Source organism: Paenibacillus sp. FSL E2-0151, assembly GCF_037993015.1.
GTDB lineage: Bacteria > Bacillota > Bacilli > Paenibacillales > Paenibacillaceae > Paenibacillus > Paenibacillus amylolyticus.
The window spans coordinates 3,512,972-3,628,314 of record NZ_CP150308.1; the positions used below are offsets into that span (position 1 = coordinate 3,512,972).

The following is a 115,343-nucleotide window of genomic DNA, read 5'->3' on the forward strand; positions in this document are numbered from 1 at the left end:
CTCAGCGATGCTGAAATCAAAGTGCATGTATACGAATCGGCACAACTCTCCGGTCGTGGAAGCCGTGTAGGGCATATCCGGATAAAAAAACACGACGTCACCCGGGTTCGCCATATGCTCGATTCCATCGATGGTAATCTGCACGGAGCCTGCTGTAATGAACCACAGATCATAATCGGAATGAGACTTGTGCTCCGTCCAATTGCTGTCATGCGTTTGTTCCAAATAAGAGCTCATGCGAAGTGTGACATACTCCGAAAGTTCGTCGATTATACTCATATTTACAGTTCCTGTGTGCATCTAATCCAACCTAGTCCTCTCGACTTTATGACATCCTTTATATTTCACTATCATAACAAAGGATTTATCTCTTGTTAACTATCGTACGATATGACATGTTTTGAAAACTATCACACATTCCGATTCCAGCCCACTCACCTATAATGAACTTATATCGTTAAAAGGAGGGGTTATTGATGAATGCTACAAGTACACAGCATCCAAAGGTAGTTGTTATTGGGGCGGGCAGCCTGTTTTTTGGTCGTCAGTCCATCTGGCAGATGGTACACTCCCCATATTTGAATCAGGGAACGCTGGCTTTGGTGGATACGGACGAGGAACGGCTCTCGAAAATGGTGAAATTAGCGAAAATGGTCGCCAAGGAGAACAACGTATCCCTAAAGATTGAGGGTTCAGTGGACCGAAGACAGGTACTACCGGGAGCCGACTTCGTTGTGCTCAGCTTTGCGGAAGAATCGGTGAAATATCGGGGCATTGACTGCCAGGTTTCTCTAAAGTATGGAATTCGTATGTGTTCCGGCGATACGATTGGCCCTGGCGGAATCTTTCGCGCGATGCGGGAATTGCCGGTTATCATGGAATGCGCCAAAGACATAGAGGAGCTGTGTCCAGATGCGTGGGTGATCAATTATATTAACCCGTCTACCGTTCATGGCATCGCATTACATCGATATGCACCGAAGCTTAAATCGTTCGCGCTGTGCGATAGTCATCATATGCCGCATAAAAAAGCCTATTACGCTGTACGAGCCGAAATCATTGAAAATACAAGCCAGTTCACTGAGGAGATCAATCAGAAATTCGATTTTCGTATCGCAGGTGTCAATCATTTCACTTGGCTGCTCAAAGCCGAGTATGAAGGAAAAAATGTGATGCCCACAATTGCAGAAGCCATGCGCAAGCTGGCAGGTGATGAGAATAACGGCGGTGATCGCGGCGCAAAAGCTCTGTATAACGATGCGATTACCTATGAACTATATGATATTTTCGGAATCATTCCCACTTGTACGGCGCATACAAAGGAATACGTTCGGTATTGGCAGGGTCTTGGAAAAACTGCAGATACCATTCCTCCATTATCGATCTGGGAGACAGAGGACAGATATCAGCGTCATGACGAAATGTGGAAGCAGGTGGATGACTTCCTTGCGGGGAACATTCCGATTGCCGATTATATGAGCACCTTCGGACCAGATCATGCGACAGATATCATCGAAAATATGGTGGGGAACTTGGGCAAAAAGTTCTTCATCAATACGCTCAATCAAGGTGCGGTAACCAATATGAATAACGATTCGTTCCTGGAACTACTATGCGATGTAGATATGGATGGGGCGAAACCACTCCATGTAGGCGAGATGCCGCGTGGGATAAGAGGGATGCAAGAACTTGTACTGGATACGCATGAGCTTACGGTTGAAGCTGTTCTGGAACAGAGCTACGAGAAGCTGAGAAGGGCGATGCTCACCGACCCGCTCGTGAGTTCCATCAGTGACGCGGACAAGATCATCCATGAATTGTTGGAGCTGGAGCGTAAGATGATTCCGGACATTTGGTATAAGGACAGACTGCAGTATAACTAAGAACGATAACGATCAAAGACCACGTCGGTTCCTTCCATGGGACTAACGTGGTCTTTGTTTTTATCTTTTGTCATGTATCAAGAAATCCTACTCCACTTTAAACAAGCTAGCATGGTCTTCATAGTACGAAGTAATAAAATCACGAAATTCTCGAACAATAGGAGATAACCATTTTTGTTTGACCCAGGATAGGCTAATGGGATATATGGCTGAATCATCAGCAATTTTTACATAACGTAACCCCAGTGCTCTACATACGGAGATCGGAATTAATGCAACACCTTGATTAAGGCTGATAATTTCAAGCAGGGTATGAGAATCGACCTCAAATGCATGATTGGGGAGGAAACCTGCTTTTTCACAGAGCATAGTTGTAAAGCGGCTGTACTCCTTATTATCGGCAAGGGAAATAAAGGGCTCATTTGCAACAACACTTAATGAAATGCTTGTTTCTCCGCCGTATGCATGATCCGTGGGCACAACAAGAACAATGTCCTCCTCAACAAGAACAACACTCTCAATCTCCTCATCCTGAATCGGATGCCCCGTAATGCCCAGATGCATATCATTTTTCTTCAAACCTGTAATAATTTCACTGCGGGTCCCAATACCCTGATGAAGCTTGGTTTCAGGGGAACCGTTGATATAGTCACTAATGAGACCTGTGAGGAACCGAGTATTCGTAATCGAGATCCTGATTGTATTAGAAATTTGCTGTTCCTCCGCTTTAATCTCCATCTCTGCATTTTCAATTTCAATAAAAATCCGGTTTACATGTTTCAATAAAATCTCACCTGAGGAATTCAATTGAATGTTTCTTCCTCTCCTGTGGAATAAGGGGGTACCCAGTTCATCCTCAAGTCTTTTAATCGTTAAGCTTAGGGAAGGTTGAGCAATATTCAATTGGGCAGCTGCCTTGGAGATATGTTCAGTATAGGCAACGGTCTGAAAGTATTTGAGCTGAAGCAATTCCATTTATCTGCACTCCTTATTTATTCTGATAAATATATATAGTACTTATTATGTATTATATTAAATTTAAATATTGATGTAGAATTTTTTTATGAGATACAGATCAAATTTTAAATACCAAAACCTGACTATATAAGTTGAACTAATCATTTACACAATAACGGAGAGGACAGAAAAAACCTGAAAAAGCGAAGCGTTCGCCTAAAAGCTTTCTGAAAGAAAGCTGCATCGGAAGCATAAGCTATCACCGGATTTTCCCCTTTAGAAGGGGAATAGAAAAATCTGGGGATAACAGCGATTGGAAGGTTGTTCTGTCATCGTAGTGTCAGTGTAAATAATCTTTAGTTCAACTTATATAGAACCAAAACATAAGGTAGGTGTCTTTGATGAAAATCGATGTGAATAACATAGCTAAAAATCTGAATACACCCCTAACAGCTCCGGCATATCCAATGCCACCGTACAAATTCGTGAATCGTGAATACTTGAATATTATTTACCGGACCGATGAAAAAGCTTTACGAGCAGCCATACCAGAACCTCTCGAAATTACGGAACCTTTGATTAAATTCGAAGTGATGTGGATGCCAGATGTTTCTGGACTGGGTGCTTATACCGAAGCTGGACAAGTCATTCCTGTGCAATTCAATGGGGAGGAAGGCGATTATGTACATTCAATGTACGTAGACAATTTTCCCGCGATTGCAAGTGGTCGAGAGCTCACCGCCTATCCGAAAAAGCTGGGCGCGCCCAAGTTGTATACCGATTCAGATACACTAGTTGGCACACTTGATTATGGAACGCTGCGTGTAGCCACGGCAACGATGGGCTATAAACATGTGGAGTTGGATAAAGAGTTCGCCAAACGTGAAATATGCCGACCTAATTTTATGATTAAGATTGCTACCGACTATACCGGGAATTTAAGAATATGTGATCTGATCCGTACTCAAATTACGGACATCGAAGTGAAGGAGGCCTGGACAGGACCTGCCCGGCTTCAACTGTTCGAACATGCGTTGGCACCTCTTGCAGATCTGCCTGTGCTGGAAGTGTTGTCCGCTTCTCATATCCTTACCAACCTAACCTTAAACGCAGCACAACCTGTATATAACTACCTGGAAGAGAAATAAGGAGGAAAAATAAAATGAGAATTGCAATTGTAGGAGCAGGATCTTTGGGAACCATCGTAGGTGCATACCTTGCGGATGGTGGACTGGACGTTGAGTTAATTGATGCATATCAAGAACATGTAAATGCTTTAAATCAGACCGGTGCTAAAGTGACGGGTACCACAGAGTTTCAGGCCAAAGTAAAAGCAATTACTCCCGATCAGAAATCAGGACAGTATGACCTTGTTTTACTTTTAACCAAACAACTCTACAACGATTCCATTCTTCAGGAATTACTTCCATTCTTGAAAGAAGAAAGTATGGTGTGTTCGTTGCAGAACGGGATTCCGGAAGAAAAAGTGGCGTCCATTGTGGGTGAAAAACGTGTCATTGCTGGCTCCGTTGAATTTGGCGCTACGCTCATTGAACCGGGTGTGTCGAGCCTGACCATCGAGTACACTCAATTTAAGCAGTATGCTTTTCAGATTGGTGAATTAAATGGTGAAATCACCGAACGAATTCAGCGCGTGAAATCGGTGTTGGATCTTGTGGGTGGAACTCATATTTCCGATAACCTGGTTGGAACCAAATGGTCCAAATTGTTGATTAACAATGCATTCAGTGGTTTGTCCGCTGCATTGAATGGGGAATACGGAGACATTATCGATCATGAAGCCGGCATTGTGAGTGCAGCTCATATTGCGGACGAGACGATTAAAGTTGCTCGCGCCAATGGGGTTACCTTGGTTAAAATGAATGGATTCGACATCTCTTCACTCGAAGTGAACAGCGAAGAAGAAATCCCTGAACGGGTGAAAACATTACGTTACGTGATGGAGCCCTCCAGACTGCTCAAAGCAAGCATGCTTCAAGATCTGGAGAAGAACCGCAAAACGGAAATTGATTACATTAACGGAGTTGTTTCAAGCAGGGCAGAAGGTACGGGAATTGCGACACCTTATAATGATTTAGTTGTAAAACTAGTCAAATCTGCTGAAGAAACTCAAACCGTTCCTGATTTTGACACGAACATAAAAGCTTTTGAAGAACTATTAAGTGCACAATAATAAATTCAATTATTTCAACTGAAAGTCGCTAATATAGCGGCTTTTTTGTTGTATCAGTAAATCTAGTCAGGCTTGATTTTGCGACAGATAGAGTATTCTTCGTGATTTTTGTTCCCTAATATTATACAAAAAGAGGAATTAAATTTGATATAATATAGATTTGCTGGTTATTTTTCTATTCGAAGGAGATACATATGAGTAAATCTTGGGGGGAATTCGGGTTTTATTTAGTTGTATGGGACATACATTATTTATGTTCTTGCAAACAGACTTGATGATGAAGTAGAACTAGTTATGGAGCAGATTATGCAGAAATATAAGCGAAGAACAACACAAGCACAGTTCAAGGCAGCTTACGGATTATATCGCAAGGATATGTTTGCCATTCGGCAAGCTGTACCTCATATCGGCTTATCGGACTACCGTACATATTACGAAACCATTCTACTCTTTGAAGACGGGAAAAGTGAAGATGCGCGTGAAAGACTTCAATCCATTAAAAAACAGTGGATGCGATCAACATTGCTCGTGGGTATTGAACTCAAAGCAGAAAACCGCGATACCGCTATTCAGCACGCGCATGAAGCACTTAACTCTTCCAGAGGTGTTAATCGTTATGTTTTATATAAGGAATATGAAAGAGTATTAGCAGAGGTAGTTGGACACATATCGTAAGATGGTGAAAATCTTTCGAAAAAATAAACCGTGCTTCACGGTTTATTTTTTTTCATTTACTAGCAGAGGTGTGAGTCCATCCTTAGCAAAAATAGAGGGTAGAATCGTCAATAACCTCTCACGGGTAAGGGGATCATCGTAGTTCCAGCCAGCTTCTACTATATGTACTTTACTGGGTAACAACATGCCAACCAAACTTTGGAGCGGAGAAGGTATATTTACATTCATCTCCTCCTGAGGTACCATCACGAAGTTTCGGTCTCCACCGTATTGTGTGATTTTATTGTGATCGATTTGTATCCAAGGTCTGCCATTAATGATCAGTTGATTTACGGATTCAGTGGGCCGAAAGCCAAGTGATTCATACACGGTAGCGGCAAATCCCGTCTGTCCCATAACATATATGTTCTTACCCAGCACCAGATAGACAGTTGCTCGTTCTCCTGCAATATAATCATCCGCCAATTGTCGCCGGATCCTCCTGACACTTTCCTCATAGCGGTCGATCCACTGTTCAGCCGTTCTGCTTCGACCGAAAAGATCCGCAATATAACGAAGACGCTCAAAAGTGCTGGTTGATTCGCGATAAACGATGGTAGGTGCAATGGCATCCAATCGAGGTAACTGCTGCTCACTATAGTTGCCTAGCAGGATAAGATCAGGCTTCAGCAGGGAGACTTGTTCCGGTGCGGCTTGCAGTCCAATGTCAGGGATCTGAAGCAGTTTGTTCCGATATATGACTTGTGATTTCATTGTAGTTATACCCGCACCGACTGGACGGATACCGATAGCAAGCAACTCACCAAGGGTGTTGGTACCTGTGGCCACGATTCGTATAGCCGCATCAGGGAGCGAAATCTGCCTGCCGAGGGAATCGGTGATCGTTCTTTGCCTGGTATTTCTTTGTATATTGGCGTATTCCCGTGGAGGGTGTCCTGTGAGCTGATGAAAGCGCCGACTGAAATAATACTCATCCTTAAAACCGACTTGTCTGGATATTTCACGCAAGGTATCGCTAGAACTGGACAATAGCTTTTTGGCATGCTTGACTCTAAGCTCTGCCAGGTAATCGGTTGGTTTCTTACCAGTCATCACCTTAAACAATTTGCTATATTGCCATCGAACCATGCCGGCCATTTCCGCCAAAAGCTCTACGGTCAGATCTTCGTTGTAGTGCTGCTCCATATAGCTGAGTGTACGCTGTACCGCTTGATCATTTTGCACTGGCGGAGCAGCGCTTTCTAGCTGAGCCATCAGGCTAAGTATCAGTTGCAGCCGGGCCTGAGTAACTGCTGATTTTGAATGATGCGTAGGCGTGAATTTCTTCTCCTGCAACCGATTTTGCTTGTTGGATTGCAAAGGCAGCGGAGAAATCCAGTCCTCTCCTACCAACGCCAATTTTATAGTAGAAAGAGACAGCCTGTAAGGAAAGCCCAGAATAAGAGGAGGGCAAGCCGGGAGCAGATTCGACTTATCCACCTGAAAAGCAAGAAAGGTAAACCGAGCTACATGCGCTTGCTCTTTTATCGTTTTGAGAATGTAGGATTGCTGAGTAGGGAGCAGAATACAACTGCCTTGGCTCAGATCTTGGGAGATGTTGTTTGTTAACACCCGAATTCCATGATCCAGAGCAATAAGCAATGTATATTCATTGGCAGCGTTGCTCTTGATTGACGGATTATGATGATTGGTTTCCTGCAGTGGTGTGAGCTGAAGCAGATCATGCTGCTGCAGTTGGATGTAAAGGGAAGCCATTTGCATTCTGGAGCACTCCGATCTAGTGATAATAATTCTCAATTACTAGTTTACCACATTTTACACGTTAGATAATGTTTCGTTGCAGACATTATTACACGTAGCAGAAGTTTACAAAATCCAAAAATCCTCCATAACCCAAAGGGGTTGGAGGATTTTTGACGTTATCTATGCGATATTATTGATTCATCCATTTCGGTAGTTCATCAAGCAATTGCTCCAGTGCCAGCAGGTTGTCGGTATTCCAATCGGCTGATGCTGTGTAAACGTGTCCTTGCTGAACGGCCGGCAATGTTTTCCATAGTGTGCTCTGTAACAACCGATCAGATTCAGCTCGACTTTCGTCATTATCCAGCGTTAGGACAAAGAGATGATCTCCTGCATAGTCCGGCATTAGTTCTTCCGAAAGTTCGACGAATGTTAGCTCCTTGTCGATAATGTTTTGCTGAATTGCTGGTGGAATTGCAAATCCGTGCTCTTGATACAAGACTACACCCAATGAACGATTGCCCATCACATAGAGCTGTTTACCCAACTGCAAGAAGATGGTCGCTGTCTCGCCCTCTGCCACATTCAGCTTGTCCCACATCGCTTCCGCTTTTGTATCAAATCTGCTGATCCATTGCTCCGCCTCATCCTGTTTGCCAAAAATGTTGCCAAGTTCGCGTACGCGTTCCGTAAATGGTAACGCCGAGTTGAACGGAATGGTAGGCGCAATCTTCGAAAAAGCGGTGTTTCGGTCAGCATCTTGGTTATAACCATTCAAAATCAAGGCAGGCTGCAAGGCTGTTATTGCCTCCAAATCACCAGGATTTCCGACATCATCAATACCTTCTAATCGGTCTACAATATAGCTTTCGGAAGCATGAATCAGATTGGCTCCAACGACGGAAATATCCATGGCCAGGAGATCTCCAAGTGTTGAACCAAGATAGATCACCCGTTGCGGCTGAGTGGGTATTTCAATCACTTCGCCTGTTTGGGTTGTATAGCTTTTTGTCGTTTGTTCGTTGGTCTTCACAGCTTCTTGTGAAGGGGCGCTTTCCGAACGGCTGCATGCTGCAAGGACGGATAGAAGAAGGAAGCATGCTCCCCATATGAATAGGTGTTTCTTAATTGTACTGTTCATCATTGTTTCCCCCTGAGTTCTCTTTTTCTCATTGATAACCATTATCAATTACAACGTAATTATAGGTGCCTTTTCAGCGGCTTACAATGAAAAAAACGCAGTGAATTTATTTGTACAAATGTCAATGCGTGCATCTATTTGTTCGTTGCTTTGTTTTCAATCCGCAGGTGTGTTGTCATCGGAGTATGCGTGATCAAAAACAGCTTGCTGTATAAGGAATTAATAACCTTTGGATAATAATGACATTGACAACTGTAGGTTTTTCCAAAATAATAGTATGTAATTGAATACTGGTACCTTTAATTCAGTCCAGAGAGGCTGGCAAGGGCAGCGGATTTCATAATCACGCGAGAATCAGGGCTTATCCCGTCATGGGATGCTCTGTGTCTTCGCGCGGATTATGATGCAAAAAGAGGCTACTTGTCAGTGTATAACTTGACGAGTAGCCTCTTTTTTCTGCTTTTTTTGGTATCAGATACACTTTACGTTGGGGGTATTCTGATGAGCAAACAAGATCAAGAGTTTTCATGGCAAGCTGTGCCGAAATCGCAAAGAAACCACTTTTGGAAGACGTTATCCGTCATGCTCGGTTTCACATTTTTCTCAGCAAGCATGCTGGCAGGAGGCACGTTGGGCGTAAGCTTGACGTTCATGGAGTTTATTGGCATCGTGCTTGCAGGCAATCTGGTGCTCGGTATCTATACAGGGGCACTGGCACATATCGCCGCCAAAACGGGCCTGTCCACACATCTGCTCGCTAAATATGCGTTCGGCGCAAAAGGGTCGTATCTGCCTTCATTCCTGCTAGGCTTCACACAAGTCGGATGGTTCGGAGTAGGCGTAGCCATGTTCGCGATTCCAGTCGCCAAAGCCATGGATTGGAACGTGTACCTGTTGATTATCGTGTTCGGACTTGCCATGACAGCATCAGCCATTTTCGGCATGAAGTCACTCGTCATTCTCGGATATATCGCGGTTCCTGCGATTGCCATTCTCGGTGGTTACTCCATGTTCGAAGGTGCAGGTTCGCTGGGTGGTCTGCAAGGGTTGCTTGATTACACGCCGACTCAGTCGCTTACCGCGGCGGCAGCATTAACGATCTGTATTGGATCATTCATAAGCGGCGGAACGCTGACACCCGATTTTGCCCGGTTTTCCCGGACATCAAAACAGGCAGTTACTGCAACAGTGATTGCATTCTTCCTGGGTAACTCACTCATGTTTCTGTTTGGTGCAGTTGGCGCAATGGCCTATAACCTGGCTGATATCTCGGAGGTCATGTTCCTGCAAGGATTGATCTTCCCGGCAATCACCGTTCTGGGCCTGAATATCTGGACCACCAACGATAATGCACTGTACGCTTCGGGTCTTGGTTTTGCGAATATTACCAAAATCTCAAAGAAATTCTTCGTCATCGTAAACGGCATCGTGGGTACCGTATTCGCCATGTGGATGTACAACAACTTCGTCAGCTTCCTAAACGTACTGGGCGCGGCGGTACCATCGATCGGGGCTATTATTATCGCAGATTACTTCATTGTGAAACGTAGAAACTATAAGCCATTTGCCGACATGTCATTCAAAAATGTAAACTGGGTAGCGATGGTGGCTTGGGCCATCGGCGTTGCATTCGCTCAACTGGCTCCTGGCGTAACACCATTGAACGCACTGCTTGGTACAGCAGTGGCCTATATCGTCTTGATGCTGATTGTTCCTGCGAAAGAAACCAAAGAAATGGGGAAAATAAATGATTATACAGAACGCAAAATTGCGGGGTAAAGAAGGACTATGGAATATCGTTGTGAAAGACGGAAAGTTCGAACGAATCACACAATCGCTGGAAACGACCGAGAATGAAGAGATTCTGGATGTCAACGGATCGCTTGTGCTGCCACCGTTTATTGAGCCGCATATTCATCTCGATACAACGCTCACTGCAGGTGAGCCGGAGTGGAATCTAAGCGGAACGCTGTTCGAAGGCATCCAACGCTGGTCAGAGCGCAAGGCTTTCTTAACACATGAGGATGTCAAAACACGGTCTAAAACGGCACTCAAGTGGCAATTGGCACAGGGCATCCAGCATGTACGGACTCATGTGGACGTTACCGATCCAAGCTTGATCGCAGTTAAAGCGATGCTTGAAGTCAAAGAAGAAATGGCTCCATATATGGACATTCAGCTTGTTGCTTTCCCACAAGAAGGCATTCACTCTTATCCAAACGGGGCAGAATTGCTGGAAGAGTCACTGAAAATGGGCGTTGACGTGGTCGGCGGCATTCCACACTTCGAATTCACACGGGAATACGGCGTTGATTCAATGAAAGTTGCCTTTGATCTGGCCGAAAAATACGACCGTCTGATCGACATCCATTGTGATGAAATCGATGACGAGCAATCCCGTTTTGTTGAAGTTGTTGCCAAGGAAGCTTACGAACGTGGACTGGGTTCACGCACGACGGCAAGTCATACAACGGCGATGGGGTCATATAATGACGCTTATACGTACAAATTGTTCCGTTTGCTGAAGATGGCTGATCTGAACTTTGTCTCCAATCCGCTGGTTAACATTCACCTGCAAGGACGCTTCGACACGTATCCAAAGAGAAGAGGGCTGACGCGTGTCAAAGAGTTGCAGGAAGCAGGTCTAAATGTGTGCTTTGGTCACGATGACATCTTCGATCCATGGTATCCGCTCGGTACAGGCAACATGCTGCAAGTACTGCACATGGGGATTCATGCTTCGCAGTTGCTTGGTTACGACCAGATCGTGAATTCGATCGACCTCATTACGAAAAACAGCGCAAGAACGTTACACATTGAGGATGTATACGGTATTGAAGAAGGTAAACCTGCTAACTTCATCGTACTTGAAGCAGAGAACGAATATGAGGCTGTTCGCAAACAAGCCGGCGTACTTTATTCCTACAGAGGCGGCCGTAAAATTGCGGAATCGAAGCCGCGGGACACGTCCATCATTTTTGAAGGCGGTACAGAAAAGGTTACTTTTAATAAATAATGAAGAAAATATACTCCCATTAAAGTCGCTATTTTAGCGGCTTTTTTTCTTTTTTACTGTCTACATACAATAAGAACCAAACATTCAGCTTGTCTTAAGTGCTTCACTAGAAGCCTGCTTCCCGCCTTTTTTACGAACAAAACTAATGATTAGCAGTAGCAGTGGTAACAAGCCAAATAAAAAAATGGACATATTGCCAAGAAAATCACCCAAAGCTAACGTTTCCTCCAGGTTTTTAGGCAAGTAAGCAATTACATACAAGACTGGCAACATGGCGAATTGTATGCTCGTAATATTTTTGAGACGAAACAAATCTCGGATCCCGATTGCCGCAAAATAGTGTTTAAAAGCATAGGTTGCAAAGATCTGCATCAGCCAAAACACAATGAACAGCGATTCATATCGCTCAAAAAGAAACCCCTCAATTTCAAAACTTCGAACCATGTCGAACGTTGGCCACATTCGTGTTTGAATTCCTGGCAAAGATAAGTTTCCTACAACGGTAACAATCGTGACCAAATATATGATCGTACAACTAAGTATGCTGTATATAGCAGCTTTATTGCTCGCTTTCACGTCCACCATGTAAGCTGTGATGATGAGTAATACTTCATATCCAGAATAGGAGAGACACGAAGGTTTAAGACCTTTCAACACAGGCATGAATCCATCGCCCAGGAGTGGTCTGAGGTTATTAATTTCAAACATCTTGCTGCTTAAAAGGAAAACCAACGCTAACAACACAAGCGTAACGGGCAACACGATTGAAAAGACCCGGATGATGACCTTAAGACCACCCGTTAACATATAAATACCAATCCACAGACTGACCATAATGGTGACCCAAGTAGGCGTGCGCTCAAGGATGTACATACTTGTAATTTCGGCCATGACTCTAACTTCGAATGAACAAAGAACAACAAAATACACGATAATTAAAAGTCCCAATAGATAAGCAATCCATTGACCTGTGATTTCGGGTATAAATTCGAATACCGTTTTACCGGGGAACCTACGACACAAGGTTACAAGAAGAATGCTGATTGTGGTTACAATTAATCCTGATAAAATGACAGAAATCCATACATCTGGTGTCCCTACTGCTTTACTAATTGTGCGAGGGAGTGTTAGAATTCCAGCTCCGAGTATTGAATTGATAACTACAATAATGACCTCGGAGGTATTAATATTAGTTGTGGATTTCTTCATTGGCCTTCGCTCCAAACCGGAGAATATATTTCTAGGTAGTATCGCCCAACGAAGTTGTTTTATGTAAAATATGCTGTACTGATATAATGTAGAGATATCCAATAATGAACTGAAGATGAGGATGCAGGTTATGCCAAAGAACGATAATATGTTAGCCATTCTATGGATGCTGAATTCAGGCACCAAAGTAACTGCAAAACAGATGTCCGAAAAGTTAGAAATCAATATAAGAACCGTATATCGATATATTGATGCATTATGTGCCAGTGGAGTACCGATCATTTCCGATACGGGTCACAACGGCGGGTATAGCTTGCTGAATCAGCATATCAAGGCACCTCTGTTATTTGATATTGATGAAAAAAAGGCACTTCTCCAAGCTGCTGTGTTTGCAAAAGAAGCTGGATACCCTTTAAGTGAGGCATTGGACAATGCCACATCCAAATTGAAAATGTATACAAATCAGGATCAGGAAAACACACTTCGCCGTCATTTAGACGGGTTTAACGTTATCAATCGCATGGGAGATCCATCCGTTCAGCCGATCTTGGCGGAATTGGAGCAAGCCGTGGCTAATGATTGCTCTGTCGAAATTGATTATCGCAGAAGCCGCGATGAACAACCCAAGAATAGAGTAATAGACCCGTATGGAATGGTTTACTGGAATAATAAATGGTATACCATTGCGTTTTGCCACTTGAGGAATGAATTCCGCAGTTTTCGAGCAGATCGTATTCTGCGAATCAAGCATACTCCGCTCCGCTTTAATCGTTCGGAAGCCTTTTCAGCCCGTGAATTTTTTCTGCAAAATTTATTACCTGATGTAGGGGGCAAAGAGGGGTTAATCTCCTTGGTTATCGAAGGCCGATCAGAGGCATTGGATGACTTGGGGCTGCATTGGTTTATGGGACATTATCTGAAAGAGCGGACTTCTAATCAAGCCATCTTTTTATTTGATGAAAAATCAATTGATACATACGTCCCCTATTTTCTCCTATCCTATGGGAAGTCCATTCAAGTCATCGAACCACTGCGTGTGAAGGACAGACTTGTTGCTGTTGTATCCGAGTTAATAGAATACTATCAACTTTAACAGCTTCACTGACAGTAGATGTCAGTGAAGTTGTTTTATAATGATGACAATCTCGGATTACTGAGAAGGAAGGCGGAGTAGACATATGAGTGGACAGACAAAACACAAGGCAGTTTCAGGAAAATATACAAAGAAGGGTACACCTAACGGCGTTACATCGATTACCCCATTTATAACAGTGAAAGACCCTTCTGAAGCAATAGAGTTCTACAAAGTTGTTTTCAATGCAAGGGTGAAAGATATCACTGAGCATCCAGATGGAAATCGTAATAAGATTATTGTTCATGCCGAATTAGATTTTGGAAATGGTTTTTTACAGCTGGGGGCTGCAAACCCGGCATATCAATTGGCTTTGCCCCCAGATCAAGATCATGCATGTTATTCTTTAGGGATTTATGTCATTAATGTGGATGAAACCATTGCAACCGCCGTATCCAGAGGGGCGAAAGTAAGAGAAGAAATTATTAACTTTGCGTCTGGTGATCGATTCGGAAGTATACTAGACCCTTTTGGCGTACGGTGGTCTATTCTGACTCGGATTGAAGATCTATCGGAAGAAGAAAGTAGTCGAAGAGTCGCTGAGTGGGCCAAAAGCGATTTTTCCATGAACAGCTAGTTCAGAGCGCATCCTAAACATGGATGCGCTCGTTTTCTACTGTCCTAATCCTATTCATCTGTATCGTTCGAAGTATCCTCATTAAGCTTCTTATAATCCATTCCCATGTTTCCATCACACTAATGAAAGGAGGGAACATGTTTAAGCTAAGGAAAACACGGAAGATGTTAAAGTTGTTATTGTTAAAGTTAACTTGGATGACAAAGTGGAAATCCCGTCACGTTTTCAGATTATGAGCATTTCTGCAACCATTTTATTCAAAGATGGTAAGCGTGTTGAGCAAGAAATCGGTATGTTGTCATCAGAGCGTTTAAAAGAAATGGTTGCTGATATTAACGTGGACACAAGATCCGCTTGGCCTCCTTTATTCTGATTTGATTGATGAATGGGTGCTCGATAAGCATTTTTGCATAAATATCACTTTTTTGAAGCCTGCCTTGGCAGTAAACGGGCCCGATTTCAGTTCTTTTTTAAGCATATAACCGAACCGCTCATATAATTTTTGTGCTGAAGGATTCGTATCGACGACCTCTAGATTGATTATAGTAATTTGCTTATTTCTTGCGACTTGCTCCAACTTAATTAATAGCAATTTACCTATGCCATGACCACGTGCTTCTTCAGATACGGCAATAGGGTCAATATGCAGTACATGTTCGTGATACAAATGAAATTTCAAATAAAACGCATAAAATAAAAATCGCCAAGTCGCTACCACTGGGGAGTACACGTTCCGAAAAGCTGCATAATTGGCAGGTGTGAACGCTTTTTTTCCTATATTGTAACCGAGAAATCCAACTACTTCTTCATTTCTTAATGCGTAAATGCCCTGTTCAAATTGAATAGACTGAGCTAATAGTTCTACTGCTTGTTTTTTCGTTTTTGCATAAAACCAAAGATGTGTTACTTTCAATGGAAAAGCTTCGTAAAATAAATGAGCAACTTGTTCTTGTTGTTGTGCATTAAGCTGCTGTGTGATTTGAATTTGGTTCATTCATATCTCCCCAATCCTTCAATATCAATCAAGTTCACCGTCTATGGCAGACCGATGAAAACAATGTCGTCCTCCAAATAAATATCGATGCTGCATTTGCAAAGGAATATTACCCTGATTTATCCTATGTCTGGTTTGCGCATGAATTTAGCCCTGGAGCATATCTAGGTTTAGAACAAACAGAAGGAATCATTGAGGCCATATGCACGTTAATAACTCCAATTGTAACTAAGAGTGAGATGCCATTTTTAACGTTAAAGAATACAGTCGAACAGTTATTGGACCTGCTTATTATGAATTTTGATGCGAAAAGAATGTTCGAAGGGAACCCAACCAAGCTGCAACGAATAGGAAGAATATATGATTACTTATTCAATAATAGGGGGTTTATTAACAAGGCATCTTTGAATGATATCGCCAAGCACACAGAGGAATATTTAAATTTGGATTATTTATCATCACAATTCAAGTTATTAATAGGAGATACGCTGCAAAACTTGCTTCATTACTTGCGCATTGAGCACGCAATCAAACAATTATTGACGACAGATCGAAGTCTGGTAGAAATATCAATTGAGAGTGGTTTTTCTTCACCCAGATATTTTTATCAACGATTTAATAAGATTTTTCCGGAAGGACCGAAAGCATTTCGTGAACAACATAAAAAGAAACAGGAGATGAAAGATCACTGTAGGGAAATCATCGATCCAGCATTAGTTTTTGCAAGACATCGTAGATTATTTGAAATTCCTGAGACGATAAACAGCGAACCAAATAAATGGATTCACATCGATATATTTGGACATGTTGAACAAAATTCAACTTCTCCATATTTGATCAAGCTATCTGAATTAGTAAAAGGTGATTCACATGCGTATCTTAAGAAGATCCTTCAGGAAAATAATGTAAGCCCCAATAACATTTTTCGATTTGAAGAAACGTTGGATACTGCAAACCGTGACGATTTTCAAGTTTTGACAGGGCTGCTCAACCAATTCAGGGAAAACGATATCTTGCCTGTATTTATCGTCAGGACTAGTAGTAACGCTATTCCAGAACAGATAACCACCATACAAGGACTACTTCAAAACTATACCCTCACTTATGGCGCAGAATATATGAAGGGATCCAGAATTGAACTTCAATAATACGAAGGAACAAGAGAACAACCACACTCATGATGTTGATAAAAAAGTTGCGAAGCTTTGCTGCTTTGGATATGATTATCTAATGTGCAATCAAAGATAACACTTATGTAATCAATTAATGATAAAAGATAGTGAGGTAAGAAAAAATGATCGCAAGAACAGAAGAAGATTTTAATGGTTTGAAGGAAATTGGCAAAATTGTGGCTTCTATTAGAGATGAATTGGTTCAAAGAACCATCCCAGGCATAACGACTAAAGAACTTGATGATCTGGCCGGAGAGCTTTTTGAGAAAGCTGGCGCAGTTTCTGCTCCTAAAAGTGAATATAATTTCCCAGGGTTCACTTGTATTAGTGTTAATGAAGAAGTGGCACATGGTATTCCGGGAGAGCGGGTAATTCAAGAAGGGGACATCGTCAATATTGATGTTTCTGGCTCGAAGAACAGTTATTTTGCAGATACGGGAATCTCATTTGTCGTAGGCGAAGGCGAAGAAGTGTTAACGAAAATATGCGACGTTGTTAAACAAGCATTTGAAGCAGGTCTTAAGAAAGCAAAACCGGGATCCAAAAAAAGCGGGATCGGAAAAGCCGTATTCCAAACTGCTAGACAGCATGAATTAACGGTTATCAAAAACCTTACAGGACATGGTGTTGGACGTGCAATACACGAAGCACCTGACCACATCTATAACTATAATGATCCATCGGATGATGAATTGTTAAAAGAAGGCATGGTTATCGCATTCGAGCCATTTGTCTCCACCTCAGAAGAAGAAGTATTCCAAACAGGAGACGGCTGGACCTTTGCTACTAAAAACAGCTATGTAGCTCAAATTGAACATACGATCATCCTTTCGAAAAATGGTCCAATTATTGTTACCCTTTAAAATGTTCCAATTAAAAGTCGCTAATTTAGCGGCTTTTTTTGTTTTATTGGTACGTTATAACAGATCGTATTAGAAACCCTTGCATATTAATTTATGTTGAAATTATGGAAGGATTTAACGTATATTAAGGACTGATCTTTACGTTATATACAGAGGTGATTGATTGAGCACATCAACAAAACGCGTCCAATTAATAGATGGACTGCGCGGATTCAGTCTGGCCGGCATTGTGCTGGCGAATATGCTGGCTTTCCAATACGGAATGTTCGGCCAGAGTAAACCCCAACTCTTCGGGATCGGCGGTGCAGACCAGGCCTTTCTCTCGTTCCTGCTTATTACTGTAGTGGGCAGTTTTATGCCGATTTTTGCATTTATGTTCGGCTTTGGCATGATTAAGCTATCGGAAAGCCTACAATCACGAGATTTACGACCCAAGTGTCATCTGGCTCGACGCTTTCTACTGCTGTTTGGTATCGGATTGCTGCACATCATCTATCTGTGGGAAGGGGATATCTTGGCGTTTTACGGCGTACTTGGTTTCTTCTTGCTCATGTTCCTTAATCGGAAGCCCAAAACGCTGCTCATATGGGCGGTACTGCTACTAATGGGAGCGGGCATACTTGGTCTCCCGGCATCTAATCCGATGAACCCGCTGGCGATTGAGTCCATTCATATGGAGAACTACATCATTCAAAGTCAGGATGTATACGGCAACGGCACATACGCGGAAATCAGGAATTTCAGTAATAACGGCGATCCATTCGGCGGGGATTTGGAGCTGTCATTTGCCCTGATAGCCCTGATGTTAGCACCACTCATGACGGTGCCGATGTTCCTGCTCGGCATGCACGCTGCCAGAATAGGCACGTTTAGCGATCCCCAAACGATGCGAGCTATATATCTTCGCCGGGCATCATTATTGATTCCGGTAGGTTTGATACTCAAAGCATACGGTGTATTGGCGCCACAATTGGGTGCGGAAGGTTGGCTCGGAATCGGAATCGGGGGGACGCTTGGAGGAGCGTTGCTTGCACTCGGATACATATACGCATTCGCGCTGTTGTATGCTGGAAACCGCCGTTTCAGCCTGATGGGCAGGTTCGAGGCGGTCGGCCGTCTCTCGTTGACGAATTATCTGATGCAGAGCGTAATCTGTACAACAATTTTCTATGGATATGGCCTGGGACTGTTTGGAAGTGCTGGCGTGTTTATCGGAGCAATTATTGCGCTTGCTGTCTACGTTATTCAATTGTGGCTCAGTCCGCTATATCTTAAGAAATTTAGCAATGGACCTGTGGAGTATATCCTACGGATTTGGACTTATCTGTCCTGGAAAGGGCAGCCAAGAAAGAAGAAAAGATCGAATTTAACTACGAATGAAAACGCGCCTGGTGTCCAGTAAGCATAAAGTGTTATCGTGAAACGCAAAAAGAAGCTCGTTCCACCAAAAGAAAGGGCTTCTTTATGCCGTAACGATCATCTTCCTAATGTTTCCTGTTATAATTAGTAATTATTTATAGATTCAACATATCAACCCTAATACATAAGCTAACTAATATAGTGCGGGCAGTGGTAAGGTAATGCGAAATGAAAGATGAAGCATATACATTCAACTGTTTCCACTCAAGCTTGAAAGGATCATTATTGTGCTAAAAATAATTAATTTTCTTCTTTTCTTGCTGATCATTTGGGTAGTCATCTTTTATCCTTTTCGTTTTGCTTGGTTTGAAGGTTTGAAACAGATTCCTGCAGATCTTCATGTTATTTATTTACTTTTCTTGTTCTTTGGGTATCTGATCTGTTCATCGGCTATGGGACTTATGGTTGGCAAGATGTTTTTTAAACGAAAAGAACAGTGAGTATGTGTAAGTATGGAGGTTGGAGAATTATGAAGTTACATACTAAAAGACTTTCTCAAGAAATAGAAGATCTGCACTCAGGAAAATATTTTTCATAGGATACTCTGCTGGAGATTAGGTATTCATATAAAAGTCGCTAAAGCAGCGACTTTTTTGTTTAATCCATGTAATTGCCTATCTCAAGGGTTGAGCGGAAAGAACTTATTTCAATGATCGATTAGATAATTATGCATCACTTTTTGCTTTGAATAGTCCTACATTCGCATCAACCAGTGGGTTGGAAGCAATGAAGGAGTTTGCTACATTACAGCCTTACGCCTGTCCTGCCCAGATTATTGACTTGGGTAGTGACTCAGCGAAACTGGAAAAGATTATGGATGCGAGACCTGATGTCATCGTAACCTTTAATGGTTCGGTCGATACCATATATTATGAGTTGATGTCGAGGGACAAGAACATTGTGTCATTTCGGATTAGATTGAATCTTGAATATGCCTTGGATGATTTTATGATTCGTATATTTGTTCCTATTAGATAAGTTGATACATTTACCTGAGGATTTGAGCCCCAGCGCTAATAAATGTTCTATCGTCGTTGATATTTAACAAAAATGTGAAAGATGAAACACTTATTTTTAGTAGATATCCCAAGATTTTTTGAGTAAGGAGTTTCTATTATGCACATATTAATAAGCCAGCTATTATATTTAATAGCTGACTTTCTTTTTATTCAAAAGTGAGCTATTCCCAATTAGCTGCGTGTTTTTGAATTAGATTAATCATCTGTTTCATTGCAGGTGAAATCCACTTATCTTTATGATATGCCAAATATGTGGATATTGTAGGGCGGTCAGACCCAACTTCTTCGCCTTGAAATTTTTTGGATTTTAATTCTTCTTTGACAGAAAAGTAAGGAACCATCGAAATGCCTAGTCCGTTTTTCACACATTGCTTAATCGCTTCGATACTTTGGAACTCTATACTGTTCATAACATCGACTTTTTTATAATTGATGTAATCCTTGAATACAGATTTGTAACTGCAGCTACGTTCCGTATATAACACAGTTCCTTTTGCATGGTTTTTCTCATGAGGGGGACTAATAAGGACCATTTTTTCTCTCACCAAACGTTCGCAGTGTAGTTCGGGAGCCCCCCATCCCTCTTTTTCTAAGGCAACAAGAAGGTCAATCTCACCATTTTGAACAGCTTGAGAGACATCTTGGTAGTCAAGTGATTTGAGCGAAAGGTTAACTTGCGGATATTTCTCACCATACTCAACCAATAAAGAAGGGATGCGACAGATCATTAAGGATTCCGAAATACCTAGTGTCAAATTTCCCAAGGGCTCATCATTTGAAGTAAGTGCTTGCGTATACAACTCAATAATTTTATGAGCATACGGCAGAAATTGATGTCCGTATTGTGTGAGCACAACTTGTTTACCTAAGCGATCAAAAATAGGCTTACCGAACTCTTCCTCCAATTCTTTAATATGTGTTGTGACAGAAGATTGAGCATAACCGAGATGTTCAGCTGCTTTCTTAAACCCTCCTTTTTCAACAATAGTTTTTAATGTAATCAAATGGCGGAGTTCCATAGATACCCTCCTAAAGTGAGTTCATTTTTAATGAACTAAAGATTCAATAACATCAATTTTACTGTTCATTTCATTCATTTTATAATGTTCATATTCTGAAAGATATATAAACATAATTGTTAAAGGTGGATGGTTAAATTGGTACAAAAAAATAAATTGTTTGAACCTGTCAACGTTGGTTATAACTTTCTAAAAAATCGTGTAGGAGTAGCTCCAATGACTCGTACGAGTGCTACTCCGGAAGGTCTTGCCACGGAGCAGATGGCTGAATATTATGCGTCTTTTGCTCGTGGAGGTTTTGGATTTGTCATTACAGAAGGAACATACACAGATCAATTGTACAGTCAATGTTACTTTAACCAACCTGGCTTGATAAATGAAGAACAAGCTATTGCTTGGAAAAAAGTCGTGGATACTGTACATGAAGCGGATGCTGCAATTATAGTTCAGCTTGAGCATGCAGGAGCACTTTCTCAAGGAAATCGCTTCAGTTCCCATAACCTAGCTCCTTCAGAAGTGCAACCTAAAGGAGATCCTTTGGCGTTCTATGGTGGAGTTGATAAATTTCCTACTCCGATAGCTGCAACAAAGCAAGATATCGAACAAGTGATTCAGGGATTTGTGGAATCAGCAATCCGGGCAAAAGCAGTAGGGTTTGATGGTGTTGAAATTCATGGAGCCAATGGTTACTTGCTTGATCAATTCTTGACCGACTACACTAATGAACGATCAGATGAGTATGGCGGTTCGACCGAAAATCGGGTACGGCTTTTAATTGAAGTTTCATCTGCAGTCCGTAAAGCCGTTGGACCGAATTTTACAGTAGGTATTCGAATTTCTCAAGCCAAAGTCAATGACTATATCCATAAATGGGGTGGAGGTGAAGCAGATGCTAAAGTCATTTTCGGTGGATTAGGGCAAACCGGGCTTGATTACATTCATGTGACTGAATATAAGGCATGGAAGCCTGCTTTCGAAGAGAATGGGCCTTCATTGGTACAACTAGCTAAAAGATTTTCAGGTAAAAGTGTCATTGCCAACGGTCAACTTGAAGATCCATTAAAAGCATCTGAAATCATCACTGATGATAAGGCTGATCTCGTGACATTAGGAAAGGGAGCTCTAGCTAACCACGATTGGGTTACTAAAGTTAAAGAAGGTAAGCTACTAGCTGAGATGAGAGAGGATAAGATACTGCGACCAGATGCAACGATCAAAAATTTTGAAATCCTTTAATGGGAACAGACAAAAGTATTTTACTCAATTATTTCAAACTGAGGATGTCATACTATCTGTGTAGAGCTCTCAATCAGTGGTATGCATTCTCGACACCAAATAAATGGCTTTCAGAACTTATTGAGCAATAATAGTATTGCCATAGGTCGTTTTAAACGGATGACCTGTGGCAATTAAGGTAGAAAACAGACATTCAATTAGTGGGTTGCAATTATATACTAATTAATATTGGGAAATATCCATTTCAAAGTGATTTTAACGTTCTTATTCAGATAACAACGAAAGATACCTGAATCTTTGATGCCGCCTGTGGAATTCATCTATAAGTTACACACTATCTTTTTGGAAAGTACCTATCATAAAAGTGCGTACTATTCATAATATGTGACTCATGTATACTAAATTGTACCTCGATGTAAAGGAGAAAAGATCATGAAAAGCAAAGAAAATTCGACAACGTTGCGTATGTTAATGCCTCAATGGCAAGGGGGAGATAATCCTAATTACTCCTTTGGAGCTGAGCTTCTTGAATGGCTAGCTCCAGAGAATAACAAGCATATAACCGTTAAAGTACCTGTTTCAATGAGTGATGATACCCCCTTGGAAAAAGAGGAAGGTATTATAGGTGATATTGTGGGAAAAGAGCAATTATTAAATCAACTTGATGCGGCAAATCATTTAATCAAAGCATATCAACCAGACCGAATTGTCATGTTTGGAGGAGACTGTTTAGTGGAGCAAGCCCCATTCGCTTATTTAAACGAACGTTACAGTGGTGAGTTGGGATTACTTTGGATTGATGCGCATCCTGATATAACAACACCAAAAGAATACTACAATGGTCATACTTATGTATTGGGTAATCTATTAGGTGAGGGAGCTCCTGAATTCGCTGCTAAAGTAGATAAGCCTTTTCGTCCAGAGAACGTAATGATCGCGGGAATAGATCAACCGACTGGCCAAGAATCGGAACTAATTTCAAGATTATCAATTAAATCAGCGTCCAGTTCTCAATTAAAAGAAAGTAGCAAAACTGTGCTGGATTGGATCGAAACGAATAGGATTAAATATTTGGTGATTCATTTGGATCTGGACGTTCTTGACCCGAAAATTTTCAGATCATTGCTCTTTGCAAATCCGTTATCAGACTTAGAGATTGATTTTCCTATGGGGAAAATGCAACTTTTTGAGGTAGCAAAATTGATCAATGAAGTTAGTGATGTCACTGATGTAGTTGGTCTCGGGATAACCGAACATCTTCCATGGGATGCAATAAACTTAAAACAACTACTTCAGAAAATGCCTATCCTTAACGATTAAGATGCTAATGCTTCAAAAGTATGCGCTTAATGAAAGGGACCATCGATATTAAGGAACAGAAGCACTTTCTTCATATAGTTAGTCTCCTTAGTAGCATTCATAAGAACTACATCTGTATTAGATAGGAGAACAAACAAGTGACTTATAATAAAACTGTTAAAACGTTACGCATGCTAATGCCCCAGTGGCAGGGAGGAAACAAACCAAGTTATATTCTTGGAGCTGAGCTCCTAGCATGGTTAGCTCCAGAAAACAATAATCATACGACAGTTAAAGTACCTGTATCCTATAGTGAAGATATGACTCTCCACACAGAGGAAGGTATTTTAGGAGGAATCGTAGGTAAGAACCAATTGTTGAATCAACTGGATGCAGCAACTCATTTAATTGAAGCTTATAAACCCGATCGAATAGTTATGTTTGGCGGGGATTGTTTGGTTGAACAAGCGCCATTCGCCTATTTAAATGAGCGTTATAATAGTGAAGTTGGACTATTATGGATCGATGCACATCCTGACGTGGCAACCCCAGAGGTGACGCCCAACGGGCATGCTCATATATTAGGAAATCTGTTAGGTGAGGGAGCGCCAGAATTTTCTCAAAAGGTTAAAAAGCCTTTCTTACCGAAGAACGTTATGTTAGCGGGACTTGTTCAAACAACTGAACATGAATCGGAACTTATTTCTAGGTTATCTATTAGTTCAGCAACTAGCGCCGAATTAAAGGATAATAATAAACCAATATTGGACTGGATTTCAGAAAATCAAATCAAATACGTAGTAATTCATTTGGATTTGGATGTACTTGATCCGAAGATTTTCAGGTCATTGTCATTTGCTAAGCCGCTGTCTGACAAAATTCATACTCGTATGGGTACGATGCAACTTACAGAGCTGATAACTTTAATACAAGAAGTTAGCTTGTTAACTACGGTTGTTGGACTAGGTATCACAGAACATCTTCCATGGGATGCTATAAACTTAAAAAATTTACTTAAGGATATGCCAATTCTAAAAAACTAAAAGAGAGTTTTTGAAAATTGGTAGATGTACTGATGATTATATATACTTGAGCAATTTTAGCTAATCGCTCATATAGATTAGAAATGTAAAAAATCACAACAAAACTGCTTCGTCTTCATGAAACAAGGCGTTTGGTATTATCTAGTTAAGCGTGGAGTCAGAGATGCCTACTGGTCCAAGAGTTTCATCCGACATCGTGATTGGCAAACCGAAAACTTCCATGGGAATTTACAATTGTAGCTGATAAATAAACGGAAAGTGCTATCCAGAGAAAAACCACTCCTTTGCCGGAGTGGCTTCTTTGGATCACACGGAATAAGTGAATTAGTAGACAGTTATATAACCTGAAAATAGTTCAATTACCGACAGGTAATCCATCTCCAATCGTTAGACTACCGCCGACATTAGATAATCGCCTTGCTTCACTTCCTGTTCAGTAGTTTTTAACACGTCCAAGTAGTTGGCGGAGTTGGTAACGATGACTGAGGTGGCAGTGATGTAACCGGCTGTCCGGATTTGCTCCGCGTCAAACTCTACAAGCAGTTGCCCGCAAGAAACCCGATCGCCCTCTTTAACTTTTTTCTCAAAAAATTGTCCTTTTAGCTTTACCGTATTCACTCCAATATGGATCAGAAGCTCCATGCCACTGTCCGTGGTCAGACCGAGCGCATGACCGGTAGGGAATACGGTGGTTACGACACCATTGATTGGCGATACCAAAATTCCATCAGTGGGTTCAATGACAAGCCCCTGTCCCATGGCACCTGAAGAGAAGGCGGGATCGGGCAAATCTTCAAGTAGCTGAACACTGCCTTTAAGCGGACTCACAATGATTTCCTTGTTTAACCGAGATTCACTTGGCTCAATCGCTTGTTTTTCCTGTCCAGAAGTTTCAATCTGCGGCTCCTCAACAGTAGCCTCAAGATCCTTGAATCCAAGCAGCAACGTGAGTAGAAAAGCCAGGACAAAAGATACGGAAACACCGATCACAACCGAGGCCAACCCCGTTGTCACGTAAGTAGGAAAAGCGAGCAGGCTGGGAAGTGAGTAAGCGACTGCCCGACCACCCCCGACTCCGATAATTGCGCCCCCGATCGCTGCGGAAATACATGCGTAAATGAACGGTTTTTTCAATCGTAAAGTAACTCCGTAAATGCCTGGTTCCGTGATTCCGAAAATCGCAGTAATCGTAGCAGATCCGGAAAGGGTTTTAAGCTGTGAATTGCGGGTTTTCAGCATAACGGCGAGCAAAGCACCGGCTTGAGCCAGCACGGCTGCGGTCAACATAGGCCGCATTAAGTCATAGCCTATTGTCGCCAGATTATTAAGTGTAATTGGAAGAAAAGCCCAGTGAAGTCCGAAGATAACAATGACCTGCCAGAAACCACCAGTGACTGCTCCTGCCAACATTGGGCTGAATTGCATGAGTGAGGTAAAACCGCTAGCTAACCCCTGACTAACACTGTTGCCGATCGGTCCAAAAGCAAGAATGGTAAGCGGGACGACAATTAGAAGCGACAGCATCGGCACAAGAATATTGCGGATAGACTGGTGAATAATCGAGTTGAACCATTTTTCTATATGAGATTGAACCCACACCGCCAGAAGGATTGGAAACACAGTGGAAGTGTACATCACAAGCACAATGGGGATGCCTAAGAAATCATAAGTTTGACCGCTATTAAACGCAGCGGAAATGGTCGGAAAGACCAGGGCTCCTGCAATAGCCAAGGATACGTTCATATTAGCTTTGAATTTCCTTGCGGCAGTAACTGCCAAAAATATGGGCAAAAAGGTGAATACACTGCTTGATGCCGCGTTTAAAATTAGATAAGTTCCTGAGGTGTCATCTAGCCAGCCGAGCGCCACAGACAAAACAACCAGACCTTTGAGCAATCCAGCGCCAGCTAGCGCACTGAGCAGCGGGGAAAAAACACTGGAAATAAGATCTACGGTTTTTCCGAATATTCCTGTTTTTTCTGCATTCTCTTTAGTATCCGTCTTGCTGCCGCCATCTTGAAGGTTGGTGTACTCCATGATTCCTTCATAAACTTTGGACACGTTGTTGCCGATGACGACTTGAAATTGACCGCCGCTTTTCACAACGGTGATGACTCCAGCTGTATTTTTCAACGCCTGTTCATTCGCTTTTGTATGATCTTTCAGGGTGAATCTAAGCCTGGTTGCACAGTGATATACATCATTCACATTAGATTCACCGCCAACAAGTTCAATAACACGTATGGACAGTTCTTTGTCTTTATTACTCATAGCATATTGCCTCCTTCATGATGGGTAATTGATCTCAGGTTGTGAGCTGTTCGTTCCTGATGTGCCGGCTTACATCGTTTCACTTCCAAAAAGCAGCAAAACCTGAACTCGTGGCAAAATAAAAAGAAAAATCATTTTGCCATCAGTCCAGGTTTTGCCTGCTTTACCAGTCACAATCCTTTATCCTAATGTGTTGTATATGAAGTTTTAGCTTGAAAGAAATAGGGCTATAAAGTGCTTCGTTCAGTAAGCCGCTGGATATGAATGGTTAAGTAAACGAATTCATCTTTGTTTAAGGACTGTACATACGTTTTTTCTAAGTACTCGTTGATCTTGCAAGTGCAGGAAAAGGCTTTGACATAAGTCTTTTTCACCTGCTGATATAAAAAATCTTCGCCGCTTTGGTGAATCTCGTGGCGCAATAAGCGCATGGCGAAATATTGAAGGTGTGTTAAGAAACGCGAATAATTTAAGCTCGATTCATCAAGAACAGTGCCGTAATGGTACGTGACGATTTTCAAAATCTCGTTGACAATTTCAGTCATCTTTATCGTCATTTTCATTTCAGTGCCGTCAAGTCGGGCATTGACGACATGTAAGGCGATAAAACCAGCCTCATCTTCCCCGAGCGAAACTCCAATCATGTCGCTGATTAACTGCAGAGCATCCAATCCGATACTGAATTCCGTTTTATAGAAACGTTTAATTTCGAACAGCATGGCATTTTTAATCTCCATACCTTTGTTCTTACGTTGGATGGCAAAACTAATATGGTCGGTTAACGACAGATAAATATTGTCGCTGAGTTCAGTACCAAGTACATGGTTGGCGTGTTTTACGATCTCGTTCACAACTTCGAAATGAACGGCGGGTAATTCATGTATCAGTTCAGCCATTTTTACAGCAAATGCATGCTCGGCTAAATGGAAGATTTTATCGATCTTGTGTTCATCGACCACATCACCTGCACTTTTTTGGAAGGAGATGCCTTTACCCATAACGATGACTTCCTTCCCCTTTGTATTGCGGGTCAGCAGAAGGTTATTGTTTAATACTTTTTCAATAATCATGTGCATCGGCTCCTTGTTTTCTGCAATATGCATAAAAAAAACCTAAGATAGTTCAAACGCCGCCAATTGGTTAACGGCATTCAAACTTTCTTAGGTATTGCCCGAATCAACGGTCACAATCCTTATTTGAGGTAACTATAGCACAAGTGATAAAGCGGTTTCAAGTTACAAATTAATCCCATTTAATCCTATAAAAAAAGTTCTTGACATGTAATGCATTACACAAGATAGAGTCCAAATTGAGAACACAATAGAACAAGGAGGACTTCAAAATGAAAAAGGGATTAAAAATTGTGACGATTGGCGGCGGATCGAGTTACACCCCAGAATTGATCGAAGGTTTTATCAAACGGCATCATGAACTTCCAATACGTGAATTGTGGCTTGTAGATATTGAAGCAGGAAGAGAGAAACTTGAAATTGTAGGAGCCATGGCTAAACGGATGGTAAAAGCGGCGGGAATCGACTGTGATATTCACTTGACGCTTAATCGAAGAGAAGCGTTGGCCGATGCCGATTTTGTCACCACCCAATTCCGGGTCGGCCTTTTGGAAGCTCGTATTAAGGACGAAACGATTCCGATTAGCCATGGGATGATTGGTCAGGAAACCAACGGAGCAGGTGGGATGTTCAAAGCATTCCGTACCATTCCAGTCGTTCTTGGAATTGTTGAGGACATGAAGGAACTTTGCCCAGATGCTTGGTTAATCAATTTCACGAACCCTGCGGGAATGGTAACGGAAGCTGTGCTCCAATATGGTAAATGGGAGAAGGTCATTGGTTTGTGCAATGTTCCGATTATTTCCTCCAAGAATGAAGCTGCTGTTCTGGAAAAAAATGAAGAGGAACTGTTCTTCAAATTTGCCGGTATTAATCACCTTCACTGGCACAAAATTTATGACCGAGATGGTAAAGAGCTAACTAAACAGGCCATCAAAAAGCTCTACGGTCCTGATGCCGAGCCAGAAAAAATGGTAGAAAATATAAAAAGCATGCGTTTCTTGTATGAGCAAATTCTCCAACTGGGTATGCTGCCTTGTCCTTATCACCGGTACTATTACATGACTGACAGCATGCTTGAAGAGGAAGTAGAAGCGGTCAATGGCGAAGGAACTCGCGGGCAGGTTGTGAAACGCCTGGAGGAAAGTTTGTTTGAACTTTATAAAGATCCTAACCTGAATTACAAGCCCAAGGAATTGGAAAAACGCGGAGGAGCTTATTACAGCGACGCAGCTTGTGAAGTTATTAATTCCGTATATAACAACAAGGGAACGCATATGGTAGTCAACACACAGAACCGCGGAGCAATTAGCGATCTACCATATAACAGTGCCATCGAAGTTACAAGTATCATTACAGCCCATGGTGCAGAGCCTGTTCACTTTGGCGCATTCCCGTCCGCACAAAAAGGGCTATTGCAGGTGATGAAGGCAATGGAGGAACTGACGATCGAAGCAGCGGTCACAGGAGATTATGCAACCGCTCTACAAGCATTCACACTTAATCCGCTCGTTACCAGCGGTGACATTGCTAAGGTAGTTTTAGATGAAATGTTGGAAGCGCATAAAGAACATCTTCCGCTATTTCACAAATAATTTATTTAGAGATTGAAGTCATTCAGGCCTGTCCCTCATATAGGGACAGGCCTGAATGTTGTTCGTTCATGAAGTTTAACGGGATGGAAGAGAAAAGAACTCATGATCTCAAATGGGCTCTTTCTTTCTTTTAAAAGGATGGATGTTGTTTTATGTAGATTTTCGTTCAATCAGTCTAAACTGAAGAGGATGAAGATTGGATGCCGAATTTTCCAGCATACTCATAATAATATTAAAGGCATTCTCTGCTTGTTTATCCACGGGGTAATGGATCGTTGTCAGATCCAGCAGGTGAGCGCTGTCTGTATTATCAAATCCCATGATTCCCACATCATCCGGAACCGAAAACCCCGAGCGTTGAATCTCCGTTAAAATACCTGCTGCTACCTCATCAGTCGAACAGGAAATGGCATCCGGCTTGTCCGTTTGTTCTATCCACCATCGCGCTATTTCCTCACCATCATGAATGGTGACTTTATTATGAAATTGCGGAAAGCCAGTGTTCTTCAACCCATGCTTCTGTACAAAATCCTCATAAGCTCTTATTCGCTCCAAGGTATTCTGTCCTTTGGACGAATACACGTTCAAAATTTTACGATAACCTCTGGCATACAGATATTCGAGACCCAGCGTATAACCTTGATATTGGTCCATAAATACGGACGGTATGGTGTCGCTGGTAAGACGCTGCCATGTTACAATTGGCCCATATTTCGTATAGGATTCGATGATATCCCACTCAATCGTCCGTACCAGACAAAGAAGGGCATCCACCTGTTTACTGCGTAACATTTCAAGCGCTACAAGCTCCTTATCACGATCTCCGTCTGTCATAAAAAGCATAATGTTGAATCCGTATTTTTGGGATATCATGTGGAATGAACGGACAAGTGACATCAAAAGGGGATTGTAAGTAACACCCATAACACCGATGACTTTTGTCGCTCCATTTTTTAAGGACTTTGCATTTGAATTAGGGACATAATCCAATTGCTCAATGATGTTCAAGACTTTTTCTCTTGTTAAATCGCTTACATAAGGATGTCGATTAATTACCCTTGAAACGGTTGCTGTAGAAACGCCTGCAAGACGTGCAATCTCTTGAATATTTGCCATCTGATCCACCTCATCATTAAGGATAGCACGATTTTAATTGTTTACAAGGTAGAGGCCATCATCTCGATTTGTGACCAGATAATGGCATGTTAGATGTTGAGAACAAAAACTTAAATCCTCACAAAGTGACACGTATTTTTCATATACCTTCTACGTTGGTTGACAAACCAAAACCACGTTTGTTAGAAGCTCACCTTTAACAAACGTGGTCGAGATGGCGGCTAGATAAGACGCTAAGAGCTTGAGTTTGTCCTTTCCGCCAGTTTAGTAATCAACTCGATATCTTGTTCGGTTAATTGTTCAAAAAAATGTTTGCGTATTGCCTTGGAGAGGTAGGGACGGGCATCATCTAACATTGATTTTCCAGAAGAAGTGATACTGACTTGTACTCCACGATCGTTGTCTAATGGTTTCTTCATCACGAGTCCACGTTTTTCCATACGCTTCAGATGATGAGATAATCGACTTTTATCCCAGTCCATAGAGTCGGCTAATTCCTGTTGGCGAAGGCTACCATCCCCAAAAAGGACTAATCGGTCCAATACTCCAAAATCACCCTCCGACAATCCTGAGTGATCGGCCATATCTTTGACGATACGACCGAAGATGGTCTGAAAGGAACCTTTCCACATATGCCATATTCGCATTTCTTCTTCGTTAAGTTCATTTTTATCCATAGGAGCATAATAACATGGTTGACGCGTCAACTTCAATGTGCTAAATTTGATCCAAGGTTGACGTGTCAACTTAGTTCATATGGACTCACCAATCACAAAAAAAGGAGATTATAACTATGCAAGATAAACCTGTCGCTCTGGTCACCGGGGCTAATAAAGGTATCGGCCTTCAAATTGCGAAGGATCTCACGAAACAAGGATTCACCGTGCTCGTTGGATCTCGCAGCCTCGAGAATGGAGAAACTGCCTCAAAAAGCATCGGTTCAGATTCACACGCTCTCCAGCTCGACGTTACCGATGAAAACTCCATCGCTGCTGCTGCAGAACGTATTCGGAACGAATTTGGTCGTCTCGATGTACTCGTGAACAATGCGGGGATCTCGCACGCAGGCAGATCGGGTGAACCATTTCCGAACGGTGGCGCAGCGAGTGGTCTTTTGACCGTTGCTTCGCTTGAAGATATTCGTACAGTTTATGAGACTAATGTTTTTGGAGTTATTGCTGTTACGCAGGCGATGTTGCCACTTTTGCGGGAGGCCCCGGCAGCACGTATCGTCAACATAGGCAGTACCGGCGGCTCCCTTAGCTGGAACTCTATTCCCGAAAACTCGCATCGTGCGATGTTTGGTGCCTATTCGGCATCAAAATCAGCTGTTCATGCGGTGACACTTGCCTTTGCATTTGCGCTTGAATCAACAAACATCAAGGTCAATGCGGCATGTCCAGGCTTCACATCGACTGCGCTTAATAATTTTGCTGGTACTCGTAGTGTTGAACAAGGGGCTCGTGAAGCGGTCCGGCTGGCGATGATTGGAGCGGATGGCCCAACAGGAACATTCTCAGATGAGGATGGACCCATTGCTTGGTGATCATAGTTATACAATGAGGGTGAGTAACTTAAGGAGGATTTCATGATGCGCGTTTTCGTAACAGGAGCAACAGGCTACATCGGTTCCGCTGTCACCAGCGAACTTATTGAAAGGGGGCATCAGGTCATCGGTCTCGTGCGTTCAGACAGTAGTGCTGCGAAACTAGAAGAGTCCGGGGCCGAAGTACACCGCGGTGACATCAACGATCTTGACAGCCTCCGTAGTGGTGCAGCTGCTGCGGATGGCGTCATTCATCTGGCATTCCATCACGACTTCTCGAACTTCGCTGGAGCACTCACAACAGATCTGCATGCCGTAGAAGCGATGGGGGCGGCACTTGAAGGATCTGGCAAGCCGTTCGTAATCACCACACATGTGAATGGAGTGGCAACGGAGAACATAGTGTTAGCGCTGGCAGGGCGTGGAGTGCGTACATCGATTGTAGAGCTTTGTCCATCGGTACACGGTGAGGGTGACACAGGATTTGTGCCGAGCCTGATCAATATTGCCAAGACTAAGGGCTTCTCAGCCTATGTGGGAAAGGGGAACAACCGCTGGCCGGCTGTGCATCGCCTTGATGCCGCGCATCTATATTGCCTGGCATTAGAAAAGGCACCCGCTGGTTCACGACTAGATGGGGTCGCAGATGAAGGAGTGCCATTTTGCGACATCGCGAGTGCTATTGGTGAACAGCTGAACGTACCTGTAGTCAGCATTTCACGCGAAGAGGCAGATGCCCATTTTGGCTTTCTCAGTACACTTGCATCGCTCGATATCCCGAGATCAAGCATTGCAACTCAGGAACTTATGGGATGGCGGCCAGTGCAACCTGCACTGATTCCCGACCTTAAACAGTCTCATTACTTCAACAACTGATTGGAATTTTCACGCCTTTTTAAAAAAATAACAACCATTAATAGAAGACACTCCATTCGTCAGGGGTGGCTTCTTCTTTTGCTAATGTATTCTTAAGACATGGAAAAAATAGGTTCTTGAATTTCTTTCCCGATGTACTGCCGAATCCGAGATTGTGATAGGCTGTATCTACAAAAGTATTACACATTCTAAATGGAAGGGGATGATTTACCTGGATCAGGAACTTGCGACCACGATTGCTATCGAATTTAAGAACAATCAGAAGGTGTTGAATGCGATCGGTGACGAAACCCGGCAAGCCATCCTCATAGCCTTGATTCAAGGGCCGCAAAAACCCGGCATGCGCGTAGGAGAGATCAGGATGAAAACTCATCTTTCCCGACCGACCGTATCACATCATCTGAAAATATTGAAAGAATCACAGATAATAAGTGTTCGTAAAGAAGGAACTCTCAACTATTACAGCCTTGACTCCGGTAGCAAGTTGAAATTGTTGAAAAACCTGGTGAACGAGATAGAAAAGTTGCTAACGCAATGTGAAGAACAAGCATCGGAACAACAATTAGAAAAAACGGGGAGGGGGAGTTGCGAATGAATCAGACAGTCGCAGCGGCAAACGGAGTGGACATTCCTCAACTCGGGTTCGGCCTATATAAGATCAAAGACGGGGGGACCTTCGAAAGGACTGTCGAGGAGGCTATTCGAATGGGTTATCGCCATTTCGATACGGCCAAAATTTACGGTAATGAAGCGGCGCTAGGTCGGGTCATCCAAAACAGCGGCATTCCCAGGGAGGAGTTCTTCATTACCTCCAAGGTATGGACGACAGACCTGGGGTACCGTGCGACGAAAAAGGCGTTCGAGCAGACTTGCCAGAAGCTGAACGTAACATATCTCGATATGTATTTGATTCATTTTGCCGGTCCTCAATACGTGAACGCCTGGAAGGCGATGGAAGAGTTATACGACGCAGGTAAAATCAAAGTTATAGGTGTAGCCAATTTCGAGATCCGGCATCTGGAGCATCTGAAGAAACATTCCCGGATTTCGCCGATGGTAAATCAGATCGAGACCCATCCGGAATTTCCGCAACACGAATTGCATGATTATATGGTTCGACATCGGATTCTGCATGAGGCTTGGGGACCGTTGGGGCAGGGAAGCAAAGCGCTGCTGGAGCATCCGGAGCTGGTGGCAATTGCCCTTTGCCATCAGAAATCGGTTGCGCAAGTCATTTTGCGCTGGCATCTGCAACGCGGAATTATTGTCATCCCCAAATCATCGAATCCTCAACGGATAAAAGAGAACAAAGAAACATTCGACTTTGAGTTGAATGAGAAGGAAATGGAACAAATACGACGGTTGGACACGGGTAAGAGATATTCCGTAAGTCCAAATGGCTACATGGTCAACCCGTTTTATATCAATTTGATGAAATTATTTATTCGTTCTCATTGATGGATCATAATTCGATTTTGAACAACAACCGGATACTCAAATCTGGTGGTCATTCCCCAAAAGCTTCTTTCTTCCCGAACATGAAGCGACACTTCGATTCCCGAAGTCCAGTTGAGTATATAAAAAGGTGTCTATACGTAATTATTTTCTTGGGGCTGTCCTGTGAGTCATGAGCATGACCGGGTACAGCCCTTTGTCAGGATTATACAGTTCTAACGGACCTAGCACACGCTATTTGCTCTCATTTGCATAGGTTTGAATTCTAACGAATCATAGAGACGTTATTTCATCGAGTTGGTCCATTTATTTGATGTTTAGGCGGTTTACGATGGAATTAAGTTAATGAGGTTCGTTACATGCTGCGTTCCTTAAAAATCCGCCGTTTAGAGTGTGGTATGGACCTATGTCAAAAAAGTAGACACTACGCTGCGGATTTGTCCGTAAATTTCATCGCAAAACGAGCAGGGGAAAGATACCCTAGCGCGCCATGCATTCGCTTGCGGTTGTAATAGAACTCAATGTACTGGTAGATGGCAGTATACGCCTCTTCCGGCGTCTTAAAACGAGGGTTGCAGTAAATGAGTTCCTTCTTTAAAATACTGTGCCATGACTCAATACAGGCGTTATCATAACAGTTTCCTCGGCGGCTCATGCTTGATTCCATTCCGTATGATTTTAGTTGCTCCACGTATTCTTTTGACGTGTATTGAGAGCCGCGATCCGAGTGATGGAGTAATCCCGGAGCGGGGCGTTTGGCCTTGTAAGCTTCCTCCAGTGCACCCATCACCAAACTGGTTTCCATATGGTTATATAGACGCCAGCCTACAATTTCACGTGTGCACAAATCCAGAACGCTGGCGAGATATAGACGACCTCCTCGGCAAGGAATGTAGGTGATGTCGGTAACCCATACTGTATTCGGTTTGGACGTTCTAAATTGTTGATTCAGCGTATTCGGTGCAATGGGATGATCGTGTTTGGAATCCGTAGTTTGAACGCGATATTTGGGCATGACCACAGAACGTAGATTCATTTGACGCATGTATATACTGACGGTACGGGAAGAGATTCGCAACCCTTCTAAATGGAGCAGATACGTAATTTTAGGGCTTCCACACCGCATCCGGTGGTCGTAAAAATGATAGCGAATACGCTTCATGACCTCGTCTTTACGGTTCTGCCGCATGCTGGTTCGGCCCATTCGCCATTTGTAATATCCGCTCCGTGATACTTGAAAGGTTCTGCACATCTTCTCCAAAGAAAACTCGGAGCGATGATCTTCCACAAACTGAAATCTTAGCTCTTTGGTTTGCTGAAGATGTGCACTGCTTTTTTTACAATCGCCAGTTCTTCTTGTGTATCCGCAAGCGTGTGATCTTTCTCTTGAAGCAACCGGCGCATCTCTTGAAGCTCTGCTTCCAGTTCCTTCACTCGATCTACGCTGGCAACAGGCTCATGTTTTAGTTCGCGGTACTTACTCATCCATTGGTGCAACGTACTTTTTGGAATGTTGAGTTCTTCTGCCAAATCTCCAAGTGTCTTCGTCTGCTCTTGAATGAATTTGACCGTTTGTTTTTTGAATTCTTCGTTATATCGTTGCCGCTGTTCTCCCATGTGGACACCTCCGTTAGTCTTATTATCCTTCCGTCCGTTAACGGGTGTCCACTTTTTATTCTAGCTCCAGTAGGTTCGTTAGCGCTTGAAGCGAAGGGAATTCCTTTTGAGATAGTCCCAGATTTACATTCGATGAGTTGTTCTTCAGCAATCGCTTTTGAAATATTGTAAATCCATGTAGAGACATGATAATATGAGAAGAGATCCATTTGAATGAGGTTACCTAAATCAAAATGAAGGAGCGTCATTATATTGAACAATAATAAGGTTAAAGTTGGTGTCGCTAATAAAGAAGGGCAGTTAGGTTTTGTCTTTTCGAGAGGTGGTCTGCGAGAAGGTTCCGGGAGAAAGAGTATAGGTGTGACTAAAAAAATATCTTTAACTCTAACAGAGGACATGTGGGGGGAAATCGAAAACCATTGCACAGAGCATAAACTTTCTCGTTCGGAGGCTATACGTAACATCATTGAGTCCTTCTATACAAAATAATTTTTTTATTCGAGGTAGGTGAGGTCTTTGCTGGTAGAGATAACAAAAAATTCTCTTATGAATGCCATACAATATGTGATGAAGGCAGTAGCAGCAAATAGTTCAATACCTATTCTTCAAGGAATACATATTCAAGCAGGTGCAGATGGCGTTACTTTTACGGCAAGTAATACAAGTATGACGATACAGTCTATGATTGCTCAAGATGGTGTTTCTCTGACTGTAAAAAGAACAGGGGCTATTGTTATACCATCGCGTTATTTTTACGATATTATTCGTAAATTTAATGGTGACAAAGTTATACTTGAAATTAAAGGGCCAATGATTCTTTCGATTGTATCCGGTCATTCTCAATTACGTTTATGCGGCATGGACCCTACAGAATTCCCTTCCATTGATGATGGACAGGCGTTCCCTTCTACTAAACTACGCATTAATACTTCCTTACTTCGTTCGACTATTAAACAGCTAGCAATCGTAGCATCAACGTCCGAGACGAGCCCCATATTAACAGGAGTTTCTTTGGAATGCAGTAATGATCGTCTAAACCTAATTGCTACAGATGGAGTGCGGCTTGCATACCGCGCTTTGCATTTAGAAGATGCTACCCACAACAGTTTGAACGCTATTATTCCAGCGAAGAATCTATATGAATTATCGAAAATATTAAACAAAACAGATGACACAACTGAAATTGAAGTGAGTAATAATCGAGTTAAATTCATGACAACTAGACTGAAAGTGGAGTCTGTTCTTATTGAAGGAACGTTCCCATCCATAAAGAATGTAATCCCTCAATCTTATTTGTGTGAAATCGCAGTTGATACAGCATGTTTGTTGAGAGCAGTTGAATGCGTAACTGTAATGGCTAGTGAACAAGTGATTAGATTAGTAGCTAATGCAGATACATTAAAACTATTGTCCAAAACAGCCGATGTTGGAGATATTCACAATGAAATTCCACTATTAGAGATGTGTGGGGAAGAATTTATGGTATCACTAAATGGAAAGTTTTTTATCGATATACTTCGTAACATAGATTGCGAGAGTATCCGATTAAGATATGCAGGAAAAACGAGTCCCATCGTCGTACTTCCAGATGATTCGCTCATGTCTACTCTGTTCTTGATTACTCCAGTGATGACCCGGTGAAGCGTATCATCCATAGAGCAAGTTTTTTACTGACTTTTTCGTGCAGAAATTGCAAGGTATTCATTATTTATTTCCCATAAAATCACCTTGAAGGGAGGGAGTAGGATGGATTGGTTGGTCAGGATGAATAGTGCCATGGAATATATCGAAACAAATTTAGCGGACACTATTTCATATGAGGAAATAGCACATAGAGCCTGTTGCTCTACCTATCATTTTCAAAGAATGTTTCCATTTATTACTGGCGTAACGTTATCGGAATACATTCGACGTCGACGGTTGACATTGGCGGCATTCGAACTGCAGACAACAGGCTCAAAGGTTATTGATGTAGCTATGAAATATGGATATGATTCGCCGGAGGCGTTTGCACGCGCCTTTAAGAATCTTCATGGTATTATGCCTATATCCGCGCGTGATACAGGCGTTTCTCTAAAAGCCTATCCTCGAATGTCCTTTCATATTTCAATAAAAGGGGATGTTTGGAGTATATGGAATTATAAATGCAGACCAGAAAACAGCGTTCTCTGAAGTTCCTCTATTCCGTATAAAATGTGATGATGATGGCAGCGTTGATATGATGAACGACTTACTGGGACGTTTTGGTGACACCATGCTACACGCCGCCCTTTATGATCACACTAAAGAATCTTTCAAATACATGATCTGTTATCATGTACCTAAGGGGCTTGAGATTCCGGAGAGATTCACAAAACTTGCTATCCCAACATTAACGTGGGCGGTATTCCCGGAGCCGCAGTGTGATATGCAAAAACTATGGGAACGAATCTATTCTGAGTGGTTTCCGACATCTGAATACGAACAGGTTGAGGGCCCTACTTTCGAAATGTATTATGGAATGGCACGGCATGGGAATGGTTCAGGAGAAATCTGGATACCCGTGAAGAAAAAATAATGCTTTTATATGAGCGAAATGCAGGCGTTAACGAAGATGTAAACTGAACAAATCTAGATTAATAAAGGGTCATCCCGACAAAGGATGGTCCTTTAACTTGCCATTACTGACAGCGCGGTGAACCGTATCACAAATAGAGGGATAGGGATAGGGATATTGTTCGATTATTTTATCTTGAGGAGGTTGTTTAGTATGGATATTAAAATTCGAGAAATTATATCAGATGATTATGCTGAAGTTGTTCTTTTATGGAATGATGTACTTGAAATTCGTAATGTTAATGATGCAAACTTCCGAGTGACTATGGAAGAGATGAATAAGGCCGGGAATTACAAAACATTTGTCGCATTGATAGAAAATAATGTGGTCGGTTTTGTAACTATTGTACAGTCATTATCTGTAGGAGTTCCAATTGGTTATCTACATATTCAGGCGCTTGCTGTTAAAAGGGAGTTGCAAAATAGAGGGATAGGTACAAAACTACTAAGACAGACTGAAAATTATGCTAAAGAACGGGGAATATCAAGTATTATTTTATGCAGCGGAATGAAGCGAACCGACGCCCATGCTTTTTATGAGCATAACGGCTATGACAAAGATTCATATTGCTTTGATAAGGTGATCGACCTAACCCATTAATTGTACCAAAAAGACCCAACTCACTCTTTAAACTGAAGAGTGGAAGTTGGGCTTTTTCGGTACTGCATTGGATATATCATTTATGTAACATATTCAACCGAAGTCATTGATGGATCATATTTCTGCGGTACTGGTAGGGCGTAACTCCATATTCCACTTTGAACAACTGGATAAAATATTGATTTTTTCGGTAACCAACCATCTGCGCTATATCGGCTACACGGAGTTCCGAATCTTGAAGCAATTGAGAAGCCTTCTCCAACCTCTTCCTGGAAATGTAGTTTGACACATTTTCGCCCGTCTCTTGTTTAAACAGTTTGGAAAAGTAGACGGGATGGAGATGTGCAACTTTCCCCAGTTCATCCAGGCTAAGGCCATGTGACAGATGGTCTTCGATATACGTTTGTACTTTGTCAACGATAGTTTGAATCGACATCTGTTTGTTGTTTCTGATCCGACTGACCCGATCCATGAGAGTTGAGGATAGTTCATCAGGATACCGTAACTGGTTAAATATCCACTCCACGGTTTCAGAGGGATCGCGATCCTTATCCGTCAGATATACATATAGAATGGTCTCCATGAGAAAGATTGTTTTTTGCTTATGGAGATGGATTTGATCATATTTTTTAATGATATTTCCCGCCGACTCCCAATCACCGCATGACGGAGAATGGTTGAATATGCCATTGAAGTCTTCTAAGTGTATGTCCTCATTAAGAAAGAACCTGTAGAACATCTGCCGGGTCACGTTTCGGTCGGTCAATGAAACGGGAGGAGACGCGACTGATTGCTCCAGTTTGATGGTCAGTTCCCCAGCAGCTTCTTCCGGAACAAGACCGAACAGTCCCGTTCCCGCAGTCCACACGAGACGATCCAATTTGTCTCCGACAGCATGTTTTATAACATTCTCATGTTCCTGTGTGAAACCCTCCAGCTTGAAGCAGCACATACGACGACGCCCTAAAAATTCAGTATACGCATCATATTCCTTCCTTAATGTCTCATTGTGACCAAGCAGGGAAAGCAGATACTCCAATCCATCGAAGTTCTCCCATGCAACCGATTGAGCGGGCCGTGTCTTTGTAATATTGTTGATGGCTTTGGACATTGCTTTCTCCACATCATCTTTGTCGACAGGTTTGAGCAAGTAGTCGAGAGCACCTAAACGAATTCCTTGTTGCGCATATTCGAACTCGGAGTAGCCGGAAAGGATGATCACTTTGGTTGGCAAGTTATGTTGGTGGATATGTTGAAGCAGATCAATACCAGACACCTCAGGCATTCGGATGTCAGTGATCAGAATATCGATGTGGTTTTGAGTCAACATGTCTCGGGCTTCAATCGAATTGGTCATCGTCTCGATCTGATCAATGCCAAAGGTGTTCCAATCGAGCAAGTGCTTCATATATTCAACGACATAATGTCCGTCATCCACAATTAATAATCGCATTAGTTATCTCCTTTCACCACGGGAATGCTGATGAGCAGCAGGACGGACAAGCCGCCCCAATCATTAGTACCAAAATTTAACCCGCTACGTTCGCCGTACGTATTTTTCAGACGTTGATTTACATTCCAGAGCCCTACGCCTTTAATTCCTTCAGGCGGGGTATCACTCTCAAGCCGAGCCTCCAGACTGCGGATAGCATCCAGTGAAAGACCTTTACCGTCATCGGAGACCTTGATCGTTATCGCAGTCTCCGTCTGTTTTACTTCAATCGTCACCCGATGGGCACCTTGTTGTCCTTCAATGCCATGTTGAATCGCATTTTCAACCACTGGCTGGATTATCAGCGGCATGAGGTGAAGGGAGGACAGTTCTGGCGGCAGATCAATACTGTACTCCATTTTTTTGCTAAGAGCCATAATGATCAAGAAATGTTCCGCAAACTGAAGCTCGCTTTCCAGCGTGACTTCATGCCGGTCCAACTTGGTTAAATAACGATAATATTCAGCTAGATGTTTGCTCATGCGCATGACAGAATCAGGTGAGAATTGAGCCACCGACATGATGAAAAACAAACTGTTGTACAAAAAATGGGGATTGATCTGAGCCTGGAGTTGTTGAAGTTCCGCACTTCGTCTTAGTTCCGTTTCAGTCTTCAAGGATACGAACAGATCCTGGATCTCGGTAACCATATGATTAAAACTTCTGAACAGGCTGTAAAACTCTCTATCCGTATTTTCGGTAATACGAGTATTATGATTGCCTTGTTCAACCTGTGAAAACTTCCGCTCCAACAAACGAATATTACGGTAATAGTTCCGGTAAAACGTAAAGATCACAAACAGACCAAGCGTGAAAACGGCTAAAATGCTGGCAAAAAAAACTTTGCGGTTGCGGTCAATCGGTTGCAGAAAATCATTCGTCTGTGTATATGTAATCAGGTAGGCGTCGATTGATTCAATATATCGGGAAAGAACATAGTAATCGTCCGACTTGGTGTGATAATCATATTTCAACGTGATCTCCGGCTGTGGAGAAAGCATATCGGTAACCGCTTTCAATAGATCGTTGTCGACTTCTTTCTCACTCCATAACTGATGGGAATTAAACCAAAAAAAAGCGTTTGAGCTGTCGTTGTTCACAGCCTTTTTCAGCAGATTTTTCAAATAATCGGTATTCAGCTTTACACCAACGACGTACTGAGTCGGTTCATTTTGTCCGGATTTTTGGATGTAAGGGTAGAGGGCAAAGTAATACAAGCGATTGCCGACGATTTGCCATCCCCGTTGATGAACATCCTTGAACGGAAGTCTCGCCTCCGGCGTACTGTTGGTGGACAGAAATGTTTCTTCAGACTTCCAGTAAATGCCGATCGATTCAATCGATCGACTGGATAGTAGCGTTTGCCGCAAGCGATCAACGATATCGTTTTTCTTCATTTGGGAATCGTAATTGCTCAGCTCGATAACATGCCTCTGATAAAACCGGACATCACTGTCTGCCGCATACTGAACCCCGTACATATTAGCCTCGTATATAATCCCGTCAAGAATGCCTTTCACATAATCAAGCTGGTTTTTGGAAGCACTAATCAGATTTTCTTCAAGTGTCTTGGAGCTTAATCGGTTCATCACGAAAAACAAACTTAACGTCAGCAGCAGAAAAAAAACAAAGAAATAGATGAATCGCTTCATATACATTTTTCTGATCATATATGTTTCCTTTCATATCGCCAAACGCAGAAGTTTAAAATCCATATCGAATTAACTTTAATATAAGCCAAACCTTCAAAAAGCGGAAGGGTAGCAACGACGATAAATGAAAGCGGTTTTAAAGTGCTTCAGGGTGGGGTGATGATCTTGAGATTTTGGCATTTTGGAGTGAAAGCGCTTTTGTTAAGCTTATCTTCAAGGATCGCTTTCGAAGAACCATCATAGAGGAGGTATGCAACATTAACGAGATTGTACCCGCCAGATCCGCGAAAAAAACAAAAACAAAGCTATCCCAGCGGACTTCATTCAAAAAGGAAATCAAGAAAAGCTGGCCTTTGTACGTACTGTGTATTCCCGCATTTGTGTTTGTCTGCATCTTTTCTTATGGCCCGATGGTAGGTTTGCTCATGGCATTTCAGGACTACAAACCATGGCTGGGCATCACAGGTTCACGGTGGATCGGGTTAGATAATTTCGAACGAATTTTCCAGTATAAAGAAGCCACACAAGCGATTGTTAATACGTTAATTATCGCCGTTTCTAAAATTATCGTTGGTATTATCGTTCCAATCGTCATGGCTATCCTGCTGAGCGAGATTCGAAATATGGGCATTAAGAAAAGTGTTCAGACACTGGTGTATCTGCCGCATTTCTTGTCCTGGGTAACGGTCGCGGGGTTGATGATCGACATTCTGGGATTAGACGGAGGAATCAATCACATCTTGACACGTATTTTCGGGAACGATCCCATTTACTTCTTGGGTGATCCTGATCTGTTTCGATTTACGGTTGTGATCAGCGATGTGTGGAAGAGCTTTGGCTTTGGCATGATTGTTTATCTGGCGACCATTGCGGGAATTAATCCATCTTATTACGAAGCGGCCGAGATCGATGGTGCCACACGCCGGCAGCAAATTCGATACGTAACTTTGCCTAGCATGTTGCCCATGATTATCGTCATTTCTACGCTGAGTCTGGGCAATATTCTGGACGCGGGCTTTGATCAGGTTTTCAATCTGTACAATCCGCTTGTCTACAGTACGGGAGATATCATTGACACCTATGTCTACCGTTCATCCTTGTTAAACGGGCAATACGGCTTCGGGACCGCTGTAGGACTGTTCAAATCGGGAATTAGCTTGATCTTGATCGTTGTCTCTTACAGGCTGGCCTATAAGTATGCCAATTACAAAATATTCTAACAAGGAGGGAGAGGGATCATGTACCATAAAACGACAGGTTATAGAGTATTCTCCTATTTTAATTACGCGTTCATGATACTGGCGGGTCTGGCGTGTTTTCTTCCACTGCTTCATCTGTTGGCGCAATCTCTAAGCAGTAAAGCGGCCATTAGCGGTAATATGGTTTCATTTTGGCCGGTGGGGTTCAACGTGGATGCCTATGTAAAAACGTTCAACAATTCTAATTTCAACGGTGCCATGCTGACATCCATCACTCGAACCGTATTGGGTACAACCATCAGCATGTTTATCCTTACCTGTGCAGGATATGCCTTGTCCAAGGAATTCCGGGGACGCAATGTGCTCATGTGGTTTTTTATCTTTACCATGCTCTTCTCGGGGGGATTGATACCTTCTTACATATTGATCACAGCCCTTGGATTAAAGGATACCATATGGGCTCTTGTGTTACCGGGCGCTTTCGGTGCTTATAATTTGATTCTTCTCGTCAATTTTTTCAAAACGATTCCAAAAGCCCTGGAAGAAGCAGCTTTCATTGACGGAGCTTCCTTTTTCGTAATTCTCAGCAAAATATATTTACCATTATCTCTGCCTGGCATAGCGACCGTATCCTTGTTCATTATGGTGGGGCACTGGAACTCCTGGTTTGACGGGATTTTGTACATGTCGGATGCAAGTAAGTATCCGCTGGCTTCGTTCTTACAGACTGTTGTCGTGCAGAGCAATATGCAAAATATGGCGATGAGCCAATCTGAAGTTGCAGCCATGTCGGAGCAAAGCATCAAAGCAGCGCAAATTTTTGTAAGCACGCTACCGATCATTTTGGTCTATCCTTTTTTACAACGATATTTCGTGAAGGGAATTGTACTAGGAGCCGTCAAAGAATAATTAGGATGACGACAAACAAATTGAGTATGAGTGAAGGGGGCATGTTTCCATGAAGAAAAGAACTGATTTATGGAAAATGGTAAGTATGGTTATGCTGTCGGCTGTTCTTATGGCTGGCTGTAGCAAAGGGGAGAGTGCTTCCGAGACCGCACCGGCATCGGTGCTTAAGGACGGAAAATATGACCCACCGTTTACAATTACCATCGCCAAACAACAGGATGAAAATGCTGGAAAGTACATCAACGGTGAGACGTTGAATGACAATGTATTGACCCGTTGGGGCGAACAAAACCTGGGTATCAAAATCCAAACCACCCTGCTGGGAGGTGATGCTTCACAATATAATACCAAGCTGCGGCTGGCACTGACGGGTTCCGAGAAACTACCAGACGTTCTGCCTGTCTATGATACCATGCTGGTCAATGATCTGATCGAGTCGGGGCAGGTCAAGGAGATTACAGAAGACATCTCAACCTACATGCCTGACCGGATAAAAGAAATATACAAACAATACCCAACCACCTTCAATCCAGTGGTTAGGGAGGGTAAGGTCTACGGAATGGCGATCGCGCCGAATTTGACGGAAGGCGAAGTCATGTTGATCCGCCAGGACTGGTTGGACAGATTGAATTTGAAAGCGCCAACAACGATTGATGAGTTTGAACAAGTCATCGCGGCGTTCACTAATGAGGACCCAGATGGGAACGGCAAGAAAGACACATACGGCTTTACTTTTTCAGGTAAAGATTCCTACAACACGGGCTGGGTCAGCGATCCAGTCATGATATTCAGCGCATACACGGGCAAACATCTTCCAAGGCAATGGCATAACGACAATGGCAAACTCACCTATGGATCTGTGGCTCCTGGCAACAAAGAGGCACTTGCCAAGTTACGCGATTGGTATGCACAAGGGTACTTGAACAAAGAATTGGCCACCCAAGGTGCCTGGGATGCACTGTCTGATTTTACGGAGGGGAAAGCTGGTATCATCATTGGTCGTCCTTGGCTGTACGACAGTGTGAAGGACGTAGAGAAAAATGTGGAGGGTGCAAAAATCAGCGCTTATCCGACCATTCAAGGTGTGAACGGTGATAAGACCTACCAATCCGCCCAGTTGAACGATGGTGTGTTCATGTTTAACAAGGATTTTCAGAACATGGAAGCCTTCTTCCTGTACTACGATAAAATGTACGACGCAGCGTTCAGCACGGGAGAGTTCAAATACGGCTACGCTCAAGGATACGATTACGATATCGTTAACGATGAAGTCACTTTTGATCCAACGAAATTCAATACGCCATTAGAGGCTGTGCAGGGTGTTGGGAAAATGGCATTTACCAAAAATACACCGAGTGTTGATGGCCCCGGCCAATCCTACTACGATCTGGCGAATGGGGTTAAAGCCGACACGGGTGTCCTCATTCAGAGCGCCTCGAAGGATCAAACGACGCAGGACGGATACCGGATTTCGTATGAAAACAGAGATGTTTTACTGCCAAATGAGTTTAACGGTCCACCAACGCCAACGATGCAAAATGTGTGGGAACAGTTGACCACCATGGAACAAGAGACGTTCACCAAAATCATATATGGCAATGAGCCGCTTGAAGTATTTGATACCTTTGTGAAACAGTGGCATGAAAAAGGCGGAGACACCGTGATCGAAGAAGTTAATGAATGGTACAACCAAGCCAGCGAGACGGATGTAATGACACTGATGAATTTGAAATAAAATCTAGTTTCACCTGAACCAGCCTTCCGGCAACAGGAAGGTTGGTCTTCTAAAAAAAGGAGATGATGAGACATGATCAAAGGTAAATCGTGGATGGCTATCGTCATTGCATTGATGTTGTTAACAGTTCATTTAACGTCCTCAGCTCAAACCGTTCACGCTGCTGGTGAAGAGACCCATGTTGCTGCAACATTGTTTGTGCTAAAGAATGAATCCGAAGTATCCAATGCCAAAATCCATTGGGCACCTGTCCAGGGAACTACTGCATACGAGTTATATAGATCCGAGAACAATGAGCCCTATGATTTATTACAGACCCTAACCGGTACAACGACGGATGATTATGACCTCAACATAGGTAGTACGTACAAATACCAAGTGAAGGCATATGGCGGAACTTCCTTGTTAACCTCCGCTGTCTCGCCAGAATATACCCCTTACAGCCTTCCAGAAAACCTCACAACTTTTGATAACACAACGCAATCAACGCTTATGCTCCCGAATGAACTTAAAGTGGGAGACACCTACTACAGATTCAATTTCGTGCAAAAGTCATCAGGCGGTTTTGGCGAAATGATTCAACAGACGTCAACGGATGACATCACCTACGGTAACGACAAAGTGGTCCTGTCCTACACGGATCATCCCGATCTGGCCAACTCTAAATTTGAAGGGATCAATATCCTATATCACGCGCCCACGAACAAATTTGTTTTTTGGGCTCACTATGAGAACAGTACAGACTACACACTTGCCAGAGTATCGGTGGCTTCGGCCACGCCTGGAGAAGACTTTACATTTCACAAAAGCTTTCGACCGGAAGGGAACCAATCCCGGGATATCTCCATTTTCAAAGATGATGATGATTCGGCGTATCTGATCTCTACGGCCAATAATAATTCGGACACCATCTTATATAAGTTAACCTCCGATTGGTTGGATGTGGATCATCAAGTTTCTGTTATTTATCAAAATCAACACAGGGAACTGCCCAAGATGATCAAAAAAGATGGCATTTATTATTTGTTCTCTTCCCAAGCGGCAGGTTGGTATCCGAGTATACCCTTGTATTCATCAGCAACAAGCATAGACGGAGATTGGTCTGAATTGCGGACGATTGGCAACACGTCAACCTTCTCGGCGCAGTCGGGTTCCGTCATGCGGGTGAAGCCAAATACGGGCAACAACGTGGTTATGGTTGCGTATCGCTGGATGTTCGGCTGGGCAGGTACGCAAAATGGAACAACAGAGGAACGACTGCTTCCCGTTTGGTTCTCTGATGGTTACGCATTTTATGATTATTTTGATCAAGTCCTGTACAACACAAGCGATGATGTTGTCGTTCCCGTTCAGAATGGAAAACTGCTGTCACAAGGTAAACCGGCAACAGCCCAAACGGTTACTGGAACAAATCCGGCAAGTTATGCTAATGATGGCAACTATCAAACCGAATGGGTAGGCACAGGCAGTTCCTGGCCACATTGGTGGAAGGTCGATCTCGGCTCTGTTCAACAGTTGAATAATGTGCAAATCTCCTGGTGGATGCAAAAAGGCTCCGAAGGTTATTACAAATACAAAATCGAGACCAGTACGGATAATATAAACTGGACCGTGGCATTGGATCGAACTAATAATACATCTTACGGTTTCACATCAGATACGCTATCGAGCACTGCTGCCAGGTATGTACGAATTAATATGCAAAATGCGGCACTTCATAACAACCCCAACAATTGGTACACGCCAAGACTATGGGAAGTGAAGGTATTTGGATCGGACACCAATTAACGATGTTCTTAAAAGAAGAGAGGTAACGGTGTGAATAATCAATTAACCAATGGTGGCATCTGGAATGATTCAAGCGGTAATCCAATCCATGCTCATGGTGGACATATGTTATTCCATGATGACTATTATTACTGGTATGGCGAAGATCGGAGAGACGATATATATGTGAGTTGTTACCGTTCCAAAGATCTATTCAACTGGGAGTTTCGAAACCATATCTTGACCACCTCTACACCAGCTGCACCCATTCGAGTTCGGACGAATCTGGCATTAGTGAACGATAAAGGTGGAAAAGTAAATCTCGAACGGCCTAAAGTGCTTTTCAACGCGGTGACCAAAAAGTTTGTACTCTGGGCTCACTATGAGAATGGTAACAATTACAACGATGCCGCATGCGCCATTGCCACATCGGATTCTCCGGATAGTCATTTCGTGTATCATGGCAGCTTTAATCCGTACGGGTATATGTCGCGTGACTGCACGCTCTTTCAGGACGAAGACGGGGCAACGTATTTTATTTCAGCTGCCAGAGACAATGCAGACCTGCACATCTATCGTCTGCAGGAAGATTACCTTAATGTCGAAAGTCTTATCGGAAAGGTGTGGCAGGGGGAGTATCGGGAGGCGCCAGCCGTCTTCAAACGGAAAGGGAAGTATTATATGGTGACCTCATTTTGCACGGGTTGGGCTCCCAATCAAGGGAAATACGCGATGGCTAATACGATGGATGGTCCATGGGGGATGCTCAGCGATTTTGGCGATGAAACGACGTACCAAACGCAACCAGCGTTTGTGCTGAAACGATCAGCGGAGGAGTATCTGTATTTTGCAGATCGCTGGAACGGATCGGATTATTTTCAGTCCAGCTATGTGGTACTGCCCATTGAATTCAATGGGGACATTCCGATTCTAAATGATTATTCCACATTATCTTTGCGAGAGGACGCACATCGGATTCATTTTGAACGATAATTTGAACGATAAAACGACTGATGAGAAAAGACTTTGATCCTACAGCGAATGCAGGTTCAAAGTCTTTTTGGATGAATTTTATAATTTCAAATCCAACGAATAGCGATCGCGAAGTACTGAACAATGGTGGAGCTCATGTCCAGCCATAACAAATGCAATCGATCGAGCTGAAGCAGTGTTATCACTGACGATCCCTCTACAGAGCCATGCTTCCGGGGTGAGGCGACGAAGCATAAGAATGGTTGAGCGGCGTGTGACGGCATATTCTTCGCTCAAATCGGCCAGGGTATACGCATTGAAAGGGTGGGTCTGCATAAGCACGTCCTGGTCGTAGCCGGGATGATTCGCTTGCTCACCTCTGGCGATGCGAAGCAATCGGCTGCTCATGATGCGTTCGTTATCCAAAAGGTGACCGATGACCTCTTTCACGCTCCATTTGCCTTCGGCGTACCGATAATTTGCTTGCTCCTCTGTCAATGAAGAGAGCAAAGTTGGTATGATATTGGCTTGCAGCTCTAAGCGTTCGATGATGTTCCCTTCAGGAACAAGCTGGATGTACCCTTTATAATAAGCTGCATATTCCTCTGTAGTTGGTCTTTCAACCATAGTAATGCCTCCTTTGGGATTCGTAGATCTGGAATATATTGTAGCATAAATCTTACTTCCAGCATTTAAATTGGCCCTTCCGCTTGATAGGTGGAAGGGCTGCTTCATGTAATTTAGGCAGTTTTTCAAGGTTACGTGTTATTCCACTTCTAATCCGTACGTCGTATTCCTTTATTTTGGACAAACTTCTCCAAAACCGCAAAATCCTCTGTCAGTTTTTTGAACGGTAACGTGTCCAGCACCTGTTCCCGATAACTCTTTTTGGCCGCTGCGCTGAGACGAGAGTCAAGTATGCTGAGTATGCCGAGGTCCGTTTCACTTCGAATCAAACGACCCGTTCCTTGCCGTAACCGAAGAAGCATGTCCGGTACAAATACCTCCATGAACGAATTCTCCGTTACAGATGCCTTATATTCATATACAGGATCCGATGGAACAGGGAAGGGCAGACGGAAAATAATGACCTGCGACAGGTCAGACCCCTCGATATTCACGCCTTCCCAGAATACACCAGTACCCAGGAGGACACCTTTGCTTTTCCTGAAATCGGCGATGACACTGTCCTGTGATGATCCCTCTTTTTGAACATGGAGTGCCCACGTATATTCATTAGCCCTTGAGATCAACTTTTTGTGAATGTATTTCATGTCCTCTTTTGCTGAAAAAAGGACGATTGTTCTTCCTTGAGTTAGATTACAGAGTTGAACCAATTCCTTATAAGCTGCTTCAAGATAGATTTCGCGCTGGTCATGTTGGTAATATGGAATTTTGTTCGAAATGTACATCGTGGCATGGTTGGTGTAGTCAAAAGGGGAGGGTTGGCGCTCTAAGAAATCTCCCTTATAACCAAGGGAGTGCGTCATATAAGAATATTGTTCCTCCAGCGTATCCCCGCCTTGGCACAGCGTTGCTGATGTTAGGATTACAGGTACCTTACCATTAAATAAAGCGTATTTCAGAAATTGGCTTATATCTTTGGGACAGATGCTGATTGTGGTTACTCTAAGGGGGCTGCTTGCCCATAAAAGATAGTTGTCCTCAATTTCAGATAAGACACGAATGAGGGTAATAAGCCCGTTGATGGCTTCAAAAGCGTCATCGATCTCCCGCTCGTGGCGTGAGGTCAAAATGGAAAGTCGCAGACTGAGATCTTTTAAATCGTTTAAGACTTGGTTTAACGGTATTCCTTTGATTTCCGACACTTTGATTCGGTCGTTATCCTGCTTGGCATGGTGGAGCAGATCCGCGTTTACCTGTTTGAAGATGCGCTCAGCGCAGTTTTTGATGAACTTGGATTGTGAGAAGAGACTTTTATCCCCGGACTGCTTCGTTAGAAGCTGCACCGTGTTATCCAGAATGCGGCAGATTCCCCGATAAGTGAACTCGAGTGTTCTGGCATCCCGAACTTTTGCTTCCAGATTATGCGCTTCATCAATGACGATCAGAGCAGGCTGTTCTGAGATGATGCTCTTGGTTCCTTCTTTTTTCTTCATCAAATCTCGTATGAGCAAGTCCTGGTTCACGATAATAAAATCAATCTCGTGAGCTTTTGCATTTAATTTCGCTCTCATATCGTAAAACAAACATGCAGTTTTATGATGACAACGTTCAAATTTGCAATCATTCACGGAAACGTGGGACCATTCGGCATCACTAACCCCAGCTTTAATATCGGCTCTTTCATCAATTTCATAATCTAATATGCGCTGCGCAAGGGTAGACACGGAGGAGTTTGCATCATCAAGATTGATCCATTCCGCTGCTCTACTTCGGCAGGCATACTGACCCATGCCTTTTCCCACGACGGAGCGAACCGTTGAGAATCCCAATCGACTACCAATAATCCTTAAATCTTTATGTATCTGTTCCGAGAGCTGAATGGAGGATGTCGCTATAATGACTGGTTTCTGAGACATTTGATTCGTGAGCAGACTTGGGATCAGGTACGCAAAAGACTTACCGATTCCGACACCAGCTTCAATCATGGCATTATGCCCATGGATATAAGCATCGGCGATATCGAGAGACATTTCTTGCTGTCCGATCCGCTCTCTAAGGCCAATTCGGGGGAACCGGTCATATATTCGGAAGATGGCGTTAACCAAAGAACGTTCGATTTCCTTGTCCGGTTCCTGCTTATTTATTTTATAAAGTTCATTTAACCAATTCATAACGATCGCCCCTCTTCCGAATGATGATCTTCTTGTACTACATTTTGGAGACGATTTACCTCACAATGCAGTTGTAACGGCATTTTTTAATCTGGATACGCCTTCCTGTAATTGTTCATCTGACAAATGTGCAAAAGACAAATAGATACCATACTTCGTACCAACAGACGTTGAACTGCTGACTTCTGAGTATACCACACCTTGTGACCGAGCTGATTCCCGAAAGGCCTCATAAGTGGTCACATTACCTCGCCACCAGCCAAACACGTGGAGACCCGCTTCATTCTCCACCCAATCAAACCATGTAGAGAGCTGCTTGTTCAAAAGTTTGAGTAACAGATGGAATTTCCGACTGTATAATCGATTCATTCTGCGCAGATGACGTTCATATTGACCACTTGTCATGAATGCAGCTAATGCCCGTTGTTCGATCAGGTTGACGGGTCTTGGCTCGTATAATGCCTGTGCCTTTCTAAAGGTATCTGCTAAGGTAGGGGGAAGAACCACATAACCAAGTCGTACTTCTAAAGGCAAGGTTTTGGTAAAGCTACCCAGGTAGATTACACGTCCTGCTTTATCGAGTGTTTTCAGTGGTTCAACATGCATTCCGCGATATCGGAATTCACTATCATAATCATCCTCAACAATCATGGCATCATTTCGCTGTGCCCAGTCCAGCAAGGTTTGTCTGCGTTCCAGACTGAGCATTTCACCAGTAGGAAATTGTCGTGACGGCGTGACAAACATCATACGTGCTTCCCAGTCCTGGGGCACAACGCCCTGACCATCGAGATTAGCTTCAATCAACTTTGCACCCGCAGCCAATATGGCTTTAGAAATCCCGACATAACAAGGACTCTCTGTCACTACATAATCCCCAGGATCTGCAAGTAATTGAGTGAGTAGAGCTATAGCTTGCATGGAGCCTGCAGTTACTGCAATATGATCCGGATCAACTTGAATGCCCCGCATCCTCCGAAGATAGGCAGCAATGGCTTCTCTCAATTTCGGATCCCCGGTTGAACTAACCATGGCAGAGGTTGTTTTCAGGTGATGCTCACGCTGCCTTATCTCTGCATACAATCGATTATTCCATTCATCGTAAGGAAACTTGGAGAAATCAGGTTGATATTTGCTAAAGTCGATCACTTCGTCGCTATTCATTCTGGAATCAAGTGTATGAGCATTGGACGGTGTATTTGTTTGAATCGACTGCTGTTCAAACTGCTGAATACGATTTCCCCAGGCGGATAAGTGATGCGTACAAGCTTTCTCGGTGGATGCATCATTGCTTAAGTCCAACTGATAAGCAACAAAGGTTCCTCTTCCATGCTCTGAATGAATGTAACCTTGAGCAGTCAACGTATCATAGACCTGATTCACGGTTCCTCTGGAAATGTGATACGTCGCGGCTAACTCTCGAGTAGAGGGTAACTTCTCGCCATGTATAAGATTACCTTCATGAATTGCATCACGAATGGCATGATAGAGGGCCTTCATCTTGGTATATTTTCGGTTCAAATATGAACTGTAAGCTACATGAAATTGCATAGGACCTCCAGAGTTATCATTGAAGTGGTACAATAAAAACCAAAAATATTGGATCTTTTTATATGACCATTCTCATTCTATACTAAATCATAGATTAGAGCGATGCCTTTATTGAAAACCACCCAAAAGTTACTTAGGAGGATTACAATCATGCAAACAGGTACAGATCGTGTAAAAAGAGGAATGGCTGAGATGCAAAAAGGTGGCGTCATCATGGACGTTATGAATGCAGAGCAAGCTAAAATTGCTGAGGCGGCAGGGGCAACAGCTGTTATGGCTCTTGAACGGGTACCTTCCGATATTCGCGCTGCTGGCGGTGTAGCTCGTATGGCAGATCCAACCATCGTTGAAGAGGTTATGAAGGTTGTATCTATCCCAGTTATGGCCAAAGCACGTATCGGTCATTACATAGAAGCCAAAGTGCTTGAATCCCTAGGTGTGGACTATCTCGATGAAAGTGAAGTTCTTACGCCTGCAGACGAAGTGTTCCATATCGATAAACATGAGTTTACTGTACCATTTGTATGTGGAGCCAAAGATTTGGGAGAAGCTCTTCGCCGTATTGGTGAGGGTGCATCGATGATTCGTACAAAAGGTGAGCCTGGAACGGGCAACATTGTTGAGGCAGTTCGTCATATGCGTCTAATTAACAGCCAGCTCCGCAAAGTGCAAAATATGTCCAAAGACGAGCTGTACGCTGAAGCCAAAAATCTGGGTGTAGCTTATGAGTTGCTGCGCGAAGTTCATGAAAATGGAAAACTTCCTGTCGTTAACTTTGCAGCAGGCGGTGTAGCTACTCCGGCGGACGCAGCATTAATGATGCACCTGGGAGCAGACGGTGTGTTTGTAGGATCAGGTATTTTCAAATCTGATAGCCCTGAGAAATTCGCTCGTGCAATCGTTGAAGCTACAACACATTACACCGATTACAAACTGATTGCTGAAGTATCCAAAAACTTGGGCGCCCCGATGAAAGGGATCGAAATTTCTAAATTGGCTCCAGAAGATCGCATGTCCAACCGCGGTTGGTAAGAGCAGATAGAGCAACTGGAGTATGAATAGTGTCAAGCAAAGCCGATCATAAATTGGATCGGCTTTTTTGTTATTGTTGACGAAAGCAATAGAAAAAAACGGAGAGGAGAATGTCCTATTTTCATCAATTGAGAATGATTATAATTATCATTTACGAGATTCGACATTTGCTGTATACTGACAATAACTATTTTACATAATGCATAAATAGAAAATTAAGGATTCAAAAGGGAGAGAATTAAATGTCTACACACTTTAAAAAAGGAATGTTATTTTGTTTTATTGCTGCACTTGTTGTTGTACTTGCAGCCTGCTCCAATAATAGTGATGGTAGCGATCAGGCAAACAATAACTCGCAACAAGCAGCGAAAAATGTTGCAACAGATGAGAAGACATCGGATGCAGAGACTTCAGCACCTGCTGAAACAACTTACCCGGTAACCGTTTCAAATTATACAACAGAGAACGGCACATGGGTGAAGAAGGATCAAACGTTTGACAAGGCACCTGAACGAGTAGTTGCCAATACCCAAGGTGCAGCCGAGCTGATGATTCGCCTTGGTTTGACAGACAAACTTGTAGGTGTAGCTGCGTTGTTTGGTAGTGTACCTGAAGATATTGCTGACGAGTTTAAACAAATTCCTGTGCTTGCTGAAGGCTATGTAGGTAAGGAAGTGACGATAGGGGCTACGCCTGACCTGGTTGTAGGGCGTGGTGGATTGTTTGAGGATGCGGACTGGGGTGTTGGTACAGTAAGCAGCTTGAATGATATGGGGATTAAAACGTACGTACAAAGCACCAGTGTTCCTGATGCATCGTTAGATAGTCTGTATCAGGATATTACTGAATTAGGTGAGATATTCAACGTACAAGCCAATGCAGCGGCATATATTGAGACGCTTAAAGCACGCGAGAATGCCTTGTCGGCCCGAGCTAGCTCTGAAACGATCAACTATGCATCATTTTCGGATAATGGTGATGGAACCATTGGAATTTACAACGGAAATGGTGATACGTTTATTGAAAGTGCAATGTCATTAATCAATATGCATAATATGCTGATTAATGAAACTGGCACACTCAGTCTGGAGAAGTTAATCGAGATTAATCCAGATGCAATGATTATTTCGAGGTATGCAGGTGGTATTGATCCAGAAGAAACGATTAAAAAGCTGCTTGCCAACAAGCAGGTGCAAAACATTAACGCAGTTAAAAACAAAAAAATCTACATTATCGATTTCAACAACTTCTGGGGTTACGGGGATTCCATCTTCACAGGTGTTGAAGGACTCGCTGATGATCTCGAGTTGTAATGAAGCCAAGGACAAAAACATAGTACCATTAAAAGTCGCTATTTTAGCGGCTTTTTTTGTTTATCAGGGACCGAATTCCTGTCTAAAGCTGATCAAACTTTTATTGGAACATAACGTTACTATTGTAAGATTAAAAATTACATGAAGTGGGTGAATCGCTGTGAGAATGAAGCATTTGAAAAAAGTAGTTGTCGTTGCATTAGTGATGTCGGTGTTATTACCATTGGGGGCGCAAAAATCTGAAGCAGCATCCAAATATGTTGATTTGGAAATTCAGTGGGCAGACGGTCGTATTAACCATGTTCAGACGTTAATCAAGGATGGAGTCACTTACGGAAGTTTTTTCTCACTCGGTATTAAGGCAGGCCTAGTGTGGGGGATGGAAGATGATAATACGGCCGTACTGAAGAGCAGTCAGAAGCATATTGTTGTGCACTTGGGAAGCAGCATTGCCGAGGTAGATGGTCAAAAAGTAGATATGGGCACAGAACCTGTGTCGTATATTAGTCACCTTTATGTACCCATTAGATTTCTTGCATCTGCTTTGGACGGGGAAGTGACTCATCAAGATATGAAAACGAACAAGGTAACCGTGACTGGATTGAGCAATTATACTGATACTTTTTATGGCAGCAACATGGGTTACACCTATGTCATTCGCACTGCAAAAGGAGACCTTGAGATTACGAATGCTTCTACTGGACAAAAGAGTTTGATACCCTTAGGGATCAAGGACATGAATGTGAATACTCATGATCTTAAAATAAATTTCAAGAGGAGTCCCCAAAATCTACTTATTGTCATCATTGAACACACTAATCGAAAAACGGAAGACTACGATCTTTACACCTTGGTATTCAAAAATAAAGGTCTGATTCGCAAATCCATTGCTCACGGGGTAACGGACCAGCAGGAAATTTTGAATTCAGATAGTACCATTCAACTCATCGATGACAACAGTATACGTATTATTGAAGATGGAAGTGGTAAAGTACTTGAAGTCCTTTCTCGTTGAATAGATATCTGATCCGATATTCATGAATTTCATCCCTCACCAACTGATTTTAATACAAACATCTCAAAGAGCCGCTGATCAGAGTGATCAGCGGCTCTTGCATATTTCTTCCCGAATCTTTTCAAAACTAGTTGACTTGTGAATTTATTATCAGTATAGTGTGAATCAGTTCACACTATACATTAAGGAGTAGTCTATGCCAAAAAATACTTTCTTTCGTTTAGACGAAGCAAGGCGCGAGGAAATATCGAATAGCGCTATGCATCTTTTTGTTGATAATCTTTACGAGGATATAACTATGAAGATGGTTTTGGATAGTTTGTCCATGCACCCCGGAACATTTTATCGGTATTTTGAAGACAAAGATGACCTTTATTGTCACTTAATACGTATTGTGACCCAGAAAAGAGCTACATACTTCAGTAACAGTAATGAAGATTCCCTTTACAGCTATTTCCTTACTGGCTTATTTGGTAACGTTAATGGCATGGTGACCGAGCCACTGAATGAGTTGGAAATCAAACTGACTAAAACATTTTCATATATTCCTGAGGACATTTTGCTGAAAGTATATGTGAATGTGTTAAAGGGCGAGTCATTCCCCATGATCAAGGACATTTTACGCCGAATGAGGGTTGATGGATATCTCCGACCGGATGTTGACGACGATCTGATCTCTTTTATGTTTGAGTCAATGCAGCTTAATTTAATCTTGTTTTTTAGGGAATTCGATATTAAGGACTCTGAGCTGCAACATAAGATCAGCAAGTACTTTGCTGAATTTATGGGTCATGGGCTGCTTGAAGATCATAAATATTCTGAAATGGTTAGCGATCTTAAGGGGGAAAGAAAATGAAAACCTATGACGCATTTCCAGAACCAATTGGGGGCTATACTGTCGGTCGAACCCAGATGGATTTTGAGTACACGGCATCAGATTACTCCAAAAGAGAACTGACCGCTTTTGTGTACTATCCGTCTGACAGTAGCGAAGGTAAGACTACATCAACGTACATGTTTCCTGAAGTCTACGAGATGTTTAATGAGCAGCCACTTGTCAATGCGTTGAAGGATGTTTTCTCTATAGATATCAAGACCCAGTGTTACGACGACCTTGCTCTTTCCGGGAAGGAAAAGCGCTATCCAGTGTTATTCTATGTTTGCGGCGGGGGCGGATCTCCAGAATGGGGGACAGTGCTCTGTACAGACTTGGCAAGCATGGGGTATGTTGTGGTAAGCATCGGCCATCAGAATAGCACGATGTATAAACGTAAAGATGGGCGCCTGTTTAATGTATCAAAGGACTTTTCGGATGTCATTACAGCGTTTGGTGAAGATCCGGAGATGCTGGCGTTGGCTGGTAAGATGGAGATGCGTCCTGACGATGAAACTGCCATTGAGATGTGCCGTAACGTGCTTGCACTACCGATACTTTCCAAGATAACAGAGTATAGTGAATTACAGGCAGAAGATGTAAGGTATGTAGCCGATTATCTTTACAAACTGGACTCTGGAGAGCTGAATTCCATCTTTAAGGGCAGATTGTTGCTTGACATCGGCATGGGTATAGTCGGACATTCCTATGGAGGGCCTACGACGGCGATGGTTTGCCGTGATGATGACCGGTTCACCTGCGGGATTGGTTTGGATAGCGGTGCGTTTGGACTTCTTGACAGCGATCTTAAGAAACCTTTCTTGTTCCTGTTTTGTGAACCTAACTATAATATGAATGCGATTATTGGCGCTAACAATAGCATGGAAACCTATTATTTCTCAGTTGATCGTGTTGCACATTTAGATTACTGTGACATCGTGTTTACCAGTGTTAATGAGGAACTCAGAGGTGAACGGGATGTTATGGAGATGCGAAATATTGTTACAGACTATGCGAAGAACTTTTTTGATCATTACATACTGCAGAAGGCAGCAAGTGTGGAAATTCTGGCATACGATGGTGTGGAATTGATCAGGAAGACCAGCAACAAGTGACATAACCGAGAGTTTGCTGATTAATGTATGTCGAAGAGCTAGCCGTACAGACGCAGAGCCGATAACCCCATTACGGGGTTATCGGCTCTCTGATATTGCAAATTAACTTCCTGGTTCCAATAACTGACGCTTATTCGGCCTTAGTCCCGCCAGTGTTTACTTCGCTTCTAGGCTCCATCAACATGATATGACATTCCTTTTCGGCGGAAGGTTTGATCTCGACTCCCTTAGGGACAATATACATCTCGCCCTTGGAAATCTTCACTTGCCCATCACGAAAATCAATTATCATTTCCCCCTCGAGCACAAAAAATAACTTGTCAGTCTCCTCATGAACATGCCACTCAAAATCTCCAGCAATCTTAACGATCTTAAATTGATAGTCATTCATTTCACCAATGAGTTTCGGAGACCAAAGATCGTTTAATTTCGAAAATTCCTCATTTAATTTAATAGCTTGATAGTGCATCGTCATTCCTCCTGTGTATTAATCCTATATGTTCAGTATACTGATTTAAGCTTTGGTATAACATGGATGCCTATTGAAATCAGGATGGATTATTGATGAACTTCAGACGATACTCCGTAGGAGAAATACCATATTGTTTCTTGAACACTCTGCTAAAATAAAAGGGGTCAGCAATGCCAACGGTCTCGGCAATCTGTTGTACAGACGCATCACTTGCCAATAACATTTGTTGTGCCATGTTTATACGATATTTCAATACATATTCTGCTGGACCCATACCTGCATGTCTTCTAAACACGTAGGAAAGTCGATTTCGATTAATATTATTTTGTTCTGCAAGCGATCCGACAGTCAGATTTTGATCATAGTATTCTTGGATATAGGTAGAGATCCGTTCGAATAAAACATCTGTTTCACAACTGTTTTGCCTATGATCAACACATATTAAGGTCTCATTCAGTACATCGCGAAACAGCATTTCGGTCTGAAACTTTGAAATACCTCCACGCTGGTTATACACATGCCAAAGACGCATGATTAATTCGATCAGACGTGGAGACTGACCCGTTGATAATTCAAAATGCTGATGGGAAAAGCTTGTCTCTTCGAGGTCCGAACTACATATTCGGTATAAAACGAGGATATATTCCCAGTCCGTTCTATGAAACACGGTTTGATCCAGTTTCATTTTCGCGCCCCCATGTACAACTTTTCCTGGTGAAAAAATATAGGGTGTACCATCAAATTGAAATTGTATTTTTCCTGTAAGAGGAAATACAAATCCAGGAAAAGAATCGGTATAGTCAGCCTGGGGAACCCCTGGATTTCTAGCATATCGATATACGCCTTCTACTTGAAAAGGAATGTGTGCAAAATGCGCTGCTAACTGATTAACGTCTACTTTCACATTACGTACCTCATTTCAAAAGTGTTTGCCAGTCATTCTAAGATAAATCGTTGTGCACCTTACTCCAACATTATTGATAACGATTATCACTGTCAACATATATAATGAAAAAGAAAGCTCTTTTTTACATATGGGCAATAGAATCCATCTTGTGTTAACATGTGCACTAACTAATCCAATTGTTTGCTTGAGAAGGGGAACCCATGTCAATTCGAATAAAAATGCTGCTGTCCTTTACGGGCATGCTTGTTATAAGTCTACTGTTCATCCTGCTTACGGCAAGTCTGTATACGATTGCGGCCACAGGGGATCTACAGAGTTTCCGTGATATATACAAGGTACATTATCAGATCAACCCCCTGACTGAACAGGGAGAATCGATCTTTCAAGAGATGAAGTTTCTGGCCAAAAATGACCCGGACGACCTGCAGAACAAGGTTTTGCTGCGTGAATATGATATGAAGCTTCGAGCTGAGAAGTCAGGGCTCTATATCAGACGAGAGAATAGTCAGATCTTCGAATCACTGACCTTCAACCAGCCAGAACTGAAGCAAGCACTGCCTGCCTATGATCTTAACAATTATCAGATTCGGAGCACCTTCAATATTGGTGAGCGATTTTACGCGTATGCAAAATTTGATTTTCAATATTCAGATGGGGAACGGGGGAGTATCTTTGTCATTCGTGAGAGAAGCCCCTTTGCGGAGCTTACTCGCAAGTTGCTGCCTGTGATGTCATTCCTGCTTATTGGCGTCCTCATCATTGCAAATCTGCTCTTGTTCCGCTGGATCACGCGCAGCTTCATTAAACCCTTGAATCAACTACGAAGTTCAGCCGAACATATTAAGGATGGCAATCTATCCTTTAAACTTCAGCTAAACTCCAATGACGAGGTTGGTCAACTTAGCGAAGCGTTTGAGAGCATGCGGAATCAATTACAGCTCTCCTATGCGTTACGTCAGCAGGACGAAGTGAACCGCAAAGAGCTTATCTCCAACATTTCGCATGATCTCCGTACGCCGATTACCAATATCAAAGGGTATATTGAGGGTATTCGTGACGGCGTGGCTAATACTCCGGAGAAAATGGAGAGTTATGTTAATATCATTCACTCCAAAGCAGTTAGCATGGATAAGCTGGTGGATGAACTGTTTTTGTATTCCAAGCTCGACTTGAACCAAGAGCCTTTCCTGTTTAAAGCAGTTGATCTCGCTGATTTCCTTGAAGATAGCATCGAAGAGCTGAGATATGATCTGGAGGACAAAGGTGTTGCCCTGGATTGGAATAACCAGGTGTCTGGTCCCGCTATGGCTGCTGTGGATCCGGAGAAGTTAAAACGTACCGTTGTTAATGTGGTGGATAATGCACTCAAATACATGGAGAATGAACACAAACGATTCGAGATTACACTTCAAGCTGATGAGAAATGGATTACGATGGGCTTTAAAGATAATGGCAGGGGAATACCTGAAGAGGCACTGCCTTATATATTTGAACGCTTCTATCGTGCAGAACAATCCCGGAATTCCTCAACGGGCGGAAGTGGGCTCGGGCTGGCAATTGCCCGCCAAATCATTGATGGACATGGGGGCTTTATCTGGGCAGAAAGCCAGCCCAATGATGGCACGAGTATATATATCAAACTGAAACGGCTGAATGAAGAGAGGAACTAATGAGTTATGGCAAACATTTTGATCATTGAAGACGAAACAACGATTGCGGAACTGGAACGGGATTATTTTGAGCTCAACGGATTTTCCGTGGATCTCTGCCATACTGGAGATGGAGGTCTGAAGCAGGCACTGGAGGGGGACTATAATCTGATCATTGTTGATCTGATGCTTCCTGGACTCGACGGCTTCGAATGTTGCAGGCGCATTCGCGAGGTGAAGGAGGTACCCATCCTTGTCGTTTCCGCGAAAAAGGAAGAAATCGATAAGATCAGGACATTTAATCTGGGAGTGGATGATTTTATTACAAAACCGTTTAGCCCAAGTGAATTGGTTGCACGAGCAAAGGCTCATTTGACCCGATACGAGAGACTACTTGGCAAAAACAAACCAGCTGAGCAGGATGAAATCCACATTCGCGGGCTTCACATTGACAAAGGATCACGCCGCGTTTTTGTTAATGGAGAAGAGGTGGCGATTACAACCAAGGAATTCGAGTTACTTGTATTTCTTGCGAGTCATCCCAACCGTGTATTCAGCAAATCAGATCTGTTCGAGCGGATCTGGGGCATGGATTCCACCGGAGACATTGCAACGGTTACTGTCCATATTCGCAAACTACGCGGCAAGCTGGAGACAGACCCCAAAAATCCGGAGTATATTGAAACCGTCTGGGGTGCAGGCTACCGGTTTACTGCATAAGTTTCGTGAAAATTTAGAGCCAGTTTATATTTTGTTAATAACTTTAGCCTTGGGAGTTTCTTTTTGTCCTCTATTCTATAGATACAGGCAACTACAACCTATAGAGGAGGAATTCAACCATGAATTCTACAACCCGCAAAATCGCTACATTTCTAACCATAACTGCATTAGGTACAGCAGTGTTCCCGTTAACTGCGAATCAAGTACATGCAGCTACATACGTTACTAACATTGCGGCAACAACCACACAGCTTAATCAACAACAGATTGAAGCTGCTATCAAGGATCTCAATAGCTTGGGGATCATGAACGGGTATGCAGATCAATCTATGGGTGAACATCAAGCAATTACTCGTGCGGAGTTAGCTTCATTGGTTTTCAAAACGTTTAATTTGGAGAGCAAGAGGGGAGAAACCGTAGAATTGACGGATGTGAATCCGAATGCATGGTATGCGCCATATGCGTCAAAGCTTGTTGAACTTGGCATCATGCAGGCTAACGATGGACAATTCAATCCGCAAACTCAAGTGTCGGATGCTGAACTCGAACAGGTCGTATCCAAAGCGATGCAACGTGATGTAAAGTCCGTTCACCATTGGATGAGCGAGTTCTACTCCGAGAACGGTACAGCAACGCGCGGCGAAACAGCAGTGCTGTTGCAAACTGCACACCAAGCTATTCCTTCGGAGCAAGCTCAAATCAAGAGCGTTAGATCACTGAATGCCATTACGTTAATTGTAACTTTTGACAAGCCGCTGACAGCAGCGAATGAAGCTTTTGCCAAGGCACAAACGGACTTTGCGTTTAGTGGCGGGTTGACGTTAACCAATATGCCCCGTTTGAAAACAGGGTCAATCGCGACTTACATCGTTCCAACGTCCGTACAAGATGCTAGTGAAGTGTACAACCTGACTTACAAAGGCCAAGACGCTGGTTCCTTTGAAGGCAGTGGTACGAAAATAAACATGACAACGGTTAGTCAAGTAACGAATGATACATTCGAGATTGAAGCATTGCAAGTGAACAGTGTCGTGGATTATGGTTACATCATTTCGGCTTACAGTGGTGGTCGAGGAGCTAATGCATTCGTGCTGAATGATCAAGAGCAAGCAGGAGGCAAAACGTATCAGATCATCTCTTCCATGCAGGCAAGACAAGTTGTAATTACGCCAGAAGGTGGCGAGCCTATCGTTGCCAGATATGTTCCGTTCACGCAATCCACAGATGGCAAACAAGAACCGAAGTTCCGTTTGCCTGAGGGACAAACGCTGAAATCAGGTGTCACATATACGGTTTCTTCGGATTGGGCCAACATCGAAAATGCTTCATTTACGGCGAAATCGTTTGATCCACTAGTGGTTGCAAGTGCTCAAGCAGTGAGCGAAACCTCCATTGAAGTTACACTTGACCAGGACCCTGGGGATGAACTGTTCTCTGGTCGAAGTGTAACGTTAACTTCACCTAGCGGGGATGTTCTGACGGCCACTTATAAATATTCAAGTCGAAAAGGTGCGACGGGTGTATTCGACCTAACAAATGATGGAAAGTTGACTCCGGGTACTACGTATACAATAAACCCAGTTGGGGATTGGAGTATCGCTTCTTCGGTCACCTTGACACTGGAGTAAAGGAGGCAGTATGAGTAAAACGCTGATTATCGTTGTCCTGATAAGCAGTATGTTGATCGTTCAAGGTTGCGTGCCTGAAATGAGAAACGACTCTAACGTGGAGGAAAAGGCCATGACTTCAGCAGATGAACAGCTGTTCAAGGCAGTAGAGGACAGCGATACTGAACGCATCGAACAAATGATTCAAGCAGGTGCCAATATCAATGCTCAAGATCAGAGTGGACGAACCGCTACAATGATTGCAACTTACAATAATGATCTAACATCGGCTAAAGTGTTAATTGAAGCGGGGGCAGATGTGAATATACAGGACGATATGAAAAATACCCCGTTTCTGTATGCTGGTGCTGAAGGATACTTGGATATTTTGAAGCTGACAATCGAGGCGGGAGCGGACCCAGCGATAACAAATCGATATGGAGGGACAGCACTTATTCCAGCTTCGGAGCATGGATATGTGGATGTAGTGCAAGAACTACTCACTCAAACTTCGGTGGATGTGGACCATGTGAATCAATTGGGATGGACAGCACTACTCGAAGCGATCATTCTTAACGATGGCAATGCTCGGCAGCAGGAGACGATACAATTACTCATTAATCATGGAGCAGACGTAAACATATCGGACCGTGATGGGGTGTCACCACTCAGTCATGCGAAGAATAATGGCTTCAAAGAAATTGAAGCCATTTTGGTACGAGCTGGTGCGAAATAGAACCCTTTTAGGGTGAATAAAGAAACAAACATGTTGAGATATATGTAAAAATGGTTTTCATGGAGCGCCTGATTCCTTCTATGCTGAAGGGCAGGCGCTTCATTCAATCCATCTTACGTGTATGAAACTGGCATAGTCTTAACATGACATGATTAGATACAAGAACGAAGATCTTAAAAATTGAATATCTCTGCTTTAAAGTTTGCTATAGTTTACCACCATGCTTCCGGATAAAATGGAAATACCAACCATGTAAGCGCTATCTATTATTGCGCTGATTATACATGTTGGAATCATTCATGGAGGTGTGTGATGAAGAGGAAGTCTTGGTATACTTTGGCGGTAACTGGTGTCATCTCTTTGTTTTTTTCGGTAAGCGCTTTCGCGGGTTATGTGTTCTGGGAACCTCTAACCTATTTTAACGCAAGTACATGGCAAAAAGCGGATGGGTATTCCAATGGGAACATGTTTAACTGTACGTGGAGGGCTAACAATGTTAATTTTACAAGTGACGGCAAGCTTAAGCTTGGTTTGACCAGCTCTGCACAGAACAAGTTTGATTGCGGAGAGTATCGTACCACGAATACGTATGGGTACGGCTTATATGAAGTCAGTATGAAACCTGCCAAGAACACAGGTGTAGTTTCCTCATTTTTCACATACACAGGGCCCGCACATGGCACCCAATGGGATGAGATTGATATCGAATTTTTAGGAAAAGACACAACCAAAGTTCAGTTTAATTATTATACCAATGGGGTTGGTAATCATGAGAAGATTATCAATCTAGGTTTTGATGCATCCCAAGGTTTCCATACGTACGCATTTGACTGGCAGCCGGGACATATCAAATGGTATGTTGATGGTGTATTGAAACACACGGCAACCAGCAATATTCCTAAAACACCCGGAAAAATCATGATGAACTTGTGGAATGGAACAGGAGTAGATAGCTGGCTCGGTCCTTATAACGGGGCTAATCCGCTCTATGCTGAGTACGATTGGGTTAAATATACGAGTAATTAAGCAGACTGAAGCAGCCGTTAGCGGCTGCTTTTTTCTATTTTCTGGTATTGTATTTATTCAATATATGTATTCAATATCCAATATCCTAAATTAATGCAATAAATGTTGCAATATTAGTATGGGCATAAATATCAAAAATTCATTATGATTAACCTGTAAGCAACATTACATAGACTGGGGGAACGAAGTTGGACACAAGTAAAAAGAGACGAGTAGGCAGTTTGGTCATGATCGGTGTATTGGCCCTATCTGCAGCCTTGAGTGGGTGTAGTAACGGGAGCGATAAGAAAACTGAATCGAGTACACCAGCGACAACGTTGGAGCTCAAAAATGGGAAGTATGATCCACCAGTATCCATTACGTATTTACGACCATGGGGTCCAGACGTGAAGTTTAAGTCAGGCGAGGATCAGGATAACAACGTCCATACAAAATGGGCCAAGGAGAAACTCGGAATTGAGTTGAAAAACCAGTGGATATCTCCATCCACCAATAATGCATTTGAGACAAAACTGCGTCTATCGCTTGCTTCCAATGCGGACATGCCGGACATTATTTCGTATCGCGGCGAATTCAATCTGGTGCGTGAATTGATTGAGTCCGGAAAATTTGTCGATGCGGGCGAGTTGTTTGACAAATATGCCAGCGACACATGGAAAGCAGCCGTAAACGAAGATCCTTCCGTATGGTATCCATACATGCAAGATGGCAAAAAGATCGGTATTCCGATTCTGGACTATTCCTATAATGGTGATCCTGTCATGTGGATCCGTGAAGACTGGATGAAGAAATTCAATCTGGAAGCACCTAAAACGATAGATGATCTTGAAGTCATTATGGAAACGTTTACGAATCAAGATCCGGATGGCAATGGGAAGCAGGACACTTACGGACTCACCATTGGCTTCAAGAACTGGCTGAACACATGGATGTCAGAAGCTGGGTGGGTATTTGGCGCTTATGGTACAATGCCAAACCAATGGAATCTGACGGCAGATGGAAAACTTGAATACGGTTCCGTTACACCTGGTGCAAAGCAGGCTTTGGCCAAATTACAGAGCTGGATGAGCAAAGGGTATATCCCGGAAGAAGCCGGCGTGTATGATGAGACAAAAGCAGCTGAAGAATTTACTGCCGGAAAAGCAGGTATTGTGGTTGGTCCTCACTGGATGCCATCCTGGCCGCTGGAGGATGTGAAGAAAAACAATCCGGAGGCTGAATACAAGGCGTATCCAATTCCTTCTGGTCCAAACGGTCAAGCAGGAAGACATGGTACGTCAAACGGAAATGGCGTAGTTCTAATTAACAAAGACATGAAAAATCCGGAAGCCTTTTTCACCTATCAGAACTATCTCTTTGATCACTATGCGAATCCTAAAGAGGGCGATGAGTTTGAGCATGGATTTGCGGAAGGATACGATTGGGTTATGGTAGATGGGAAACCATCAACCGATGCAAGTCTTACGGGGGGTTATGCTCCCGAGAAGTACACGTTGACTTTTGATGGAGCGCGTATTCCCAATCTAAGTATGACAACACTTGCCAAGCTGGCAAGCGGTGAAGAAGCAACTACACCATTTGAGAAAAAAATCAAATCAGGTGTACCAGTACCTATGCTTGATGCAGCCAAGATTGTTTTGGATCAAAAGGATATCGTGTTCAATCAAATGTTTACCGGTGCACCTTCAATGACGATGCAGATGAACAATGACATTTTGACGAAGATGGAGAAGGATACCTTCTCTCAAATTGTATATGGCAAAACCTCTGTGGACGCGTTCGACTCATTTGTTGAGAAGTGGAAGTCTTCAGGCGGAGATCAGATTACGAAAGAAGTTAACGAGTGGTATGATTCCGTGAAAAGCGGAAAATAGGATGACAAAGGGCTGGCTGAAATGATTCATCCCGGCCACATAAGCACCAAAAAGGCATTGCAGGAGAAGATCTCCGGCAATGCCTTTTTGTATTTGATATGGAGAAGGGGAAACCGGAGAGATTACTAGAACGTCAAGTCTGGTCTGTGTACTCTCTTAAACCGGCAGATTTTCCCGATATTCCTGCGGTGTAAGATCATAAAATTTCTTGAAAACTCGAATGAAATATGCGGTATTGTTGTAACCGACAAGTTCTGCAATCTCAAACACTTTGGCGGTTGATGTTCGCAAATGATAGGCTGCTTTCTCCATTCTTAACCGGTACACATAGGCAGTAAGTGCTTCACCTGTCTCCGCCTTGTATACCTTGGACAAGTACACTGGATGCAGATGCACATGGTCAGCAATTGCAGGCAGTGATACATCACCAGCCAGATGAAGGTCGACAAAACTTTTGACGCTGCGCACAATGGTGCTGTGATTGTCTCTAAGCTCTTGTTCAGCATCATCTCGTATGTAATGAAGTGTACGGACGGACCAGTCCTGTAGCTGCTGCGCAGTGGAATAGCTGGGAGCTTGAAAGTAACGATAGGACTCTGCTGGAATCAAAGAAGAGATTTGTTTGCCATTTTTATGAATGATGTACGCAAACGCGCCCGCTATAGCAAAATACACCTCAAAGGTTGACTCGGCAATATCATGATGTTCATTGGAATGCAGCAGTTCCGCAAAAATGTGTTCGATTTTCTGTTCCACATCCTCAAAGCGACCAGCTTCGAGCAGGCTAATCAACGTTGGTGGCTGATACAGCGACCTGATCGTATGTAGAGGGTTAGCATCCGTTTCATCGGAAGCGGTGACAAACAAACCTTGCACCTGACCCATCCGTTTACGCATGGACATAACCGTTCGCTCATAGAGTTCTCCAATTTCATGGGGAAACTTGCCCCAACTGGAGACCGAAATGGAGATAGCACCTTTCAAGTATAACTGAACATTGGTTTGAATCTGGGCAGCATACTGCTCAAGCAATGTCTGAGGCGTCTCACTCCTGCTGTAACTCATCGTTGTGGAATGTTTCATGCTTACCAGAACAACAATGTAATCATGCACGTCTCGTGTGTGCCAGATATGAAAATGATTATGCATCACTTCACTTATGATATTACATATCGCATATTCCATTAAAGCCAGGTCGCCGTGTGCCATATCGGATAGATGTTTCTCCATACGAATAATCAGCATGCCGAGATCTTCTCCTACGGAGTAGGGAAGCTCCAGCAGATCAAGCTTGTCTGCCAGCGTCTTCTGATCATAGACTTTTCCAGTCAGCAACTCATGCAGCATCGTGGATTGAAGCAATGGCAGATGATCCTGAAAGGCGTGTAAGGCTCTTTGATGAGATGCTGCGGTTTCCCACTTTTCTTTAATTCGATGAACAAGACGTTGCACGGATTCGATGAGATCTTCATCACTAACAGGTTTCAGCAAGTAATCAAAGCTTTCCTGTGCAATGGCCTGTTTCGCATATTCAAAGTCGGCGTGACCTGATAAAAGAATTGTCTGCACATGCGGCCACTTTTCATGAATCGCTGTAATTAGTGCAATGCCTGACATTTCGGGCATACGTATATCCGTAATTACAATGTCAATATCGTGGTTGTCCATAATTTCCAGCGCTACTGCACCGGATAAGGCTTCATGAACTGTACCGATCCCGCAGCTTTCCCACGGAATGGTCTCTGCCAGCGTTTCCACGACGGAACGTTCATCGTCAACTAGTAATATTTGCAGCATGGGTCGTTCACCTACTTGTCTGTATTGTCGTGCCATGTGATGTTAACTTTAATTCCACCCATTGAAGACTGTTCATAGGATAGTCCAGATCCTTCACCGTACAGAAAAGACAAACGCTGATGGACATTCCATGTACCACATCCCATATTCTCATCCAGCGGTTTAAGAAGATTATCCCTCAGATGATCAAGCTGTTTCTCAGACATACCAAGCCCGCTGTCCTCCACGATAATCGTGTACACATCATCCTCGCAGTCCGCATAGATTTTAATCTTACCATCCACCGATTTGGGCTCCAGACCATGAATAATAGCGTTCTCAATAATAGGCTGAAGGGTTAGTCTGGGAACTGTTTTATCTAAAATATCATGGGGCACGTCGATTGTAAAATGCATTCGTTCCAGACGAAGTGACTGGATTTCCAAATAATTTTTGACCATCGTCAGTTCTTCACGAAGCGTGGCTTGATCCTTTTCGGACCTGGTTATGTATCGGTAATACTCCCCCAGATTCAGTGCCATGGCTACCACGGCCTTTTCATTTTTCATTCGGGCCATGTTCTTGATATAGAACAGGCAGTTATATAGAAAATGCGGATTAATCTGCGATTGTAACTGTTTGAGCGTGGCTTCCCGACTTCTTAATTTCTCCTCATATACATTCTCGATTAATTCTTGAATTCGTTGAGCCATGATGTTGAAACGTGCAAATAACAGGCTGAACTCATTGCGTGCAGAATGATGCAGCCGAACGGAAAAGTCCCCGGTTGACAAGCGATTCGTCCCTTTCACCAACTGTAAGAGTGGAAGCTGCACACTTCGGTAGAGTGTATATAATACAACAACGCTCATCACGATCAGAACGGCAATTGAAGCGTAAAAAAGATTTCGGCTGCTCGTAATCGGTTTCAAAATCTGCTGCATCGGCACATAGTCAACATAATACCAGCCCAGGCTCTTGGATTGAATATAGGAGACGTAATATTCCGTTTTGTTCAACGTTGTGCTGAATCCGCCGCTGGCTTGCAGTGTTGCTTCTTTCAGAGAGGGCAGGATGGCATTCAGGGTTTCCTTTCCAGAGCTATTGCTGATTAAACCATAGTCGGGATGGAACATGAATGGATCGCCCTTATTGTTTAACTTGTTTTGATTAAGAAGTGCAGTTAAGTGATGAACTGGAAAACTGATTTTGGTAATCAATCTGGCTTTGCCAGGTCTCGCCATCGCTGTCGTTGGATCGGTAGTGTACCAGATAAACTGATTGTCAGCATAGGTCCAGGATTGCGAGAGAGGCTCCTTAAATTCATCATCCCTGTACGGAATGTAAGCATAATAATCCGTTGATATCACTTTTTGCATCCTTGGGAAGTATAGTGTGATGGTCGAATGCCATTTGCTTGCTGCGTTGTACAGATTCATTTTCTCCAGAATGGCACTTCCAACTTTCACACGTTCATAGGGAATGTCCTTGTAGTCGGGACGTTGATATTCCTGAATACTCGAATCTTGCCCAATAGACATCCCATACAATGACAGTTGGTAAATGTTGGATTCTACTGAATCAGCAAATGTCGAGAGATGATTCATCGTATTGTTCTGAATCTCGTGTTCGATAACACGCACGCTTTCCCGGTTCGAGTATGTATAGAGAAACAGCACCAGAATAAGCAGCATCACAAACAACAGTGTAATTTTGGTAAAGACATTCAAGCGTGTGAACAAAGTCCAACCTCCTTAATCTTATTAAAATATTGATATCGTTGTTGCAATATTAGGATATAGATCACAAATTTCCATTGCTATAATTTTAATATACAAGTTCACGATGACTTGTAAAATACAAAATTTAGAACATGGGGGATGCAGGAGTGAAGGAACATACGTTAGAAACGCCGCATAAACGGCGCTCCACCAGGGTTAAACAGCGCTGGAATATGCAACGGAACTGGACCTTGCATATGATGCTCATTCCAGCTGTATTGCTGGCACTGGTGTTTCAGTACATACCGATGGGCGGCATTGTAATTGCTTTTCAGGATTTCAAACCATACTTGGGATTTTCTGAATCCAAATGGGTGGGTTGGGACAATTTCCGATATTTATTTTTATATCCGGACGTAGGTCAGGTGATCTGGAATACGTTGGTCATTGCATTTTTCAAAATCATCGCAGGACTATTCGCTCCATTCCTGTTTGCCATTTTGCTCAATGAAGTACGCTTGACGGCATTCAAGAGAGTAAGTCAAACGCTTGTGTATCTACCGCATTTCCTATCATGGGTTATTCTCGGTGGTATTCTGCTCGATATCCTGTCTCCTCAGGGCGGCATGGTCAACCAGCTTGTCGTAGCCTTTGGAGGAGAACCGATCTTCTTCCTGGGAGACGGTACATGGTTCCGGATAACGCTGATCCTCAGTGATGTGTGGAAAGAATTTGGTTTTGGTACGATCGTATTTCTGGCTTCTCTCTCAGGAATTAATCCTGCGCTCTACGAGGCTGCCGAGGTGGATGGGGCCAACCGATTTAAACAGACGCTGCACATTACGATTCCGGCATTAATGCCGATTACAATCGTACTGATGACACTCTCTATCGGCAATATCCTGAACGCCGGTTTTGATCAGGTATTCAACTTGTACAATCCACTTGTGTATGACAAAGGCGACATCATTGACACCTTTGTATATCGACTCGGAATTCTGAACGGGAAGATGAGTTTTGCCACAGCAGTAGGGTTGTTCAAATCTGTGGTTGCTACCATTTTGATTGTTATATCTTACAGAATGGCTTACAAACTAGCTAATTATCGAGTTTTCTAGAGAGGAGAAAAGGGCTTGTATTATAAAACAAAAGGATACCGCATATTCAGCATCGCTAACTATACTTTTCTTGGGATATTATCGATACTCTGCATTTTACCAATTATTCATATATTGGCTGTTTCATTCAGCAGTATGGCGCCAGCATCATCAAACCTGGTTACCTTCTGGCCCATCGGGTTCACAACGGACGCATATGTGAAAACATTCGGGAATTCGAACTTCATCAACTCCTTGATCGTATCACTTAAACGGACTGTAATTGCAACGATCATTGGTATGGTCATCATGCTCTTAACCGCATTTCCGTTGTCGAAGGAAGATATCAGTTTTAAAGGTCGCTCCTTATATACGTGGTTTTTCGTATTTACCATTTTGTTCAGCGGCGGTTTGATTCCAAGTTACATTCTGATCCAGAAGCTTGGCTTGATGAATACAATCTGGGCGCTTATTCTGCCTGGCGCACTGTCCGTGTGGAACGTTATTCTCATGATGAACTTCTTCCGCGGTCTGCCTAAAGAACTTGAGGAAGCAGCTTATTTGGATGGAGCAGGTCATATCAAAACGTTGATTCTGGTCTACGTACCGCTTTCACTTCCAGCTATCGCAACCTTGTCCTTATTTACGATGGTGTATCAGTGGAACTCCTGGTTCGACGGCATGATCTATATGTCTGATATTAAAAATTATCCACTTGCTTCTCTATTACAGACCATTATTGTTCAGCAAGATCTCAGCAAAATCAACGTCGATCCTTCCATGTTGGAGAATATCTCGCAGCGAACCGTACGCGCAGCACAGATCTTTATCGGCGCGCTTCCGATCCTGATGGTATACCCGTTTTTACAACGATTCTTCGTTAAGGGGATCGTTATTGGAGCAGTCAAGGAATAGGCTATGCAAATGCAAGGATAACTGAGCTGAGGGAGGAAGAAGGATGAGAAAAGGACTGGCATGTATGGTGGCATGGAGTTTAATGGCTTCTCTCGTTTATCCAGCAACTGCTGGAGCAGAAAGTGTACAGGGTCAAGCGGAGGTGGGAAATGTGCAGGCAAAAAGCCTGCACTTCTCTGTTCCCTATACAGACCTGACGGGGCATTGGTCACAATCTGCAGTTACACGTTTGCAAGACTTGAATTTATTGAAAGGTTATACGGACGGTACGTTCAAGCCCAGTCAGGTCATTAGCCGAGCTGAATTCGTCATGATTCTGGATCGGGCCTTTGGTTTCACCGGTAATGCGGCGACTGGTTCATATGCGGATATGACTTCAGACGATTGGTACTATGACGTGATGGTACGAGCGAATGGTTCTGGCATCATCGAAGGGACAGACCGTGAACATCTGTCACCACAACAACCGATTACACGCCAAGATGCAGCGGTTATGGTAGATCGAGCTTTTCAACTTTCAGCGGTTACAAATGAAGATAGTGAACAATTGAAATTTCAGGATGCAGATGATATTTCCGGTTATGCAAAGAAAGCGCTTACCTATCTGGTGAACGAAAATATTCTTAAAGGTTTCCAAGGCAAATTAAATCCTAAAACCTCGATTACACGAGCGGAGACGGCAGAGTTACTGTCAGCGATGATTGCAGATGTAAAAAGCACTCCTGGAGCATATGAGTCCCGGGTAGATGGCAACTTGATTATTAAATCAACGGATATCACGTTGAAAAATATGGTTGTCAATGGAAATCTGCTACTGGCAGAAGGCATAGGCGAGGGATCTGTTGTTCTTCAGGGCGTAACTGTTACAGGAAGTGTCATCATTAAAGGCGGAGGCAGTCATTCCATCAACATTAACAACTCCAAGCTGAAGCGAGTAGTCGTTGACAAACGTGGGGAACCCGTCAGAATTGCCATTACGGAAGAAAGCAACATTCAGGAGATGCATGTAAAGCAGAAATCCATTCTGGAGATCTCTTCAAACAGCCTGATTGATTCCATGAATATTCATGCAGAAGCGAGTCAGACTCAAATGGATACCAAAGGTACAATCCAAAAATTGAGTGTAGATGCCGATGATGTTGTGATCAACGGAGAGAAAGTAAAACAAGGATTGCGCACATCCATGGTGGGTGAAGCCCAACCACCTGCTTCATCGCAGCCTGGTGGTTCAACAAATGTGACAAGTACACCCACACCATCTTCTCCAGACGGGCAATCACCGTCTACACCATCGACACCAAGCAATCCGGCGGGCGAAAAACCGGTTCCAGCAACAACGATTCCGCATGATCAATGGGAACTGGTCTGGAATGATGAGTTTAACGGACCTTCGATTGATTCTTCCAAATGGACCGTGCAGGATACAGGACTCGTTTATAACAATGAAATGCAATATTACAGCCCGGACAACACTCGCATTACGAAAGATCAGAATCGAAGCGTGTTGCAGATTGAAGCAAAAAAGGGTCCGAAAAACGGTAAAGATTACAGCTCTGGCAAACTGATCTCCATGGGAAAAGGCGACTGGACCTACGGTAAAGTAGTTGTACGTGCGAAGCTTCCGATCGAAAAAGGCATGTGGCCTGCCATATGGATGATGCCAACAGATGAAGCACATTATGGTGGATGGCCTGCCTCTGGAGAAATCGATATTATGGAGCTAATTGGTGGCAAAGAGAGTAATAACAAGGTATATAGCACATTGCATTATGACAGTGTGAAGCCTGACGGTTCCCATGGACATGATCAGGGAAGCCTTACTCTTCCGAAGGGAGAAACTTTCGCTGACGATTATCATGATTTCCAGGTGGAATGGTTGCCGGGTATGATTCGTTTCTATGTGGATGGAAAGCTGCATCATGAAGTGACCAACTGGCAAACGAAGGCCGCCGGCCAACCCGAGTATTATACGTTCCCTGCACCATTTGATCGTCCATTCTATCTGATTCTGAATCTGGCAGTTGGAGGAGACTGGCCGGGGGCACCTGAAAGCAACTTCACTTCCGAAAAGATGAATGTTGATTTTGTGCGAGTATATTCTTACAAAAATCTAGACACATGGCCTGATGTAACAACAAATCCCATCGAGCCTGTGCAACAGCGTGACCCACAAGCCGATGGCAATCAAATATACAATGAACGTTTTGCGGAAGGGGCTGCAGACAATGGAGTGCCTCTGCAGTGGAAATTCATCACAAATGCTGATGGAGCTGGCAGTGTCAAAGTTGTAACAGATGAGCAGAAAGGGAAAGCAGCAGAAGTTACCATTGATGCATCGGGTACTGAAAACTACTCGGTTCAACTCACTCAGATGCCGATGTACATCAAGAAAAACAAAAAGTACAAGATACAATTTGATGCGAAAGCATCTGCTAACCGTACGATCATGTCCAAACTGAACCAATTCGAAAAAAGTTGGACCAATTATTCGGGTGATAACACCTTTGCACTCACGACAGATTGGCAATCCTATGACTATACCTTTAATATGCGGGATGGCACGGATAACAATGCCAGATTTGAATTTAATCTGGGGCTGGATGATACAACGGTTTGGCTTGCCAATGTCAGACTGATTGAGGTGGGTGAGGCTGATCCAATAACGGTTGAACGGAACGCGCTGCCTGATGGTAATTTCATTTACAATGGTACATTTGATCAAGGTAAGGAACGCCTCGGTTTCTGGACCACCAGCGTCCAGGAGAATGCTGAAGCCAATATAAGTGTAAATAACTTTTCGAAATTCCCAATTATGGAGCGTCAGCTGGTTGTTGATGTTACTCAAACGAATAATGACCCACAACAAGTTTCGGTGAACCAACCCGATTTGAAACTGGAAGCGAATACAACGTATGGTTTCTCCTTAGATGCCAAGGCAGACACACCGCGAAGTATCGACATTGATGTTGTCAGCAGTAATGGGCATACGGTACAGGTTCATCAAGGACAAAACCTCTCCTTGAACCAAGAAATGAAAACATACACCGGAGAAATCATCATTGGAGATGGAGCATCAATCGCACAATCCGAGCTAAAACTGTTATTCGGCAGTTCTAAAGGTAAGGTATATGTGGACAATGTTCGTCTGACGAAACGCGGCAAACCTCTGTCAGTGAATGGCTACGCACATGTTCCTGCAACCGAAGCCTGGATGATGCAGGGCTTACAACTGGAGGACTCCGTAGAAGGAGGAAAACATGTCAGTTACATGGATCAGGGAGATCTGCTGCAATATAAAATCGATGTAGCTCACGACGGAGTATATGTTCTGTCTGCCCGAATGGCCAGTGGAAAAAGTGATTCCAAGGTTCAGTTCAGCATTCAGGATGAACAAGGTACAACCGTTGCACAATCAGACCTGAGTCTCGGAGACACGGGTGGATGGCAAGCATATAAAACGGTGTATTTTCCAGGGGTCAACTTGACAGCAGGCAAACCCTATTATGTGAATTTTGAAGGAGCAGATTATAATACACGTTGGGTGGATATTTCACAAAACAAAATTCAGAACAGTGAGCTAACAGCTGATCTGAATCATTGGGAGCTAACTCCTAATGATCTGACAGCCTCACATGACGAGGGTGAAGGATTAATGGTTAAATTGCCTGGTACAAGTGAACATTGGTGGGATGCTTTATTGCAACAAGGTCAGATCAAACTGGATGCAAACAAAACGTACCGACTTACCTTCGAGGCATCTGCTTCAAGTCCTAAATCCATGCAAGCGGTTCTTTCTCAGAATGCAGGCGATTTTGTGAAGTATTTTGAAGAAGAAGTGGAATTAACCGCAGATCAAAAGTCGTATACTTACACCTTCACTATGGGGGATACCTCCGATTCGGCAGCTATGCTTGCATTTGGATTAGGATATCCGCTATCTACAGGTGAACACTCGATTCACATCAATAACGTCCAATTATATGAAGTTAATCCGAATGCAGATCAAGGAGGTCAGCCAGCTCATGTTAACCTTATTCCCAATGGGGACTTCTCCAAAGGTGCAGAAGGTTGGTTTACCCACGCGGATGGTAATGCAGCGGACCTTGAGATGCAAGTTAGCAATCAACAGCTTCAAGCCAAGATTGGTCATGCAGGACAGCATCCATGGGATCGTCAAGTCATCAATGAAGGATTCGGCATACAGCAAGGTTTTAAATATAAATTAACGTTTAAAGCCAAAGCGGAGAAGTCCAGGAAATTGGGTTTGGGGATTGGATGGGTCGATGCAGCTGCCAACTATGAATGGCATGGGTTCTTTGGGGCACGAGTTGATTTGACCCCAGAAGAACAGGAGTTCACGTTTACATTTGATGCAACAGAAGACAGCTATGCGAATACTCGAATTTCATTTGATCTGGGTAACATTGATGGTGAGCAAGATGGCAACACAACCGTCTCATTATCCGAGGTCAGCTTGATTAATCTGGGTCCTGCCAATTAACTTCTGAATTCTCTATAATTTGTCTTATATGCTTGCCTAATTCTCTTATTACCTATACAAGCAGAATAAAGTTGTTCAGGAATGACATCATCCCCATGGCAAAATCAAATCGCTAAAAGAATTATCCAGCGAATATGAAGAGAAACCTACTACGAATTAAGCAAGAGACTGTCAGTGAACATTGCTGGCAGTCTTTTCTTCATATATCGCAGACATTGAGCGATACGTACTTACTCTATCCTAAAAACGAATGAACAAAAGAGATGATGTCTGTATAGTTCGTAAATAACTGTGAACAAATCGTTAATTCATTGACATTGCATGTAATTTTAATTAGAATACGAAATGGACTTCAGGTTGAAAACAGATATGAGTATCTTTATGTTTAGTTTAGAGCTTAGCTGTTGAATCTTTAAATCCTAACAACGAATATAGGAGCGACAATATTACAATCCTATATGAAGATTAGGATTTTTTGTTTTTAGCTTTGGAGTATAATTTGAAAGTTGGAGGCTGGCTTTACCATGGACAAATGGTTCAAACTTAAAGAACGAGGCACGACCATCCCCACAGAAATTATCGCAGGGGTTACAACATTTTTCACAATGGTATACATAGTTATCGTAAACCCAGGAATACTCAGCAGCACGGGCATGGACTTTAACGGAGTATTCATAGCAACGGTACTGGCAAGTATTGTGGGAACTCTGATTATGGGAATATGGTCCAATTATCCAATCGTCATCGCGCCGGGTATGGGGCTGAATGCATTCTTTGCCTATAGCGTAGTTGCCGGGTATGGCGTATCTTGGCAGGTTGCACTGGGAGCCGTATTTATAGCAGGGATTTTGTTTATTATTTTATCACTGACTTCATTCCGTTACATGTTGCTAGATGCAATTCCTGCTAGCTTAAAACATGCCATAACCGCAGGGATCGGATTGTTTATTACAACGGTAGGTTTGCAAAATGCCGGGATTATTGCCGATTCAGAATCGAATTTGATTACGATCGGAAACTTGGCTGAGCCGATGGCTTATCTGACCATTATCGGATTGATTATTACCGTTGTGCTGATGGCTTATAATGTGAAAGGTTACCTGTTCATCGGAATGGTGGTAACAGCGATACTTGCCTGGATTATGGGACTATTCCAAATGCCGGAATCGATTGTATCCATGCCGCAAGGCCTCGCGTCAACGGCTTTGCAACTGGATCTGGCAGGGGTATTCTCGAATGGCTTATATACAATCATATTTACCTTCTTGTTGATCACGCTGTTTGATACGACAGGCACGATGCTCGGCGTTGCTGAACAAGCAGGATTGCTTAAGGATGGTAAATTCCCACGCTCGCGTGGCGCATTATTGGCAGATGCCGTAGGAACAACCTCAGGTGCTTTGCTCGGAACAAGTCCAACATCGGCTTACATCGAATCCAGCACAGGGGTAGCTGCAGGAGGAAGAACGGGACTGACAGCGGTAACGGTAAGTGTACTGCTTGCGCTGACCTTGTTCTTCACACCGATCGTAAGTGTAATATCAAGCATTCCGGCGATTACTTCTCCGGCACTGATCATTGTTGGATACTTTATGATTAACGTTATCAGCAAAATCAAATGGGATGATCTCGAAGAAGCATTTCCTGCCTTCCTGATTATCATTCTTACTCCATTGACGCATAGTATTGCAACAGGCATCGGCGTAGGTTTCATCTTTTATCCGGTACTCAAGCTGCTTCGTGGAAAAGGTAAAGATGTTCATCCAATCTTCTACATTTTTGCGGTATTGTTCTTCATTCAGCTTGTGTTCCTGGACCACTAAAACTGTCTTATCCTATGGAGAACTGCTCTCAACAAGCAGCTCTCTTTTTTTTGTAGTTCATACTCCGTTCATATTCCCGTCACGAAGGGGACATCTTTCATGGTTACACTATACCTATGTCGCAAGAGCGGCTCTACAGATATAAACGACAGGAGAAGATGGAAATGGCAGAAGCAGTGGATGTAACAACAACGGGGACTAAGGGCCGTAAAAAACGGTACTTATGGTTGAAAATAATAGGTGGTATTGTCGGCGCGCTGGTGCTGTTCATGGGCATCACGTTTGTCGTTCATACGATAAGTAATGGGGCCGAGAAAAAGAAAATCGAATCGTACGGCCAATATGTCAATATTGATGGGAAGAATATGAATGTATCCATTCAAGGTAGCGGCGAACAAACCATCGTGCTACTTCCCGGACAAGGAACACCGTCACCAGTACTTGATTTCAAATTGTTAATCGATGAATTAACTTCTGATTACAAAGTTGTGGCGATTGAGCCTTTCGGTTATGGGTTAAGCGACCAAACCGAAAAGGAGAGAACCACCGAGAATATTGTTAGTGAAATTCATGAAGCTGTACAGCAGCTCGGTATAGATCGTTATATTCTGATGGGGCATTCCATCACGGGACTGTACGCGGCGACTTATGTGAACACGTATCCGGATGAAGTCTCTGCTTTTGTCGGGATCGATAGCAGTGTTCCGAATCAACCTGGCATGGATGTTAAATTACCTTTGAACTTAATGAAATTCTTTCAAAAATCAGGCTTAATGAGAGTACTCAATAAAGTGAGTGGTGATTCATATGCATCACTTGACTATGATGAACATACCAAAGAACAGATGAAGTTGATTTCGAATCAAGTCTCGACAAATCCGACATTAGTAAATGAGCTTAAACATCTGGGTTCCAATTTCAAAAATGGAGAAAAACTCACGTATCCTAGTGATCTGCCAGTGCTTCTCTTTGTTCAATCCAATAACGAGAAAAACCCGCAGTGGATTCCGCTACATGAAGAACAAGCCAAACAATCCGCACAGGGTAAGATGATCCCAATGGAAGGTTCACATTACCTGCATCATACCAAATACAAAGAAATTGCTGAGGAATTCAAATCTTACATGAAACAAATCCAATAGGATGATTGATTAATAAACTGCGGTACCGAATCTGGTGCCGTGGTTTTTTTGTTATCAGGAGAGGCTAAAATAAAACTTGACCTTAGGTCAGACCTAAGGTTTATGCTTGTAATATGAAAAACAGCAAAGGTGGTGAATTGGTTGAGTGATGAAATTACGATTAGTGAGCTGGCAAAGCTGATGAAAGTCTCTGTACATCAAATTCGATACTTCGAAGAAAAAGGGGTGTTACACCCTGCTTATATAGCAGAAAACCAATACAGGATGTATGGGGTAGATGAAATTTACCGTCTATCTCATATTTTGTTGCTTCGCAAAATGGGACTGTCTGTTCAAATGATCAAGGAATGTTTGAGTAATCTGACAACCGTTCAAATCACATCATTATTTCGCCAAGCGTTGGCAGACACGGAAGAAGCCATCACTCAGCTTCAGCAAACAAAGCACCTTATCAGCAAGTTGTTGCATGAGCAAGAGCATATTCCGCTTGAGGATCAAGTGACTTATTATATTGTTACTCGTGAGGAGATTCACTTATCACTGTGGTTCCATATGGAAGCGCAAGGGTACTTGCAAGCAAGGCAACTGACCCAACATAAAGGAAACATTCCCAATTTATTTGAAGCCGACATCCATTATGCGTACGACGAGACGGACACCGTAGGAATTTATACACAAAAGGAGGGAGCAAACGATTTAGTTTTGCCTAGAGGAAAATACCTTTCTCGTCATGTATATGTACAAATTGAAGCTGAACTCAAAGAACATATCAACGAATTTTATGCTTATGCAGAACACCAGGGCTATCCGTATCACGGTCCACTTATTATGGTAGAAAAATCTTATTTATCTTTATTCACACCAGAAAAGCTTCATTATGAGCTATTGTTACAAATGATCGAGTAGGGGAGGCACACAGTGACAACTTCCATTCAGATAGAACCCGTTTGTCCCCAGTTTCATCAAGCTGTTGCTGAACTCATGGCTTATGGTTTTGGACACAAATTTCAAAAGATCACTTCATTGTCCATAACTGATCTGGCTTACGCATTTGAACAGTTGCTCAATCATCCGCCCATGGAACAAAGTACTCTTCGAGTCATTGCTCGTGAAAATGAGGAAATTGTTGGCACCATGTGCTTGAAATGGAAGGAAGCAGATAACAGAGCAGCAATAACAAGCGTTCGTGCCAATCCTCATTGGTGGGGCCAGTGCAATAGGGTTGGCATGTGGAAACTGCTTCAGTTAATAACTGGTTTACATCTGCTGAAGCATACTCCTACATTAGGTGAATGTTATGTGGAAGATCTGGTTGTACATCCACAGCACCAAGGCAAGGGAATTGGTACGCAGTTGCTTCAATGGGCACAGAAATATATGTTGCAATCCAAATCAATATCATCTCTTAGCTTGCATGTGGCAAGTCAGAATCATCAAGCGATACAGTTATATGAACGCTATCAATTTCGCAAGCAGTATAGCACAAACAGCTTTCTGACCGGCCTGCTCTTAGGCGAAAACCAATGGTATTATATGATTTACAAAGGAGATAGTTATGTTTAATTGGAAAAAACGATACATCTCAGTTATTGTGGCAATCTTACTGATGGTTGGTGCAGGACTGTACATAGTCGATCAAAGTGATTTTGACATGGAGGAACAAACCATTGAAATTCAATCTCCACAGGGTAAGTTAACAGGTACGCTCACGTTACCCAGAAACCATTCAGACAAGCTAGGTCTAGTACTGTTTATTCACGGTGACGGTCCGATAGACTCTACTCATGGTGAGGGATACAAACCGTTATGGGAGCGACTGGCATCGATCGGGTATGCATCCTTGTCGCTAGATAAACGGGGAATCGGGGGTTCAGAGGGAAACTGGCTAGATCAAAGCATGGATGATCGTGTTGTGGAGGCACAACAAGCAATTGCATGGGCGAAAGAACAATCCATCATTGATGATTCCAAAATAGGCGTATGGGGTGCCAGCCAAGCAGGCTGGGTGATTCCTAAGCTTGCTGGGAAAGAACATCTTGCCTTCAGTATTTTGGTATCACCAGCGATAAACTGGTTGGAACAGGGAGAATACAACACACGCGGCCAAATGGCGAAAGATAGTTATTCCACGGAGGAGATTCAAAATCAGGTCGATTATGAAAACCAGATTAAAGAGATTTTAAAGAAACAAGGCACATATGAAGAGTACACCAAGATTGCTCGAGAGGATGATCTGATTTCCAAAGAACGCTGGAACTTCATAAAGAAAAATTTTGCTTCAGATGCCACGGCGGATTTGCATCATTTCAAAACCCCTGTACTACTTCTGCTTGGAGAAGATGATGTGAATGTGGACATTGTTGATACAGAGCAAGCATACCGTAAAGGAATTCAGCCATCTTCCTTGCTTCATGTGAAAATCTTCTCTAATACAGAACATTCGATGTTACCAACCTCTATTGCAGGCTCGGAATGGAAACAATCACTATTATTTCTGTTTGCTCCGAGAAGCATTACAGTGGAAGGGTATATGGATGAAATAGAACATATGTTGACCAAGCTCTCCTTATAACAGTTACAGTTATAGTTTCCTAGTATCGTTAGATAAATAATTGTCATTTGGAAATGAAAGAGCAGGGTCAGGGAGCGGGAGCGCCCTTATCCTGCCTTCTTGCGTGTTATATGTTATCTACTGTGCTAAATGTTCCAGATCCGGCTGCAATTTGGTCCGCAAAACATATAACATGATGGCCCCAACTAGGAACGCCACGGCATCCGCAATAACGAGCGACCAGATCACTCCATGAAAGCCGTTCATTTGATTAGCAATATACAATACAGGAATTAGTGTAATTCCTTGAATGATGGACATAACAAACGCGGCGGTTCCTTGGGCTGTTGCTTGGAAGATCCCCATAAACAAAGAAGTCATTCCTGTAATGAACAAGGATAAAAAGGTTACATGAAGAATGTAGCTACCCATTTCAATTAATTGCGGGTCAGTCGTAAATAAACCAATCAAGTGGTCGGAAATCAGATAGACGACAACCCCAAACAGGATGGCTAAACCCAAAATAGATTTTATCGTGAATCCAATCGTTTGTTTCATGCGTAATTTGTTCGCTGTGAATGAGAAGGCAATCAACGGCACAACTCCCTCGCACAAACCCATCAGAATAAACTCAGGAAATTGTAATAAACGTGATGAGATTCCATACCCAGCAACGGCCTGATCCCCATATTCGACAAGAAAAAGGTTAAGAATAAGCGACATTGCACCCAAGAAGACACTCATAACAAAGACGGGAACACCGATTTTGAACACATTACTCAGGATGTCCTTCGTCACCTTGAACCATTTCAGGGAGACGGTTAAGAATTGACTCTTATAACTCATATGGAATGCGTAAAATGCACTCGCAACCAAGTTGGAGATGACGGTAGCAGATGCAACGCCAATCACGCCCCAATGGAAGACAAAAATGAATAGTGCATCGAGGATAATATTTATAACAACACTGAGAATCATACCGGTCATAGAAGTCATTGCTGAACCTTCTGAGCGCACGATATTCTCCAGGGTGAAGAATAAGATGACGAAGGGTGAACCTATAAGCATAATCGTGACATACTCTTTTGTAAATCCGAAGGACTCTGGCGTTGCCCCCAGCCCATGAACGATTGGTTCAATCAGCGGGAGCCCAACGGCCATCACAATAATTCCGAGAACTAAACTGCTGTAAAAGGCAAATGAAGATACATGCTTCAGATCATCTACTTTTTTCTCTCCCAGCAAACGGGAGATGAATGTACCGCTGCCTATACCAATTAAATTACCAAGGGCCATGATGACCGCGAATAAAGGTAAAGTTAATGCGAGTGCGGTTAACATTGCCGTATTACCAAGTGTGCCAAGGAAATAGGCATTCAAGATGGAGTAAATAACACTCATTGACGTGCCTAGCATCATTGGGACAGCAAAGTGAGCTACGGCTTTGGCGATTGGTGCTTTTTCAAAGTAATGGAGGTTTTCTGCATCCATGTGGGTCACTACTTTCTTCGTTAATATTGATCTAATCTAACAGCGTTAGATTGAACCTTACAGTGTTAGATGTTATCATGAACTTATGAACCTGTAAAGCATAAACTTACACTGTTAGATAAAAGGGCGGATACCGATGAAAAAACAACAGCCTCAGATTTCGGAAGATAAGATTTTGGAAACTTCGTGGGAACTTCTTGGAGAAGAGGGCATCGAGAAATTCAGCATGAGACGCTTGGCAGACAAGTTGGGGATTCAGGCTCCATCTCTATACTGGTACTTCAAGAGCAAGCAGACGCTCTACCAGCGTCTGGCCAACCAGATATCGAAAATTATTCTGGACGAGTTTCATACTGAAGGGGACTGGAAGGAGCAGATGGAGGGGCTTGCGGTGACGGTACGGAGTGTGCTCAGCAGATACCCGTGCTCCACACAGCTCATGATGATGACGCTGCCCCATGAACCGGACATGATCCGCTTCACCAACCGCATGTTGCTCTGTATGGAATCAACGCCACTAGAGCAAGAACAGAAATTACAGGCCGTTCTCACGCTTGTGAACTATGTATTCTACTTCGTCCTGGATGATTATCAGCATCAGCGCAATATATCTGCTGTTCTTAAGGATCAGGAAGCACTTCAGGGTGAAGAGATGATCCAACTTCTGGATTCTATGAGTGAGAAGGAAGCTGGACTTTTCAGCAGGATGTATAAGAACGGTCTGTTTGAGGTGATGGGAACCGACGGAGCTTTCGAGTTCGGCTTGAAGCTTATTTTACTCGGGATTGAACAAGTCATAAAGAAACCCACCGAGAATTAAACTCCGGTGGGTTTCTTCTTATACTCACGTTAATCCCTTTATCAGTCTAAAATTTAGCCTGAATGTCTTTTAAAAACAAATCCGCAGCAGTCGAAAAGACCTGATGTTTTTTCCAAACGATATTTAACCCAGATTCAAGTCTTGGCTCTAGAGGTCTGAAACAAAGATCGCTTTCACTGGACGTATTCACTATTTTATCAAGTGTTAATGCATAACCAATGCCTTCTTCAACCATAATGGCAGCATTATATGCAAGATTGTATGTAGTTACGACGTTTAATTTGTCAAAATCTTCACCAAACCAATCCGCAAACTCATTTTTCGAAAATGTTTGCTTCATCGACTGTCGTGAACAGATCAGTGGAACATGTAATAAGTCTGTAGATCGAATCGTATCTTTGGAGGCGAGCGGACTTTCTTTTCTCATCACCACTCCCCAAACATCTTTGTCCGAGAAATTGATATAGTTATATTTGGAGACATCCGCTGGCTGGATTAGAATACCGAAGTCAAGGAGTCCCTTGTCAAGCCGCTCAGTTACATCATCTTCGTTACCGCTGTATAGGTGATAGCGTATATCGGGATATTTATTCTGAACTTCTTTTGCCACTCTTGCAATCTGTTTCATGGCTTCCGTTTCTCCACCGCCAATATAAATATCTCCACTTATGGTTTCTTCCATGGATTCAAATTCTGCCTCTAATTTATCAACCATACCTACAATTTCTTCAGCTCTATTCCTTAAAAGCATACCTTCATCTGTGAGAATAATACTGTAACTACTGCGAATAAATAATTTCTTTCCCAACTCTTGTTCAAGGTCTTTCAATTGTCTGGACAAGGTGGGCTGCGTAACATGCAAGAAATCAGCAGCGCGTGTAATGCTTCCTTCTCTGGCGACCGTAAGAAAATAACGCAATACTCTAATCTCCATCGTAACTCCTCCTTTATCCCTTATATTCTACAATAAACCTTACAGAAATGCCTTTCAAGCATAACTTGTTATAAGATATGAGTATTTGCTATGTGGTGTATAAACGCTAAACTAAAAAGCAAGGCAACTGGAGAAGAAATTGAAAGGAATGAATGATATGGATAAGACAAAAGTATGGTTTATCAATGGCGCTGGTCGAGGTATGGGCACAACTATTGCTAAGGCTGCTTTAACTGCTGATGCAGAGCAGAAAATTGCCAACCTTCAGACAGAGATCAATGCTTACCGGGATCTCTCTAAATCCATGGCATATGACAACTAAACGAAATCACCTGCTTGTATTCATTCTGACCTTTGGGGTATTCAGTATTTTAAATACGGAGATGGGCGTAATCGGAATCTTGCCTTTGATTGCAGAACATTACGAGGTCAGTATCTCAACCGCTGGTTTGATTGTGAGTCTTTTTGCGCTTGCGGTTGCTGTATCTGGCCCCATTTTGCCCTTATTATTTTCGGGCATGAACCGCAAGCATGTCATGTTATTTGTACTTGGCATTTTTATTGTGGGCAGCCTGGTCTCCGCCATCACATCAAACTTTACGGTATTGGTCATTGCACGTGTCGTTCCGGCTTTTTTCCATCCTGTCTATTGCTCATTGGCATTTACGGTCGCAGCGGCGTCAGTCCCCAAGGAAGAAGCGCCCAAGGCAGTCGCTAAAGTATTTGTAGGCGTGTCGGCAGGCATGGTACTTGGAGTACCCCTTTCGAGCTTGATTGCCACCAGCACATCGTTGTTCTATGCGATGTTGTTCTTTGCTGCCGTAACAATCGTCGCATTTGTAGCAACACTTCTTTTTGTGCCCTCAATGCCAGTTACGAAAAGAATCTCTATGGGTACTCATCTGTATGTATTGAGAAGATCCGTGATGTGGCTATCCATTGCTGGCGTGATTTTCATGAACGGAGCTGTATTTGGGGTCTATAGTTACCTTGCCGAGTTTCTGAAAACCGTGACAAGTTATGACTGGAACACCGTCAGTGTGTTGTTATTTCTATATGGCTTGGCCAATATGGTTGGGAACATGATAGCAGGGAAACTGCTCGCTAATTTCCCTTTAAGAACGATCAAGATGTATCCCATTGCATTAATAACGATATACATCTTGTTGTTCACCTTCGGACAATTCAGTGTGCCAACAGCCTTCCTTATTTTCATTTGGGGGATCATAGGAGGCATAGGGGGCAATATCACTCAATATTGGGTGGTAGCGGCAGCACCAGAGGCACCCGAATTGTCGAATGGGATCTTTCTAACCTCTTCCAACCTGGGAACAACACTTGGTGCTAGTGTATGTGGACTAATCGTAACTGGAATAAGTACACAATATATTGTAGTTGGAGGAATCGTGTTCCTTATCTTTAGTATCGTAACGAATTACTTCAGAATCTCCATGACTGGCCGATTCGAGGGTTCCAAAATTGGAGGATAAGAGGCGGACGTAGTGATAGGCGTTATACATCACCGTTTCGGCATTTTGCTCTCATCCATATACAACAGGTTCCAGCGGTGACCGTCCAGGTCGGCAAATCCAGCGCCGTACATCCAGCCGTCTATTTCACCAGGCTTGCCAAAGATGGTTCCTCCAGCAATCTCTACTTTTTGAATAAAAGCATCAACTTCTTCTCTGCTGTCAGCACCAATGGAAAATATCACTTCTGCGCTATGGGAAGTATCTGCGGTTTTGGCACCTGTAAATTTCTCGAAGGTTGCTTCCGGAAACAGTAGAATCGTTGTTGAGCCTATGACAAGCTGGGCTCTCTCGTTGCCAACATTCTCCCCATGGAATCCAATCTCATTGAAAAAGGTAGTGGATTTCACAACATCTTTCACCGGCAGGTTCATCCAGATTTTTTGTGACATGGCAGTAGCCTCCTAGAGTATATTTTCGACACTCTTACTATACTCTACCTCAATTCAAAATTACATAATCAGTTCAAAAACCAAACCAAAAGAGCAATCTCCAATGAGGTTGCTCTTTTGGTCATGGCTTATTATGCCTAACGGTGTATACGCAGTTTCTTCCTCCGGCTAGAATGTATTCTCCCCGTTCAATATGAACATTATCGCCTAGAACTGTTTTGAATAAATGTAACTCATTCTTGCATAACCCGGTACATACCGCGGCCGCTTCACAGATCGGACAATGCTTCTCAATGAATAGGAGACTGCCATCATCCTGCTCCTTAACCTCGGCCATATAACCTTCATTCGTACGAATTTCGGCCAATTTCTCCAATCTCTCTCTAACTCCTGATGAATCGCCAAGATGCTGAAGATATTGTTCTTGCATATTTTTATTTCGAACATCCAGCAGCTTGTCCAGCCCTTCAGTACCAAAAGCCTCTTTCATTGAATTGATGAGGCTGACGGATAGATCCGAATATCCACTTGGAAAAAAACGATTAGCCGCGGGAGTTAATATCCATAACTTGGTGGGACGACCCATGGGACGGGCCTCTTCCACAGTGGTGACCAATCCTTCTCCTTTTAGCGCATTCAGATGTTGACGAATAGCCATTCCGGATAACGAAAACTGAGAGGAGAGAGTGACAACATCCATTCCCCCGCGCTCTTTTAACAGATTAATAATTGCTCTCCGGGTACTGGTCGAGACATCCTTTTTAGTTTGATTTCCGCTCATGGTGCACCTCCTTGTGACGCAACTGAGTCTACATGACTAACTACATTTTAAACAAAAATGTTGACAAAGTCAAAGCCGGACTGTAGCTTAGACATTATAAACAAAAATGTTTACTAAGTATCCGGATACGATGTATACATACCAATTTTCTTGGAGGTCACATTTCATGTCGTCTAATCATCAAAGTATTTTCAGTCCGCGTTATTTTGCACTAACCATAGGGATTATTTTATCAGTGATGGCCGTTGGATTCGAAGGTCTATCCGTCACCACCATTGCTCCTTCGATTGCTGGAGACTTGAACGGCCTTAGCCTGTTCGGATGGATATTCAGTACCTATCTGCTTGCGCAGATTATCGGAACGCTGGTCGTCGGTCGAATCATTGATAAAAGAGGACCTGCAGCACCGTTCACTTTTGCACTTCTGTTATTTATCGTAGGGCTGATCGCTGCCGCAACCGCAGGCGACATGTATACCATGATAGGATCACGGGCTCTACAGGGTTTGGGTGCCGGAGCTATGATGACTTGTGTGTATACAGCTATATCGTTAAGTTACCCGGATGAGTTGCGTGCCAAAATTCTTGGAGCATTTGGTACTGCCTATGTTCTTCCGTCCATGCTCGGTCCATATGTAGCAGGAGTTATCGCAGATCAGTGGTCCTGGCGCTTTGTTTTCTGGGGGATCTTACCTGTGCTGGTGGTTTCAGCATTGCTTAGTTTACCTGCCTTTAGGAAATTGAAAGTGCAGAAGACAGGAGGGGATAGCGGATCTTCATCCACTTGGATGGCGTTACTCTTAACGTTAGGTACAGGGATTTTCCTGGTTGGTCTAAGTAGGCTTCCGAGCATTATGGGATTTGTTTTAGTCGTGATTGGCCTAGTATTGATGATATTTCCTCTGCGTAAATTGCTACCGAAGGGAACACTTACGTTGCGCAGAGGAATGCCAGCTATTTTGGCAACACGTGGATTGTTCTTCGCTGCCTATACTAGTACACAGAATTTCCTGGTATTGGCTCTAATCGATGTGAAAGGAATTACACCTTCTCAGGCCGGATTAATTGTGGCGAGTGCTGCATTAAGTTGGTGTATCATTGCGTATCTGCAAGGACGGTGGGATGCGGCAGATCAGGGCAGTGGACGTCATATGAGAATTATTCTTGGCGTATTGTTACTTGCCATAGGGATTGCCATCGTATTTTGGGTACCTGTTGTGACCGTTACCATCGCAGTTATTGGGCAGATCATTGCAGGAGTTGGTATTGGATTGGCGCATCCGATTAGTGGTGTTGTCGCATTCTCCCAAACGGGGGAAGAAGGCGTGGGCCAAACCTCGGCAAATCTGCAATTTGCAGATTCTTTTACACCTGGTGTAGTGATTGGCATTGGTGGTTCCATACTTGTCGTGTGTCAGGCTGGCGGTATGTCACTTCAATCCGGCTTAATTGTAGCCATGGGTTTCCATCTCTTGTTGATCGTCACGAGTATCATTGCCAGTACTCGGATCTCACCACGCAGATGAATAAGAAAGTGGGTGTACAGACCATTGCTCACTGAGGATCCGAATAAACTATTTACAGCTTATCGCATCATCGGAACGAAATGGACGATCCATATTTTATGTGCTCTGTCTCAAGGCCCGAAGAGATTCGGTGAAATATTCGATAACATTCCTTCCATTTCCGAAATGATCCTCTCCAGACGTTTAAAGGGTCTTCAACATGATCATTTGGTCAAAAGAACAATACGGACACGCCCTACACAAATTATTTATGAACTTACGCCAAAAGGAGCTGCTCTTGCAGCATTCATACCCTGTCTAATGGACTGGGATACCAAATTTCAAAATGATACCACCGGGAGGAATAAAGATGATCATTGAGGTCAGTGATACAGCATCGGACAAAATCGTTGAGATCTTATCAAGTGCGGATATCCAAAATGCCTTTCTTAGAGTAGGCGTTGATGAAGGGGGATGCAGTGGTTTGTCTTATACTCTTATCGTGGATGAACAGCAGGCAGAAGAAGACATTGTGTTAAATAAAAAGCAATTTAAAATATTGGTTCACGCAAACAGTATTCCATATATTGATGGTCTTGAGATTGACTATGAAGAGAGCGGAATGTTAGGTGGATTCACCATGAATAATCCAAATGCCAAAGTTTCGTGTGGATGCGGAGCCAGTTTCAGAATGGCCAATTATCGTGGCGAAGTGAAAAAATGTGATTAATGAAGGAAGGAGTGCAGAGCAATGATCTCATTTGTAGTATCTGAACAAGCAATCGATTCATTTAAGAATGAATGGGAATTGGAAGAGGACCAATATGTAAGGATTTACGCAAAATATATCGGAGGAGGCTCCGATGCTTTTACAATTGGCATAAATGCGAGTGCTACACCGGTCGATCCCGCATTGGTTCAATCCATTGGAGGATTTCATTTCTTTGTTGAAAAAACAGATGCCTGGATCCTGGAGGATGAACTTCTCCAAATTGACTGTAATGAACATGGCATATTTTCAAGCAAAATCTCCTATTGAACATGGGGAACCCTATTCTAGACCATAATCTTACTTTTTAAACATTTAACTTTACAAAGTATAACACTTCATGTATATTCAGGAAGTAAAAAGGTTTATTTTACCATAATACCCATCAAATTATGGAGGTGTGGAAGACAAACAACAATCAGATTGGGATTTTTGATGCTCAGTACAGGGCGCCTACAATTGGGATTATGCTGGTTCTGGCAACCGTAGCTTTTGAAGGACTGGCTATCACAACGATTGCCGCGAAAATGGCACAAAGTTTAGAGGGTATTCATTTATACGGTTGGATTTTTAGCGCATTTTTGTTATCTCAGCTTATTGGAACTTTGGTTATGGGTCAGCAGATTGACAAGCGCGGCGTTTTTACATCCATGCTGATATCTTTTAGTGTTTTTGTGTTAGGAACTGTGGTCTCCGCTATTTCTTTCGATATGCACATGCTTATTGCCGGAAGAGCCCTTCAAGGTTTTGGAGCGGGGGCCCTGATCACATGTGTTTATACCTGTGTGACGTTACATTATCCAGATACACTTCGTACTCAAATCCTGGCCGCATTCTCTATGGCATTTGTCCTACCAACCTTAATCGGACCTTATGCAGCAGGCCTTATAGCTTCCTACATCTCGTGGCGATATGTTTTCTGGATCGTTCTACCCTTGATTGGAATAGCGTTGAGTCTCACATTCCGTTCTTTCCGTAATTTGCAGCTTCAGCAAGATCTGTCAGGTCCAGCGCGAGCAACTGACTCAAAGATTATGTATGCGATTCTGCTTGCGGTTGGAACGGGGCTGTTACTCACAGGACTTGGTATGATAACCGATTGGAAAGGCATAGTACTCACTTTGGCTGGATTAGTCGTCATGATCCAACCAATGCGTAAATTGCTGCCTGTGGGCACTTTTTCGGTAAAAAAAGGATTGCCTGCTACTTTGGTATCGAGGGGTCTATATGTTGCTTGTTATTTTACAACGGAAAGTTTTGTGATCTTGGCACTAACCGAAGTGAAGGGGTTATCAGCTGACCTTGCTGGCCTCATTGTAGCAGCAGGTTCTCTGAGCTGGTCCGCCGCAGCGTGGTTACAAGCCAAGCTTGATGCACGAGATCAAGGTCGGGCCCGAAAGGGTAGGGTCATGACGGGCATTGGGATTATGATCGTTGGAACTGCGCTTGTGATCCTGGCTCTTATTTTGACGGACGGTGGGATTATACTCATCCTTCTCTCACAAATGATTACAGGGTTCGGTGTTGGATTGGCCAACCCTACAACAGCAGCCATTGCTTTACAACATGCCTTGCCCAGGAAAGAGGGAGAAATGTCCGCGAATCTGCAATTTGTGGATTCCTTCTACATGGGCGTAAGCATTGGAGTTGGTGGCGCTCTGATTGCCTTGTCCGAAACGTTACAGTGGGGCATATCGACAGGTGTTTTGATCGTGTTAACACTGCAATTATTATGGGTCTTGTTAAGTTTCTTGGCATCACTACGAATTACCAAACTCGTTCATCAAGAACATCATCCAATCAACCAAGTGAAGGATAACATCTCCATGTAACGGATGACGACCGCGTCGTTAAATACATCACGAAGAACGGGGGGACTAATTGCATTGGGAGGTGGGTAAGATGGCACGTGTATTAGTAGTCATTACTCCAGCTGAAGGACATGTGAATCCATCGTTAGGATTAGTTACTCAGTTGATAGACAATGGTGAGGAAGTCATCTATGTGTGCACGGAGGAGTATCGTTCCCGAATTGAACAAACCGGTGCCCAGATCATTACCTATCCGTTTCCACAAGATGCCTTCTCTCATGATCCGGTGTTGAAACCCCAGGAATACAAGCATTCTTATCAGTTCATTTATATGATGGTAAGCGGTATTATCCGGAGGATCATCCCCAATGTGCTACAGGTGATCGAGGATCAAAAGTTTGATTATATGATCTTTGATTCCCTGATGGGATGGGGAGGGACTATTCTTGCAGAAAAACTGGGAATTCCTGCGGTGTGCTCGATTGCGTCCTTTGCTTTTGTGGAGCCTCTGGGATCTAGCTCAGTTCTGAATGAGACGGAGACGAAGGAGCTTTATGAGGCTACGATGAAGATCACAACGGAGTTAGCTGAAGAGCTTCAAGTGAGTATTCCAGCTATGGAAGAGATTCCGGCACATACAGGTCAGTTAAAGCTCGTGTACACCAGCCGTTATTTTCAGCCGCAGGCAGAAAAGCTGGATGATCGTTTTATTTTCACGGGTCCTTCGATCATAACACGCCAAGATGCTCCGACCTTCTCGTTTGAGTTGCTTCGTGAACGGTACCCGCAAACCGTGTACATTGCTATGGGTACGATTTTAAATAAAAATTTGGATTTCTATCAGCTTTGTTTTGAAGCATTAGGGGATCTACCCGTGAATGTTGTTTTATCTTCAGGAAAATACACGGATATGGAGCCGCTGGCTGATCAAATACCACCTAATTTTATCGTCAAGCCATACATTGCCCAGTTGGACATGCTGCAGCATACCGATGTTTTTATTACACACGCTGGAATGAACAGCACAAGTGAGGCGTTATATTATAACGTTCCAATGGTGATGATTCCATTAACATCGGATCAGCCTCTTGTCGCCAATCGGGTACAGGAGCTCGGCGCGGGTATTACTTTAAATAAACATAACCTCAGTGCAACTAATTTGAGAGAGGCATTAACAGAAGTGCTACACAATTCACTTTATAGACGGCAGGCTTACCTCATTGGTGAATCTCTAAGGCAGGCTGGCGGTTACAAGCGAGCTGCCGAAATGATCATGAGTCATATGGGTTCAGGCCGGGGGAGTTACACAATTTAAATAGTTTTCCATTCAAAGTCGCTTAATAAGCGGCTTTTTTTTGGTTTTAATAGTCTTAAGACTTGACCTACAGTTAACTCTATGTCTTATACTCGATTAGGCTTGCAAATTATATAAGGAATTGGAGATTTTATTTATTATGGCGAAGAGCACGAATTGGAATGTTTTTGGACTGGCAATACTACTAGGTTTATTTTCTACATTAGGTCCATTTACGATTGATATGTATTTACCGGCTTTTCCGGAGATTGCACAAAATATGAATACAACGGCATCACTTGTACAATTTAGCCTTACTGCCTGTTTATTAGGACTTGGTGTAGGACAACTCGTTATGGGTCCTTTGAGTGACGCGTACGGTAGACGTAGACCATTGTTGATCTGTATGGCAGCCTACATTATTTGTTCCTTGGCATGTGCTTTTGCTCCGAATATCGGACTATTGATTTTGTTTCGTTTCACGCAAGGATTTGCGGCTTCAGCTGGAATTGTCATTTCCCGTGCGATAGCTAGAGATCTATACAGTGGACATGAACTCACTAAATTTTTCTCTTTGCTGTTGCTTGTAGGGAATTTGGGGCCTTTGGCAGCACCCATCGCGGGAAGTGGGGTTCTTTCATTCACAACCTGGATTGGCGTGTTTATCTGCCTTTCATTCTTGGGAATTTTCTTATTAATCATGACAAAGTGGAGCTTAAAAGAAACACACCCTATCGAAAGACGTATAGTTCCTGACTTCAAACAGCAATTGGGTAATTACAGAATGCTTCTGCGTGACCGTAAGTTTGTAGGCTACATGCTGGCACAGGGAATTATGACAGCAGGGGTCTTTGCTTATGTGGCGGGAACACCATTTATTTACCAAAATATATATGGCGTCACACCCACTGTATTTGCTATATTATTTGCTTCGAACGGCATCAGCTTGATCATCGGATCTCAAATCGTGGGTCGACTAGCTAAACGTATCCCTGAGCAGACGCTGCTATTATCGGGACTATGGCTTGCTATAATAGCAAGTGTGGCTGCTTTGGTCGTCACCCTGGCTCATGGTCCACTTTTCGCATTGGTGATTCCATTGTTCTTCTTTGTATGCTCGATCGGCATTACGTCTACAGCGGCATTCCCACTTGCCATGGAGAGTCAAGCTAAGATGGCCGGAAGTGCAGCAGCACTGCTCGGCGTTGTTCCTTTTCTTCTGGGTGCACTGGTTGCTCCTCTGGTCGGCATCGCGGGTGAGGACACTGCCGTCCCGTTAGGACTCACTTTGTTAATGACCAGTATCATTGCCATTGTTACTTATTTCCTACTCGTTAAAAACGTCCCGCAGCATACACCTAATCATGCCCAGTCTAATGCTGACTTTTAGTATTGAAGGAACAGCTCGCCAAACATTGGCGTAAGACATGAATGAATATGAATATGATTCCATCACAAGTCGCTGCAATAGCGGCTTTTTTTGGTTTTCCGTGCTGAACCCTCAGCCTGAATTCAGGTAAGGTATTGTTAGATAATGGAGAGACTAGGTAGGAGGGGGCTGCTCACTGCTTCATTTGGTATAAGCTTAATCTCTCTTGTACAGCATTCAGGACTTCTTCCGGAATCTCCTTCACCTTGATATCTTCTCCTAGAAAAAGCAACCAATTGGTGATTTCGGTTAACTCTTCTGAGTTATGAACATTCATAAATGCCTTTAGGAGAGCCGTAGTCTGGTATGGATTTGTATAGGCAATTGAAAACTTTAAAGGATGGTATTTTTTGAATTGCGCAATTGCCTTTGGACCAAGTTCCAGAACAAGGTTGATAACTTCTTCCTGTGTATTTCGTTTGAGTTGTTCTACAATCTTTTTTGTACTCAGTCTTTTTTTCGCCGGGTATGCTTCGACATGGATGAGGTTGTCAACGGATACGATTCGTCTTTTTTCTTCCTCCAAGTCAAAACCTTCAATGATCCAATGGCCTTTTTGATGATGAAGGTGCAAGAGAACAATGGGATAGGACTTGGTTTTCTTCTCTTCTTGGACAGTGACTAACAAATAACGTTCTATAAGAAGAATTTGGATGAGTTTTTCCAAGGTAGGGTGAGGCAGGTCTGATAGATCAAGCAAGTCTGGATTATGGGGATTGGTTCCTTCAAAAAGCAATATTTGATTCAAATGTACAAGGTCATCTTGCTGATGTTCTGAGATAAGGCCCAATAACTTTTCAGCCAAAGATTGACGACTCTTCAGATAAGGAAGCTGTTGATTTCTTGTCGCCATAAAAGCAATGAATAACGCTTTGATTTCATTATCGGTAAACCGTACCGTGGGCAGGAGGGAGTTGTTCATGACAAAATAACCCCCGTCCCGCCCAACTTCAGCGACAAGTGGCATTCCCATGGCTTCAATTTCTCTGATATCTCGAATGGCTGTCGAACGAGAAATATTAAATTCTCGCATGATTTCAGAGATGGTAAAGTGTGCACGGTTATTGATATACCGCGTGATGGTATTAATGCGTTCAACTTTTTTCATTGGGCCCCCTAAACAGTATCATATTCTGACATGATTTAAGGTTATTATAAACCTATCAAGTGAAAACACAAATCAATTGAAAATTTAAAGAGGACGGTGTAAACCATGAGTAATTATCATTTCGAAGAAAAAGAGAGCTTTATCGTGTTAGGTATTGGAACGGATCTTAAGAGCGACTATACAGACTATGTTGGCATCAGCAAGGAGAAGGCGGATTTTTGGTCCACGGTGAAAGAGGATGGAAGCCTGGACAAACTAAAGTCTCTGGCAACAAACGACTACATTTTTGCCGTAAACGAAGCAGTAAATAACCAGATGATGCATTATGCTGGTGTCATGACAGCAGAAACTTTGCCAGAAGCAACGAGAGTAATCCAATTTCCTAAGGGAGAATACCTGGTTGTGAAGGGCGAAGCTGCAACGGCTGATGCGCTCAATAATATGCTTACTGGCATTGCCTTTGGTCAAGCCCTCCCCGTAGAAAAAGATTATGCCTATGTTGGCGGTCCAAATACAACAGTTGAAATGGGAGAGAAAAACGGTTTGGTATATGGTGAAATGTGGATTCCTGTTGTAAGGAACTAACGAGCAGGGGAGATTGGATAGTCGGTCGTATATCGTTTAAAGTCACGAACATAGTACTATTAAAAGCCGCTAATGTAGCGGTTTTTTTGTTGTTCATTAGGAGCATAATCATACATGAAAACAGCAGATCACTAATAAAATAAATGAAAGGAAGAATTATGGAAGGGAGCAGTCTGAGTGAATACTCGTCTCGCTGAAACAACTATTTGTGGGGAGTTCCATATAAATTCAGCAAACATAACAGAGGTTTTAACGCTGTGGTCAGCATCTTCAGCCTTAAAAGTACATGGTACAGTAAGTATTTATAATCATAAACAAAGTAATTCATCTGTCTTTTTGAACATAATACATAATGAAGGAACGTGTTCGCTTCCTGTTCTACCGGGTAACACCTGTGCTTTTAGCTGTGCCGGAATGCATCATATTGAAGTGGAGATTGAAAAGAGCTTAAACAATATTGCAAGCGGCACATTTGGAATAGATATATACTATCAAGTTCTAAATGAAGAAGAGGATGAGGAATAAATGGAAACAAAGTTGGAATAGCCCGAACCACTACTATCTCCCCACATATATTTATAGAAAGAGCATTTTTAAGGAGGTTCACAAATGGCTCAAATTGGTAATTGTAATAATACGGTTTCTCCAGCGGTGGTGAACGATGCCGTATGTACTACGATAAATTTGTCAGATACGGGAGGGACACCAACAATTATATACGAAAATTCCTCAACGTTTCTGATAAACGGAACTATTCTAATTGAGAATAACGGAGTGGGGGTTTCACCCACCGCTGCTTTGCTTATTGACGGTGTTCAAATTCCTGGTTTTGTCGTAGCCCCAGGTAGCAGTAGATCTTATACTGCACCAACAATTAATTCTATAAGTCTCATTGGAGCCGGTGCGGGAACAACAAGTATCAAAATTGCGTTCTCTTTGAATTACAGATTCTAAGTATAGGATATTCAATGTGAAAGAATCCCTTCTTTTATAGGAAGTGGATTCTTTTTTGGTTCGATGTCTAGTGATTATCATTTAATAGATTTAGTATTCCTCAAGTATGTTATCATATTCTTTGTGATGGCGGCTTCATTCGAGAACAGCTAAGTAATAAGCACTTTTTATTATTTACATAAAGTCAATGGAAGGCAGGAGATATAGCAGTATGGTCACGCTGATACTTTCGCTCGTTATGATTATAAACATATTACTCTCAGCGGTATTTTTGTTTTTTGAAAGGAGAGACATTGGTTATACTTGGGCCTGGCTCATGATATTTTACTTCATTCCTATTTTAGGTTTTATCGTTTATCTCTTTCTGGGACGTAACCTCAAAAAGAAAAATTTCTACGGACTTTCAGCTGAAGAGAGAAATTCCCTAAAGTTAATTGTCGAGAACCAGTTAGTGACATTGAAGGAGCAACGTAAGGAAAACAACCCCCTGCTCATGAAATATGCTGACCTGATTCAATTGAATCTCACATCATCCAATGCAATCCTAACCAATGACAATGAGATATTCATCTTCGATGATGGACAAGAGAAATTTGATTCATTATTTGCTGATATCAAGGAAGCCAAGAAAGAGATTAACATCCAATATTACATTATTCAACCGGATTCCTTAGGGAAGAAATTACGAGATGAATTAACTATAAAAGCTAAAGAAGGCGTAAAAGTGCGAGTTCTCTATGACGAAATTGGTTCAAAGAAACTTTCATTGAAGTTTTTCAGAGAACTGATCTCTGCCGGTGGAGAAGTAGAGGTCTTTTTCCCGTCACTGATTAGGCCATTAAATTTCCGTATGAATAATCGAAATCATCGAAAACTTTGTATTATTGATGGGGAGATTGCTTATATTGGCGGATTTAATCTTGGAAATGAGTATCTAGGCATGGATAAAAAGTTTGGATACTGGCGTGATACACATTTTAAAATGCACGGAGATGCCGTTAATCATATTCAAGGCAGGTTTATTTTGGATTGGAAACACGCCAGCAAATCCGATCAAGTAAGTTACGAACAATACTCCTTCAACACAGCAAGGCTTGATGGTTCAAGTCCAGTTCAGATTGTGTCTAGTGGTCCTAACTCACAGGTGGAACACCTGAAGAATATGTACATCAAGCTTATAGTAAATGCCAAAAAGAGTGTGTATTTTCAAACGCCTTACTTTATTCCTGACAGCACTTTTATGGATGCATGTAAAATCGCACTGCTATCCGGGGTGGATCTGCGCATTATGATTCCCAATAAGCCCGATCACCCGTTTGTATATTGGGCGACTTGGGCGTATGCTGGTGAATTATTGGACTATGGCGCCAAGATTCTGTTATATGATAATGGATTCTTACACGCAAAGACCATTGTAGTAGACGAAGAAGTCGCTTCAGTAGGGACGATGAATATTGATTCCCGGAGCTTTAGGTTGAATTTTGAGGTGAATGCAATTGTATATGACGAGCGAGTTGCGAAACAACTTCAAAAATTGTTTCATCAAGATAGCCAGTTAAGTACAGAACTTACTTCTGAACGTTATAGAAACAGGTCCCTTATTATCAAATTTAAAGAAGGAATATCACGTCTTCTTTCACCTATTTTATAGGTCAGCTTCACTGCCGATGTTATACTCAACCAGGCACGATAAAGCTTTTCACTGAAGTTCTTCTTAACGACTAGAGGTATTAGCAAATCCTTCTTTTTAAGTCAACAGTCAAAAGCTCTCTTCCAAATGGAAGAGAGCTTTCCCAATTGCACGACAGCATGTTATTAATTTAAAACGCCGCTGCCGACTATTGTAACCTTTACTTCCGGGTGAAAACGAACTTGGGCATATTCTTTATTCCAGTTTAGGCTTTTCCATAAGTCCGGGTAATGGGCAATTAAATGTCTGCCAATACCGAAGGAATCACAACCACTTTGCTGAAGTGTCTTGATAATTTGTTCTGCGTCCTGAGTCATGTCATCGGATAACTGGCTGTTCAGACGTTCAATCGTGTCCTTTTCCTGAAGATGATTCATTGCATACTCAACGATCGTTACTGGAAGTTCGATACGGAGGTTCACATCAATTTGGCTATCACTTGCCACCTTTACCGCAAGTTTACGCTTAATTTGTGCGATATTTGCTTCATAAGTGACATAGTTCCGCGGGTTGTTGGACGGCCCTGCGTGGACCTTTTTGACAAAACGCGCTGTTTTATTCCATTTCCCACTCATAATAATGTATAGAGGAGCCTGTTCGGTAGTAAGACTCCCATTGAATCTTTGCCCATGAAACAGGGCGATTCCCCGAGCATCAATCTCCTCTCCGTCCTTATATAGATAAGGCAGTGTAAAATCCTGTCCCGGATCCAGCATGGGAGGGAGAAGGGTCTCTAACGTCATTTCCGGAAAAATACATAATTCCTCCAGACTCTTAATTTTTTTGGTAATAAAATCACCAATCAATATGCTGCCAACTTTTTTTTGGTGTAACAGATCTCCGGCATCGCCATCCACAATAGCAATTTTCACATGTGATGTTGGGTAGTCGGGTTCCCGATATAAGACGTCCAGGTAGGGGTAGATATCATTTTGTGCGAGTTTGTTGCCGTATAAGATCATCCCATATTTGAAAAACCGGATATCACCAGTCACTTTAGCACGAATTCTATCCGTACTTTGACGGACGGATCTCCCGGTGCCTGAGTGGACTTCATTACCGCTGCTCCCTTGTTGACTCTCAGAATCATCGACAATTTCAAGCGTCTGTTTAATTTCACCCTCTGAGGTGATGTCAAACGCCGAAGCATTAGCCAGTCTTGCATCTTTTAAACTATCCTGATCCCAACATCCCGTCATCACCATGAGCAGGGTCAGCAGGATGAGGATTTTCCCCCGTTTACTCATATCATCTTCTCTTTTCGTTTCATTATATAAGATAGAACCAACAGGAGCAGAGGCAGGATCATGAGAAAAAAGTATGCCGATCTGTTGGCTATCGTACTAATTAACTCAAGTTTTTCCTTCTGTTGTGGCAGATACGCAATTATGCAAGAAGCAAGAACGACATAAGGCACCGCTTTTTTATGGTGTTTTTGTTTGAAGAGATAACTTATACCATAGGATGCCGTATAGTAATAGCCACATATGGCCCCGAAAATTGAAATTAACCAGATAGGGAGGAACAGGAAATCGGCCCGATCCATTGTCCCGAGTGGGATAGAGCGGAGCAGATAAATAACCGGTTCAGGCATTAAGTCAAGTTGCTGGGGGCTGAACGCCGTTGAACAAATGAACACGGTGAATGCATACAACACCACGACTACAGCACTTGCTAAAGCAACAGACTTGAGTTTGCCACCGCTGCTACCTTCAACCATAGGAAACACAACGAGAAAAAACTCGAATCCAAACATAGCCATTAATGTTTCGGTTGATCCACTAATGATATTGGGCCATCCTGCTTCGGTTAAAGGCAAAAGATATAACAGATTAACTTCCTTGAGTCCATAACTGATCAATACCATCATGGGCAAGACCAAAAAGGAGATGAGTACAAGTACTCGCGCAATGATTCGTAATTTTTGCCGAACCAAATAGATACTGCTGAACAAGAAGAGGGCTAATATAGCCCATCGAGGCGTATCCTGCAGCATCCAGCGGTTAATCACACTGTAGGCGTTCACCAGAACAGAAGTACCCATTAACAGGAAATATCCAACGTAGGCAATGATCAGCAACTTGCCAATCCATTTCCCCGTAATCAGCGTTACAATGTCATAAATGGATGAACTCGGGAATCTTCGCATCAAAAGCCAGCACAACAATATGACAAGTTGAATCAGGAACCCTCCAAGGAATACAGAGATCCACCCACCGCCTTTAGAGAGAAGGTGTATACGGTAAGGGAGGGACAAGATATCTACACCAATTTCAAATTTCAAAATGAGCAAGAATAATTGTCCCCGAGTAATTGTTGTTTCCTTATTCACGTTTTTTCCAACTCCTAGAGAACTTCTGCTGATTCAGCCGCTGCGGGCGGGCATCATGAGGACGCCCGCGAAGCGCCCAGATGGGAAATCGAATCCATACATCCTTCATGTCGGCTAATCTGAAAGGGGCCACTGGAGCAAAATAAGGCGATCCGAAGTTTTCCATCTTGCAGAGGTGAATGGTTAGAATCACCAGACCAAATGCGATGCCGATATATCCAAAAAGCGCCGCTCCAATCATCATTGGAAAGCGGAGAATACGGACTGCCGAACTCATCTCATGCGAAGGCACCAAAAACGACGAGATAGCGGTTAGTGAAACCACTATAATCATTGTATAGGATACAAGCCCCGCACGAACGATAGCATCTCCGATAACCAAACCGCCAACGATGCCGATGGTCTGGCCCACTCGGCTGGGAAGTCGGACCCCGGCTTCTCTTAATACTTCAAAGATCAGTTCAAGTAACATTGCCTCTACAAGTGCAGGAAAGGGGATGTTCTGCAATGATTTCTTGATTGTGTGTGCCAGTTCGATCGGTAAAATAGCGGAGTGAAAAGAGATGGTAGCAATATAAACAGCAGGTAATGTAAAAGCAATGACAAAACTCATCATGCGAATTAACCGTAAAAAAGAACTGACAATCCAGCGACCATGATAATCATCCGGACTTTGATAAAAAGCAAAAAACGTAACTGGAGCGATAAGAGCTGAAGGACTTCCTTCCGCAAGTATGGCGACACGTCCTTCCATCAAGTTGGCAATAACCCGGTCAGGTCTTTCTGTATTGAGCTGCTGGGGAAACAGAGAGAAGGGGTTATCCTCCATAAACTCTTCAATAAAACCTGGAGCGAGCACCATATCTGAAGATATGGACGTGATTCGCTCTTTTACTTCGTTCACTAACTCCGGATTGGCCAAGTCCTGAAGATATACAACTGCAATTTTGGTATGTGTCTTCTCGCCGACGTTAAAATATCGAACGATTAAGGATGGACTAATAATTTGTCTACGGATCAGATTCAAATTAACCGAAAGCTGCTCTACGAATCCATTGTGCGGCCCTCGAATAACGCCTTCATTCTCCGGTTCGGTTGTGCTTCGGACATACATTTTCTCGGTAGAAAGAATGTGAAACTCCGGGTGCCCATCGATTATGTAAAGACATTTCCCTTGGATAAGTGAATCTATTCCACGTTGCAGATCCGTATCTTTTCGACTTTCTAAAGTGGTGAACGATGGGTAGATTTGCGAATGAGCTTGGCCATTCAGTGCTGTTAAGACATGTGTTTGAATGATCTCCTGATCTACAAGTGAATCGATATAGAGAAGCACACTCTGTACACCATTAAGTAGAAGCTGTTGTTGTTTCAAATCGTCAGTACAGTAGAGGGACTGTTCAACATAAGAAATATTCATTTTTAATTCAGAAAAAGCCTGATTGGTTGGGGTCATTGATCCACCTCTTTATAAAATGCGACATGGATTATCTTGTGCAAAATCGAGACTATTATGCAATAGGCGCTTCTTATTCAAAGAACTTATAACCAAACATTGAAAAAATAGTTGCACAAAAATCCATAATTTACAATTCAATTAGAAACTTTTCCCTAAATCTAGCGTCTAATACTATGACTTTTTGAGGGGTTATACATTACTAGAGAGTAGAAGGAGCCAAAGACAACACATGAATATGAAGAAGAAATTATCCATTTTTACCGCTTTAGCCGTTTTTCAAGCATTTGCAGTCGGTTCTGTGAGTGCGCAATCAGCACCGCAAGGTGACACCGCGTCAGTAAACACAGCCAATGTAGAATCAGTTGAGGTGTTACAGCAAGAGCAGCCGATTGCAGAGCGTGAAGTGAAGACGGAGAGCAATAACAAATCTATCAATACTCCGCCCACTGAAGCCAAGGACACTCAAACCTCAACCGGCACTGAGGCAACACCCAAAACAGATAGCGAGAAACCTGCATTGGATGGGGGAGAGACCCCTGCAAACGAAACGGGTACAAAACCTGTAGTTCAAGAGGAAACCCCTGAGAAGGTTGAAACGCCAGCTACGCCTGCTCAGATAGAGCAACCATCCGTTGATGGGACATCTCCTGCAGTAGCAGGTGGAAATCTGACGTTGTACATGAATAGCAACAAAATGGAGCAGGATGGAAAAACGTATCTTGCTGGACAGCCAATGGCTGTAAAAAACGGTGTATCCTATGTTGCAATCCGTGCGCTGGTTGACCGTGTGGGATATGGCGTCAAATATGATAACAAAACCAAGGAAACCATCATTATTAGTGGTGAAGATGAACTCCGATTCAAAACTAACAGCAAGGACTATACGGTAAATGGAGAGACCAGAACGATGAAAGGCCCTGCTTATCAGCAAAAAAGTACATTCATGGTGCCGTTAACTTCCATTACTCAAGCTCTGAACATCACCTATAAAGTGAATCAGTCGGCTAAAACGGTTGTGTTGAATCTTAATACAAAACCTGTTGCAAGCTTTACCATTTCCCAAAAGGAAATTTTTGCGGGTGATCAAGTGGACTACGTGACTTCTTCCAGTTCACCTAATGGAATGGATATCGTTGACGAACGCTGGACTGGTCGCCAGGATTCATTTGATCAAGCAGGTACATATACGATTTCATATCAAGTACAGGATTCCAATGGTCAATGGAGCGATCCCTATTCAACTACGATTGAAGTTTTGGCTCCTAATCTTCCTCCTGTAGCCATGTTCGCCACGGATAAAGAAGAGTATAAAATGGGCGAAAAAATAACATACACAGACCAAAGTACAGATGATGAAAATAATATTGTTAAAGCGGCGTGGGAGAACAATTCACTTGCGTTCTTTGAACCGGGTCCAAAAACCGTGACTCTTACGGTAACTGACAATCACGGTGCTACGAACACGTACTCCAAAGTCATCACCATAACCAATGAGACCTTATATTCATTTACCGATTTTAATTTACTCTTCACGCCGGTAGGACAGAAATTCACCTTTAACGGCGGCGAAGTGACTACGATGGAGAAAGTGCCTTATACGTACATGGATGAGCCAAGTTTGCTGATCCGCAGTAACAGTCCGGAAACTGTGAATACGGAAGGCATTGTATATAAAGAATCATCTTCGGGGCAGACCCGTTTCATGATTCACCACGTGAACAATACAGGCAAAAGAGTAAAAATGTATGTGATTGCAACCAATAACAATCCGAATCCAGCCGTATTTGAACAACAGAATATGGGCTTTGCCGGACCTACACCGTATGCTACCGTAGCTGGGAAATTGTCTATTGATAAATGGTTCAAGTCGATTCAGACTGGAGCGGATCAAAAGAAAGAGTACCTTCAACCTGGGGAAAGCAAACTGATTTTGACAGAACTTAATAAAACGCCGATGAAAGAAGGACAAGTAATCTCCCTCTATTCGGACGCTTATAGTGATTATTCCTTAGACTATAACGTTATCCTGGTGGAAGAAAATAAAGATCCTTTCGAGGCTTTGTCATTGCTACCTGTGCTGGATCGTGACGGAGTACACAACCGGGGTACGTACCCGAATGCGACTCGCATTATAAAGTACGATGAGCACGTGGGAATCAAACCTGCCCGTCTGCCACTTGGTGACAATTCAAGCGATCCCAATCTGGTAGGAACAGATCCGATGGCTTACACAGACGCATCCAATGCGGGTAATTTCGGCGTATTGTACAAAATCACGCTGACCAATGTTGCTCCGCGTACACTTATCTCCTTTAACCCTCGTGGAGGGAAGTACTCCGGAGTAGCTCTGGTGAACAATCAGTTGGTATCGATTGCCGATGGTAACGTTGCGGTTGCCAATTCAAGTGAACAAAGCGTGCTTTACCGCACCGGTTCAACTGGAGAGAGCGTAACCATTCTATTCTCTGCCGCGCCGGGAAGCAACCTGCCGGTCAATCTGCTCTTTACACCACTCCCATCGGAGAAGTAAAGGTATATAAAGTTTTATATCTAAATCAAAGGCAACCGAACAGGAATGATTCGGTTGCCTTTTTTTGCGTTGGAAGAAATCAGACTATAGTTGGGAATGAATCATCTTTGTTTAGGAGAGGTTATTTTCCAATAACATTCCCACTTGTTTTCCCATAACTTGAGGTGAATAGGGCATGTCATTAATAAACCACCATTCTACAATTCCTACATAAGCTGGTGAGATAAATTGAATAAGAAGCTCTTCATCTATTCCTTGTTTTTTTCCCTCGGACATATCCCAACCATTCTTAATATCGTCTGTGACAAAATCGAGGAACCTGCTACGGAAAAAAGGAGCTCCTTTACTAGTTAACATTGCTGAAAAGAATGAATAATGTTGTTCAAAATATAAAAACCATGTTGCACTACCCTCTAATGTATCCGTTTCAGCTTCCAATTCACACAATCTCTTTAATTCCTCAATATGCTCTTCAATAAGCTTATCCAGTAGATCGTACTTATCCAAGTAATGCAGATAGATCGTTCTACGATTAACATTAGCTTGATCAGCAATATCCTGAATCGTAATGTCATCAAAACTTTTTTCAGACATGAGTTCTATCACTGCTTTTTTGATAGCTTCTTGAGATTTCAAACTTCTTCTGTCCACTTTAAGCATGTACATCCACCTAACTTTCTTGAAAAGTAATTCACAATTTGAGTCGCGTTGTGTATTAATGCACGAATCCTGATGTTTTGTGGTTGTTGATACATTTTATTTATATATAATAATACACAAATGAGTATTAAGCCCTCAATGTGAATTTGAATTAAAATAGATGATTACAGCCAAAAGGAGGAGAGTTTGGTTTCAATCATTTGAATATCATCTTGGGCGGAGTACAGCATGAGAAAGAGAATATGGAGCAACGGTGGGGGTAATAATCATGTTTAAACGAAATAATTTATTTATATTTATATTAACTTTGGGTGTCTTCGGAATCTTAAATACTGAAATGGGCGTTATTGGGATATTGCCTCAAATTGCTGAACAGTTCAATGTTAGCGTGTCTCAAGCAGGATTGCTAGTAAGTCTGTTTGCACTTGCAGTTGCGATATCGGGTCCCATTCTGCCTTTAGTGTTTTCGCGTTTTAATCGCAGAGGGGTAATGCTACTTGTACTCGGTGTGTTCGTGATTAGTAATATTTTCTCTATATTTGCAACAAACTTTACATTCGCAATAATTGCTCGTGTTATCCCGGCATTTTTACATCCCGTCTATATCTCGATCGCTCTGACAGCAGCAGCTAGTTCGGTTAGTGAGAAAGAGATCCCTAGAGCAGTGTCAAAAGTCATTATGGGCGTGTCTGCTGGCATTGTGCTAGGTGTACCCATCACAACTTTTATTGCCAGTATCGCTTCAATTGATGCTGCTATGACTTTTTTTGCTATCGTGAATGCAGTAGCATTCATTGGTGTATTGCTATTTGTTCCATCCATGCCTGTCAGAGAAAGGCTTTCATACGGATCTCAACTACGTGTATTGAAGAAAGCAATAACTTGGCAATCTATTGTTGCCGTTATATTTGTAAATGCAGCAACGGCTGGAGTGTATAGTTACTTCGCCGAATATCTTGCGACCATTACTCATATTTCTGGGAAAGGCCTCAGTCTAATGTTAGTTATATTTGGTGCAGCCAGTTTGTTTGGTAACGTATTAGGAGGAAGATTGCTTTCCAAAAATGCAATTAAGTCCGTAATGATCTATCCATTTGTATTTGGAGTAGTCTACATCTTCCTGTTCTTTATGGGCCAATTCACTGTCCCTATGTTCATTATTGTTGTTATATGGGGAGTGCTGTATGCAATCGCAAGCAATATTAGTCAGTATTGGATTACGTCAGCAGCTCCGGAAGCCCCTGAATTCGCGAATGGATTATTTCTAACATCTGGTAACCTGGGCGTAACCATTGGAACAACTGTCGGAGGGTTGTTTATATCAGGAATGGGGGTTCGGTACATTGTAGTAGGTGGACTGTTATTTTTGATATTGAGCCTGGCGTTTATCCTATTAAGAATTTATATGTATACTCCTAAAAAACAAATCTCTCATTGAGAATTTAACCTTTTGTTATCTTGGGGACACGTTAATAACGTGTCCTTGTTTTATTGAAGAATAACCACACTAAAGGTAAAGCGCACTTTTATTATGAACCATAGATATCCTTTATAAATTGAATAAAGTGAGCGGTAGCTGAGCTAAATATCCTATTCTTTTTCCAAGCGAGTACATGATTTGTTATTCGTTCAGGTTCAAAGGGAACAAAACATGTGCTATTACTTTCCCGGATTGTATATGATCCGCTTACACATATGGCATACCCCAGTTTCCGTTCTACCAACTGCATCGCATTAGTCAATAAATTATGGGAAGCAAAAATAGTAAGACGATCATTCTCCACACCAAGCCAACTTGCAATCTCATTCTGCACAATTGTCCGACGGGGTGGAATTAAGGGTAATGAAAGTATTTCTTGAATCCCAATGGTTGATTTCTGAGCAAGAGGATCATCTCGTCTCATCAGAATGCCCCACTTGTCCGGATAGGGTAATCGAACATAGTCATATTTTGCAGTTTCAATGGGTTCCAATAATATGCCAATATCGATATTTCCTCGATCAAGCTTTTCTCTAATGTCATCTCCATCTGCACTATACAGTTCATATTGTACTCTAGGATGCCGGTTAGAGAATTTCTCTACAATTTCTGCCAACGCTTTGGATACAATGGACTCCACACATCCAATAGAAACTACTCCACCAATTAAATCCTTTTGTTCTGCCAGATCTCTTTCTGTCTTGTCTAAGAGGGAAATGATTTCTTTTACCCGTTGCTGATACAAGAGACCGCTATCTGTTAGTGTAATCTGTCTTTTTCCTCGTATCAACAAACGCGTACCCAGTTCTTCTTCAAGATCCATAAGCTGCCTGCTTAGTGTTGGTTGCGTAATATGAAGGATTTCTGCTGCTTTTGTTATATTGCCTACTTTAGCCACAGTTAAAAAGTATTTTAAAACCCGAATATCCACAACTTATCATCCTTTCATAATACATCGGATAAATCATTCACAGATGATTATACGATACATATTAGGCATGATACAAAATACACCATAGGTATTAGTAATTATACAGATAGGAATTTACAATGAATGGAGAACGTGACTTGAGAGTTATGTAGTGAATAATAGAATATGAGGTTGAAACTATGAATAAATTGAAAATGCCATTTTCGACCCCGTTGTTATTTACGGATAAAGATTTGATGAGAATATTTATCCCGTTAATTATTGAACAAATTTTAGCATCTTTGATCGGATTGTCAGATTCAATCATGGCAGCTTCTATAGGAGAGTCAGCCGTATCTGCAGTTTCTTTAGTCGAAATGATTATGTTACTGTTAATAAGTTTATTCGCAGCTTTAGCTACGGGTGGCACAGTGATTGTAGGGCAATATCTCGGAAAAAAACAGGAAAATCAGGCCAGAGAAGCCTCGAATCAATTAGTTTGGTTTGCTGGAGCAGCAGGGCTTGTTATTATGATTTTTATTTATCTCTTTAAAAGCTTTATTTTAGATATTCTCTTTGGCAATATCACCGACGAGGTATATAACTATGCCAACACTTATTTATTGATCGTCGGAGCTTCTATTCCTTTTTTAGCTCTCTATAACGCTGGAGCTGCCATATTCAGAACGATGGGCAACTCCAAATTGCCTATGAAAATTATGCTGGCTATGAACATTCTGAATATAGCGGGCAATGTCTTGTTCATATATGGGTTCAATATGGGGATTGCAGGGATTGCTATTCCTACTTTAATTTCCAGGATAGGTGCTGCAGTATGCGTTCTAATTCATCTAACAAATCCTAAGCAAATTCTTCATCAGAATAAAACCGTAAAGCATAAGTTTAATTCAATGATGATTAAACAGATCATGCGAATTGGTGTACCTTATGGAATAGAAAATGGAATATTCTATTTTGGACGATTGTTGATACTAAGTTTGGTATCTACATTTGGAACAGCTGCTATAGCTGCAAATTCGGTTGGCAGTACGATTACTTCATTGCAAGCTTTACCTGGAATGGCCATTGGTTTAGGTATGTCCATAGTCATTTCCAGATGTGTAGGTGCTGGAGATTTTACACAGGCTAGATACTATACGAAAAAGATACTTGGTATCATTTTTGTGGCACAGATTGTGAGTTCCGTGGTGAGTTTAGCCTTGTTCCCAAGTATACTGAGCATTTATAATTTTTCAGCAGAAGCAACGCAGTGGACTACTGAGATTGTGTGGAGCCATGCGATTGTCATGATATTGATTTGGCCTTTCGGCAATGCACTTCCATCGGTATTTCGGGCTGCTGGAGATGCAAAATACCCCATGCTAGTGAGTATGATTACTATGTTTTGCTGTAGAATTATGTTCGCTTATATCTTGGTATACCTATTTGAAATGGGGATGTTTGCAACATGGATAGCTATCTATTGTGATTGGTTGATAAAAGGAGGGCTGTTCATTTGGAGGTATCTTAATGGGAAATGGACTACATTCCAAGCTACCGAGCTAAATGGCAGGAAAGCTGAATAATTAATCGAATTGCTTGAAGGGATGGCTTTAAGCATCGAAGTTCACAGAAGCGCTCCAAGCTGCGGCGCAACGAATTTAAGAAGCTACGGGCGTTTCCCGGTATTCAACCGAGGAACGCCCGTTTAGTCTTTTCTGGAATCGGTTCTGGTTATAGAACATAGTATATTCGCTCACTTGCTGCTCAACCTCCACTTGGCCGGGATTAGCTGTTGGAACGAGCCAGGCACACTTCCTTAAAATCTTATAAGAAATTCTTGATATTTCAGAAATTTATCCGATAGGTGGGTGCTATTATACAAATACAAACAAAGACGAGGTGATGAAATGCAAGCAAAGTTGGCAGCGGACGCCATTCCCATCTCCAAAAAGCGAAAGACATGGATAAGGACGATACAAAAGCACAAAGTGATGTATGCTCTCTTATTACCAGCCTTAATTTACTTTGCGGTATTCAAATACATTCCTATGGCGGGAATTATGATTGCTTTTAAAAACTACAACCTGGCTTTGGGACTATGGGATAGCCCATGGGTGGGATTCAAAAATTTTACGGATTTTATGAACGGAGTTTATTTCTGGGACATCATGAAAAATACGATTGTTATATCGCTGTATAAGCTATTGTTCGGTTTCTCCGCGCCAATCGTACTTGCTTTACTCCTCAATGAAGTGTATAGCCAATGGTTTAAGAAAATCGTACAGACAATCACTTATTTGCCTCATTTTCTATCATGGGTCATTGTGTATGGAATTATGGTAGCCTTACTTGCCCCGGGCGATGGTCTCTTTAACATGATTTTGAAGGACTTTGGTGTTGAACCCATTTCGTTTCTAACCGAACCTGCCTGGGGCAGAATGCTGATCATCTTATCTGAAGTATGGAAGGATATTGGATGGGGGGCGATTTTGTACCTTGCTGCCTTGGCAGGAATCGATCCAAGCTTGTATGAAGCGGCTCGAATGGATGGTGCATCCAAATGGAGACAGCTCTGGCATATCACGTTACCCGGTATTCGAGGAGTCATTATTCTGATGCTGATTCTTAAATTAAGCCATATCCTGGATGCGGGTTTTGACCAAATATTCATGTTTGCCAACACCTTTAACCAGGAGAAGATCGATATTATTGACACATGGGTATACCGCGAAGGGTTGGAACGTCTTAAGATTGGCTTGGCTACGGCTGTAGGATTGTTTAAAGCTGTCATCGGATTTGCTTTAGTGTTGGCAGCGAATAAGCTCGCCAAAAAATTCGATGGGCAAATCTGGTGAGGTGGTCTTTAGAATGATCCATATGACAATCGGGGAAAAAGTCTGGCAAACCGTCGTTTATGTAGTTCTTATTATATTATCCCTACTGTGCGTGCTGCCCTTTCTATATGTGGTTGCTGTCTCCGTAACACCTGAATCGGAAGTATTAAGAAGAGGGATTGTGATTATACCAGAATCCTTTACCTTTCTGGCCTATAAAGAAGTATTCATTTCTCATGGGATCTGGCAGGCGTATAAAATTACGTTGTTCCGAACGATTGTAGGGACTGCGTTAAACGTGTTTTTTACGGTAATCGCGGCCTACCCGTTATCCAAAAAATATTTGCCCGGAAGAAGTCCATTTTTACTCTTCATTGTGTTTACCATGATGTTCAGTGGGGGATTAATTCCGACTTATTTACTAATCCGCTCTTTGGGATTGTTAAACAGTCCTTGGGTATTGATTATTCCAAATCTCATTAGTGCATTTAATCTGGTGATCATCAAAGGTTTTTTTGAACAATTGCCTGGTGAAATTGAGGAATCAGCGAGGGTAGACGGTGCCAGTGAACTTCAGACGTTATGGCGGATCATTTTACCCCTGTCCTTACCCGTCCTGTCCACCATTTCCTTATTTTACGCAGTCGGGCATTGGAACAGTTATTTTGATGCTATTGTATATATCAATGATTCCAACTACATGCCACTTCAAGTGATTTTGCGCAACATTCTGCTTAACGTTGCAACTCAAAGCGCTGATTCGCTCGCCAATTCCGGGGCTGTCAGTACGTTCGCTGTGCAGATGGCTACAGTAGTTGTAACTACAGTCCCGATATTGATCGTTTATCCATTTTTGCAAAAGCATTTTACCAAAGGTGTACTCCTGGGATCCGTTAAAGGATAAAAGGTGTTCCAACCTAACTTATTACGGGGAAACCGTGATAATATACAAGCAAAGGAGAGGTCAATATGCAGCGTAAAAAGATTTCATTTGCTATTCTATCGGCAATCTTAGGACTTGGAACGCTTTTATCAGGATGTGGGGGGAATGAAGAAGTTACATCGACAACTTCGAGTAATTCGCAAGGCCAGTCTGGCCAGTTTGCAACAAAAATGAAAATCTCAATGTTTAACCAAGGCACTTTTAATGCTGCTGCTCCGGTACCTCCACGTGATGAAGATATTCAACGCCAAATGTTGGAAGAAGAGATGAACATCGACTTGGAGATGATGATTCCTCAGGCTGGGCAAGCAACAACCAAACTGAATACACTCATTGCAGGCGGGGATATTCCAGACTTGATCTTTTTGAAAAGTCGTGCTGATCTTGCGCAATATTACGACCAAGGAGTTCTTGCCGATTTGACACCGTATATGGACCAATTCCCTGAACTACAGAAACGATTTGGCACCGACTCATGGGAGGCAATGTCCTATCAAGGGAAGACCATTGGAGTTCCAGGCTATGATAATGTAAACGGTATCAGTCGAAGCTTCTTCATCCGTAACGATTGGCTCAAAAAGCTGAATATGGAGGTACCAACGACACCTGATGAGTTGTTCGAAGTTATGAAAGCCTTTACAGAGAAAGATCCGGACGGGAATGGCAAAAACGATACGTACGGATTCATCGGTGGTATGAATAAAGAAGGTAATCTGCAAACCTATGGCTTTGATAGCTTGATGTGGATGTTTGGCGTCAATCCTCCTTCAGCCGTTGAGATAAAAGATAATGAACCGGTATTTCTGTTTATCGATCCCAAAATGAAAGAGGCGCTTGCTTACATTAATAAAATGATGACAGCCAAGGTGGTTGACCCGGACTGGGTGACGATGAATTCGCCGGATCTGTTGGACCAAAAGATGTTTAAGGGTAGAGTTGGCTTCATGATCAGAGATGCTCGTAGACTGGAACCGGATTATCAACAGAAAATGAAAGAAATTAGTGGCGAGGTGCCCGAATGGATCGTTATTCCTCCGATGAAAGGTCCTTACGGGGATCAAATTGTAGAGAGAAAATCATTTCAGGGCAATTCATGGGCCATATCCGCAAAAGCGGACGAGGACAAAATCATTCGGATCTTGTCCATGTTAAATTATCTCTTTACGGATGAAGAAGCCTATCCGAACTTTGCATACGGAATTAAAGGCATCCATTGGGATGTTGTAGACGGCAAGATCAAAAATAAAACCTCCGAGTTATCGAAGGAAATGAAAGAGAAGTACCTATGGGTTGATCATTATAGAATGCCGCGCCGTGGTGATGATGCGGAGTACTTCAGTTTCCAGAATCCGAAGACAGCGGAAGCTTTCAAGGACAATCAGCAATATGTGGGGCCAACGTTGCCCGGAAATTTATTGACCCCAGACCCTAGCGATACCTTGGATGCTGACCGCACTCGTTTCATTAATGAAAGCTTGGTTAAATTTATGACGGGCAAAGAGCCTCTTTCCAACTGGGACAATTTCCTCCAGACGCTGGATACCAAGTTTGACATGCAGAAATATAAGGAAACCGCAATCCAGCAATTTAAAGAAGCCGGCCTTATCAAGTAAAAATAAACGAAGAGAGAGTGGCTATTCGTAGCCCCTCTCTTTATTAGCATATGCTATTCTTAGTTTAAAACGGAACTAAAAGGAAGATGATGGATGCGAAGAAGAATCAGCTTGCCTTTAAAATTATTTTTTATCGTGTTTGCCTTTGTATTAGGCTGCATCATCTTGATAAGCCAATTGTCTTATCGCTATGTCCAAAAGGAAATAAGAACCA

98 protein-coding genes and 2 pseudogenes (1 of these 100 cut by a window edge) are annotated in these 115,343 nt (G+C 42.7%); 68 read left to right on the forward strand and 32 right to left on the reverse strand.

All coding sequences use genetic code 11. The features are described 5' to 3' along the window. A protein-coding gene (locus MHI55_RS15945) for an AraC family transcriptional regulator (RefSeq protein ID WP_340390539.1) crosses the window boundary here: on the reverse strand, positions 1–300 show its 5' end (the start). Its footprint begins 552 nt before the window's first position; 300 of the gene's 852 nt are visible here — the first part of the coding sequence; the start codon lies at positions 298–300; the stop codon falls past the left edge of the window. Positions 301–476: 176 nt separating this feature from the next. Between MHI55_RS15945 and MHI55_RS15950 the strand changes: the two genes are divergently transcribed. Next, positions 477–1,883 carry a glycoside hydrolase family 4 gene (locus MHI55_RS15950; RefSeq protein ID WP_340390540.1) on the forward strand — a complete coding sequence of 469 codons (1,407 nt, stop codon included), beginning with the start codon at positions 477–479 and terminating at the stop codon, positions 1,881–1,883. 87 nt (positions 1,884–1,970) lie between these two features. Here MHI55_RS15950 and MHI55_RS15955 read toward each other — a convergent pair whose 3' ends face one another. Beyond that, the gene (locus MHI55_RS15955; RefSeq protein ID WP_036615729.1) at positions 1,971–2,858 is read right to left on the reverse strand and encodes a LysR family transcriptional regulator; all 888 of its coding nucleotides are present in this window, start codon (positions 2,856–2,858) and stop codon (positions 1,971–1,973) included. Between the two features lie 383 nt (positions 2,859–3,241). Between MHI55_RS15955 and MHI55_RS15960 the strand changes: the two genes are divergently transcribed. The 3 genes from MHI55_RS15960 (at position 3,242) to MHI55_RS15970 (ending at position 5,709) form a co-directional block, all read left to right on the forward strand. Further along, a complete protein-coding gene (locus MHI55_RS15960; protein WP_340390541.1) occupies positions 3,242–3,988 on the forward strand; it encodes an acetoacetate decarboxylase in 747 nt (248 codons plus the stop codon). Between the two features lie 14 nt (positions 3,989–4,002). Then, positions 4,003–5,034 (forward strand): ketopantoate reductase family protein, encoded by a 1,032-nt coding sequence (locus MHI55_RS15965; protein WP_339187268.1) that lies wholly within the window; start codon positions 4,003–4,005, stop codon positions 5,032–5,034. 306 nt (positions 5,035–5,340) lie between these two features. Next, positions 5,341–5,709 (forward strand): hypothetical protein, encoded by a 369-nt coding sequence (locus MHI55_RS15970; RefSeq protein WP_340390542.1) that lies wholly within the window; start codon positions 5,341–5,343, stop codon positions 5,707–5,709. A 42-nt stretch (positions 5,710–5,751) separates the two neighbouring features. Here MHI55_RS15970 and MHI55_RS15975 read toward each other — a convergent pair whose 3' ends face one another. Both MHI55_RS15975 and MHI55_RS15980 read right to left on the reverse strand, forming a co-directional pair. Beyond that, complete coding sequence (locus MHI55_RS15975) at positions 5,752–7,470, reverse strand: AraC family transcriptional regulator (protein ID WP_340390543.1); 1,719 nt, start codon at positions 7,468–7,470, stop codon at positions 5,752–5,754. A gap of 172 nt (positions 7,471–7,642) precedes the next feature. Continuing rightward, a complete protein-coding gene (locus tag MHI55_RS15980) occupies positions 7,643–8,596 on the reverse strand; it encodes an ABC transporter substrate-binding protein (protein ID WP_315372610.1) in 954 nt (317 codons plus the stop codon). A 498-nt stretch (positions 8,597–9,094) separates the two neighbouring features. Here MHI55_RS15980 and codB point away from each other — a divergent pair, with 498 nt between their 5' ends. Both codB and MHI55_RS15990 read left to right on the forward strand, forming a co-directional pair. Beyond that, a complete protein-coding gene (codB, locus tag MHI55_RS15985) occupies positions 9,095–10,372 on the forward strand; it encodes a cytosine permease (RefSeq protein WP_340390544.1) in 1,278 nt (425 codons plus the stop codon). Continuing rightward, positions 10,341–11,609 carry a cytosine deaminase gene (locus tag MHI55_RS15990; protein ID WP_339187257.1) on the forward strand — a complete coding sequence of 423 codons (1,269 nt, stop codon included), beginning with the start codon at positions 10,341–10,343 and terminating at the stop codon, positions 11,607–11,609. Before codB ends, MHI55_RS15990 begins: the two co-directional genes overlap by 32 nt. 84 nt (positions 11,610–11,693) lie before the next feature. On the opposite strand, the gene MHI55_RS15995 is transcribed toward MHI55_RS15990, so the two are convergent. Then, positions 11,694–12,818, reverse strand: coding sequence for a GerAB/ArcD/ProY family transporter (locus MHI55_RS15995; RefSeq protein ID WP_036671226.1), 1,125 nt, complete (start codon positions 12,816–12,818; stop codon positions 11,694–11,696). A 130-nt stretch (positions 12,819–12,948) separates the two neighbouring features. On the opposite strand from MHI55_RS15995, the gene MHI55_RS16000 reads away from it, so the two are divergent. The 3 genes and pseudogenes from MHI55_RS16000 to MHI55_RS16010 form a co-directional block, all read left to right on the forward strand. Next, a complete protein-coding gene (locus tag MHI55_RS16000) occupies positions 12,949–13,911 on the forward strand; it encodes a WYL domain-containing protein (RefSeq protein WP_340390546.1) in 963 nt (320 codons plus the stop codon). Between the two features lie 85 nt (positions 13,912–13,996). After that, positions 13,997–14,527, forward strand: a complete 531-nt coding sequence (locus tag MHI55_RS16005) for a VOC family protein (protein ID WP_340390547.1) — start codon at positions 13,997–13,999, stop codon at positions 14,525–14,527. A gap of 166 nt (positions 14,528–14,693) precedes the next feature. Beyond that, a pseudogene (locus MHI55_RS16010) lies at positions 14,694–14,900 on the forward strand (thioredoxin domain-containing protein); the annotation flags it as partial. Here MHI55_RS16010 and MHI55_RS16015 read toward each other — a convergent pair. Next, positions 14,892–15,521 carry a GNAT family N-acetyltransferase gene (locus MHI55_RS16015; RefSeq protein ID WP_340390549.1) on the reverse strand — a complete coding sequence of 210 codons (630 nt, stop codon included), beginning with the start codon at positions 15,519–15,521 and terminating at the stop codon, positions 14,892–14,894. The pseudogene MHI55_RS16010 and the gene MHI55_RS16015 sit on opposite strands and share 9 nt — an antisense overlap. 293 nt (positions 15,522–15,814) lie before the next feature. On the opposite strand from MHI55_RS16015, the gene MHI55_RS16020 reads away from it, so the two are divergent. From MHI55_RS16020 to MHI55_RS16035, 4 genes are all read left to right on the forward strand, one after another. Next, positions 15,815–16,669: a helix-turn-helix transcriptional regulator gene (locus tag MHI55_RS16020; protein WP_340390550.1), complete on the forward strand. Its 855-nt coding sequence runs from the start codon at positions 15,815–15,817 to the stop codon at positions 16,667–16,669. Between the two features lie 146 nt (positions 16,670–16,815). Continuing rightward, positions 16,816–17,556 carry a type I methionyl aminopeptidase gene (gene map, locus MHI55_RS16025; RefSeq protein ID WP_340390551.1) on the forward strand — a complete coding sequence of 247 codons (741 nt, stop codon included), beginning with the start codon at positions 16,816–16,818 and terminating at the stop codon, positions 17,554–17,556. A gap of 163 nt (positions 17,557–17,719) precedes the next feature. Next, the gene (locus MHI55_RS16030) at positions 17,720–18,958 is read left to right on the forward strand and encodes a DUF418 domain-containing protein (RefSeq protein WP_340390552.1); all 1,239 of its coding nucleotides are present in this window, start codon (positions 17,720–17,722) and stop codon (positions 18,956–18,958) included. A 701-nt stretch (positions 18,959–19,659) separates the two neighbouring features. Next, positions 19,660–19,953 carry a hypothetical protein gene (locus MHI55_RS16035; RefSeq protein WP_340390553.1) on the forward strand — a complete coding sequence of 98 codons (294 nt, stop codon included), beginning with the start codon at positions 19,660–19,662 and terminating at the stop codon, positions 19,951–19,953. 202 nt (positions 19,954–20,155) lie between these two features. Here the strand turns inward: MHI55_RS16035 and MHI55_RS16040 are convergent, their stop codons facing one another. Then, entirely contained in the window at positions 20,156–21,013 is an 858-nt protein-coding gene (locus MHI55_RS16040; protein WP_340390554.1) for a LysR family transcriptional regulator, read from the reverse strand. 129 nt (positions 21,014–21,142) lie between these two features. Here MHI55_RS16040 and MHI55_RS16045 point away from each other — a divergent pair, with 129 nt between their 5' ends. The 3 genes from MHI55_RS16045 (at position 21,143) to MHI55_RS16055 (ending at position 24,591) form a co-directional block, all read left to right on the forward strand. Continuing rightward, positions 21,143–22,249 (forward strand): NADH:flavin oxidoreductase, encoded by a 1,107-nt coding sequence (locus MHI55_RS16045; RefSeq protein WP_340390555.1) that lies wholly within the window; start codon positions 21,143–21,145, stop codon positions 22,247–22,249. A 432-nt stretch (positions 22,250–22,681) separates the two neighbouring features. Next, positions 22,682–23,569: an arginase family protein gene (locus tag MHI55_RS16050; protein ID WP_036671243.1), complete on the forward strand. Its 888-nt coding sequence runs from the start codon at positions 22,682–22,684 to the stop codon at positions 23,567–23,569. 170 nt (positions 23,570–23,739) lie between these two features. After that, positions 23,740–24,591, forward strand: coding sequence for an arginase family protein (locus MHI55_RS16055; protein ID WP_036616104.1), 852 nt, complete (start codon positions 23,740–23,742; stop codon positions 24,589–24,591). A gap of 387 nt (positions 24,592–24,978) precedes the next feature. Here the strand turns inward: MHI55_RS16055 and MHI55_RS16060 are convergent, their stop codons facing one another. After that, the gene (locus MHI55_RS16060) at positions 24,979–26,862 is read right to left on the reverse strand and encodes a beta-glucoside-specific PTS transporter subunit IIABC (RefSeq protein WP_340390556.1); all 1,884 of its coding nucleotides are present in this window, start codon (positions 26,860–26,862) and stop codon (positions 24,979–24,981) included. A 227-nt stretch (positions 26,863–27,089) separates the two neighbouring features. Continuing rightward, positions 27,090–27,932 carry a PRD domain-containing protein gene (locus tag MHI55_RS16065; protein WP_340386337.1) on the reverse strand — a complete coding sequence of 281 codons (843 nt, stop codon included), beginning with the start codon at positions 27,930–27,932 and terminating at the stop codon, positions 27,090–27,092. A 272-nt stretch (positions 27,933–28,204) separates the two neighbouring features. Here MHI55_RS16065 and MHI55_RS16070 point away from each other — a divergent pair, with 272 nt between their 5' ends. After that, a complete protein-coding gene (locus MHI55_RS16070; protein ID WP_340386339.1) occupies positions 28,205–29,527 on the forward strand; it encodes a 6-phospho-beta-glucosidase in 1,323 nt (440 codons plus the stop codon). A 150-nt stretch (positions 29,528–29,677) separates the two neighbouring features. Here the strand turns inward: MHI55_RS16070 and MHI55_RS16075 are convergent, their stop codons facing one another. Continuing rightward, positions 29,678–30,643 (reverse strand): LacI family DNA-binding transcriptional regulator, encoded by a 966-nt coding sequence (locus MHI55_RS16075; protein WP_076253108.1) that lies wholly within the window; start codon positions 30,641–30,643, stop codon positions 29,678–29,680. Positions 30,644–30,876: 233 nt separating this feature from the next. Continuing rightward, on the reverse strand, positions 30,877–31,320 hold the full coding sequence (locus tag MHI55_RS16080; protein ID WP_076253214.1) for a MarR family transcriptional regulator: 444 nt from the start codon (positions 31,318–31,320) through the stop codon (positions 30,877–30,879). A gap of 116 nt (positions 31,321–31,436) precedes the next feature. Here MHI55_RS16080 and MHI55_RS16085 point away from each other — a divergent pair, with 116 nt between their 5' ends. The 4 genes from MHI55_RS16085 (at position 31,437) to MHI55_RS16100 (ending at position 34,523) form a co-directional block, all read left to right on the forward strand. Then, positions 31,437–32,189: an SDR family oxidoreductase gene (locus tag MHI55_RS16085; protein WP_338706027.1), complete on the forward strand. Its 753-nt coding sequence runs from the start codon at positions 31,437–31,439 to the stop codon at positions 32,187–32,189. A 45-nt stretch (positions 32,190–32,234) separates the two neighbouring features. Further along, positions 32,235–33,065, forward strand: coding sequence for an SDR family oxidoreductase (locus tag MHI55_RS16090; protein WP_340390611.1), 831 nt, complete (start codon positions 32,235–32,237; stop codon positions 33,063–33,065). Between the two features lie 202 nt (positions 33,066–33,267). Then, positions 33,268–33,660: a metalloregulator ArsR/SmtB family transcription factor gene (locus MHI55_RS16095; protein ID WP_047843023.1), complete on the forward strand. Its 393-nt coding sequence runs from the start codon at positions 33,268–33,270 to the stop codon at positions 33,658–33,660. Further along, on the forward strand, positions 33,657–34,523 hold the full coding sequence (locus tag MHI55_RS16100) for an aldo/keto reductase (protein ID WP_076317853.1): 867 nt from the start codon (positions 33,657–33,659) through the stop codon (positions 34,521–34,523). The genes MHI55_RS16095 and MHI55_RS16100 overlap by 4 nt, the downstream gene beginning before the upstream one ends. A 421-nt stretch (positions 34,524–34,944) precedes the next feature. Here MHI55_RS16100 and MHI55_RS16105 read toward each other — a convergent pair whose 3' ends face one another. After that, positions 34,945–35,808, reverse strand: coding sequence for an IS3 family transposase (locus MHI55_RS16105; protein WP_340027149.1), 864 nt, complete (start codon positions 35,806–35,808; stop codon positions 34,945–34,947). Positions 35,809–35,819: 11 nt separating this feature from the next. Continuing rightward, complete coding sequence (locus MHI55_RS16110; protein ID WP_074094933.1) at positions 35,820–36,137, reverse strand: transposase; 318 nt, start codon at positions 36,135–36,137, stop codon at positions 35,820–35,822. Positions 36,138–36,389: 252 nt separating this feature from the next. On the opposite strand from MHI55_RS16110, the gene MHI55_RS16115 reads away from it, so the two are divergent. From MHI55_RS16115 to MHI55_RS16130, 4 genes and pseudogenes are all read left to right on the forward strand, one after another. Further along, the gene (locus MHI55_RS16115; RefSeq protein ID WP_076317852.1) at positions 36,390–36,626 is read left to right on the forward strand and encodes a ribbon-helix-helix protein, CopG family; all 237 of its coding nucleotides are present in this window, start codon (positions 36,390–36,392) and stop codon (positions 36,624–36,626) included. A gap of 18 nt (positions 36,627–36,644) precedes the next feature. After that, positions 36,645–37,778, forward strand: coding sequence for a DNA polymerase III subunit beta (gene dnaN / locus MHI55_RS16120; protein ID WP_340386342.1), 1,134 nt, complete (start codon positions 36,645–36,647; stop codon positions 37,776–37,778). Positions 37,779–37,883: 105 nt separating this feature from the next. After that, positions 37,884–38,694: pseudogene (locus MHI55_RS16125) on the forward strand (AraC family transcriptional regulator). A gap of 192 nt (positions 38,695–38,886) precedes the next feature. Beyond that, entirely contained in the window at positions 38,887–39,333 is a 447-nt protein-coding gene (locus tag MHI55_RS16130; protein WP_340386343.1) for a GNAT family N-acetyltransferase, read from the forward strand. A gap of 103 nt (positions 39,334–39,436) precedes the next feature. On the opposite strand, the gene MHI55_RS16135 is transcribed toward MHI55_RS16130, so the two are convergent. Further along, on the reverse strand, positions 39,437–40,786 hold the full coding sequence (locus tag MHI55_RS16135; RefSeq protein ID WP_340386345.1) for a response regulator: 1,350 nt from the start codon (positions 40,784–40,786) through the stop codon (positions 39,437–39,439). Further along, on the reverse strand, positions 40,786–42,495 hold the full coding sequence (locus MHI55_RS16140; protein ID WP_340386348.1) for a histidine kinase: 1,710 nt from the start codon (positions 42,493–42,495) through the stop codon (positions 40,786–40,788). The genes MHI55_RS16135 and MHI55_RS16140 overlap by 1 nt, the downstream gene beginning before the upstream one ends. A gap of 317 nt (positions 42,496–42,812) precedes the next feature. On the opposite strand from MHI55_RS16140, the gene MHI55_RS16145 reads away from it, so the two are divergent. From MHI55_RS16145 to MHI55_RS16165, 5 genes are all read left to right on the forward strand, one after another. Next, positions 42,813–43,697 (forward strand): ABC transporter permease subunit, encoded by an 885-nt coding sequence (locus tag MHI55_RS16145; RefSeq protein ID WP_036616097.1) that lies wholly within the window; start codon positions 42,813–42,815, stop codon positions 43,695–43,697. An 18-nt stretch (positions 43,698–43,715) separates the two neighbouring features. Further along, positions 43,716–44,585 (forward strand): carbohydrate ABC transporter permease, encoded by an 870-nt coding sequence (locus MHI55_RS16150; RefSeq protein WP_017688372.1) that lies wholly within the window; start codon positions 43,716–43,718, stop codon positions 44,583–44,585. Between the two features lie 49 nt (positions 44,586–44,634). After that, entirely contained in the window at positions 44,635–46,320 is a 1,686-nt protein-coding gene (locus MHI55_RS16155) for a hypothetical protein (RefSeq protein WP_076253113.1), read from the forward strand. Between the two features lie 72 nt (positions 46,321–46,392). Beyond that, complete coding sequence (locus MHI55_RS16160; RefSeq protein WP_051447402.1) at positions 46,393–48,108, forward strand: discoidin domain-containing protein; 1,716 nt, start codon at positions 46,393–46,395, stop codon at positions 48,106–48,108. A 30-nt stretch (positions 48,109–48,138) separates the two neighbouring features. Beyond that, positions 48,139–49,080, forward strand: a complete 942-nt coding sequence (locus MHI55_RS16165) for a family 43 glycosylhydrolase (RefSeq protein ID WP_051447401.1) — start codon at positions 48,139–48,141, stop codon at positions 49,078–49,080. A gap of 78 nt (positions 49,081–49,158) precedes the next feature. On the opposite strand, the gene MHI55_RS16170 is transcribed toward MHI55_RS16165, so the two are convergent. The 3 genes from MHI55_RS16170 to MHI55_RS16180 all read right to left on the reverse strand — a co-directional run bounded on the left by MHI55_RS16170 (position 49,159) and on the right by MHI55_RS16180 (position 53,408). Beyond that, positions 49,159–49,686, reverse strand: a complete 528-nt coding sequence (locus tag MHI55_RS16170) for a DinB family protein (protein WP_036615666.1) — start codon at positions 49,684–49,686, stop codon at positions 49,159–49,161. 149 nt (positions 49,687–49,835) lie between these two features. Further along, positions 49,836–51,857 (reverse strand): ATP-dependent DNA helicase, encoded by a 2,022-nt coding sequence (locus MHI55_RS16175; protein WP_076253114.1) that lies wholly within the window; start codon positions 51,855–51,857, stop codon positions 49,836–49,838. 60 nt (positions 51,858–51,917) lie between these two features. Beyond that, on the reverse strand, positions 51,918–53,408 hold the full coding sequence (locus MHI55_RS16180) for a PLP-dependent aminotransferase family protein (protein WP_076253115.1): 1,491 nt from the start codon (positions 53,406–53,408) through the stop codon (positions 51,918–51,920). Between the two features lie 147 nt (positions 53,409–53,555). Here MHI55_RS16180 and pdxS point away from each other — a divergent pair, with 147 nt between their 5' ends. From pdxS to MHI55_RS16205, 5 genes are all read left to right on the forward strand, one after another. Next, positions 53,556–54,440: a pyridoxal 5'-phosphate synthase lyase subunit PdxS gene (gene pdxS, locus MHI55_RS16185; protein WP_200868523.1), complete on the forward strand. Its 885-nt coding sequence runs from the start codon at positions 53,556–53,558 to the stop codon at positions 54,438–54,440. 242 nt (positions 54,441–54,682) lie between these two features. Then, on the forward strand, positions 54,683–55,753 hold the full coding sequence (locus tag MHI55_RS16190; protein ID WP_036615655.1) for an ABC transporter substrate-binding protein: 1,071 nt from the start codon (positions 54,683–54,685) through the stop codon (positions 55,751–55,753). Between the two features lie 166 nt (positions 55,754–55,919). Continuing rightward, positions 55,920–56,768 (forward strand): copper amine oxidase N-terminal domain-containing protein, encoded by an 849-nt coding sequence (locus MHI55_RS16195; protein ID WP_101313825.1) that lies wholly within the window; start codon positions 55,920–55,922, stop codon positions 56,766–56,768. A 196-nt stretch (positions 56,769–56,964) separates the two neighbouring features. Next, a complete protein-coding gene (locus MHI55_RS16200) occupies positions 56,965–57,624 on the forward strand; it encodes a TetR/AcrR family transcriptional regulator (protein ID WP_076253116.1) in 660 nt (219 codons plus the stop codon). After that, the gene (locus MHI55_RS16205; protein ID WP_076253117.1) at positions 57,621–58,757 is read left to right on the forward strand and encodes a choline esterase; all 1,137 of its coding nucleotides are present in this window, start codon (positions 57,621–57,623) and stop codon (positions 58,755–58,757) included. The genes MHI55_RS16200 and MHI55_RS16205 overlap by 4 nt, the downstream gene beginning before the upstream one ends. Positions 58,758–58,887: 130 nt before the next feature. Here MHI55_RS16205 and MHI55_RS16210 read toward each other — a convergent pair whose 3' ends face one another. Together MHI55_RS16210 and MHI55_RS16215 are read right to left on the reverse strand one after the other, a co-directional pair. Further along, a complete protein-coding gene (locus tag MHI55_RS16210) occupies positions 58,888–59,226 on the reverse strand; it encodes a cupin domain-containing protein (RefSeq protein ID WP_076253118.1) in 339 nt (112 codons plus the stop codon). 79 nt (positions 59,227–59,305) lie between these two features. Beyond that, entirely contained in the window at positions 59,306–60,133 is an 828-nt protein-coding gene (locus tag MHI55_RS16215) for an AraC family transcriptional regulator (protein WP_076253119.1), read from the reverse strand. A gap of 203 nt (positions 60,134–60,336) precedes the next feature. Here MHI55_RS16215 and MHI55_RS16220 point away from each other — a divergent pair, with 203 nt between their 5' ends. The 6 genes from MHI55_RS16220 (at position 60,337) to MHI55_RS16245 (ending at position 67,748) form a co-directional block, all read left to right on the forward strand. After that, the gene (locus MHI55_RS16220; protein ID WP_076253120.1) at positions 60,337–61,806 is read left to right on the forward strand and encodes a HAMP domain-containing sensor histidine kinase; all 1,470 of its coding nucleotides are present in this window, start codon (positions 60,337–60,339) and stop codon (positions 61,804–61,806) included. A gap of 6 nt (positions 61,807–61,812) precedes the next feature. Then, positions 61,813–62,505: a response regulator transcription factor gene (locus MHI55_RS16225; RefSeq protein ID WP_076253121.1), complete on the forward strand. Its 693-nt coding sequence runs from the start codon at positions 61,813–61,815 to the stop codon at positions 62,503–62,505. Positions 62,506–62,624: 119 nt separating this feature from the next. Beyond that, a complete protein-coding gene (locus tag MHI55_RS16230; RefSeq protein ID WP_076253122.1) occupies positions 62,625–64,133 on the forward strand; it encodes an S-layer homology domain-containing protein in 1,509 nt (502 codons plus the stop codon). Between the two features lie 10 nt (positions 64,134–64,143). Then, positions 64,144–64,848: an ankyrin repeat domain-containing protein gene (locus tag MHI55_RS16235; protein ID WP_076253123.1), complete on the forward strand. Its 705-nt coding sequence runs from the start codon at positions 64,144–64,146 to the stop codon at positions 64,846–64,848. A gap of 312 nt (positions 64,849–65,160) precedes the next feature. Further along, complete coding sequence (locus tag MHI55_RS16240) at positions 65,161–65,874, forward strand: glycoside hydrolase family 16 protein (RefSeq protein ID WP_036615630.1); 714 nt, start codon at positions 65,161–65,163, stop codon at positions 65,872–65,874. A gap of 188 nt (positions 65,875–66,062) precedes the next feature. Then, complete coding sequence (locus MHI55_RS16245) at positions 66,063–67,748, forward strand: extracellular solute-binding protein (protein ID WP_036615629.1); 1,686 nt, start codon at positions 66,063–66,065, stop codon at positions 67,746–67,748. Between the two features lie 156 nt (positions 67,749–67,904). Here MHI55_RS16245 and MHI55_RS16250 read toward each other — a convergent pair whose 3' ends face one another. Continuing rightward, positions 67,905–69,545, reverse strand: a complete 1,641-nt coding sequence (locus MHI55_RS16250; RefSeq protein WP_036615627.1) for a response regulator — start codon at positions 69,543–69,545, stop codon at positions 67,905–67,907. An 11-nt stretch (positions 69,546–69,556) separates the two neighbouring features. Further along, positions 69,557–71,266: a sensor histidine kinase gene (locus MHI55_RS16255; protein ID WP_083684762.1), complete on the reverse strand. Its 1,710-nt coding sequence runs from the start codon at positions 71,264–71,266 to the stop codon at positions 69,557–69,559. Between the two features lie 212 nt (positions 71,267–71,478). Between MHI55_RS16255 and MHI55_RS16260 the strand changes: the two genes are divergently transcribed. From MHI55_RS16260 to MHI55_RS16295, 8 genes are all read left to right on the forward strand, one after another. Further along, entirely contained in the window at positions 71,479–72,363 is an 885-nt protein-coding gene (locus tag MHI55_RS16260; RefSeq protein ID WP_100527900.1) for an ABC transporter permease subunit, read from the forward strand. Between the two features lie 15 nt (positions 72,364–72,378). Then, positions 72,379–73,257: a carbohydrate ABC transporter permease gene (locus tag MHI55_RS16265; protein ID WP_017688354.1), complete on the forward strand. Its 879-nt coding sequence runs from the start codon at positions 72,379–72,381 to the stop codon at positions 73,255–73,257. Positions 73,258–73,300: 43 nt separating this feature from the next. Next, positions 73,301–77,758 carry a carbohydrate binding domain-containing protein gene (locus MHI55_RS16270; protein ID WP_076253124.1) on the forward strand — a complete coding sequence of 1,486 codons (4,458 nt, stop codon included), beginning with the start codon at positions 73,301–73,303 and terminating at the stop codon, positions 77,756–77,758. Positions 77,759–78,282: 524 nt separating this feature from the next. Beyond that, complete coding sequence (locus MHI55_RS16275; protein ID WP_017688352.1) at positions 78,283–79,581, forward strand: NCS2 family permease; 1,299 nt, start codon at positions 78,283–78,285, stop codon at positions 79,579–79,581. Between the two features lie 164 nt (positions 79,582–79,745). Then, positions 79,746–80,723: an alpha/beta hydrolase gene (locus tag MHI55_RS16280; RefSeq protein ID WP_101313828.1), complete on the forward strand. Its 978-nt coding sequence runs from the start codon at positions 79,746–79,748 to the stop codon at positions 80,721–80,723. A 141-nt stretch (positions 80,724–80,864) separates the two neighbouring features. Next, positions 80,865–81,629, forward strand: a complete 765-nt coding sequence (locus tag MHI55_RS16285; protein ID WP_076253126.1) for a MerR family transcriptional regulator — start codon at positions 80,865–80,867, stop codon at positions 81,627–81,629. 12 nt (positions 81,630–81,641) lie between these two features. Next, positions 81,642–82,286, forward strand: coding sequence for a GNAT family N-acetyltransferase (locus MHI55_RS16290; RefSeq protein ID WP_076253127.1), 645 nt, complete (start codon positions 81,642–81,644; stop codon positions 82,284–82,286). Beyond that, positions 82,279–83,295 (forward strand): alpha/beta hydrolase, encoded by a 1,017-nt coding sequence (locus tag MHI55_RS16295; RefSeq protein ID WP_076253128.1) that lies wholly within the window; start codon positions 82,279–82,281, stop codon positions 83,293–83,295. Before MHI55_RS16290 ends, MHI55_RS16295 begins: the two co-directional genes overlap by 8 nt. Before the next feature lie 117 nt (positions 83,296–83,412). On the opposite strand, the gene MHI55_RS16300 is transcribed toward MHI55_RS16295, so the two are convergent. Beyond that, complete coding sequence (locus tag MHI55_RS16300) at positions 83,413–84,765, reverse strand: MATE family efflux transporter (protein WP_076253129.1); 1,353 nt, start codon at positions 84,763–84,765, stop codon at positions 83,413–83,415. A gap of 136 nt (positions 84,766–84,901) precedes the next feature. Here MHI55_RS16300 and MHI55_RS16305 point away from each other — a divergent pair, with 136 nt between their 5' ends. Further along, positions 84,902–85,585, forward strand: a complete 684-nt coding sequence (locus MHI55_RS16305) for a TetR/AcrR family transcriptional regulator C-terminal domain-containing protein (protein ID WP_076253130.1) — start codon at positions 84,902–84,904, stop codon at positions 85,583–85,585. A 46-nt stretch (positions 85,586–85,631) separates the two neighbouring features. Here MHI55_RS16305 and MHI55_RS16310 read toward each other — a convergent pair whose 3' ends face one another. Further along, positions 85,632–86,519 (reverse strand): LysR family transcriptional regulator, encoded by an 888-nt coding sequence (locus tag MHI55_RS16310; RefSeq protein WP_076253131.1) that lies wholly within the window; start codon positions 86,517–86,519, stop codon positions 85,632–85,634. A gap of 157 nt (positions 86,520–86,676) precedes the next feature. Here MHI55_RS16310 and MHI55_RS16315 point away from each other — a divergent pair, with 157 nt between their 5' ends. Both MHI55_RS16315 and MHI55_RS16320 read left to right on the forward strand, forming a co-directional pair. Next, the gene (locus tag MHI55_RS16315) at positions 86,677–86,841 is read left to right on the forward strand and encodes a hypothetical protein (RefSeq protein ID WP_156946122.1); all 165 of its coding nucleotides are present in this window, start codon (positions 86,677–86,679) and stop codon (positions 86,839–86,841) included. Next, the gene (locus tag MHI55_RS16320) at positions 86,831–88,009 is read left to right on the forward strand and encodes an MFS transporter (RefSeq protein ID WP_076253132.1); all 1,179 of its coding nucleotides are present in this window, start codon (positions 86,831–86,833) and stop codon (positions 88,007–88,009) included. Before MHI55_RS16315 ends, MHI55_RS16320 begins: the two co-directional genes overlap by 11 nt. 29 nt (positions 88,010–88,038) lie before the next feature. Here the strand turns inward: MHI55_RS16320 and MHI55_RS16325 are convergent, their stop codons facing one another. Both MHI55_RS16325 and MHI55_RS16330 read right to left on the reverse strand, forming a co-directional pair. Beyond that, complete coding sequence (locus MHI55_RS16325; protein WP_076253133.1) at positions 88,039–88,440, reverse strand: VOC family protein; 402 nt, start codon at positions 88,438–88,440, stop codon at positions 88,039–88,041. Between the two features lie 121 nt (positions 88,441–88,561). After that, positions 88,562–89,221, reverse strand: coding sequence for a metalloregulator ArsR/SmtB family transcription factor (locus MHI55_RS16330; protein ID WP_036671328.1), 660 nt, complete (start codon positions 89,219–89,221; stop codon positions 88,562–88,564). Between the two features lie 166 nt (positions 89,222–89,387). Here MHI55_RS16330 and MHI55_RS16335 point away from each other — a divergent pair, with 166 nt between their 5' ends. The 6 genes from MHI55_RS16335 to MHI55_RS16360 all read left to right on the forward strand — a co-directional run bounded on the left by MHI55_RS16335 (position 89,388) and on the right by MHI55_RS16360 (position 95,989). Then, positions 89,388–90,746, forward strand: a complete 1,359-nt coding sequence (locus tag MHI55_RS16335; protein ID WP_076253134.1) for an MFS transporter — start codon at positions 89,388–89,390, stop codon at positions 90,744–90,746. A 349-nt stretch (positions 90,747–91,095) separates the two neighbouring features. After that, on the forward strand, positions 91,096–91,455 hold the full coding sequence (locus tag MHI55_RS16340; protein WP_017688344.1) for an iron-sulfur cluster assembly accessory protein: 360 nt from the start codon (positions 91,096–91,098) through the stop codon (positions 91,453–91,455). Positions 91,456–91,476: 21 nt separating this feature from the next. Then, positions 91,477–91,764 (forward strand): hypothetical protein, encoded by a 288-nt coding sequence (locus MHI55_RS16345; RefSeq protein WP_076253135.1) that lies wholly within the window; start codon positions 91,477–91,479, stop codon positions 91,762–91,764. A gap of 122 nt (positions 91,765–91,886) precedes the next feature. Then, positions 91,887–93,326: an MFS transporter gene (locus tag MHI55_RS16350; RefSeq protein WP_036671331.1), complete on the forward strand. Its 1,440-nt coding sequence runs from the start codon at positions 91,887–91,889 to the stop codon at positions 93,324–93,326. A gap of 70 nt (positions 93,327–93,396) precedes the next feature. Then, a complete protein-coding gene (locus tag MHI55_RS16355) occupies positions 93,397–94,620 on the forward strand; it encodes a macrolide family glycosyltransferase (protein ID WP_036671332.1) in 1,224 nt (407 codons plus the stop codon). A 139-nt stretch (positions 94,621–94,759) separates the two neighbouring features. Beyond that, positions 94,760–95,989, forward strand: coding sequence for a multidrug effflux MFS transporter (locus MHI55_RS16360; protein WP_076253136.1), 1,230 nt, complete (start codon positions 94,760–94,762; stop codon positions 95,987–95,989). A 172-nt stretch (positions 95,990–96,161) separates the two neighbouring features. On the opposite strand, the gene MHI55_RS16365 is transcribed toward MHI55_RS16360, so the two are convergent. Continuing rightward, on the reverse strand, positions 96,162–97,136 hold the full coding sequence (locus MHI55_RS16365; RefSeq protein ID WP_076253137.1) for an HTH domain-containing protein: 975 nt from the start codon (positions 97,134–97,136) through the stop codon (positions 96,162–96,164). Between the two features lie 105 nt (positions 97,137–97,241). On the opposite strand from MHI55_RS16365, the gene MHI55_RS16370 reads away from it, so the two are divergent. From MHI55_RS16370 to cls, 4 genes are all read left to right on the forward strand, one after another. Beyond that, the gene (locus tag MHI55_RS16370) at positions 97,242–97,721 is read left to right on the forward strand and encodes a GyrI-like domain-containing protein (RefSeq protein ID WP_076253138.1); all 480 of its coding nucleotides are present in this window, start codon (positions 97,242–97,244) and stop codon (positions 97,719–97,721) included. 177 nt (positions 97,722–97,898) lie between these two features. Then, on the forward strand, positions 97,899–98,246 hold the full coding sequence (locus tag MHI55_RS16375) for an S-Ena type endospore appendage (protein WP_076253139.1): 348 nt from the start codon (positions 97,899–97,901) through the stop codon (positions 98,244–98,246). Positions 98,247–98,330: 84 nt separating this feature from the next. Then, positions 98,331–98,675 carry an S-Ena type endospore appendage gene (locus MHI55_RS16380; RefSeq protein ID WP_076253140.1) on the forward strand — a complete coding sequence of 115 codons (345 nt, stop codon included), beginning with the start codon at positions 98,331–98,333 and terminating at the stop codon, positions 98,673–98,675. A 211-nt stretch (positions 98,676–98,886) separates the two neighbouring features. Beyond that, positions 98,887–100,326: a cardiolipin synthase gene (gene cls, locus MHI55_RS16385; RefSeq protein WP_340386353.1), complete on the forward strand. Its 1,440-nt coding sequence runs from the start codon at positions 98,887–98,889 to the stop codon at positions 100,324–100,326. 164 nt (positions 100,327–100,490) lie between these two features. Here the strand turns inward: cls and MHI55_RS16390 are convergent, their stop codons facing one another. From MHI55_RS16390 to MHI55_RS16400, 3 genes are read right to left on the reverse strand one after another with little or no spacing between them, the layout of a single operon-like run. Beyond that, positions 100,491–101,612: a Ger(x)C family spore germination protein gene (locus tag MHI55_RS16390; RefSeq protein ID WP_340386355.1), complete on the reverse strand. Its 1,122-nt coding sequence runs from the start codon at positions 101,610–101,612 to the stop codon at positions 100,491–100,493. Then, positions 101,609–102,697, reverse strand: coding sequence for an endospore germination permease (locus MHI55_RS16395; protein ID WP_036615569.1), 1,089 nt, complete (start codon positions 102,695–102,697; stop codon positions 101,609–101,611). Before MHI55_RS16395 ends, MHI55_RS16390 begins: the two co-directional genes overlap by 4 nt. Next, complete coding sequence (locus MHI55_RS16400) at positions 102,690–104,153, reverse strand: spore germination protein (RefSeq protein WP_340386357.1); 1,464 nt, start codon at positions 104,151–104,153, stop codon at positions 102,690–102,692. The genes MHI55_RS16395 and MHI55_RS16400 overlap by 8 nt, the downstream gene beginning before the upstream one ends. 232 nt (positions 104,154–104,385) lie before the next feature. On the opposite strand from MHI55_RS16400, the gene MHI55_RS16405 reads away from it, so the two are divergent. Next, positions 104,386–106,686, forward strand: coding sequence for a stalk domain-containing protein (locus MHI55_RS16405; protein WP_101313832.1), 2,301 nt, complete (start codon positions 104,386–104,388; stop codon positions 106,684–106,686). Between the two features lie 111 nt (positions 106,687–106,797). Here the strand turns inward: MHI55_RS16405 and MHI55_RS16410 are convergent, their stop codons facing one another. Then, positions 106,798–107,346: a TetR/AcrR family transcriptional regulator gene (locus MHI55_RS16410; protein WP_036615561.1), complete on the reverse strand. Its 549-nt coding sequence runs from the start codon at positions 107,344–107,346 to the stop codon at positions 106,798–106,800. Between the two features lie 268 nt (positions 107,347–107,614). On the opposite strand from MHI55_RS16410, the gene MHI55_RS16415 reads away from it, so the two are divergent. After that, positions 107,615–108,784, forward strand: coding sequence for an MFS transporter (locus MHI55_RS16415; RefSeq protein WP_101313833.1), 1,170 nt, complete (start codon positions 107,615–107,617; stop codon positions 108,782–108,784). Between the two features lie 91 nt (positions 108,785–108,875). On the opposite strand, the gene MHI55_RS16420 is transcribed toward MHI55_RS16415, so the two are convergent. Next, positions 108,876–109,757: a LysR family transcriptional regulator gene (locus tag MHI55_RS16420; RefSeq protein WP_101313834.1), complete on the reverse strand. Its 882-nt coding sequence runs from the start codon at positions 109,755–109,757 to the stop codon at positions 108,876–108,878. 179 nt (positions 109,758–109,936) lie between these two features. On the opposite strand from MHI55_RS16420, the gene MHI55_RS16425 reads away from it, so the two are divergent. From MHI55_RS16425 to MHI55_RS16440, 4 genes are all read left to right on the forward strand, one after another. Then, positions 109,937–111,322 carry an MATE family efflux transporter gene (locus tag MHI55_RS16425; RefSeq protein ID WP_257467832.1) on the forward strand — a complete coding sequence of 462 codons (1,386 nt, stop codon included), beginning with the start codon at positions 109,937–109,939 and terminating at the stop codon, positions 111,320–111,322. 324 nt (positions 111,323–111,646) lie between these two features. Then, on the forward strand, positions 111,647–112,594 hold the full coding sequence (locus tag MHI55_RS16430; protein WP_036671347.1) for an ABC transporter permease subunit: 948 nt from the start codon (positions 111,647–111,649) through the stop codon (positions 112,592–112,594). Positions 112,595–112,607: 13 nt separating this feature from the next. Further along, complete coding sequence (locus MHI55_RS16435) at positions 112,608–113,477, forward strand: carbohydrate ABC transporter permease (RefSeq protein ID WP_036615551.1); 870 nt, start codon at positions 112,608–112,610, stop codon at positions 113,475–113,477. A 65-nt stretch (positions 113,478–113,542) separates the two neighbouring features. Then, positions 113,543–115,129, forward strand: a complete 1,587-nt coding sequence (locus MHI55_RS16440) for an extracellular solute-binding protein (RefSeq protein ID WP_076253143.1) — start codon at positions 113,543–113,545, stop codon at positions 115,127–115,129. The last annotated feature ends 214 nt before the right edge of the window (positions 115,130–115,343 follow it).

What these genes read in the sequence shown, in the direction of transcription:
- MHI55_RS15950 (WP_340390540.1), top strand. Translation starts at nt 477, where the DNA reads ATGAATGCTACAAGTACACAGCATCCAAAGGTAGTTGTTATTGGGGCG.
- MHI55_RS15955 (WP_036615729.1), bottom strand. Translation starts at nt 2,858, where the DNA reads ATGGAATTGCTTCAGCTCAAATACTTTCAGACCGTTGCCTATACTGAA.
- MHI55_RS15960 (WP_340390541.1), top strand. Translation starts at nt 3,242, where the DNA reads ATGAAAATCGATGTGAATAACATAGCTAAAAATCTGAATACACCCCTA.
- MHI55_RS15965 (WP_339187268.1), top strand. Translation starts at nt 4,003, where the DNA reads ATGAGAATTGCAATTGTAGGAGCAGGATCTTTGGGAACCATCGTAGGT.
- MHI55_RS15970 (WP_340390542.1), top strand. Translation starts at nt 5,341, where the DNA reads ATGCAGAAATATAAGCGAAGAACAACACAAGCACAGTTCAAGGCAGCT.
- MHI55_RS15975 (WP_340390543.1), bottom strand. Translation starts at nt 7,470, where the DNA reads ATGCAAATGGCTTCCCTTTACATCCAACTGCAGCAGCATGATCTGCTT.
- MHI55_RS15980 (WP_315372610.1), bottom strand. Translation starts at nt 8,596, where the DNA reads ATGATGAACAGTACAATTAAGAAACACCTATTCATATGGGGAGCATGC.
- codB (WP_340390544.1), top strand. Translation starts at nt 9,095, where the DNA reads ATGAGCAAACAAGATCAAGAGTTTTCATGGCAAGCTGTGCCGAAATCG.
- MHI55_RS15990 (WP_339187257.1), top strand. Translation starts at nt 10,341, where the DNA reads ATGATTATACAGAACGCAAAATTGCGGGGTAAAGAAGGACTATGGAAT.
- MHI55_RS15995 (WP_036671226.1), bottom strand. Translation starts at nt 12,818, where the DNA reads ATGAAGAAATCCACAACTAATATTAATACCTCCGAGGTCATTATTGTA.
- MHI55_RS16000 (WP_340390546.1), top strand. Translation starts at nt 12,949, where the DNA reads ATGCCAAAGAACGATAATATGTTAGCCATTCTATGGATGCTGAATTCA.
- MHI55_RS16005 (WP_340390547.1), top strand. Translation starts at nt 13,997, where the DNA reads ATGAGTGGACAGACAAAACACAAGGCAGTTTCAGGAAAATATACAAAG.
- MHI55_RS16015 (WP_340390549.1), bottom strand. Translation starts at nt 15,521, where the DNA reads ATGAACCAAATTCAAATCACACAGCAGCTTAATGCACAACAACAAGAA.
- MHI55_RS16020 (WP_340390550.1), top strand. Translation starts at nt 15,815, where the DNA reads ATGAATTTTGATGCGAAAAGAATGTTCGAAGGGAACCCAACCAAGCTG.
- map (WP_340390551.1), top strand. Translation starts at nt 16,816, where the DNA reads ATGATCGCAAGAACAGAAGAAGATTTTAATGGTTTGAAGGAAATTGGC.
- MHI55_RS16040 (WP_340390554.1), bottom strand. Translation starts at nt 21,013, where the DNA reads ATGGAACTCCGCCATTTGATTACATTAAAAACTATTGTTGAAAAAGGA.
- MHI55_RS16045 (WP_340390555.1), top strand. Translation starts at nt 21,143, where the DNA reads ATGGTTAAATTGGTACAAAAAAATAAATTGTTTGAACCTGTCAACGTT.
- MHI55_RS16050 (WP_036671243.1), top strand. Translation starts at nt 22,682, where the DNA reads ATGAAAAGCAAAGAAAATTCGACAACGTTGCGTATGTTAATGCCTCAA.
- MHI55_RS16055 (WP_036616104.1), top strand. Translation starts at nt 23,740, where the DNA reads ATGCTAATGCCCCAGTGGCAGGGAGGAAACAAACCAAGTTATATTCTT.
- MHI55_RS16060 (WP_340390556.1), bottom strand. Translation starts at nt 26,862, where the DNA reads ATGAGTAATAAAGACAAAGAACTGTCCATACGTGTTATTGAACTTGTT.
- MHI55_RS16065 (WP_340386337.1), bottom strand. Translation starts at nt 27,932, where the DNA reads ATGATTATTGAAAAAGTATTAAACAATAACCTTCTGCTGACCCGCAAT.
- MHI55_RS16070 (WP_340386339.1), top strand. Translation starts at nt 28,205, where the DNA reads ATGAAAAAGGGATTAAAAATTGTGACGATTGGCGGCGGATCGAGTTAC.
- MHI55_RS16075 (WP_076253108.1), bottom strand. Translation starts at nt 30,643, where the DNA reads ATGGCAAATATTCAAGAGATTGCACGTCTTGCAGGCGTTTCTACAGCA.
- MHI55_RS16080 (WP_076253214.1), bottom strand. Translation starts at nt 31,320, where the DNA reads ATGGATAAAAATGAACTTAACGAAGAAGAAATGCGAATATGGCATATG.
- MHI55_RS16085 (WP_338706027.1), top strand. Translation starts at nt 31,437, where the DNA reads ATGCAAGATAAACCTGTCGCTCTGGTCACCGGGGCTAATAAAGGTATC.
- MHI55_RS16090 (WP_340390611.1), top strand. Translation starts at nt 32,235, where the DNA reads ATGCGCGTTTTCGTAACAGGAGCAACAGGCTACATCGGTTCCGCTGTC.
- MHI55_RS16095 (WP_047843023.1), top strand. Translation starts at nt 33,268, where the DNA reads ATGATTTACCTGGATCAGGAACTTGCGACCACGATTGCTATCGAATTT.
- MHI55_RS16100 (WP_076317853.1), top strand. Translation starts at nt 33,657, where the DNA reads ATGAATCAGACAGTCGCAGCGGCAAACGGAGTGGACATTCCTCAACTC.
- MHI55_RS16110 (WP_074094933.1), bottom strand. Translation starts at nt 36,137, where the DNA reads ATGGGAGAACAGCGGCAACGATATAACGAAGAATTCAAAAAACAAACG.
- MHI55_RS16130 (WP_340386343.1), top strand. Translation starts at nt 38,887, where the DNA reads ATGGATATTAAAATTCGAGAAATTATATCAGATGATTATGCTGAAGTT.
- MHI55_RS16135 (WP_340386345.1), bottom strand. Translation starts at nt 40,786, where the DNA reads ATGCGATTATTAATTGTGGATGACGGACATTATGTCGTTGAATATATG.
- MHI55_RS16140 (WP_340386348.1), bottom strand. Translation starts at nt 42,495, where the DNA reads ATGATCAGAAAAATGTATATGAAGCGATTCATCTATTTCTTTGTTTTT.
- MHI55_RS16150 (WP_017688372.1), top strand. Translation starts at nt 43,716, where the DNA reads ATGTACCATAAAACGACAGGTTATAGAGTATTCTCCTATTTTAATTAC.
- MHI55_RS16155 (WP_076253113.1), top strand. Translation starts at nt 44,635, where the DNA reads ATGAAGAAAAGAACTGATTTATGGAAAATGGTAAGTATGGTTATGCTG.
- MHI55_RS16160 (WP_051447402.1), top strand. Translation starts at nt 46,393, where the DNA reads ATGATCAAAGGTAAATCGTGGATGGCTATCGTCATTGCATTGATGTTG.
- MHI55_RS16170 (WP_036615666.1), bottom strand. Translation starts at nt 49,686, where the DNA reads ATGGTTGAAAGACCAACTACAGAGGAATATGCAGCTTATTATAAAGGG.
- MHI55_RS16175 (WP_076253114.1), bottom strand. Translation starts at nt 51,857, where the DNA reads ATGAATTGGTTAAATGAACTTTATAAAATAAATAAGCAGGAACCGGAC.
- MHI55_RS16180 (WP_076253115.1), bottom strand. Translation starts at nt 53,408, where the DNA reads ATGCAATTTCATGTAGCTTACAGTTCATATTTGAACCGAAAATATACC.
- MHI55_RS16190 (WP_036615655.1), top strand. Translation starts at nt 54,683, where the DNA reads ATGTCTACACACTTTAAAAAAGGAATGTTATTTTGTTTTATTGCTGCA.
- MHI55_RS16195 (WP_101313825.1), top strand. Translation starts at nt 55,920, where the DNA reads ATGAAGCATTTGAAAAAAGTAGTTGTCGTTGCATTAGTGATGTCGGTG.
- MHI55_RS16200 (WP_076253116.1), top strand. Translation starts at nt 56,965, where the DNA reads ATGCCAAAAAATACTTTCTTTCGTTTAGACGAAGCAAGGCGCGAGGAA.
- MHI55_RS16205 (WP_076253117.1), top strand. Translation starts at nt 57,621, where the DNA reads ATGAAAACCTATGACGCATTTCCAGAACCAATTGGGGGCTATACTGTC.
- MHI55_RS16210 (WP_076253118.1), bottom strand. Translation starts at nt 59,226, where the DNA reads ATGCACTATCAAGCTATTAAATTAAATGAGGAATTTTCGAAATTAAAC.
- MHI55_RS16220 (WP_076253120.1), top strand. Translation starts at nt 60,337, where the DNA reads ATGTCAATTCGAATAAAAATGCTGCTGTCCTTTACGGGCATGCTTGTT.
- MHI55_RS16225 (WP_076253121.1), top strand. Translation starts at nt 61,813, where the DNA reads ATGGCAAACATTTTGATCATTGAAGACGAAACAACGATTGCGGAACTG.
- MHI55_RS16230 (WP_076253122.1), top strand. Translation starts at nt 62,625, where the DNA reads ATGAATTCTACAACCCGCAAAATCGCTACATTTCTAACCATAACTGCA.
- MHI55_RS16235 (WP_076253123.1), top strand. Translation starts at nt 64,144, where the DNA reads ATGAGTAAAACGCTGATTATCGTTGTCCTGATAAGCAGTATGTTGATC.
- MHI55_RS16240 (WP_036615630.1), top strand. Translation starts at nt 65,161, where the DNA reads ATGAAGAGGAAGTCTTGGTATACTTTGGCGGTAACTGGTGTCATCTCT.
- MHI55_RS16250 (WP_036615627.1), bottom strand. Translation starts at nt 69,545, where the DNA reads ATGCTGCAAATATTACTAGTTGACGATGAACGTTCCGTCGTGGAAACG.
- MHI55_RS16260 (WP_100527900.1), top strand. Translation starts at nt 71,479, where the DNA reads ATGCAACGGAACTGGACCTTGCATATGATGCTCATTCCAGCTGTATTG.
- MHI55_RS16270 (WP_076253124.1), top strand. Translation starts at nt 73,301, where the DNA reads ATGAGAAAAGGACTGGCATGTATGGTGGCATGGAGTTTAATGGCTTCT.
- MHI55_RS16275 (WP_017688352.1), top strand. Translation starts at nt 78,283, where the DNA reads ATGGACAAATGGTTCAAACTTAAAGAACGAGGCACGACCATCCCCACA.
- MHI55_RS16280 (WP_101313828.1), top strand. Translation starts at nt 79,746, where the DNA reads ATGGCAGAAGCAGTGGATGTAACAACAACGGGGACTAAGGGCCGTAAA.
- MHI55_RS16295 (WP_076253128.1), top strand. Translation starts at nt 82,279, where the DNA reads ATGTTTAATTGGAAAAAACGATACATCTCAGTTATTGTGGCAATCTTA.
- MHI55_RS16300 (WP_076253129.1), bottom strand. Translation starts at nt 84,765, where the DNA reads ATGGATGCAGAAAACCTCCATTACTTTGAAAAAGCACCAATCGCCAAA.
- MHI55_RS16305 (WP_076253130.1), top strand. Translation starts at nt 84,902, where the DNA reads ATGAAAAAACAACAGCCTCAGATTTCGGAAGATAAGATTTTGGAAACT.
- MHI55_RS16310 (WP_076253131.1), bottom strand. Translation starts at nt 86,519, where the DNA reads ATGGAGATTAGAGTATTGCGTTATTTTCTTACGGTCGCCAGAGAAGGA.
- MHI55_RS16315 (WP_156946122.1), top strand. Translation starts at nt 86,677, where the DNA reads ATGGATAAGACAAAAGTATGGTTTATCAATGGCGCTGGTCGAGGTATG.
- MHI55_RS16320 (WP_076253132.1), top strand. Translation starts at nt 86,831, where the DNA reads ATGACAACTAAACGAAATCACCTGCTTGTATTCATTCTGACCTTTGGG.
- MHI55_RS16325 (WP_076253133.1), bottom strand. Translation starts at nt 88,440, where the DNA reads ATGTCACAAAAAATCTGGATGAACCTGCCGGTGAAAGATGTTGTGAAA.
- MHI55_RS16330 (WP_036671328.1), bottom strand. Translation starts at nt 89,221, where the DNA reads ATGAGCGGAAATCAAACTAAAAAGGATGTCTCGACCAGTACCCGGAGA.
- MHI55_RS16335 (WP_076253134.1), top strand. Translation starts at nt 89,388, where the DNA reads ATGTCGTCTAATCATCAAAGTATTTTCAGTCCGCGTTATTTTGCACTA.
- MHI55_RS16340 (WP_017688344.1), top strand. Translation starts at nt 91,096, where the DNA reads ATGATCATTGAGGTCAGTGATACAGCATCGGACAAAATCGTTGAGATC.
- MHI55_RS16345 (WP_076253135.1), top strand. Translation starts at nt 91,477, where the DNA reads ATGATCTCATTTGTAGTATCTGAACAAGCAATCGATTCATTTAAGAAT.
- MHI55_RS16350 (WP_036671331.1), top strand. Translation starts at nt 91,887, where the DNA reads ATGGAGGTGTGGAAGACAAACAACAATCAGATTGGGATTTTTGATGCT.
- MHI55_RS16355 (WP_036671332.1), top strand. Translation starts at nt 93,397, where the DNA reads ATGGCACGTGTATTAGTAGTCATTACTCCAGCTGAAGGACATGTGAAT.
- MHI55_RS16360 (WP_076253136.1), top strand. Translation starts at nt 94,760, where the DNA reads ATGGCGAAGAGCACGAATTGGAATGTTTTTGGACTGGCAATACTACTA.
- MHI55_RS16365 (WP_076253137.1), bottom strand. Translation starts at nt 97,136, where the DNA reads ATGAAAAAAGTTGAACGCATTAATACCATCACGCGGTATATCAATAAC.
- MHI55_RS16370 (WP_076253138.1), top strand. Translation starts at nt 97,242, where the DNA reads ATGAGTAATTATCATTTCGAAGAAAAAGAGAGCTTTATCGTGTTAGGT.
- MHI55_RS16380 (WP_076253140.1), top strand. Translation starts at nt 98,331, where the DNA reads ATGGCTCAAATTGGTAATTGTAATAATACGGTTTCTCCAGCGGTGGTG.
- cls (WP_340386353.1), top strand. Translation starts at nt 98,887, where the DNA reads ATGGTCACGCTGATACTTTCGCTCGTTATGATTATAAACATATTACTC.
- MHI55_RS16390 (WP_340386355.1), bottom strand. Translation starts at nt 101,612, where the DNA reads ATGAGTAAACGGGGGAAAATCCTCATCCTGCTGACCCTGCTCATGGTG.
- MHI55_RS16400 (WP_340386357.1), bottom strand. Translation starts at nt 104,153, where the DNA reads ATGACCCCAACCAATCAGGCTTTTTCTGAATTAAAAATGAATATTTCT.
- MHI55_RS16405 (WP_101313832.1), top strand. Translation starts at nt 104,386, where the DNA reads ATGAATATGAAGAAGAAATTATCCATTTTTACCGCTTTAGCCGTTTTT.
- MHI55_RS16410 (WP_036615561.1), bottom strand. Translation starts at nt 107,346, where the DNA reads ATGCTTAAAGTGGACAGAAGAAGTTTGAAATCTCAAGAAGCTATCAAA.
- MHI55_RS16415 (WP_101313833.1), top strand. Translation starts at nt 107,615, where the DNA reads ATGTTTAAACGAAATAATTTATTTATATTTATATTAACTTTGGGTGTC.
- MHI55_RS16425 (WP_257467832.1), top strand. Translation starts at nt 109,937, where the DNA reads ATGAATAAATTGAAAATGCCATTTTCGACCCCGTTGTTATTTACGGAT.
- MHI55_RS16430 (WP_036671347.1), top strand. Translation starts at nt 111,647, where the DNA reads ATGCAAGCAAAGTTGGCAGCGGACGCCATTCCCATCTCCAAAAAGCGA.
- MHI55_RS16435 (WP_036615551.1), top strand. Translation starts at nt 112,608, where the DNA reads ATGATCCATATGACAATCGGGGAAAAAGTCTGGCAAACCGTCGTTTAT.
- MHI55_RS16440 (WP_076253143.1), top strand. Translation starts at nt 113,543, where the DNA reads ATGCAGCGTAAAAAGATTTCATTTGCTATTCTATCGGCAATCTTAGGA.